This is a genomic window from Aminobacter aganoensis, from assembly GCF_014206975.1.
GTDB classification, from domain to species: domain Bacteria; phylum Pseudomonadota; class Alphaproteobacteria; order Rhizobiales; family Rhizobiaceae; genus Aminobacter; species Aminobacter aganoensis.
Window position 1 is genome coordinate 57,672 of the sequence record NZ_JACHOU010000002.1, and the last position, 115,343, is coordinate 173,014.

Sequence of the window (115,343 nt, forward strand, 5' to 3'; positions counted from 1 at the left end):
GACTGCGATGCGCGCCACCGCCAGCGGCCGGCCCGGCATCGGCTGCAATTCGCGGCCGGCAATGCGGACGAAAGGATACGACGCGCTGCGAATGCGCCAAAGTATCTCATCCTCCAGAATCGCAAGGACCTCGCCTTTTGCCGGCTTGCCGGCGGCGGTGGCCATCTGCCGGGCGATGTCGTCGCGGACCGCCTGGGCAAGGCTGCCAACACCATCGAGCTCGATAAGGCCGACACGATAGAGCGGGCCGGGTTGCGGCTTGAACACGACCTTTGACGGCAAAACTCCATCCGAAGGGCCAGAGACTGCGATGCGTGCCTCGCGATAGCCTTGGCCACGCATCATCTCTACCAGACGAAGCCGCTCGGCTTCGACGAGTGATTGCCAGGGCCCCGGCCGTTCGATACCGGCCCTCGACCGCTCCAGTTCCGGGGCGTTCAGGCTGGCTCGCAGCGCCCTGTCGAGGGCGGCATCGGAGGTCGGCTCAAGTGCGATGGAGGGAAAGTCGGCAGCAAAACCAACGCCCACCAGCCACGACAGAATTGCCCCAAAAGCCATCGTCAGGACAATGGCTGGCAAGAACCTTGCTCCTGGCATGTCTCTCGCTGTCACAGCTCATTCATACACCGCGCCTTGCCGGAGTGGGAATAGCCTTGGCCGGTTCCATCGCTCAGGGTCTCGCGACACGCGTCATCCCCATTCGCTGACGTGCGCCGAAGCGAACGTCTCACCTGCGCCACAGGAACGGCGCTGCGACAAAAGCCGAGCCCGACGGGAAGGAACTGTTAACCACTCGCTTCCTATTGCTCGGGGGTACGTTTCACCGGCGAGTCTTGAGTATGGCATCCACGCGTTATCCTCGAATCAATCCTTCCAACCCCGCCTCGCCCGACAGCTCCGAGCAGCCGGGAGGCGCCGGCCATTCCGGGCGGGTCGTCAACCTCTATGGCGACGAACAGACCTACATGAAGCCCGGTGGCAATCTACCGGCCGGCTCTCCGAAACCTGGCGGGGTGGAAAGCCCCACCTGGCAGGACTATTTCTTCCTCGCACCCAATGTGCGCTTCACCCGCACGCCCGACTACGAGGCGGCGAAACGTTCGCCACGCGACACCGAAGCCGATGTCGCAGGGATTGAAACCGCCGCACCCGTTGACTCCCAGGCATCTTCGACCGGCCAGCGGCCAGTGGCACCGGTGAACAATCGGGACACCGCGCAGCCAACGACAGGCAGCAGGGCGCATCCGTCGCCGGCCGGTCCGCTGCAGCGTGTCGTCGAAAAGGCACAGGTTCTGCGATCAGCCGCGCCGGCGACGGCCACGGCTACGACCGCAATGGCGCAGCGGCCAACGCCCCGGCAGACCGACGCGGCGACTGCCGGAACGAGCGGCCAAGAGACGCGCTGGTCGTATCTCTCCGACCACGCATTCTTCGAGTTCATGGCGCCATACGTGGTCGAAAGCACCAGGCTCGCCGTGCCTTCGGCACCTGTCCAGGCCCGCGTGGCGCCCGCCGTGACGGCACCAATTGCACCGGCTCCCGTTGCCGCAAGGCACGTCGATGAACGCCCGGCTCCGGCGATCGATGTCACCTCGCTGTTCCGCGTCATCGAGCGCCCTTCCAAGGCGCAATCCGCTGCCACATCGGCCTCTGCAGCACTTACACCCGTCGAGCCCAAGACTGCGATCGCCGAGGCAGCGCCGGCAAGAGCCTTGCAGGAATCTGCCATCGCGCCGCTGGTCGCAGCCAATGACGCCGTTCCGGCGCCGGCGGCCAAAAGCGTGGAAATCACCATGCCGGTTCCAGTGGCGCGGCCGGCCTCGCCCTTGCCTCCGATGGCTGCGCTCATTCACTCCCATGCGGGCGAGACGTACGAACTCCCCTCCGAGGAACTGCTGCAACTGCCGCCGGAAGGCCAGGGCTTCTACATGTCGCAGGAGCGGCTGGAGCAGAACGCCGACCTTCTGGAAAGCGTGCTCGAGGATTTCGGCGTGCGCGGCGAGATCATCCATGTCCGCCCGGGGCCTGTCGTCACACTCTACGAATTCGAGCCGGCGCCGGGCGTCAAGTCTTCCCGCGTCATCGGCCTCGCAGACGACATCGCGCGTTCGATGTCGGCGATTTCGGCACGCGTGGCCGTCATCCCCGGCCGCAACGTCATCGGCATCGAGCTGCCCAACGAAACGCGCGAAACCGTCTACTTCCGCGAACTGATCGAGTCCGGCGACTTCCGCAATACGAGCTGCAAACTCGCGCTGTGCCTGGGCAAGACCATTGGCGGCGAACCCGTCATCGCCGAGCTCGCCAAGATGCCCCACCTGCTCGTTGCCGGCACCACCGGCTCGGGCAAGTCCGTCGCGATCAACACCATGATCCTGTCGCTGCTCTACCGGCTGAAGCCGGAGGAATGCCGCCTCATCATGGTCGATCCCAAGATGCTGGAACTGTCGGTCTATGACGGCATCCCGCATCTCCTGACCCCTGTCGTCACCGACCCCAAGAAGGCTGTGACCGCGCTGAAATGGGCCGTGCGCGAAATGGAGGACCGCTATCGCAAAATGGCGCGCCTCGGCGTGCGCAACATCGACGGCTACAACCAGCGTGCCGCCGTTGCCCGCGACAAGGGCGAGACGGTGGTGATGCAGGTGCAAACCGGCTTCGAGAAGGGCACCGGCGCGCCGCTGTTCGATGAGCAGGAGATCGACCTCGCGCCGATGCCCTACATCGTCGTCATCGTCGACGAGATGGCCGACCTGATGATGGTCGCCGGCAAGGAGATCGAGGGTGCCATCCAGCGGCTCGCACAGATGGCGCGCGCCGCCGGCATCCACCTGATCATGGCGACGCAGCGCCCGTCGGTCGACGTCATCACCGGCACCATCAAGGCCAACTTCCCGACCCGCATCTCGTTCCAGGTGACGTCGAAGATCGACAGCCGCACCATTCTGGGTGAACAGGGTGCCGAACAGCTGCTCGGCCAGGGCGACATGCTGCACATGGCCGGTGGCGGCCGCATCGCCCGTGTCCACGGCCCATTCGTCTCCGACGCCGAAGTCGAGCAGGTCGTCGCCCATCTCAAGTCGCAGGGACGGCCCGAATATCTCGAGACCGTCACGGCCGACGAAGAGGACGAGGCGCCTGAGGCCGACGAGAGCCCGGTCTTCGACAAGAGCAGCATGGGCGCCGAGGACGGCGACAACATCTACGACGAAGCGGTCAAGGTGGTGCTGCGCGACAAGAAGTGCTCGACCTCCTACATCCAGCGTCGCCTCGGCATCGGCTACAACCGCGCGGCCTCGCTGGTCGAGCGCATGGAAAAGGAAGGCATCGTCGGTGCACCCAACCATGTCGGCAAGCGCGAGATCATGCTCGGCCGTCGCGAGCCGGGAAACGGACCCGACGACATGGAGTGATGGCCGCCGGGTGAATCCCAGCGCAATGCTTCAAACCAGAAATGCCCAAGACGGTCCCCCGTCCTGGGCATTTTTGCTATGACCTCGTCAGCTAACTGCCAGATGGTCTACCCGGCGATGGCGCGGCTCTTGAGGATTGCCGAAAAGCGCGGATCGAACGCCCGGCTGATCGGCTCCGAAGCAGCCCCGAGCGCGATCGACCACGGATCGGTGATGCCCAACTGCAGGCGCGGCAAGGTTCGGTCCGGCCGGGCGGCGATCGACTGTAGCAGCGGATGCATGGCTTGCAGGATGAGGCGGGCGAGCGCCTCGGGGGCACCGCTGGTCAGGATAACAGTCTGCGGATCGAAAACCGTTTCGATGAGGTGGACGCTCCAGCGCAGGTCCTGGGCGGCGGCATTCACCCAAGCCAGCAATTCCGGGTCCCTGGCCATGGCGAGTGCATCGACACGTTCGTAGAGACCGGCATCGGAAGGATCGAGTTCCAGATGCTGATAGAGCGAGGCGAGCGAGGCCCGGTGCTCCAGGACCGTGCCGTCGGCGCCACGCGGCGACAGCAGCGCCATGCCGATCTCGCCGGCATTGCCGTTGCCGCCACGGTAGAGTTCGCCATTGAGGATGAGGCCGGCGCCGATACCGTATCCGACATAGAGACAAACGGCGTGGTCGACGCCATGTGCCGCACCCACCATGCGCTCTGCCGTGGCGCAGGCCGCAGCGTCGTTCTGCAGGCCGACCTCCAGCCCTGTGCCGGCGGCAAGCGTCTCGAGCAGCGGAAATTTCTGCCAGGCCGGCATCATCCATTTGTTGTCGCCGAACTCTTCCAGCCCGAATGGGCCGGGCATGGCAACGCCGAGGCCGACAAGGCGCTTTTCCGACTGCGCCGAGATGCGCGAAAGCTTCGCCCTGATGCCCTCGATCAGGCCGAGAATGACCCTGACACCGCCCGAGGGATCGTCGGGCGGCAGGTTCGCCTCCGAACGGACCAGGACGGTGCCGACGAGGTCGACGGCAACGGCGCGGGTCAGGTGCCGGTCGATCTGCAGGCCGATGGCAAACGCGCCTTCGGGCAGCAGCCGGTAGGGCGTAGATGGCTGGCCCCTGCCCTTTCTCACCGCCTCCAGCGGCACCACGAAACCGTCGCGCTCAAGCTCGTCGATGATGTTGGACACGGCCTGCTTGGTGAGTTGCGTCGCCCGAGCCAGGTCGGCACGCGACAGGGCGCCATTGAGCCGCAACGCGTCGATCATGACGCGGCGGTTGTGGGCGCTCGCGCCCTCCTGGTTGGTGCCGCTGGTGGCTCGGATGGGCCTGATATCGTTCACCGCTGTTTCCCCTCTTGACTCCAATAGATAATTGCAGAAGTAATAAGTCAAGTCAGTTGACTTAATAAGGAGCCGTGAGAGTTCCGGGGAATGAAGACGGCTGGAGCCGTCGCGCTTTTCGACTGTGACACCGCCTGGGAAAGAACGCCGAGACCTTCGCGCGATGCCTTTCCGAAGCGAGATGACGGCGCGTGGCGCCGGCATCGCAGGAATTGCCAACGTCAGATAATGGAGGATGCAATGTTGAAATCGTTTAGCAGGATGCTGCTTGGGGCGGCTCTCATTGGCGCGGCTTTCGTGCCCCAGGCTTTCGCCGAAACGTCAATCAATGCGCTGTTCATGGCGCAGGCCGCCTACAGCGAGGCGGACGTGCGGGCCATGAGTGAAGCCTTCACCAAGGCCAATCCCGACATCAAGGTGAACCTCGAATTCGTGCCCTATGAAGGCTTGCACGACAAGACCGTGCTGGCCCAGGGTTCGGGCGGCTACGACGTGGTGCTGTTCGACGTCATCTGGCCCGCCGAATATGCCAGCAACAACGTGCTGGTCGACGTCTCCTCGCGCATCACCGACGACATGAAGAAGGGCGTGCTGCCGGGCGCCTGGACCACCGTCAACTATGACGGCAAGTCTTATGGGATGCCCTGGATTCTCGACACCAAGTATCTGTTCTACAACAAGGAAATCCTAGAGAAGGCGGGCATCCAGAATCCACCCAAGACCTGGGATGAACTGGCCGAACAGGCCAAGATCATCAAGGACAAGGGCCTGCTGGCAACACCGATCTCGTGGAGCTGGTCGCAGGCTGAAGCCGCGATCTGCGACTACACCACGCTGGTCAGCGCCTATGGCGGTGAATTCCTGAAGGACGGCAAGCCGGCGTTCCAGAGCGGCGGCGGGCTCGACGCGCTGAACTACATGGTGACCAGCTACACCTCCGGCCTGACCAACCCGAACTCCAAGGAGTTCCTCGAAGAGGACGTCCGCAAGGTCTTCCAGAACGGCGAAGCCGCCTTCGCACTCAACTGGACCTACATGTACAACATGGCCAACGACCCCAAGGACAGCAAGGTCGCGGGTAAGGTCGGCGTCGTTCCCGCCCCCGGCGTCGCAGGCAAGAGCGAGGTGTCGGCCGTCAACGGTTCGATGGGTCTCGGCATCACCACGGCCAGCAAGAACCCCGACGAGGCGTGGAAATTCATCACCTTCATGACCTCGCAGGCGACGCAGAACCAGTATGCCAAGCTGAGCCTGCCGATCTGGGCTTCGTCATACGAGGATCCGGCCGTCACCAAGGGACAGGAAGAGCTGATCGCCGCAGCCAAGATCGGCCTGGCCGCGATGTATCCGCGCCCGACGACGCCGAAGTACCAGGAGCTGTCGACGGCGCTGCAGCAGGCAATTCAGGAATCCCTGCTTGGTCAAGCCAAGCCGGAAGACGCGCTCAAGGGGGCTGCCGAAAACAGCGGCCTGTAAGCTTTACTGCCCCAACTTCCGGGCGGCTCCGGCCGCCCGGCCCTTTCGTTTCCAATAATAAAGAGTCGCCTCATGTCGGGCTCATGGATGACGACCCGCGCATGGCTGCTGATGCTGCCTTTGCTTGTGGTCATGGTTTCAGTCATCGGCTGGCCCCTCGTCGACACCGTTCGTCTGTCCTTCACCGACGCCAAGCTCGTCGGCACCGAGGGCAACTTCGTCGGCTTCGACAACTACGCAAAGATGCTTTCGGGCTCGAATTTCCAGCGCACGCTGGTGACGACGACCTGGTTTGCGGTCATCTCCGTCGCCGCGGAGATGGTACTGGGCGTTCTTGCCGCCTTGTTGCTGAACCAGCAGTTCCGTGGCCGCACGCTGTTGCGTGCGCTGATGATCCTGCCATGGGCGCTGCCGACGGTGGTCAACGCCACGCTGTGGCGGCTGATCTACAATCCCGAATATGGCGCGTTGAATGCCGCACTGACGCAGATCGGCCTCCTCGACGCCTATCGCTCCTGGCTCGGCGAACCCAACACCGCGCTCGCCGCCCTCATCGTTGCCGATTGCTGGAAGAATTTTCCGCTCGTCGCGCTCATCGCCCTGGCCGCCTTGCAGGCCGTGCCGCGCGACATCACCGCGGCATCTATGGTCGATGGTGCGGGGCCGCTCGCGCGCTTCCGCTTCGTCATCCTGCCCTATCTCGTCGGGCCGCTTCTGGTGGCGCTGGTGTTGCGCACCATCGAGGCATTCAAGGTCTTCGACATCATCTGGGTGATGACCCGCGGCGGGCCCGCCAATTCGACCAGAACGCTGTCGATTCTCGTTTACCAGGAGGCATTTTCGTTCCAGCGCGCCGGTTCCGGCGCATCGCTGGCGCTGATCGTCACCTTGCTGGTCACGGTCCTGGCCGTCGCTTATGCCGCCCTGGTCAGGAAGGCTGCGGGGAGTACCGCCTGATGGAACGCAAAAGCCCGCTCTTCACTGTCTTCGTCTACGCATCGGCGCTTCTGCTGGCGATCGTGATCCTGGCGCCCGTGCTGTGGCTGTTCGTCATGAGCATTTCGCCTGCCGCCGATCTTTCGGCCAAGCCGTTGCGCTGGTGGCCGCAGGAAGTCGACTTCTCGCGATACGCGATGCTGCTGTCGACGGCCGAAAACAGCGCGGGTGCCGCCTTTGTCGCCTCGCTGTGGAACAGCCTGAGGATCGCCGGCATGGCAACGATTGCAGCGATCGCGCTGGCCATCCCGGCCGGCTGGGCGGTGTCGCGCACGCCTCAGGTTGGCTGGTCGCTGTCGGTGGTGATCGCCACCTACATGCTGCCGCCGGTGGCGCTGTCCGTCCCACTGTACATGGGCCTTGCCTGGCTCGGCCTGCTCAACAACATCTTCGGCCTGGCGCTCGTCTACCTGACCATCCTTGCGCCGTTCACCACCTGGCTGATGAAGTCGGGCTTCGATTCCATACCGCGCGAAATCGAGTCCGCCGCGATGATCGACGGCGCCAGCCTGTTCCAGACATTGCGTATCATCACCTTGCCGCTGGCAGCGCCCGTGATGGCGACGTCGGCACTGTTTGCGCTGCTGCTTGCGTGGGACGAGTTCTTCTATGCACTGTTGTTCACGTCGGACCTGCGCGCCAAGACGCTGACAGTGGCCATCGCCGATCTCGCCGGCGGCCGCGTCTCCGACTACGGGCTGATTGCCACGGCGGGCGTCCTGGCCGCGCTGCCCCCGGTGCTGATCGGCCTGGTCATGCAGCGCGCCCTGATTTCGGGGCTGACCAGCGGCGGCGTGAAAGGATGACCATGACCCCACAAAAGACCAGGCCCGCCGGGCTCGTGGCGATCGACCGCGAAATGGCGCGCCAGTATGGCGATGCGCTGGCATCGTTTGCCGAAGCCTCCGAGACGGCGGCCAGGGTTGCCGCATCCCTGGCCAGCACGGGGCAGTTGCTGCTGCTCGGCATGGGCGGTTCGCATGCGGTGGGCCGCGCAGTCGAGCCGCTCTATCGCGCCCTCGGCATCGATGCCATCGCGCTGCCCTTGTCGGAGCAGCTCGGGCAGCCGCTGGCACTTGACGGCCGCACAGTGCTGATGACCTCGCAATCGGGCGAAAGCGCCGAAGTCCTGCGCTGGTTTGCCGAGACCGGCGGAAATTCCGAGACATTCGGACTGACGCTGGAGGCAGGCTCCTTCCTGGCCCGCACCGCGCCTTCGCTGGTCGGCATCGGCGGCACCGAGCTCGCCTTTGCGGCAACGCGAAGCCTGACCGTCACCCTGGCCCTGCATCTCGCCATCCTGGCCGCACTTGGCGAACACCCGAGCGGGGCGCTCGTCGCGCTCCAGGCACCTGAAGTCGTCGACATCCGTCCGGCTCTCGCCGCGCTGGCGAACGTCGCTGCCGTCGTCACGTCGGGACGCCGCCTGCAAGGCGTTGCCGAAGCACTGGCCCTCGGCCTGACGGAGTTGTCGCGGCGGCCGTGCTTCTCGCTTGAAGGCGGGCAGCTTCGGCATGGGCCGATGGAAATGCTCGGCCCCGACATCGGCGTCGTGCTGTTTCGCGGCGACGATCCGACCGCCGCTCTCGTCACGGCCATGGCAGTGTCGGCAATCGACACCGGAGCACCAGTCGTCATCTTCGATTCGTCCGCAAAGAGCCCGGTAGCCGGTGCAGTCACGCTTCGGTTCAAGCCGGCCACCGGCATGGCCGCCATCTTCGCAATGCTGCCCACGGCGCAGCGCCTGATGATCGCATTTGCCGATGCCCGCGTCGATGATGCCGGCACTCCGGTGCGATCGACCAAGATCACCCGGAGCGAATGAATGCGGCCACTTGCGGTGATCGGCAACGTCAATGTCGACCTCATTCTCGGACCGACCGCCCCCTGGCCGAAGGCCGGCACGGAAATCATCGTCGACCACGACGAGTTGCGCGTCGGCGGCCAGGCGGGCAATTCGGCTCTTGCGTGGGAGGCGCTCGGCGTTGACTTCGAGATTGCGGCGAATGTCGGCAACGACCAGTTCGGCCTGTGGCTGCGGACCGCCTTTGGCCGCCGCGCGGCGAAGTGGGCCATCTCTTCCGAGCGGACGACGCTGTCAGTCGGCATCACACACCCCGACGGCGAACGGACGTTCTTCACCACGCATGGGCACCTGCCCCGTTTCAGCCTCGCCGACACGCTTTCGGTGCTCGACGGCAAGCGACTGTCCGGCGGCTATGCCCTGCTGTGCGGCTCGTTCCTGACCACTGACCTCGCCCAAGACTACGACGCCATTTTCGACTGGGCGCATGGCCACGACATCTCGGTCGTTCTCGACACTGGCTGGCCGCCGGATGGCTGGACCGAAGCGAACTGTGCAACGACCCGCACCTGGCTATCCCGCTGCGATTGCGCGCTGCTGAACGAAGTCGAAACAACGACGCTGGCTGGCCGCGACAATCCAGCAGAGGCGGCACGGACGATCTGGTCCAGCATGCGCAAGGGGGCCGTCGTGGTGGTCAAGTGCGGACCGGATGGCGCCATTGCCATCGGTGCCGACGGCGAGCTGGTGTCGGCAGGCGCCCCAAAGGTGAAGGTCGTCGATACCATCGGCGCCGGCGACGTCTTCAACTCGGCTTTTCTCGCGGCCCTTGCCAAGGGCCAGCCGCTCGCCACCTGCCTCGCTGCTGGAACGCAGGTTGCATCGCGCGCGATCTCCACCTTGCCCCGCAGCTATGGCCACTTGCCGGATTTCAGGGACGACATTGCATGAGTGCGCTTGAAATCCAGAACATCCGCAAGAACTACGGGGCCGTCGAAACACTGAAGGGCATAGACATTTCATTGCAGAGCGGCGAGTTCCTGGTCCTGCTCGGTTCGTCGGGTTGCGGAAAGTCCACCCTGCTCAACATCATCGCCGGGCTGGCCGAAGCGACGAGCGGCGACATCAGGATCGGCGACCGCTCGATTCTCGGCGTTCATCCCAAGGACCGCGACATCGCCATGGTGTTCCAGTCCTACGCGCTCTACCCCAATCTCAGCGTGCGCCGGAACATCGGCTTCGGGCTCGAGATGCGCAAGGTGCCGGTCGCGGAGCGCGACAAGGCCGTGCAGGAGGCAGCGCGGCTGCTGCAGATCGAGGCGCTGCTCGACCGCAAGCCGAGCCAGCTCTCCGGCGGCCAGCGCCAGCGCGTCGCCATCGGCCGCGCGCTGGTGCGCAAGCCGCAGGTGTTCCTGTTTGACGAACCGCTTTCCAACCTCGATGCCAAGCTGCGGCTTGAGATGCGTACCGAGCTCAAGCGCCTGCACCAGATGCTGCGGACGACGGTGGTCTACGTCACCCACGACCAGATCGAGGCGATGACGCTGGCGACGCGGATCGCGGTGATGAAGGACGGCCGGATCGAGCAGCTCGGCACGCCCGAAGAGATCTACAACCGCCCAGCCACGCTCTATGTGGCGGGCTTCGTCGGCGCGCCGCCGATGAACATCCTTGATGTCACCGTGCGCAATGGCCTGCTTGAGATTGCAGGATCCGACGTGACGATCCCGCTGCCACCGCGATATGCAACGATCGGCGACGGGACCCGCCTTTCCCTTGGCATACGCCCCGAGGCGCTCCGGCTCGCAGCCGAAGGTGCAGTCGGCCTGACGTTGCCTGCCAAGGTCGAGGTCGTCGAACTGACCGGTCCGGAACTGATCGCGACAGCTCGAATCGGCGGGCAGAAGCTGATTGCCTGCCTTGCGCCACGCACGCGTCTCGGCGAAGGTGAAAGCCGCAGATTTGCTTTCGAGGAAGAAGCACTGCATCTTTTCGATCCCACGACCGGGCTGGCTTGCGAAGGGGCGCCGTAGGACACGACGCTGGGTTTCATAAGGCCGGCAATTCCTCCCCAAAAACGCGAAACTGCTTCTCACAGAATTGGCTGTCTGGCCTCTTGTGCCATCCATGCAACGAGCAGAAGTTACCCCGGTTTGCGCAGGCAGCCATGTCCTGCGCTGGATCATTGGTCACAGTCGGCTGGGATGGACACGCTGGAACAGCGTCAAAGCCGACGGTGTGAGGAGCAGCAACGCTCGGCAAGGCCACGGGGTTCTTCGATCCACTCGGGATCATGGGCCATCGCAGCCTTGCGCGTGACGGACGGCCGCTCCCCGCGCCACATGGGAGGAAGCAAAGAGTGCTCGAGAAGTATTTCAACCTGAAGGAACAAGGGACGACGGTGCGCACCGAGGTGATCGCCGGCGTCACGACCTTCCTGACGATGGCCTACATCATCTTCGTCAATCCCGAGATCCTGTCGTCGACGGGCATGGACCGCAACGCCGTGTTCGTGGCCACCTGCCTTGCCGCAGCGCTCGGCTCGCTGATCATGGGCCTTCTGGCGAAGTGGCCGATCGGCATGGCGCCGGGCATGGGCCTGAACGCCTTCTTCGCGTTCACGGTGGTCGGCGCGATGGGCTTTTCCTGGCAGCAGGCGCTGGGCGCCGTCTTCATCTCGGGCGTCATCTTCCTGCTTTTGACCGTCAGCGGCGTGCGCAGCTGGCTGATCGCCGGCATCCCGCACTCGATGCGTAGTGCGATCGCCGCCGGCATCGGCCTGTTCCTCGGCATCATCGCGCTGAAAAGCTCGGGCATCGTCGTTGCGAGCCCCGCAACGCTGGTGACGCTGGGCGACCTCAGCCAGACCGGAACGCTCCTGGCTATCGCCGGCTTCTTCATCATCGCCGCCCTCGACGCACTCAAGGTGCGTGGCGCTATCCTGATCGGCATCCTGGTGATCACCGTCGCCTCGATGGCGCTCGGCGTCAGCCAGTTCAACGGCATCGTCTCGATGCCACCTTCCATCCTGCCGACCTTCCTGCAGCTCGACGTCGTCGGCGCCCTGCACGCGGGCCTTGTCCATGTCATCCTGGTGTTCGTGCTGGTCGAGGTGTTCGACGCAACCGGAACGCTGATCGGCGTCGCCAAGCGGGCCGGGCTGATCGAGCCAGGCAAGCCCAATCGCCTCGGCCGCGCTCTGCTGGCCGACAGCACGGCGATCGTCGCCGGCTCGCTGCTCGGCACCAGCAGCACCACCGCCTATGTCGAGAGCGCCTCGGGCGTCCAGGCCGGCGGCCGCACCGGCCTCACCGCACTGGTCATCGGCGTGCTGTTCCTCGCAGCGCTGTTCTTCTCGCCGCTGGCTGGCTCGGTGCCGGCCTATGCGACCGCTCCCGCCCTGCTCTATGTCGCCTGCCTGATGATGCGCGAGCTGGTCGAGGTCGAATGGGCCGACATCACCGAGGCAGCTCCTGCGGCGCTGACCGCGCTGATGATGCCGTTCACCTATTCGATCGCCAACGGCCTCGCGTTCGGCTTCGTCACCTACGCAGCGCTCAAGCTCCTGACCGGACGCCCCGGCGAGGTGCACATGGCAACGTGGCTGGTCGCGGCGCTGTTCATCATCCGCTTCGCCTTCTTCCCGCACTAAGGCTCGACAAAGCATCGCCGGAGGCTGCGCCAGCGGCCTCCGGCGATTTTCGTTCCAGCCCAGCCCCACGGGCTGCGGGCCTATTTTGGCGCCGCTGCTGCGGTTTCGCCCGGCGGCAAGATCCGGAACGTGAAGGTCGATACCTTTTCGCCCGGCTTGAACGGCCCCGGCACCGCATTGCTGACCGGCTTCACGCTCTTGAGAAAAGCTGCAATTGCGGCCGCGTCTTCGGGGGTGAGCTGGGCCAGGGCACGCCACGGCATGATCGGCGCCAGTTCCCGCCCGTCCGGTCTCTGACCGGTCTGGAGCGCCGTGACGACCTGCTCGGCTGTCCACTTGCCGATGCCCGTCTCGTTGTCGGGCGTGATGTTGCGGCCGACGAAGACACCCAGCCCCGGAATCTCGAAGCCGACATCCGAGCCGCCGAGATACTTCGAATCATCGGGCTTTCCCAAGAGATAGCCCGGCGTGTGGCAGTCGGTGCAACCACCCATCGTCACGAGATATTCGCCTCGCGCAACCTGCGCCTCGTCAGCAATGGCCGCCGAAGATGCGGCGATTGTCGCGGCCCACAATGCAAGTCCAATTGGTGTTCGAAACATCGTTTCACCCCTGACGTTGCCTGTTTCTGCTCCCTCGCGTTCCGCCGCCTGTCGTCCCCGCCCTGGCATAGGTGCGGGACGCCCTAATTCTCGCACCCATGCGGGACCCTGACCAGCAGGGATCGCTTCATCATGACCTCGATCCAGGCTGCCGCGAGGCCCTTTCGTTTTCGCCAGGCATCCCAAAAAACGAACATTGCGGTCAACAAATGTCGTGCAATCGCCACGCTGAACCCTGTTTCGCGGGCGCAAGAACAGAATATTCAGTGCAATCCGCGCAAAAATCGCAACCAGATCGCTGAAATCCAATGCCCTACGCGACGTAATGCGCAACGGCACGATCATCGCTATATTTCGTTTGACATTCATTTCTAGTTCGAAATAATCGAAATCGAGCTTCGGAATACCCTGAAATTGCTGCACTGCGAAAAGGCGACGAAGGCGTGAGCATGCCCGAGATATACGACATTTTCGTCATCGGCGGCGGCATCAACGGCTGCGGAATCGCCCGGGACGCGGCTGGGCGCGGCTACTCCGTCTATCTCGCCGAAATGAGCGATCTGGCCAGCGGCACGTCGTCCTATTCGACCAAGCTGATCCATGGCGGCCTGCGCTATCTCGAGCACTATGAGTTCAGGCTCGTGCGCGAAGCGCTGATGGAACGCGAAGTGCTGTGGCGCAACGCACCGCACATCATCTGGCCTATGCGCTTCGTCCTGCCTTACGCCAAGGGCCTGCGTCCTGCCTGGCTGATCCGTCTCGGGCTGTTTCTCTACGACCATATCGGCGGCCGCAAATTGCTGCCGCCGACCCGCACGCTCGACATGCGCAGCGACGCCGCCGGCAAGCCGCTGAAGCCGATGTTTGCGCGCGCCTTCGAATATTCGGACGGCTGGGTGAACGACGCCCGCCTGGTGGTGCTCAATGCCCGCGACGCGGCCGACCGCGGCGCCGTCATCCGCACCCGCGCCAAGGTGACGAGCGCGCGGCGCGACAACGGCCACTGGAATATCGCCGTCGAAGATCTGCGCAACGGCCAGGTCGAGGAGGTCAAGGCACGGTTGATCGTCAACGCCGCCGGCCCGTGGATCGACCATGTGCTGACGGAGACCGTCGGGCAGAACAACGTCCACAATGTGCGGCTGGTCCAGGGCAGCCACATCGTGGTGGCAAAGAAGTTCGACGACCCGCGCGCCTATTTCTTCCAGAACAAGGACGGGCGCATCATCTTCGCCATTCCCTATGAGGAAGACTTCACCCTCATCGGCACCACCGACCAGGACTATGACGGCGACCCGCGCCAGGCCAAGATCAGCCAGGCCGAGATCAGCTACCTGTGCGACGCAGCAAGCGAATATTTCGCCGAACCGGTAAAGCCCGAACACATCGTCTGGACCTATTCCGGCGTGCGGCCGCTCTATGACGATGGCGCCAGCAAGGCCCAGGAAGCGACGCGCGACTACGTGCTGAAGTCCGACGGGCGCGAAGGCCAGGCGCCGATCGTCAACATCTTCGGTGGCAAGATCACCACTTACCGGCGCCTTGCCGAGTCGATGCTGGAAATCATCGAAAAACACCTGGGCAAGAAGGGCAAATCCTGGACCGCGACGGCAGCCCTGCCCGGCGGCGAGTTCGAGGCAACCGCCTTCGATGCGGAGGTGGTGAAGCTCAAGGCCGCCTATCCATTCCTCGACATGCGTCTGGCGCGGCGCCTGACACGCCTTTACGGCACGCGCGCCAAAGCCTTGCTCGGCCTTGCGAGGTCCGAGGCAGACCTGGGGCGCAATTTCGGCGCCGACCTCTACGAGGCAGAAGTCCGATACCTTGTCGCCAACGAATGGGCTTTGACGGCGGAGGACATCTTGTGGCGGCGAACCAAGCGCGGCCTCAAGCTCGCCAAGGAGCAGGCCGCGTCACTCGACGAATTCATGCATGGAATAAGCCCGGGCGTGCACAACGCCGCGGCGGAGTAGGCGCCACCGCCTGATATCTGCCCTGGGAGGAGGGGAAATGCTGGAACTACGCAATGTAACCAAGGCGGTTGCCGGCGCGGACCACATCCGCGACGTCTCGCTCAACCTGCAGCACGGCAGCCTGAACGTGCTGCTCGGGCCGACGCTGTCCGGCAAGACAAGCCTGATGCGGCTGATGGCCGGGCTCGACAAGCCGACCGCCGGCTCGGTCTGGTTCGATGGCGTGGACGTCACCGGCGTGCCGGTGCAAAAGCGCAACATCGCCATGGTCTACCAACAGTTCATCAATTACCCGGCGATGACGGTCTACGAAAACATCGCCTCGCCGCTGCGTGTTGCCGGCGCCGACAAGGCCAGGATCGACCAGGAGGTCAAGCGCGCCGCCGAACTGCTCAAGCTGACGCCCTATCTCGACCGCACCCCGCTCAATCTCTCCGGCGGCCAGCAGCAGCGCACCGCGCTTGCCCGCGCCATCGTCAAGAATGCCCGGCTGGTGCTGCTCGACGAGCCGCTGGCCAATCTCGACTACAAGCTGCGCGAAGAACTGCGCGCAGAACTGCCGAAGATCTTCGCCGAAACCGGCGCGATCTTTGTCTATGCCACGACCGAACCGCATGAAGCACTGCTGCTCGGCGGCAATGTGGCGACTCTGTCGGAAGGCCGTATCACCCAGTTTGGTCCGACGATCGAGGTGTTCCGCAAGCCGAACGACCTGATCACGGCGCGGACCTTTGCCGACCCGCCGCTCAACACGATCGTGCTGAAGAAGAGCGGCCGCAGTTTCCAGCTTGATGGTGGGGTGGACCTCCCGGTGCCGGCAGACCTCGCCGGCATTGCCGACGCCAGCTATACGATCGGCTTCCAGCCCCACCATCTTTCTTTCGAGAAGCGCAACACAGATGCGGTTGGCGTGAAGGCCAAGGTGACGGTGACTGAGATCACCGGCTCCGAAAGCTTCGTGCACCTCGATTTCGCGGATGCCCGCTGGGTGATGCTCACGCCTGGCATCCGCCAGTTCGAGCCGGACGAGACCATCGAGGTCTTCATCGACCCTCGCCACGTCATGGTTTTCGACGCGAACGGCCGTTCTGCCGCCGCGCCATCGCAGCTGGCAGCGTAGGAGGGCGAAATGGCACGCATCGACCTGAACCATATCCGCCACGCCTACGGCGCCAACCCGAAGTCCGACAAGGACTATGCCCTTCGCGAGGTGCATCACAGCTTCGACGACGGCGGCGCCTACGCGCTGCTCGGCCCGTCGGGCTGCGGCAAGACCACGCTGCTCAACATCATCTCGGGGCTGCTGCACGCCTCGCACGGGCAGCTGCTGTTCGACGGCAAGGACGTGACCCGGCTGTCGACGCAGGAGCGCAACATCGCCCAGGTGTTTCAGTTCCCGGTCATCTACGACACCATGACCGTCTACGACAATCTGGCGTTCCCGTTGCGTAACCGCGGCGTCGCCGAAGCCGACGTCGACCGCAAGGTGCGCGAGACGCTCGACATGATCGACCTTGCCAGCTGGGCCAAGCGCAAGGCGCGCGGGCTGACCGCCGACCAGAAACAGAAGATATCGCTCGGCCGCGGGCTGGTACGCTCGGACGTCAACGCCATCCTGTTCGACGAGCCGCTGACCGTCATCGACCCGCACATGAAGTGGGTGCTGCGCTCGCAGCTCAAGCAACTTCACCGCCGCTTCGGTTACACCATGATCTACGTCACGCACGACCAGACGGAGGCCCTGACCTTCGCCGAAAAGGTGGTGGTGATGTATGACGGCGAGATCGTCCAGATCGGTACCCCTGCCGAGCTGTTCGAGCGCCCCAAGCACACCTTCGTCGGCTACTTCATCGGCTCGCCCGGCATGAACGTGATGCCGGTCAGTGTCGAAGGCAATCGCGCCCGCCTTGGCGGCCAGGTCATCGACTTGCCCGGCAGCCCAAAGGCCGAAGGCAACGAGATCGAACTCGGCATCCGGCCCGAATATGTCCGGCTCGGCGCCGCGGGCATGCCTGTCACCGTGCGCAAGGTCGAGGATATCGGCCGCCACAAGGTGGTCCGCGCCAGCCTCGAGGGCCGCGAGATCGCAGCTATCCTCGGCGAGGACGACCAGGTGCCCGCCGATGCGCGTGTCACGTTCGACCCCGCCGGCATCAACCTCTACGACAAGTCCTGGCGCGTCGAGATGGGAGCCTGACCATGGAAAAGACCTGGAACAACAAAGCCTGGTTGATGGTGCTGCCGGTGCTCGTGCTGGTGGCGTTCTCCGCGGTCATCCCGCTGATGACGGTGGTCAATTATTCGGTGCAGGACACATTCGGCGGCAACCAGTTCTTCTGGGCCGGCGCGGAATGGTTCCAGGAGATGCTGCACTCCGATCGCTTCTGGGCGGCGATGGGCCGCAACCTGATCTTCTCGGCGATCATCCTGGCGATCCAGATCCCGCTCGGCATCTTCATCGCGCTCAACATGCCCAGGAAAGGCTGGGGCGTGCCGGTCTGCCTGGTGCTGATGGCGCTGCCGCTGCTCATCCCGTGGAATGTCGTCGGAACCATCTGGCAGGTCTTCGGGCGCATCGACATCGGCCTGCTCGGCTATACGCTGCATGCGCTCGGCTTTGACTACAACTACGTGAACGACCCGTTCGATGCCTGGGTGACGGTCATCATCATGGATGTCTGGCACTGGACGAGCCTGGTCGTGCTGCTCTGCTATGCCGGGCTGGTGTCGATCCCGGATGCCTTCTACCAGGCGGCCAAGATCGATGGCGCCTCGCGCTGGGCGGTGTTCCGCTACATCCAGTTGCCGAAGATGCAGCGCGTGCTGCTGATCGCCGTGCTGCTGCGCTTCATGGACAGCTTCATGATTTACACCGAGCCGTTTGTCGTCACCGGCGGCGGGCCCGGCAATTCCACCACCTTCCTGTCGATCGACCTCGTCAAGATGGCCGTCGGACAGTTCGACCTCGGCCCGGCGGCGGCGATGTCGATCATCTACTTCCTGATCGTGCTGCTGCTGTCATGGGTCTTCTACACCGTCATGACAAACTACGACGTGGAGAAGTGAGATGACGGACACGAGCGAAGCCGTCGTGAGCACCGACAAGGACAAGATGATGCGCAATGCGCCGGCCACCGAAGGCGTGGCCCATGGCAGTTCCGCCGATGCGGCGCTGGCCAGGCGGATGCGGCGACGCGGTGAGGAATCGCGCTTCTGGTGGGTGGTGCCGACGATCTACATCATCTTCCTGATGCTGCCGATCTACTGGCTGATCAACATGAGCTTCAAGTCGAACCAGGAGATCCTGGGCGCCTTCTCGCTATGGCCGCAAAACCCGACGCTTCGCAACTACGGCGTGATCTTCACCGATCCGTCCTGGTACAAGGGCTACATCAACTCGATCATCTATGTGGTCATGAACACGGCGATTTCGATCTCCGTCGCCCTGCCTGCGGCCTATGCCTTCTCGCGCTACCGCTTCCTGGGCGACAAGCACCTGTTCTTCTGGCTTTTGACCAATCGCATGGCGCCACCTGCGGTGTTCGCCCTGCCCTTCTTCCAGCTCTATTCCGCCTTCGGCCTGATCGACACGCACATCGCAGTTGCATTGGCCCATTGCCTGTTCAACGTGCCGCTGGCTGTGTGGATCCTCGAAGGCTTCATGTCGGGCGTGCCGAAGGAGATCGACGAGACCGCCTATATCGACGGCTATTCGTTCCCACGCTTCTTCGTGAAGATCTTCGTGCCCCTGATCGCCAGCGGCATCGGGGTCGCGGCCTTCTTCTGCTTCATGTTCTCGTGGGTCGAACTGCTGATCGCCCGCACGCTGACCACCACCGACGCCAAGCCGATCGCCGCTATCATGACGCGCACGGTCTCGGCCTCGGGCATGGACTGGGGCGTGCTTGCCGCAGCGGGCGTGCTGACCATCATTCCGGGTGCGCTCGTCATCTGGTTCGTCCGCAACTACATCGCCAAGGGCTTTGCCCTGGGCCGCGTCTGAGGGAGCGCTTGCGATGGATTTTTCCTGGATGGCCTGGACGCTGCCAACGGCAGCCTTCTTCATCACCATCTTCCTGATGCTCGTCGGCATGGGTGTGTGGGAGTATTTTTCGCCCGGCGGCAACCCGCGCGTCGGCATCCTCCGGTTCGAGACGACCCGGGGCGACAGGCTTTTCGTTTCGCTGCTTGGCAGCGCCTTCATTCATCTCGCATGGCTGGGCCTGATCGGGCCCAACCTGTGGTGGGCTCTCGCTCTCGCAGTGGTCTACGCCATCGGCGTATTCCGCTTCGTCTAGAGGGGGAAATGTTGGGCCGCCGCAAGCCCGCGGCGGCGCCAAATGGCAATGCAACCTTGTTTGGGAGGAAATTAATGCGACGCCATATTCTAGCATCAACGAGCGTGATCGCCCTGCTTTTGGGCGCGGGCAATGCCTTTGCCGGCATGGAGGAAGCGAAAACCTTCCTCGATACCGAGATCAAGGACATGTCGGCGCTCGACCGCGCCGGCCAGGAAGCCGAAATGCAGTGGTTCATCGATGCGGCGAAACCTTTTGCCGGCATGGAGATCAAGGTCGTTTCGGAAACCATCACCACGCACGAGTATGAATCGAAGACGCTCGCCAAGGCGTTCTCCGACATCACCGGCATCAAGATCACGCACGACCTCATCGGCGAGGGCGACGTCATCGAAAAGCTGCAGACGCAGATGCAGTCGGGCGAAAACATCTATGACGCCTATGTCAACGATTCCGACCTGATCGGCACCCACTGGCGCTATCTGCAGGCGCGCAGCCTGACCGACTGGATGGCCAACGAAGGCAAGGACGTCACCAACCCCAACCTCGACATCGCCGACTTCATCGGCACGAAGTTCACGACAGCCCCGGACGGCAAGCTCTACCAGCTCCCCGACCAGCAGTTCGCCAACCTCTACTGGTTCCGCTACGACTGGTTCAACGACGAGAAGAACAAGGCGGACTTCAAGGCGAAGTACGGCTACGACCTCGGCGTCCCGGTCAACTGGTCGGCCTACGAGGACATCGCCGAGTTCTTCACCGGCCGCGACATCAATGGCCAGAAGGTCTATGGCCACATGGACTACGGCAAGAAGGACCCCTCGCTCGGCTGGCGGTTCACCGACGCCTGGCTGTCGATGGCCGGCAACGGCGACAAGGGCCTGCCGAACGGCCTGCCGGTCGACGAATGGGGCATCAAGGTCAACGAGAAGTCGCAGCCGGTAGGCTCCTGCGTCGCCCGCGGCGGCGACACCAACGGCCCGGCCTCGGTCTATTCGATCGTCAAGTATCTCGACTGGCTCAAGGCCTATGCTCCGCCGGAAGCCCAGGGCATGACCTTCTCCGAATCCGGACCGGTCCCGGCCCAGGGCGCGGTTGCCCAGCAGATCTTCTGGTACACCGCGTTCACTGCCGACATGGTCAAGCCCGGCCTGCCTGTGATGAACGAGGACGGCACGCCGAAATGGCGCATGGCGCCCTCGCCGCACGGCGTCTACTGGAAGGACGGAATGAAGCTTGGCTACCAGGACGTCGGTTCGTGGACGATCCTGAAATCCACGCCTGACGACCGTGCCAAGGCCGCCTGGCTCTACGCGCAGTTCGTGACGTCGAAGACCGTGGACGTGAAGAAGAGCCATGTCGGCCTGACCTTCATCCGCCAGTCGACCCTCGATCACAAGAGCTTCAGCGATCGTGCGCCGCAGCTCGGCGGCCTGGTCGAGTTCTACCGTTCACCGGCCCGCGTGCAGTGGTCGCCGACCGGCACCAACGTGCCTGACTATCCCAAGCTGGCCCAGTTGTGGTGGCAGGCGATCGGCGACGCTTCATCGGGTGCGAAGACGGCCCAGGAAGCCATGGACTCGCTTTGCGCCGAGCAGGAAAAGGTGCTGGAACGCCTTGAGCGCGCCGGCATCCAGGGCGAAATCGGTCCGAAGCTGGCGGAGGAGCATGATCTCGCCTACTGGAACGCGGAAGCGGTCAAGGCAGGCAATCTTGCACCTCAGCTGAAGATCGAAAACGAAAAGGAAAAGCCGATCACCATCAACTACGATGAGTTGGTGAAGAGCTGGAGCAAGTAAGGGCTCAGGCGGACATTCCGCCTGGCAGGACCTGGGGAGACGGCGCAGTGCCGTCTCCCCTCTTTTTGCAAGTGACTGCGGAGGGGAAGATGAGCGGATTCATTCTGGCGATCGACCAGGGCACCACGTCCAGCCGGGCAATCGTGTTCGATCAGGCAATGAGGGTTGCAGGCGTCGGCCAGAAGGAATTTGCCCAGCATTTCCCGGCGTCGGGCTGGGTCGAACATGATCCGGAAGAAATCTGGGACAGCGTGGTTTCGACTTGCAAGACTGCCCTGAAGAAGGCCGGCAGGGACGCCGCCGACATCGCGGCGATCGGCATCACCAACCAGCGCGAAACCGTGGTCATCTGGGACAAGGCGACAGGCAAGCCGATCCACAACGCGATCGTGTGGCAGGATCGGCGTACCGCCCCGCTGTGCGCCAAGCTCAAGAAGCAAGGGCTGGAGCCGCGCTTCACCCGGAAGACCGGCCTGCTGCTCGACCCCTATTTCTCCGGCACCAAGATCGCCTGGCTGCTCGACAAGGTCAAAGGCGCGCGCAAGCGGGCCGAGCGCGGCGAGCTGCTGGCGGGCACCATCGACTCGTTCCTGATCTGGCGGCTGACCGGCGGCAAGGTGCATGCGACGGACGCCACCAACGCCTCGCGCACGCTGGTCTACAACATCGAGAAGAACGTCTGGGATGCCGAACTACTCGACATCCTGCGCATTCCGGCTTCCCTCTTGCCCGAGGTCAAGGACTGCGCCGCAGACTTCGGCGTGACCGCGAAGGCGCTTTTCGGCGCGGAAATCCCGATCCTCGGCGTCGCCGGCGACCAGCAGGCGGCGACCATCGGCCAGGCCTGTTTCGAGCCCGGCATGATGAAGTCGACCTACGGCACCGGGTGCTTTGCCATCCTCAACACCGGCGGCGACATCGTGCGCTCGAAGAACCGGCTGCTCACCACCATCGCCTACAGGCTCGACGGCAAGACCACCTATGCGCTGGAAGGCTCCATCTTCATCGCCGGCGCTGCGGTGCAGTGGCTGCGCGACGGCATCAAGGTGATCGGCAAGGCCGAGCACAGCGGCGAACTGGCGGTACAGGCCGACGACACCCAGAGCGTCTATCTCGTGCCTGCCTTCGTGGGCCTCGGCGCACCGCACTGGGATGCCGAGGCACGCGGCGCCATCTATGGCCTGACCCGCAACACCGGACCCGAAGAATTTGCCCGGGCAGCACTGGAGTCCGTCGCCTACCAGACCCGCGACCTGCTCGACGCGATGAAGAAGGACTGGAAGACCCGGAACGGCAAGACGGTGCTGCGCGTCGACGGCGGCATGGTCGCCTCCGACTGGACGATGCAGCGCCTCGCCGACATCCTCGACGCACCGGTCGACCGGCCGACGGTGCTCGAAACCACGGCCCTCGGCGCTGCCTGGCTTGCCGGTTCCCGGGCGGGGGTGTGGCCGAAGGCCAAGGACTTCGCCAAGGCCTGGGCGCTCGACCGACAGTTCAAGCCCGAGATGCAGCCGGCCGTGCGCACGGCCAAGCTGAAGGGCTGGCACGACGCCGTGCGCCGGACCCTGACGCCAAAGTAGCGGCTCCAGGCAGCCGGCCTATCTGGCGAAGCTCGACAACAGAGCCTGCGCTTCCTCGGCGAGGGTTCGCGTCAGCTCGGCCGCCGGCATTTCACGGCCGAAACGTGCAGCCTGGCCCGCCCACAACGACATGAAGTCGCCCGAGCCCTGCGGCTCTGACTTCGCCCGAAGCGGCGCCAGCGCGCCGCCGGCAAGCGGAAAAGCCGGCGCCAAATCGGACAGCGGACCAACTTCGCGCATGATGCGGTTGACGATGCCTCGCGCCGGCCGGCCGGTGAAGACATTCGTCAGGGCGGTGTGATCGTCCTTGGCGCTCCGCAGCACTGCCTTGTGAGGGGCGGCCACCTTGGCTTCCGGGCAGAACAGATAGGCGGTGCCGATCTGCACCGCCGAGGCCCCAAGCACGAAAGCCGCCACGATGCCGCGTGCATCGGCGATGCCGCCGGCCGCGATGACCGGCACCTTGACCGCATCGACCACCTGCGGCACCAGCGCGAAGGTGCCGGGCTGGTTGGCGAGGTCGTCGGTGAGAAAGATGCCGCGATGGCCACCAGCCTCGGCACCCTGGGCGATGATGGCGTCGCAGCCATGCTGCTCCAGCCAAACTGCCTCATCGGCAGTGGTCGCCGACGACAGCACCTTGGCGCCAGTCGCCTTGACCCGGTCGAGCAGGGCTGAATCGGGCAGGCCGAAATGGAAGCTCACCACCTCGGGACGGAATTCCTCGACGATGCCACAGAACTGTTCGTCGAAAGGCGCGCGCGCCGATCGCGGCGCAGGCGCCGCGGGATCGAGCCCCAGTTCGAGGTAGAAGGGTTCGAGGCGCTTTTTCCAGGCTGTCTCACGAGCGAGGTCTTCCTCAGGCTGCTTGTGGCAGAAGAAATTGACGTTGATCGGCCTGGACGTACGCTGCCGGAAGATGCCGAGTTCGGTCCGCGTCTTTTCCGGCGTCATCAGCGCACAGGGCAAGCCGCCCAGCCCGCCAGCTTCGGAAACGGCAATCACCATCTCGGAATCGACCGGCCCGGCCATCGGCGCCTGCAAGATCGGAAGGTCGAGGCCCAGGAGATCAAGAATTCGACGATCGGGCCACATGTTGACTTCCTTCCTGGGTTTGGCTGCTCAGGGCCGCTGGCGCTCGGCCCTGCGGGCAGCGATCTGGCGCATGGCCATCACGCGACGCCGCAATATCTCGGTGCGCATCGCCATTAGATGCAGAGTGAAGAACAGAAGGGTAAAGCCAAGCGCCATCACAAGCAGGGGCCAGAGCAGGCTCGGATGGATCGTCGGGCCGTCGAGGCGGAACACCGAAGCCGGCTGGTGCAGCGTGTTCCACCATTCAACCGAAAACTTGATGATCGGGATGTTGACGAAACCGACCAGCGTGATGACCGCCGCGGCACGCGCCGAACGCGCGGGATCGTCGAGCGCGCGGGTCAGCGCGATGATGCCGAGATACATCAGGAAAAGCACGAAGACCGAGGTCAGCCGCGCGTCCCATACCCACCAGGTGCCCCACATGGGCTTGCCCCATATCGACCCGGTCAGCAGCGCGAGAGCGGTGAACACGGCACCAACCGGTGCTGCCGCCTTCAGTGCCACGTCGGCGAGAGGATGGCGCCAGACAAGCGTGCCGAGGGCCGCGATCGCCATCACCGAGTAGCACATCATGGCGAGCCAGGCGAAAGGCACGTGGATGTACATGATGCGGACGGTGATGCCCTGCTGGAAATCGTCAGGCGCGGCAAAGCCGAGATACAGCCCTGCTGCCAGCACCAAGGCCGAGGCGCCGGCGAGCCAAGGGACAACCTTGTCCACCAGCGCGATGAAGCGGGTCGGGTTGGCCAGGTCGCTGAAACGCCAAGCCTGCGAACTCGTCTGTGTCATGGACGCTAAATAGCCGTGGCCGGCCCTCTTCGCAATCAGTTCCAACGTCGCGGCCCGCAACGCAAACGGGGCGCCGAAGCGCCCCGCAGCAATGCTGACAGAAAAACCGACCAGACCCGCTGCCTCGGCGGACAGCGTCAGGCCGCTGCCTCGACATGGGTGACGCGGCGCACCTCTTCGTCGTTGAGCAGCCCGCCGGCGCGCAGCAGCGAGGCAAAGCGGCCGTTGCGGGCCGAGAGCTCGCCAAAGCCGCCCATCTCGACAACACGGCCGTGATCCATGAACACGACGAGATCGGCATCGCGCACGGTGCTCAGGCGGTGGGCGATGATGAAGGTCGTGCGGCCATCGCGCAGCATGTCGATCGCGTCCTTGACGCGGTTTTCGGTCTCGACGTCGAGCGCACTGGTCGCTTCGTCGAGCACCAGGATCGGCGCGCTCTTGAGGATGGCGCGTGCGATCGCGATGCGCTGGCGCTCGCCGCCCGACAGCTGGCCGCCGCGTTCGCCGACATTGGTGTCGTAGCCTTCGCTCTTCGACAGAATGAAGTCCTGCGCTGCCGCGGCGCTGGCCGCTGCATGCACTTCCTCATAGCTGGCGCTGGCGCGGCCGACGCGGATGTTGTCCTCGATCGAGCGGTTGAGCAGACCGGCGTCCTGGAAGACGGTGGCGATCGAATGGCGCAACGACTTCTTGGTCACTGTGCGCGTATCGATGCCGTCAATGAGGATTCGGCCATGCTCCGGCGCATGAACGCGCTGAAGAAGGTTGATCAGCGTGGTCTTGCCCGCACCGGTCGGGCCCACGATGGCAACCGTCTGGCCGGCGCTGACCTCGAAGGAGACGTCGCTGACGCCCTGCCCCGAATTCGGGAACTCGAAGCTGACATTCTCGAAGCGGACATGGCCGGTGACGTTTTCCAGCTCACGCAGCCCCTCGGGCTCGCGATGGTCGGCGGCGCAATCCTCGAGGCGATAAAACTCCTCCAGCTTCGAACGTGCATCGAATATCTGGTTCGCAAAGTTCGAGACCTGATCGAGGCGGCTGATCAGCAGGGCGGCGAAGCCGGTGAAGGCAACGATGTCGCCGATCCGCAGCTGACCCTGGGTGACGAGATAGGCACCGATGAGCAGGACGACCATCATCGAGATCGTCGAGGCGAGGCGATGCATGGCGGAAGCCAGGGCCCACCAATCGAGAACCGGGTTCTGCGTGGTGATCAGGGCCTTGACGTAATCGCGCAGCGATTCCGTCTCCTGGCCGATACGGTTGTAGCTCTGCAGCACCGCCACGTTGCTGACCGAGTCAGACACATGGGAGAAGACCTTGTGATAGTGGCGCTCGACCGAGGCCTGGCCTTCCTTGGTCTTGCGCATCACCAGCCGACCGATCATCAGATAGAGCGCGCCGAGCCCGATGAGCACCAGCGACATGCGGACGTCCATCGAGAAAGCCGTCGGAATGAGCAGCGTCAGCGCCACAGCGGTCGACAGATGGGTGCGCATGAATTCGAGCCACAGGCTGAACAGCGCCTCTACCGCGCGCAGCAGCGTGTGCAGCGAATGCGACGTGCCGCGCTGCTGATGCCAGGCCAGCGGCATGGTGATGACGCGTTCGAAAGACTGGCAGAGAACTTCGCCGCGCCGCGCGTGGGCGAGCCGGTCGGCGCCACGCGCCACCAGAACGAATGCGACAATGTTGAACGCGCCGAAACTGGCCCACAGCGCCATCGTCGGAACGACTTCCGTCTTGCCGGCAATCGCATCAATGATGCGCCCGAACAGGATCGGCTCTGCAATAGTGACAATCGCCAACACGACGTTGGCGGCGCAAATCAGCCCAACCTTCTTGCCGTCTGCGGCAAGATAGCGAAGGGCTCTCCAATAAACCTCAAGCAACGACACTTTGGTACCCCTTGAGTCCCGTTCGTCCCTTTATTGTGCACTGCACCATGGCCGACAGATAACGACCCCGGGTCCGCAAGACAATGCGCAGATAACGTCTGAGTTCAAAAAAATCGAACAACACATGGCTACGCTCGGTAATCTCGTGTGATCCGATAAGGAATTGAGAACTAACGAAAAAAGGCATCGTTGCGGCGAAATGATGACGAAGATGCCGGACAAGTTAACGCAGGGGCATCCCGGTCAGGCCGGAATGCGCACCACCACCTCGATCTCGCCGCTGTCGCGCATGGCAAAAGATGCATCCTTGCCCTTCACACCATCGACGTCAGCCTTCGCAGCCTTAGTGGTTTTGTCTCGCACCACCCGCAACCTATAGACAGCCCCACCCAGGCGCAGGGTTGCAGAGTAACCCTCCCAATGCTTCGGGATGGCCGGAGACACCACAAGGCGGTCACCGCGCCGGCTGATGCCGAGGATGCTTTCGACCGCTGCACGATAGAGCCAGCCGGCCGAACCTGTGTACCAGGTCCAGCCGCCACGCCCGGCCTTGGAGGCGTCGGCATAGACATCCGCCGCCACGACATAAGGTTCGACCCTGTAGGTCTCGGCCCCCTGCTCGTCGAGCGCGTGATTGACCGGGTTGAGCATCGAGAAGCAGCGGTAGGCCTCGTCAACCTGCCCCATTTCCGCCAGCGCGATGACAAACCACGTCGCCGCATGGGTGTACTGGCCGCCGTTCTCGCGAACGCCCGGCGGATAGGACTTGATGTAGCCCGGCTCCTTCTCCGTCTCGGAGAATGGCGGCGTAAACAGCCGGATGAGCTTCATCTCATCGTCGACCAACATCTTGGTCGCCTGGGCCATGGCGGTGCGCGAGCGGGCCGGATCGCCCTCGCCCGAGATCACGCTCCACGACTGGGCGATCGAATCGATCTTGCATTCGTCGGAATTGCGCGAGCCGAGCGGCGTGCCATCGTCGAAGCTGCCGCGGCGGTACCACTCGCCATCCCAGGCGGCATGCTCCAGCGCCCGCTTCAGGGCATTGGCATGCTTGTCCCAGGCATTAGCGCGCTTGGAGTCGCCCTCGGCCTTGGCCAGGGGCGCGAACTCGCCCAGCGTCTTCAGCAGGAACCAGCCAAGCCAGACGCTGTCGCCCTTGCCTTCCTCGCCGACGCGGTTCATGCCGTCGTTCCAATCGCCTCCAAGGATCAGCGGCAGGCCATTCTTGGCCGTCCGCTTGATGGCGAGGTCGAGCGCGCGGGCACAATGCTCGTAGAGTGACGCCTTCTTCTTCGACGCCTCGGGCGTAAAGAAGGCATCATGCTCGCCCGGATTCAGCTGCTGCCCTTCGATGAACGGCAGTTGCTCGGCCAGGATCGCCGCATCGCCCGTAACCGAGACATAGCGTGCCGTGGCGCTCGCCAGCCAGACGACGTCGTCGGAGATCATCGTGCGCACGCCGGCACCGGTGCGCGGCAGCCACCAATGCTGCACATCGCCTTCGGCAAATTGCCGGCCTGCCGCATTCAGGATCTGGGCACGGGCCAAGCTTGCATCATGCATCAGCAGCGCTAGCGTGTCCTGCAACTGGTCGCGGAAGCCGAACGCACCGCTCGCCTGGTAGAAGGCCGAGCGCGCGCGGATGCGGCAGGCAAGGCTTTGATAGGGCAGCCAGTTGTTGACCATCGCGTCGAGCGCCTTGTCCGGCGTCTCGACTTCGATCGTGCCGAGGAACGAGCGCCACTCTTGCGCGTTGTCGCCGAGCCGCTTGTCGAAGTCGACCTTGAGATGACGGGCGACAAGCGCGCTCGCCTCCTCGTCGGAGCCGGCATCGCCGAGCAGCCAAAGCAACGACACCGAGCCGCCGGCCGGTACCTCCACGTCCCGCGCAATCGCCGCGCAAGGATCAACACCGGCTTCCACGCGGCCGGTCAATTCCACGCCGAGCGTCACCGCCCGCGGCGCTTCGACCGTGCCTCCGGTGCCGATGAATTCCTGGCGATCGGCTGTGACCGTGCCGGCCTTGCCATCCATCGCCATGAAGGCGACGCGCTCGCCGAAATCGAGACCATAAGTGTTGCGCGCCAGAAGTGCGCCAGTGGCAGGGTCGAGCGAGGATACGATGTTTGGCGCGGTCTTCGCCCGCCCGGTGCCGAGCACCCATTCGGCATAGGCATAGACCCTGAGCTTGGCTGCCACGGCGCCGGAATTCTCGATGCGCAGCCGCGAGACACGAACCGGATCCGACGGGTCGACGAGATGTGTCAGCTCGGTCGTCAGCGTGCCGCGCTTGGAGCGGAAGGTCGAGAAGCCCTGACCATGGCGCGCCTCATAGGAAGCGCTCGCGTCCCTTGCGACAGCGGCAATCGGCGAGTAGGTCCGGCCACTGGTGCGATCGAAGACATAGACCGCCTCGCCCGGACGGTTGGTGACCGGGTCGTTGGACCATGGCGTCAGCTGGTAGTCGCGGCTGTTGCGGCTCCAGGTGAAGGACGCGCCCTCGGCCGAGCTATGGAAGCCGAATCCGGGATTGGAGACGACGTTGATCCAGGGCTGCGGCGTGGCGCGCATGCCATTGAGGCGCACCACATAGTCGCGGCCGCCGGCATCGAAACCGCCGAACCCGTTCCAGTGGGAAAGTCCGTCGCCGACCGCCTTGCGAGCGTTTCGCGACGGCAGCGTTGCCGTTGCCGTGGATTCCGGGCGATCCGTTGCCTGAGCCGTCGCCAGCGCATCGCGCGCCTGCAGGGCTGCGGCCTCGGCACGCTCGATCTGGTCGAATATGGTGCCGTTGCGGGTGTGCAAGCAGACCCGTGCGACAGCGAGCAGCGTGCGATAGGACGCTTCGTCCATCAGGTCGCGGCGCACGGCAAAGATGTGCTGGCGCGGTCCGAGTTCCTTGCCGCGCAGGCGGCTGTTCTCGCACAGATGTTCGATCGCCTGCTGCAGGTCCTGAACATAGGACGAGGCCTGCTCGTTGACGATGACGAGATCGGCAACCAGGCCGCGGGCCCGCATGTACTCCTGGAACCGCAGCGCCTGGGCGACGATCTCGATGTCGGCGACGTCGCCGATGCGGATCGCCAGGATCGGGAAATCGCCGGAAATCGCCATCGGCCACAGCGCCGACTGCCGGCCGAGGCCGGAGGCGATCGCGTCCGCTGAAAGGCGCAGGAACGGATCGGGATAGATCAGATAGCGCGCCAGCTTCTGGACGTTGGCGGCGTCGGCGAGATTGAGGCCGAGATGGCGCGTCTGAACCTGCGAACGGGTCCAGGACAGCATTGCCTGGCGCGGGAAACCCTCGGGATGGTCGAGCCGGGCCACCGTCTCTTCGACTTCCTCGCGGGTCGAGCCGACGACGGTCCAGAAGGTCAGCGAGACCTTCTTGTTGGCGGGCACGCGGACCCGGCGTCGAAGGGCGGCGACCGGATCGAGCGTGAAGCCGGCGCTGCCCGAAAGCTTGGCGCCGGCATCGAAGGCGGCCGGGTCGGCGATGGTGCGGCCACGGCCGATGAAGGCGCGGCGGTCGGTCTCGGCTTCGGTGTCGCGTGCAAACCCCGACTGATCGGTGACGAAATGCGCGGCAACGATCGACGGCTCATTGGCCGCCCGCTTCTGCCGGGTTGCCAGGATAGCGCTGCCGTTGTGGGTGATCTCGGTCTCGACGAACATCTTCGAGAACGCCGGATGGGCGTTGTCGTTTGCTTCGGGTGCAAGCACCAGTTCGGCGAAGGACGTCACCTCGATGTGACGATCGACGGCGGCATCGTTCCAGATGACGACGCGGCGCGCTTCGCCATTGCCTTCGGAGACGACGATGCACTCGACCTCGCTGCGCAGCGTGCCGACAGTCTTGATGAAGCTCGCCTTGTCGTCGCAGAACAGCGTCTGGGTCTGCTCGCCGGTGGCGCGCTTGGGTTCGGCGGTAGCCGACCACCAATCGCCCGTATCGATGTCGCGCAAGAACAGATAGGTACCGAGGCGATCCTCGGTCGGGTCGGGCTGCCAGCGCGTGATCGCCATGTCGTTCCAGCGGCTGTAGCCGGAACCGGTGGCGGTCACCATCACCGAATAGCGGCCGTTCGACATCAGGTTGGTCGAACGCAGGGCCCGCATGGGATTGAGCACCAGGCGCGTGTCGGCGCTGTGGTCGGCGGTTTCGTCCTTGGTGTGCTCGGCGACCTCGGTGCGAACGGTTGCCACCGGGATGTCGCGCGGCGCCTTCTCCTGCAACAGGAGCTCGGCAGCCTCGATCACCTGGTCGCTGTGGAACCGGTCGCGCATCCTGCCTTCGAAGATGGCGTTGGCAATCGATACGATCGACATGCCCTGGTGGTGGGCCATGTAATTGTAGACGACGGCATGATCGGTGCCCTCCGGCACGCGCTGCGGCGTGTAGTCGACCGCGTCGTAATAGCCGTAGCGGCCGAGCGCGCCGAGCTTGCGCAAGCGCCGGAGGTTGGCCGTCGCTTCGCTCGGCATGAACTGGGCTGCCAGCACGGTCGCGTAAGGCGCGATGACGGTGTTCTGGCCAAGACCTCGCTTGAGGCCGAGGCCCGGCACGCCGAAGTTGGTGTACTGATAGGTCAGTTCGCGGTCGCGGCCATTGTAGGCGGCTTCCGAAATGCCCCACGGAATGCCCTTCGAACGGCCATACTGGATCTGGCGGCGGATGATGAGCTTGTTGGTCTGGTTGAGAATGCCGCCCTGCGGCTCCTTCATGACCAGCGGCGGCATCAGGTACTCGAACATCGAACCCGACCACGACATCAGCGCGCCCTGGAAACCGATCTCGACGATAGGCCGGCCAAGCCGGAACCAGTGCTCGGTCGGGATATCGCCCTTGGCGATGCCGAACAGGCTGGTCAGACGTGCCTCGGAAGCCAGCAGGTCGTAGCAGCTTTCGTCGAGCTGATGTTCCTCGACCCGGTAGCCGATGGACAGCAGCTTGCGCTCGTTGCGCATCAGGAACGAGAAGTTCATCTCGAACGCGAACTTGCGGGTGCGTTCACGCAGTTCCATCAGCTTGGCCCGCAGGCCGGCGACGGCCAGGTCGTCGCTGTGCGCGTCATGCACGTGCGCCTCGCACGTCACCTCGAGCGTCCTCGCCCAATCGGACAGGACTTCGCTCCTGGTCGATGCGGCCTCGGTGTGGATGGCACCGGCCAGCTTGCGGATCTCGCCCGACAGGACCGCCAGGTTGATGGTGCGGATCGACGCCATTTCGGGCTGGGACTTGATGGTTTCCACGGCGCGGCGCATGCCGTCGATGCGGTCGATGAGCCGCTGGCGCAGCGGCCTCAATTGCCGACGGTCGTCCGGCAGGTCGGCAACGCTTTCCTCGATGATCGAGACGATGTCGAGAATCCCTTCGAAATCGCCCTGCAGATGGACGGACGGTGCTTCCGCCCATTCCGAGCAGGCCGCGGCGACCGCCACGAGGTGGCCGGCGAGATTGCCGCTGTCGACGCTCGAGACATAAAGCGGATAGAGCGGGCGCAGATTGGTCGTGTCGTACCAGTTGTACAGATGTCCCCTGAAGCGCTCCATCTTCTCGATGGTCGAAACCGTGGCGTCGATGCGGGCAACCGCGTCGGCCAGGCTGATCCAGCCGAAGTCGCGGGCGGAGACGACCGACAGCAGGTAGACGCCGATATTGGTCGGCGAGGTGCGGGTGGCAATGACGCCGGTCGGGTTTTCCTGGAAATTGTCGGGCGGCAGGTGGTTCTGCTCGGGCGTCACGAAGGTTTCGAAGTAGTGCCAGGTGCGGCGCGCCACGGTGCGCAGCGTGTGGACGTCCCAGGGCATGACGTGCAGCCGGTCCTCGGTCTCGGCCGAGCGGCTGATCAACCAGGCGAAGGCCGGCGAGCCGGCCCAGAAGACGGCGAAGGCGAAAGCAACGAACGCACCGGTGGAATCGGCGAAAACCGGCACCGCCAGGCCGATCACGGCGATGATCACCGCGCCATACATCATCCGGTAGTAGGCGGCGAGGTCGTTGCCGCCCGACTTGTGGGCCTGCGAGGCGGTGCGCCATTCCAGCAGATCCTTGCGGCTGACGAACAGGCGATAGAGCGTGCGGACAATGGCGTCGCCCATCATCCAGGCGAGATGCGCCATGAGCACGATCTTCAGCGCCACCATTGCCGTGCCGAATGCCAGGTCGCGGCCAAGCGCGCTGAAATGGCCACGCGGCGTGGCGTCGCGGTTCTTGGGCAGGATGGCGTCGATGATGTCGAAAGTCGGCGCCATGAACAGGCTGAGGATCAAGAGCGCCTGCCACTGCGCCGCCTGGGTGAAGGGCAGCAGCGTCCAGCCGGCAATCGCCGCCATGACCCAAAAGATCGGCGTCAGCGAGCGCCTGAGGTTGTCGACCATCTTCCAGCGCGACAGCGCCGGAACGCCGGACTTCGGATCGAAGATGAAGCCGAGCAGTTGCCAGTCGCCACGGGCCCAGCGATGCTGGCGCGAGGCGTCGACCGAATAGCGGGTCGGGTAATCCTCGACGACCTCGACATCGGTGACGAGCGCTGAACGCGCCAGCGCGCCTTCGAGCAGATCGTGGCTGAGCACGGTGTTTTCGGCGATGCGGCCCTTGAGCGCTGCCTCTATCGCATCGACATGGTACAGCCCCTTGCCGGTGAAAGTGCCTTCACCGAAGACGTCCTGATACAGGTCGGAAACGGCAAAGACGTAGGGGTCGAGGCCGCGGTGGGCCGAGAAGACACGCTGGAAGAACGAGGCCTCGTCGCCCGTCGTCAGGGACGGCGTGACGCGCGGCTGCAAGATTGCATAGCCAGCCGTCACCAGGCGCTTTTCGACGTCGAACTCCGGCCGGTTGAGCGGGTGGCACATCTTGCCGACCAGCTTGGTGACCACGCCGCGCGTCATGCGCGTGTCGGCGTCGAGCGTCATGACATGGATGATGTTGTCAGGCAGCGGCACGTCGGTCGGCATGAAGGTGGTGTCGCCGTCTCCGCGCAGCAGAAGGTTCAGCTCGTGCAGCTTGCCGCGCTTGCGCTCCCACCCCATCCAGCAGCCTTGCGCCGGATTGTAGAGCCGGCGGCGGTGCAGCAGGTAGAACCGCGGCGCACCCTCGCTCGGATAGCGCTGGTTGAGCTTGGCAATCTCGCGGCGGGCGTAATCATAGATTTCGCGGTCACCAGTCGAAATCTCGGCCTGGCTGTCGGGCCAGTCCGACAGCACAGCAAAATGGATTTCACCCGACATGTTGGCGAGGTGATGGACCTCGATGTTGCGGATGTTTTCCTCGACATCGTCACGCGAGCCAATCAGCGACGGCACGACAACCAGCGTGCGGGCCTCTGCCGGCACGCCGTCCTTGAATTCGTAGCCGATGAGGCGGGTCGGCTCGAGGAACTTGAGCACGATGGTGTTGAAGAAGGCGAGCGCGCCTTCGCTTGCCGGCACCGCAAACAGCGTCAGCATCAACGCAATCGCTGCCGAAGGCAGGCCAAGGGCGGCGAGCGCATTGCCGGCAAGCAACAGCAGAAGCACGGTCAGCGCAAAAACCGGCAGCGCTATGCCGATCCAGTTGGTCTTGCGGAAGGCACGATTGATGACGCGGCCGATCGTGGGGCGATAGCCGATCGCCTGCTCCAGTTCCTGCCGGCGCGGGCCGACGAGGAAGAAGCCGACGTCGGAGCATTCCTTTTGCAGATCGCCCTGCTCGTCGAGCGGCGCGGGCTTTTCCGTCTGGGCGAAATCGGTGGCGCGCTCGGCAACCTGGAATTCGGACAGCTTGGAATGGCGAGCGAGATCCTCGATGGCGGTGCGATACTGGTCACGCGAGGCAAAATCGAGCGCGGCAAAATTTGTGCGCTCGCGCAGCAGCGTGTCGACGCGGCTGACATCCTCGAACCATACCGTCCAATCCTGGTCGTTGATGAGGCGAAGGCCACGGATGATGTTGCCGGTGGTGACGTTGCCACTGGAGAGCGTGTGATGCTCGCCGATGATGATCTCTTCGGCGTCGCTGCCGGACTTCTCAAGCTCGTTTTCGAGCCAGATCAATGCCTTGCCTGCATTTTGCGAGCCATCGCGCAAGCGGTAGAGCAATTGCGTCGCAAAGGTCGTGTCACGGGCATGCGCCGCGTAGGCCCTGAGCAGGGCCAGCCCGTCATCCTGTTCCTGCACGCCCTGCAGGCGGTCGGCAACGTCATTGGCGATCGCCCGCATCTCGCGGGCGCGATTGACCCGCACGGCAATGCGGCGCAGGTTCTCGACCAGCACGAAGCGCAGCAGCGACGGAAGCGCCCAGAGTTCGCCGATCTGCAGCGGCTCGACGGACTGGTAGCCCTCGACGATCGACTTGAACATCTGGGCCGACACGGTGCTGTCGGAGTGGGCGACGTAGATCCAGGCAATGGCGAGCGCGCGCGGCACCCGCTGTCCTTCGCCGAGTTCGATGGTCGGCAGTTCACGGTAGAAGCGGCGCGGCAAGTCGCGCTTGACCTGATAGATGGTCTCCTCGACCAGATAATTGTTGTCGAGCAGCCATTGCGCGGCGGGCGTTATCGGCTCGCCCCTGCCCTGCGCGGAATTGGTGTCGCGATAGACCTGAAGGATTTTCTTGGCGCTCTCGCGAACGCGGGCGTGGAAGTCGAACGCCTCGAGACCGACATAGGAGCGCAACTCCTTGCGGGCGAGGCTTTCACCCGTCGCCCTGAGCCGATCTTCATGCAGCACGGTCGCCCTGATCGGCTGCTCTGCCACAGCCGGGAAACTAGGCACTACATCTTTGATCCGGCGCGGGTCGGTCTGAATATTCATCTACAACATTTCCGTTTGACAGAAAGTCCGCCACGCCTGCCGGCGCCGCGGACCTGTCGCATAAACCGTTTCAAACAAGAATTGGTTGCATCGCAACACAACAGGTCGACTGATCGCTCTTGCACCGCGATTGAGTGAAAATATGGCGCCGCCCTCACCCACGTCGCCGGTCGCCTCATAGCAGTGCCGGATGGAGACCGGAACGGAAGGATTCAGGCTTTTTCGTGTTCGATGCTCGAATTTGGCCATATTTCAGGCAGTGCCCGTCACGGGAAATCGCTTTGGCATTTGCGAGGCACGAATCTTCTCTGCTGCGAGCCCCGGATGCCTCTCGTGCAGGCCAGGATTTCGCCCGGCCAAGCCGCTTTGCCAAGGTTATCCGCCGCGCGGCAATACGGTGTAGACCCTGACGACAAAAGCATGGAACTCGGCCATGTAATTCCTCAGGAATTCGGCGGTGTCGTCATTCGTCACCTCGCCCTCATCGGTGATCAGGCCGGGCTTGAACTGGATGTAGGCTTCCGGGGCGTTCATCTGCGGCGAATTGCAGAAACTCAGCACACTGCGCAGGCTCTGCTGCGCCACCGCCGTGCCGATGGCGCCGGGCGACGTGCCGATGACGGCCGACGGCTTGCGGGTGAACGAATTCGTGCCATAGGGCCGGCTCGCCCAATCGATGGCGTTCTTCAGACCACCGGGAATGGAGCGGTTGTATTCGGGCGTGACGAAGAGGATGGCGTCTACGCTCGCCAACGCCTGCTTGAAGGCCCGAGCAGGGGGCGGAAAATCGGCATCGTAGTCATAACTATAGAGCGGCAGGTCCCGAAACGAGATCTCCTCCATCTCGAGATGTTTCGGCGCCAGCCTGACCAATGCCTTGGCGAGCTTGCGGTTGATCGAGCCTGCGGCAAGGCTGCCGATGAAATAACCGACCTTGTAGGTGTCCATGGCACAATCTCCATATTGCCTGCGACATCGGTCGCCGGCCTGACTACCCACCCCGAAGGGATAGTTCGCCAGTTCCGGCCAGATGTCACGACGATTTTGGAGATTGCGGGACTATTGGCGCCGAATGGAGACGAGCAGGAGCGACACCGGCTCGTTGGGCTCGATTTCCAGCACATCGGGACCATCGCCGGAATACAGCGTGTCCAATGCGGCAATGTCCTCGCCACCGACACGCACCGAGCCGGACGCAAAGAAGGCGAGGCTGGCGCCCTCCCCCACAGCGACCCTGGTCGGCTCTGCAAATTCCAGCCGCTGGACTGAATGGCTGATGCGGCCACGCCGGGTCATGACGTTGAAATCGAGCACCGGCCCGTCGATCAGTGTCGCCTCGGTGCTGACATCGCCCGGGAAAACGTAAGGCGCCGATGTTGGAGAAAGCGTGACCGGCGGCGCTGCGCCCGCCGCAAGCCGCATGCTCCCGGCCAGGACCGTCAGCGTCCGGTCGATGCCGGCAAAGACGGAAAACGGCCCGCCGCTCGCGACCTGCGCCATCGAGATGCGCCAATCGAAGCCGTCGAGACCGGTCGCAGGCGGCCAAGCCATGATTTCGGTCGTCACGCCGCCGCCGTTCTTCCACGGCATGGGGCGGCAGTCGGCGTGACGAATGATGCGCATGGTCATCCCAGGATCGTTAGCCCAAGATTCCAGGCAGGTTGAGGCCCTTGTCCTTGGCGCAGTCGACTGCAATGTCGTAGCCGGCGTCGGCATGGCGCATGACGCCGGTCGCCGGGTCGTTCCACAAAACGCGCTCCAGCCGGCGCGCCGCATCTTCGGTACCGTCGGCACAGATGACAACGCCCGAATGCTGCGAAAAGCCCATGCCGACGCCGCCGCCATGGTGCAGCGACACCCAGGTGGCGCCGGAAGCGGTGTTGAGCAGCGCATTGAGCAGCGGCCAGTCGGACACGGCGTCCGATCCGTCCTTCATCGCCTCGGTCTCGCGGTTCGGCGAGGCAACGGAGCCCGAGTCGAGATGGTCACGGCCGATGACGACGGGCGCCTTGAGCTCGCCCTTGGCGACCATCTCGTTGAAGGCGAGGCCAAGCCGGTGGCGGTCGCCGAGGCCGACCCAGCAGATGCGCGCCGGCAGGCCCTGGAAGTGAATGCGCTTGGCCGCCATGTCGAGCCAGTTGTGCAGGTGCGTGTTGCCAGGCGTCAGTTCCTTCACCTTGGCGTCGGTCTTGTAGATGTCTTCCGGATCGCCCGAGAGCGCTGCCCAGCGGAACGGACCGATGCCGCGGCAGAACAGCGGGCGGATGTAGGCCGGCACGAAGCCGGGGAAGTCGAACGCATTCTCCACGCCCTCTTCCAGCGCCATCTGGCGGATGTTGTTGCCGTAGTCGACGGTCGGAATGCCCATCTTGTGGAAATCGAGCATCGCCTTGACGTGGACCGCCATCGACGCGCGGGCAGCCTTCGCCACCGCATTGGGATCGCGCTGACGCTTGTCTTCCCACTCGGCCACAGTCCAGCCCTGCGGCAGGTAGCCGTTGACGGGATCATGCGCCGAGGTCTGGTCGGTCACGGCATCGGGCTTGATGCCACGCTTGACGAGTTCCGGGAAGACGTCGGCGGCGTTGCCCAGGAGAGCGACCGAAATCGCCTTCTTTTCCTTGCAGGCCTTGTCGATGATGGCGAGCGCGTCGTCGAGATCCTTGGCCTGGACGTCGACATAGCCGGTCTTCAGGCGCATCTCGATGCGGCTCGGCTGGCATTCGACGGCAAGGCATGAAGCCCCGGCCATGGTCGCGGCCAGCGGCTGTGCGCCACCCATGCCGCCGAGACCTGCCGTCAGTATCCAGCGGCCGGCGAGATCGCCGCCGAAATGCTGACGGCCCATCTCGACGAAGGTTTCGTAAGTGCCCTGAACGATGCCCTGGCTGCCGATATAGATCCACGAGCCGGCGGTCATCTGGCCGTACATCATCAGGCCCTTCTTATCGAGGGCGTTGAAATGATCCCAATTGGCCCAGTGCGGCACGAGGTTGGAGTTTGCGAGCAGGACACGCGGCGCATCCTTGTGCGTGCGGAACACGCCGACCGGCTTGCCCGACTGGATCAGCAGCGTCTCGTCGGCCTCGAGCTTGCGAAGGGCGGCGACGATGCGGTCGAAGCTCTGCCAGTCGCGGGCGGCTCGGCCGATGCCGCCATAGACGACCAGTTCGCTCGGCTTTTCGGCGACCATCGGGTCGAGATTGTTCATCAGCATGCGCAGCGGCGCTTCGGTGAGCCAGCTCTTGGCAGTGAGCTCCGTACCGGTGGCGGCGCGGATGACGCGGTCATTGTCGATGCGGGAATGTTGGGTCATGCGTAAGCCTCCTAGGAGTGTCGGCTGCCCGCCCAAGCGAGCGCGGTTTCGAGAATCTTGGTGAGCGTCGCGCGCATCGGCGCGGCGAATGCGGGATCGTAGCGGCTCGGCCAGTTGGAAGGCGCGACCTTGCCTTCCGGCTCCAGCATGTAGCCGCGGCAGGACAGCTCCATCTGCAGGGCGTGGACGCCATGTTCCGGGCGACCGTGGTGGCGGGTGATCCAGCCACCCTTGAAACGGCCATTGACGACAGAGGGTCGGCCCGTCGCCGCCATCAGCGCGGCAACCTGGTCCTGCAAGGCAGGGTCGGCGCTGGTGCCGGAGTTGGTGCCAAGATTGAACAGCGGCAGCTTGCCTTCAAATAGCCTCGGGATGACCGAGCGGATCGAATGGCAGTCATAGAGCACGATCTGCGGATGCAGCGCCCGCAGGCGGGCGACCTCCTTCTCGAGGGCGGCATGATACGGCTCGAAATAGGTTGCGCGGCGACGTGCAACCTCGTTGTCGTCGGGCGCCTGCCCTTCTTTATACAACGCCTCGCCGTCGAAGGTCGTGGTCGGGCAAAGCTCGGTCGTCGCCTGGCCGGGATAGAGCGAGACCCCAGAGGGATCGCGGTTGACGTCGATGATCGAGCGCGAAACCGTGGTGCGAACGACCGTCGCGCCCAGCTCGCCGGCGAAGTCGTAAAGCTGCTCGATCCACCAGTCGGTGTCACGCCGGGCAAGCCAGGGCGAGACGAAGCTGCCGTCGAGCCCAGCAAGACCGGTACCGGTGTGGGGGATACTGACGAGCAGCGGAGCATCGCCCCGATTGACCGTCAGCCAGGAGCTATCGCTCATGCTTGAGCCCCTGAAATCTGCGGCAAGGCCACGCTGCCAAGCGCTTCGACGATCGCCCCGGTGCGGATCATGGCGATGGCCTTTTCCATGTCGGGATGGAAATGACGGTCATCGTCGAGATGCGGCACCTGCGCCCTGACCAGCTTGCGCACCGCTTCAAGCGCCTCGCTCGATGCCAGCGGGGCATGGAAGTCGCAGCCCTGGGCAGCGGCCAGCAGTTCGATGCCGAGCACGCCATTGGCGTTTTCGATCATCGACAGCAGCCGGCGGGCGCCGTGGGCAGCCATCGAGACATGATCTTCCTGGTTGGCTGAGGTCGGGATGGAATCGACGGATGCCGGGTAGGCTTTCTGCTTGTTCTCGGAAACCAGTGCTGCAGCAGTGACCTGCGGGATCATGAAGCCCGAGTTCAGGCCCGGCTTGGGCGTCAGGAATGCCGGCATGCCGGAGAGCGCCGGGTCGACCAGCATGGCGATGCGGCGCTCGGACAGAGAGCCGATCTCGCAAACGGCCAGCGCGATCATGTCGGCGGCAAAGGCCACCGGTTCGGCGTGGAAATTGCCGCCGGAAAGCGCCGTGTCGTCTTCGGTGAAGATCAGCGGATTGTCGGTGACGCCATTGGCTTCGGTGCCAAGTGTGTCGGCGGCCTTGCGCAGCACGTCGAGGGCCGCGCCCATCACCTGAGGCTGGCAGCGCAGGCAATACGGGTCCTGGACACGTTCGTCGCCGACGCGGTGGCTTTCGCGGATGGCGCTGCCGGCCATCAGGTTACGCAGCGCCTCTGCCGTCTCGATCTGGCCGCGGTGCTTGCGCAGCAGATGGATACGCGGGTCGAACGGGGCGTCGGAGCCCTTGGCGGCGTCGGTCGACAGCGCGCCGGTGACCAGTGCCGACTTGTACAGGACTTCGGCGTCGAACAGCGCCGCAAGGGCATAGGCTGTCGAGAACTGGGTGCCGTTGAGCAGCGCAAGGCCTTCCTTGGCGCCAAGGGTGATCGGCTCGAGTTCGTGGGTGACGAAGGCAACCTTGGAGGGCACGATGCCATGCGGGGTGTGGCAATCGCCGACGCCGATCATCGTCGCGGTCATGTGCGACAGCGGCGCCAGATCGCCCGAGGCGCCGACCGAGCCCTGCGCCGGCACGACCGGGATGACACCCTTGGCCAGCATCGCCTGCAGCAGGTCGATGGTCTGCTCGCGTACGCCGGAGGCACCCTGCGCCAGGCTTGCCAGCTTGAGCGCCATCATGAGGCGCGTCACCGCCACCGGCATGGCCTCGCCGACGCCCGCGGCATGGGAGAGCACGATGTTGCGCTGCAGGGTTTCAAGGTCATCCGCCGGGATGCGAACGCTGGCCAACTTACCGAAGCCGGTGTTGATGCCGTAGACCGGCTCGCCCTTGGCGACGATCCTGGCCACCGTTTCGGCGCTGGCCCTGATCCTGGGGCGGCAGGTCGGGTCGAGTTCGGGCACTGCGCCACGATAGATGGCGCGCCAATCGGCCAGCGTTGCGTTGCCGGGCTTCAGAACGAGCGTAGTCATTTACCTCTCCAGATACGGGCATGGAGCGGGTTGAACCCCATGCGATAGACAAGTTCGGCCGGGCTTTCGATGTCCCAGATGGCAAGGTCGGCCCATTTGCCGGCTTCGAGCGTGCCGGTCTCGGCAAGCAGGCCGAGCGCCCGAGCAGCTTCGCGGGTGGTGCCGGAAATGCACTCCTCGACCGTCATGGCAAACAGCGTCGCCGCCATGTTCATGGTCAGAAGCAGCGAGGTCAGCGGCGAGGTGCCGGGATTGTTGTCGGTGGCAACCGCCATCTTCACGCCGTGCTGGCGGAACAGGTCGAGCGGCGGCTTTTTGGTTTCGCGGATGAAATAGAAGGCGCCGGGCAGGATGACGGCGACCGTTCCGGCCTTTGCCATGGCAATCGCGCCGGCCTCGTTCGTGTATTCGAGATGGTCGGCCGACAGCGCACCATAGCTTGCGGCAAGGGCTGCACCACCGAGATTGGAGAGCTGGTCGGCATGAAGCTTGACCGGCAGACCGCGTGCCGTGGCCGCATCGAAGACACGCGCCATTTGACTAGGTGAGAAGGCGATGCCCTCGCAGAAGCCATCGACGGCGTCGGCCAGGCCTTCATCGGCGACCCTGGCCAGCATCGGACCGGCAACGAGGTCAGTATAGGCATCCTTGTCGCCATTGGCTTCCGGCGGCAGGGCATGGGCCCCGAGGAATGTCGTGCGCACCGTCACTGGCCGCACCCCGGCCAGCTGCCTCGCGGCGCGCAGCGACTTGGCTTCGTTGTCGAGGTCGAGGCCGTAGCCCGACTTGACCTCGACCGTCGTCACACCTTCGGCGATCAGCACATCAAGACGCGGCAAGGTCTGTGCCACCAGCTCGGCTTCGCTCGCCGCGCGCAGCGACTTGACTGACGAGACAATGCCGCCCCCTGCCCGCGCCACCTCTTCATAGGTGGCGCCGGCGAGGCGCATCTCGAACTCGTTGGCGCGATTTCCCGCGTGAACCAGATGGGTGTGGCAGTCGATCAGGCCCGGCGTGATCCAGCGCCCCTGGCAATCGACAACTTCGGCACCGGACAGCAGGCCGGCAGGCATGTCGGCTTCAGGACCGGCATAGACGATGCGGCCGTCGCGCGCCGCGACCGCGCCGGCCTCGACAACGCCAAGACCTGACGTGCCCTCGGCCAGCGTCGCCAGTCGCGCATTGCGCCAAACCCTTGCCGATCCTGTCGATTGAGCGCCAACCATGATCTTTTTCGTTTCCTCCACTTTCAATTATGTATATACATATCTAAGCGCGATGCAAGTGCTATCGTGCGGTTTGCGACAGCGGTGAGGAGATTATGGTGGCAACGATCTTTGCGGAACAGGCGCTTCTGGCCGATGGCTGGCAACGAAACGTGCGGCTGACGCTGGCCGACGGACGCATCGAACAAGTGGAAACCGGAGCCGTGGCCACCCCAAGCGACGAGCGCCATGCCATCGTGCTGCCTGGCATGCCGAACCTGCACAGCCACGCCTTCCAACGTGGCATGGCCGGCCTTGCCGAAATCCGCGGTCCCTCCTCCGACAGCTTCTGGTCCTGGCGCGAGGTGATGTACAAGTTCGCGCTGTCGATGACGCCGGACCAGGTCGAGGCGGTCGCCGCACAGCTTTATGTCGAGATGCTGGAGGCCGGCTTCAGCAGGGTCGGCGAGTTCCACTATCTCCACCACGACCGCGACGGCAGCCCCTACGCCAACATCGCCGAGATGGCCGAGCGCATCGCGGCAGCCTCGGTCGACACCGGCATCGGGCTCACCCTGCTGCCGGTGTTCTACGCACATTCCGGGTTCGGCGGTACGCCGGCCAATGACGGCCAACGGCGATTCATCAACGATACGAATCGCTTCGCGAAGCTTTTTGAGAAGTGTGGCGAGGCGGTCGCCGGCGTCGATGGCGCGGTGCTCGGTCTTGCGCCGCACAGCCTGCGCGCAGCGACCCCGGACGAATTGCCGGTCGTCACCGCCATGACCACCGGGCCGATCCACATCCACATCGCCGAACAGGTGAAGGAAGTCGAAGATTGCGTCGCATGGTCCGGCAACCGGCCCGTCGAGTGGCTTCTGCGTAATGCCGACGTCGACAAACGCTGGTGCCTGATCCATGCCACGCACATGACCGAGGCCGAGACGACCGCCATGGCCCGGTCGGGAGCGGTCGCCGGACTGTGTCCGATCACCGAGGCCAATCTCGGCGACGGCGTCTTTTCGGCGCCGCTGTTCGTCGAACATGGCGGCAGGTATGGCGTCGGCTCGGATTCGAATGTCGAGATCGGCGTCGGCGGCGAGCTGCGCATGCTCGAATATTCGCAAAGGCTGGCGCATCGCGCCCGCAATGTGCTTGCAACATCGGGCCAATCGACAGGGCGCGCGCTGTTCGACGCCGCCCTCGCAGGCGGATCGCAGGCGCTCGGCGCCAGATACGCTGCCATCGCGGCGGGTGCGCCTGCGGATTTCATCTCGCTCGACGCCACCCACCCGACGCTGGCGGGAAAATCAGGAGACGCCATTCTCGACGCCTGGATCTTCGCGCGTGGCGGCAAGGTCGATTGTGCCTGGGTCTATGGGCGCAAAGTCGTTTCGGATGGCCAACATTTCCGCCGAGATGCTATTGCAGCGCGGTTCCGGAGCGTGATGATGCAACTGACGGCGGCGTAAAGGCGGGGGACTCCTGGTGCCTGATTCGATAGCGGACCTGGTTGAAACGCCGGAGAGCGGCGATGCCGCGACGTCGCTCTACCAGCGCATCCTCAACGACATCCGGGACCGCATCGTTTCGGGCGAGTGGGAACCCGGCTATCGCATTCCCTTCGAACACGAACTGACCGAGGAATATGGCTGTTCGCGCATGACCGTGAACAAGGCGCTGTCGCAGCTCGCCAAGGCCGGGCTGATCGAGCGGCGTCGGCGCTCTGGCAGTTTCGTCCGCCGGCCGCAGTCGCAGGCAGCCGTGCTCGAGATTCACGACATCCGCATCGAGGTCGAAGCGCTTGGCCTGCCCTATCGCTACGAGTTGATGTCGCAGATCAAGCGACGCGCCGGCGCCGGCGACCGCGACAGGCTGGGATCGAGCGTGTCGGGCCAGTTGCTGGCATTGAAATGCCGCCACCATGCCGGCGCGCGGCCATTTTGCGTCGAAGACCGGCTAATCAACCTCGCCGCGGTGCCTGAGGCCGCCGACGAGGAATTCATCGAAACAGCACCCGGCCCGTGGCTGATCGGACAAGTGCCGTGGAGTGCCGCCGAACACGTCATCCGGGCAGCTGCCGCCGATGCCGAGACAGCAGCGGATCTCGGCCTGTCGGCCGGAGCGCCCTGCCTGGTCATCGAAAGGCGGACCTGGAGCGCCGAGCGTCCCGTCACGCATGTGCGCTTCACCTATCCGGCGAATGCCCATGCGGTGGTCGCCCGCTTCACGCCGTCCGACAGCTAGAAAAAGCAAAAAACGCCGCGCATCCCGGGGACGCGCGGCGTTTCTTTGGGCTCGAAGCCGAAGGCTATCGTCAGGCAGCAGCCGTGACGATGATCTCGACCTTGTATTCCGGGCCGGCCAGCTTGGCTTCGCCGGTCGCGCGCGCCGGCGTGTTGCCCTGCGGCACCCAGCCATCCCACACCGAGTTCATTTCGGCGAAGGTCGACATGTCGTCGAGCCAGATGATCGCCTGGAGTATCTTGGTCTTGTCGGTGCCGGCCTTGGCCAGCAGCGCGTCGATCTCGGCCAGGATGGCCTTGGTCTGCGCGGCAACACTTTCGCCCGGGGCGCCGACCTGGCCTGCCAGGTAAACGGTGTTGTTGTGGATGACGATCTGGCTCATGCGAGGGCCGACATCGATACGACGAACGCTCATGGTGGTCTCCTTCCGTTACAGGTGGCGCCTTCTTAGATTTTGCTGGCCCTTGGACGCAAGGCCGCAATAGTCAAATTCCGTGGGCCAGTACGGTTCGCCGCGGTGCTGCAGGGAAAATGCACCGCTTTGTCGCAGCACATCGTTGACTAATGTAATAACATCACATATCCAGGGTTCGAACGAGCGGTTGCCTGTGGACAGATCGATGACCGACGCCTGCCTGACATTCAAGGACCTGACGCTGGGCTACAACAGCCATCCGGCGGTCCATCACCTGAACGGCTCAATCAGGACCGGTTCACTGACGGCGGTCGTCGGCGCCAATGGCTCGGGCAAGTCCACGCTGATGAAGGGCATCGTCGGCGTGTTGAAGCCGATGGCCGGCAGTTGCACGCTCGCACCTGGCAAACGTATCGCCTATCTGCCACAGCAATCGGAACTCGACCGCAGCTTTCCTTCTCGCGTCGTCGATCTCGTGTCGCTCGGCCTGTGGCCGAGGCGCGGCCTGCTCGGCCGCTATACCAAGGAAGATCGCGAAGCCGTCGGCCACGCCTTGATGGCCGTCGGGCTGGAAGGCTTCGAGAAACGGCCGATCGACACGCTGTCTGGCGGACAGCTGCAGCGCGCGCTGTTTGCCCGCGTGCTGGTCCAGGACGCCGACATCATCCTGCTCGACGAGCCGTTCAACGCGGTCGACGCCAAGACGGTCGGCGACCTGATCAGGCTGATCAAGCGCTGGCACGGCGAAAACCGCACTGTAATGGTGGTCGCCCACGATCTCGAACTGGTGCGTGCACATTTTCCCGACACCCTGCTGCTCGCCCGCCAGCCGATCGCATGGGGCGAAACGATCGAGACGCTGCGGCCGGAAAACCTCCTGAGGGCCCGGCGTTTCGACGAAGCCTGGCACGACGATGCACCATGGTGCGAGCCGGAACCCGGCCATGCCCACGCGCATGGCCATGACGACCACCACCATCATGAGCACGGCGAGGTCCACGGCCATCCCGATCATGAATCTGGCCCGCGGGCAGCTTGACGATGTATGATTTCCTGATCGCTCCGTTCGTCGAGTTCGGCTTCATGCAGCGTGCGCTTGCCGGCTCGCTGATGCTGGCGCTTGGTGCCTGCCCTGTCGGCGTGTTCTTGATGCTGAGGCGCATGAGCCTGACCGGCGACGCCATGGCGCATGCCATCCTGCCAGGCGCTGCCGCCGGCTTCCTGCTCTACGGTTTGCAGATCGTGCCAATGACCATCGGCGGGCTGATTGCCGGCGTCATCGTGGCGCTCGGTGCCGGCGCGGTGTCGCGCTTCACCGTACAGCGCGAAGACGCCTCGATGGCCGCCTTCTACCTGATTTCACTGGCGCTCGGCGTGCTGATCGTGTCGCTGCGCGGCTCGAGCGTCGACCTGATGCATGTGCTGTTCGGCACGGTGCTGGCGCTCAACGACGATGCGCTGACGCTGATCGCCTTGATCTCGGGCATCACGCTTTTTACGCTGGCGATCTTCTGGCGCGCGCTGGTCGCCGAGTGTCTCGACCCGTTGTTCCTGCGCTCGGTCAGCCGGCTGGGCACGCCGGTCCATTTCATCTTCCTCGGCCTTGTCGTGCTCAATCTCGTCGGCGGCTTCCAGGCGCTTGGAACACTGCTTTCCGTAGGCCTGATGATGCTGCCGGCCGCAGCCGCCCGCTTCTGGACGGCGCGGGTCGAACCGATGTGCGCGCTGGCCTTCGGCTTTGGCTCGGTCTCCTGCGTCGCCGGGCTGCTGGTGTCCTACCATGCCTCCCTGCCCTCGGGCCCGGCGATCATCCTTTCCGCCGGTGCGATCTATCTGGCGTCCATCCTGTTCGGCACGCGCGGCGTCTTCAACACCAAGCTGCGCCGCCACCGCCACCGCACCGCCTGAACCCTTCGAACTTCCGATTCCCAAGACAGGAGAACTTTATGCTCAGGAAGATTGCTTTCGCCTCCGCGATGAGCGTTATAACATTAACTTCCGCATGGACCGCTTCGGCTTCGGCCGAGCCGCTGAAAGTCGTGGCGAGTTTCTCGATCATTGGCGACTTTGCCACAAATGTCGGCGGTGACCGCATCGAACTGACGACGCTGGTCGGCCCGGATGGCGACGCCCATGTCTACGAGCCCTCGCCGGCCGACGCGGTCAGCATGTCCAAGGCCGATGTCGTGCTGGTCAACGGCCTGCAGTTCGAAGGCTTCCTGCAACGCCTCGTCGAAGCCAGCGCGACCAAGGCTTCGGTGGTCGAACTGACCAAGGGCGTCGAGCCGATCAAGATGAAGGAAGAACACGAGCACGCTGCCGAGGCGGGCAGCGACCATCACAACCATGGCGACCTCGATCCGCATGCCTTCCAGTCGGTCGCCAACGCCAGGATCTATGTGAGGAACATCGCCGACGCATTTTGCGCTGCCGACGTCACCAACTGCGACATCTACAAGGCCAACGCGCTTGCCTACACCGCCAAACTCGACGCAGCCGATGAAGAGATCAAGACGACGGTGGCAGGCATCCCCGAGGACAAGCGCACGGTCATCACCTCGCATGATGCCTTCGGCTATTTCGAGAACGCCTATGGCCTGACCTTCCTGGCGCCGGAAGGCATCTCGACCGAGGCCGAAGCCTCCGCCGCCGACGTCGCTGCACTGATCATGCAGGTACGGGGCGACAAGGCGTCGGCGATCTTTCTCGAAAACATCACCAATCCGCGACTGATCGAGCAGATTTCTTCGGAAACCGGCGTCAAGGTCGGCGGCACGCTCTACTCCGATGCGCTGTCCAAGGCCGGCGGCCCGGCGACCACCTACATCGACATGATGAAAGCCAACATCGGCACTATCAAAGCAGCCATATCGGGAAGCTGACGACCCTCACGCGCCCGACAATCCAGCGCCTTCAATGACTTGGCGCGACGTCCGGCGAAACTGATTCAAGCAATCGAGGCCGGCAGATGCCGGCCCAACAGCCTCGGCGTACCCTGCCCGACAAAGGCGGGACTCTGTCGTGCCGGCCGGTTTAATTTGTTACGTAATAACATATGGAGCTACCTATGAAGTCCCTGCTTTCGGCCGCATCGGCCTTGGCTATTTTCGCCGCCTCTCCGATTACACCAGCCCATGCCGAGGAAAAATCGGCATGGCGGCTGTTCGTTTCCGATCACGCCCAACCGATCGTCCACGCCATCGACATGGAGACGGGTCATAAGATCGACACTTTCACCATCAAGGCGCCAACCAGCCTCTACCGCAGCGACAGCGGCCGTACCGTCTTTGCCTTGCAGGGCAAGGGAGATGTGATCTCGGCGCTTTCGAGCGGCATTTCCTTCGGCGACCATGGCGATCACGGCGACATCGACGTCGAGGCGCCAAAGCTTCTCGACATCAGCTTCGAGGGCAAGAAACCATCGCATTTCGTCGACCATGATGGCGACATCGCCTTGTTCTTCGATGGCGAAGGAAAGGCGCGGGTTACAAGGGAGGCAGACATCCTCGAGGGCAAACCGGCCATTCGCGAAGTGGCTACCGACGCGCCGCATCACGGCGTGGCCATCGCGCTGGGCGACCACGTGCTGGTGTCGGAGCCAAACGCTGAAAAGCCCGATGAACTGCCCGTCGGCATTCGCGTGGTCGACCGCTCCGGAGCATCTGTCGGCGATCTGCACGAATGCCCGGACCTGCATGGCGAGGCGTCGTCGGGCAATCTGATCGCCGTTGCCTGTGCCAAGGGCCTGCTCGTCATGTCGGTTGGCAAAGGTGCCCCGGCAATCGACCTGCTGCCTTACGCCGGCCTTCCCGAAGGCAAGTCGACCACGCTGGTGGGCGGCCGTGGCCTGCAGTATTTTCTCGGCAACTATGGCCCCAGCGCCGTCGTACTGATCGACCCGAAGTCCGAGAACGCCTTCAGGCTGCTCGAACTGCCGACACGCCGCGTGCATTTCGCCGTCGATCCGGTGCGGGCAAAATTCGCCTATGTCTTCACAGAGGATGGCAGCCTGCACCGTATCGACGTGGTAGCCGCCAAGTTGGATGGCTCGCTCAAGCTGACCGAGCCCTACAGCATGGACGGCCACTGGAGCGATCCGCGCCCGCGCATCGCCGTTGCCGGCGACCGCATCGTCGTCTCGAACCCGCTGAAGGGCCTGCTGCACACCATAGACGCCGAGACGTTTGAACAGACAGCCGACATTGCAGTCGAAGGCAGGCCGTTCAATCTCGTTGCCGTCGGCGGCTCCGGCGAAACCCACTGACATGACGGGGAGCCGGCCTGAACCGGCTCCCCGCCTGCTCTGCTACCTCCAGACGGTTGCCCCGACGCGCCGAGAGTGGCAAGACTGGCTTCGACCAGCCGCGCATGCGGCCACGAACCCTGCGAGGACGAACATGGAATTTCGCCAGATCACCGACGAATACTCGGTTTCCGGCCAGATCACGCCGGACGAAGTTGCCGCCATCAAGGCCGCTGGCTTCAAGAGCGTCATCTGCAACAGGCCCGACGACGAGCAGCCCGGCCAGCCTTCCGCGGACAGCGTCAAGGCGGCGGTCGAGGCCGCCGGCCTCGCTTTCCGCTACATCCCCGTCATCAGCGGCCAGATGACCGGCGACAACGTTGCCGACATGGCCGATGCGCTCGACGAGATGGATGGCCCGGTCTTCGCCTATTGCCGCTCCGGCACGCGCTGCACCAACCTCTACATGGCGATTCAGCAGAGCAAGGGCTGACTGAGAAAGCGGCCGGCCGGTTTGCAGGACAGGCGATTGTGACCTAAATTATCACAGGGATCGCGCCATGAACATTTCGGTTGCAGAAGCCAAGGCCAAGTTTTCCGAACTTATCGAACGGGTGGAAGCCGGCGAGGAGATCGTTGTTACACGCGACGGCAAGGCTGTGGCCACGATTGCTGCTCCCGTAGACGTCGCGTCATCGCGCCAGAGCATCATTGGCGCGATGAAAGGCAAGGTCTGGATCGCCGATGAATTTGACGAACTCGGCCCTGAATGGGACGAATACGCCAAGTGAGCGACCCGAAATTCCTTCTGGACACCCATGTGTTCCTTTGGGCGCTTCGCGACGACGAGAGGCTCTCGCCTGAACACCGCATGATCATTGCGCGCGGCGAAGGAATAGCCATCAGCGCCGTTTCTATTTGGGAAATTGCCATCAAGCGATCCAGCGGCAAGTTGCGTGTCGATGGCGACATGGTGCAAGTGCTCAATGAACGCGGAACTCCGATACTATCGATCAATGAGCACCACGCGTCGCGCGTCGAGCATCTTGCCGACCATCATCGCGACCCATTCGACCGGCTGCTGATCGCTCAGGCACAAGTCGAGAACCTCGTCATCCTGACCGCTGATCCGATGTTTGCGCGCTACGATGTAGCGCTCGCCTAAAGGCCCAGCCCTTCGACCTCCCCAACGCGGAACTGCAAATCGTAGTCCAGGAAGAACTCGTCGAGTTGCGGCGGTGCGACCGACGTACCGGACAGCATCGCATGTACCTGCCCGCGGTGGTGGATCTGGTGGATGAACAGATGCGCCAGCAGGTCGCCGATGCGTTCCGGTATCTGCCCGGCTTCGCCTCTGTCGGAAAGGACTCGCCGGTCGAGATCGGCTTCAGCCAGCCGGTCACAGACGGCCACCAGCCTGCGATCGAACACCAACTGCGCCTCCGCCAGAGCCACGGCATCCTCGAACACGACGAAGCGATCGAATATCCTGCGTCCCGCTCCCGTCTCCTCGATCATGTCGAGATAATAGAGGTCGACCTCGAGGATGTGGTTCAGCGTTTCCTGGAGCGAGGGAAAGAAGCTGGTGCGCGTGGCCGCGAACTCACCAGGCTGCAGGGCCGTCACGGCGCGGTAGATGCGGTCGTTGGACCACAAATTGTTCCGCGCCATGCGGCAAAAATGGCTCGTCATGTCCATGGCGGCCTCAGGCCGGCTCGAACCTGCCAACCTGACGTTCGATCGCACCGAAGATCGAGTGGCCGGACTTGTCCTTCATCTCGACCCGCAGCGTGTCGCCGAGCGAAACCGACAGCGCCTCGACCGCGCCCCTGACGATGGCGCCGGTGCCCAGCGGTCTGGTCGACGCCGCATCGGCAATCAGCTTCGGAAAGCTGGTCCAGCCGACCGAGGCAATGCTTCGCGTGCCCGCCTGCAGCGGCAGGTGCACCGCACCGTCCCAGGCATCGCCCAGTTCGTCGGGCGTCACCGCGACAGGCGACAGAGCCGACGTTCCGCTGTGGCCGGCATCGAGGTCCGTGTCGGCCGAGAGCACAACAAGGGCAATGGCGTCCTTGGCGGCGTCAGCCGTCGCGCCCATCGCAACGTCTGCGACGATCACGGCAACGGCCGCCTCTATCTTGGCATCGCGCGTCTTGCCGGCCAGTTCGATCGGATCGCGCGGGCCGACAAAGGCATCGCCGCCGCCGAGGCGCTGGTAGGCGCGTGGCAGGGGCGAATGGGCGTCATGCTCATGGAAGCGCGACGAAGGCACCGAACCGATTTCCAGCGAATCCGCCAATGCTGTGATGTGCGGGAAAATCCGACGCCAGTCGTCCAGCGCCGCCTGCAAGTTCGGCGCCAGGAAGGATGCATCGGTGTATCGCGTCAGGTCGCGCGAGACGATGACCAGTTTCCCGTCACGCGAACCGTTCTTCAGCGTCGCCAGTTTCATGCAGGTCCTCCCGATTGCGGGCGTCATCGCCCTCGACCACCACAACAAGCCCGTCGCGGCCGATCGTCAAGGTACCATTCCATGTTTTCCTGACAGCCTCGACCCAGTCGGCCTCGCCTATCTCGGGATCGTCGGCGGGAATGAGGTGATTGAGCACCAGGCGGCCGACGCCGGCACGCGCCGCGATCGTGCCCGCCTCGCCGGCAAGGCTGTGGCTTGCCATCAGATGCTCGCGCAACCGCGCGCCGTTGCCGGTGCGCGCCACCAGCCGCTCGACGCCTTCTTCCAGCATCGCCTCGTGCAGCAGGATGTCGGCGCCGCGCGCGAAATCCGCCAAGGGCGGGAAAAAGGCGGTGTCGGCGGAAAAGACGATTGCCGTGCCCTGGTGTTCGAAGCGCAGGGCGAAGCACTCGGTGACAGGCGGGTGGTCGACGCGCAGGGCTGTGACCGACAGATCGCCGTCGCGCAGCACCTCACCCTCGCCGAACTCCACGACCTCGACCATCTCGCGCAGATCAGGTCGGCCTTCGTCGATGATCCGGATTTCGATGTCGAATTCAAGCGCTTGCACGAAACCCTGCCAGTATCGATTCAAGCCGGCAGGACCGAAAACCTTGACCGGCGTCGCAAGCCCGGCCGTCCAGGCGGTGTGGAGCAAGGCGCCCAGCTCGAGCACGTGGTCGGAATGGAGATGGGTGATGAAAATCAGGTCGAGCGCCTTGAGGCTGAGACCGGCATCGGTCACTCCGCGCGTCACGCCGAGCCCGCAATCCACGACGATTGTACGCCCGCCGAGCTCAACCAGCGTGGATGTCGGCCAAGGGCCACCGGGGCGGATCGCCGGGCCACCCTTCGTGCCAAGCAGAACGATACGATATTTGCTCATCCAAAATCCCGTGCTGATTGCAAGGTCGCTGCCAGGTTAAGACTAATGATTGCAGGCGCGTTTTCGCAGCGATAACATCATGTCAGTCTGGCTATGGGAACATACGAAGGGTTTACGTCAAAGGTCGCAAGGCCTTCGTTGGCATCAAAACTCTGGACAGTATGCATCTCACTCGGGCTGTTGCTCTGCTGCCAGTACGCTGTGCTGGCAAAGGAAATGCCTTTGTGGGAAGGGCAGCACAAAGATGCCCGCCTTCTGGAAGTGGATAAGAAATTCGTAGAAGGCATACGGCAAGCGACAGGCAACCGGCTGGACAGGGGAGCACAGCACGCGATCAAGAGAGGTTGGGAGCCATTCAACGCCAATGATTACGAGCAGGCTATCCGGCGCTTCAATCAAGCCTTGGCTGCTAGATCCCGACAACGGCGCGCTCTATTGGGGTTTTGCCCTCACAACACATTTGCGCGGCGATGATCTGGCGGTAGTTGAGCGTTGGTTCGCAGAAGCCGAGAATCGGTTGCCCAACGTTGCAGAACTGCTGACGGATCACGGACGCATTCTGGAGGAACATGACCAACCGGAACGTGCCCTTACCTATTTCAAAAGATCGCTAGTCATCAATCCAAACCTCGAAGCTACACATAGCGGCATAGCGTTTGCGGCCAGAAAGCTCGGCGACAAGGAGCTGGAAGAATTTCACACCAAGCAGAGCATCAATCTGAAAGGCAACGCGAATTGACCTGAACTGCTTCGTTGCCGCACGCGCAGAGCCAAAAACGTCAGTCGACGCGGCGCGGATACTGGACGCGAGGCGGGATCCAGTGATGGACGAGCGCCAGCACAAGCAGGCTGATGCAGCTCAGCAGCACGACGACGAACAGCGTGCTGCCCTGAAAAGGCGTGGCTGTCGCCACAAGCGGAATCGCACCTGCTGGCGGATGGGTAACGCGGAACATCAGCATCAGCGCGATCGAGACACCGACCGCGACCGCCGAGACCTCCCACATTCCGGGAAACGCCATAGCAGCCGCCACCCCGATCATCGTCGCGATGAAGTAGCCGGCGAAAATGTTGATCGGCTGGGCCAGAGGGCTGGCCGGCTGGCCGAACAGCAGGACCGCGGTCGCGCCCAGCGGCGCGATGAGCATCGGCAGGCCGGTGACTGAGGCAAGGCCACCGACGGCGGCCAGGCCGACGATCGCGCCCGATCCCGACTTGACGTGCGAGATCATCTGTCCTTTCGGCTCATGCCGAGCAGTAAGGGTGCGTATGTGACTGCGCATCGTCGTTTCCAGCCGAAGGGCCCGCTTCGATAGCAACAGCGGCTTCGGCTGACAACGGGGCTTTATTCGAAAATTTCACCTTACAGTGAAAAAACTTTCCTTGCGTCACCAATCCATCACCACTTTGCCGGAATTGCCGCTGCGCATGGCGTCAAAACCGGCCTGGTAGTCGTCGATGCCGATGCGGTGCGTGATGAGGCCCGTCACGTCGAGCGGCCCTTGCACCAGCGCGATCATCTTGTACCAGGTCTCGAACATCTCACGGCCGTAGATGCCCTTGAGATGCAGCATCTTGAAGATGACCTTGTTCCAGTCGATCTCGAAGCCGGTCGGGGCGATGCCGAGGATGGCAATCTTGCCGCCATTGTTCATGGTGTCGATCATGTCGCGGAAGGCGACCGCTGAACCCGACATCTCAAGCCCGATATCGAAACCTTCGGTCATGCCCTCGTCGCGCATCACGTCGCGCAGTTTCTCCTTCGACGCATCGACCACGTGATGGACGCCGAGCTTTTTCGCCAGCGCCAGACGGACAGGGTTGATGTCGGTGATGACGACCTTCCTGGCGCCGACGCACTGGGCGACCAGAGCCCCCATGATGCCGATCGGCCCGGCACCGGTGACCAGCACATCCTCGCCGACCAGATCGAAGGACAGGGCCGTGTGCACGGCATTGCCGAGCGGGTCGAAGATCGCGGCGATCTCGTCGGACACGTCGTCGGGGATCGGCACGACGTTGTGCTGGGGGATGGCGACATATTCAGCGAAGGAGCCGGGGCGGTTGACACCGACGCCCAGCGTGTTGCGGCAGAGGTGCCCCCGCCCGGCGCGGCAGTTGCGACAGTGGCCGCAGACGATGTGACCCTCGCCCGATACTCGCTGGCCAACCTTGTAGTCCTTCACGCCGGCGCCGAAATCGGCAACAGTGCCGACGAACTCATGCCCCGTCACCATGGGCACCGGCACCGTCTTCTGCGCCCACTGGTCCCAATTGTAGATGTGGACGTCGGTGCCGCAGATCGCCGACTTCCTGACCTTGATCAGCACGTCGTTGGGGCCGATCTCGGGCACTGGTACCTCTTCCATCCAGATGCCCGGTTCGGCCTTGGCCTTCACCAGAGCGCGCATCATGTTCGACATTGTCTTCTCCTGCGAATCCCTTGACCCAGAATCGCTTTTGGCGCTGCCGGTGGCTTAAGAAACGACGCCCAATTCTCGCCCGACGTCGCCGAAAGCGGCCACCGCTCGGTCAATATCGGCAGCAGAATGCGCCGCCGACATCTGCGTGCGGATGCGCGCCTGCCCCTTTGGCACGACCGGGAACGAGAAGCCGATGACGTAGATGCCACGCTTGAGCATCTGCGCCGCCATTTCCTGGGCGAGCGAGGCGTCTCCCAGCATGACAGGAATGATCGGATGGTCGGCGCCGGCGAGCGTGAAGCCGAGCTTGCGCATGCCCGAGCGGAACCGGGCGGCATTGGCATAGAGCTTTTCGCGCAAGGCTCCGCCCGAGGCGATCATGTCGAGCACCTTGATCGAGGCACCGGCTATCGACGGGGCCAGCGTGTTGGAGAACAGATAAGGCCTGGAACGCTGCCGCAACCAATCGACCGTCTCGCGCTTGGCCGAGGTGTAGCCGCCGGAAGCGCCGCCAAGCGCCTTGCCCAGCGTCCCGGTGATGACGTCGACCCTGCCCTCGACGCCGCAATGCTCCGGCGTGCCGCGACCGTGCTTGCCGACGAAGCCCACGGCATGGCTGTCGTCGACCATCACCATCGCCCCATATTTTTCGGCCAGGTCGCAGACGCCCCCAAGATTGGCGATGATGCCGTCCATCGAGAACACCCCGTCGGTGGCGATCAGCTTGAAGCGGCTGCCCTCGGCCTTCCTCAATTCCTCCTCAAGCGCCGCCATGTCGTTGTTGGCGTAGCGAAAGCGCCTGGCCTTCGACAGGCGCACGCCATCGATGATCGAGGCGTGGTTGAGGGCATCGGAAATGATCGCGTCCTCTTCGCCCAGCAGCGTTTCGAACAGGCCGGCATTGGCGTCGAAGCAGGAGGAATAGAGGATCGTGTCCTCCATTCCGAGGAATGCCGACAGCTTCGTTTCCAGTTCCTTGTGCTCTTCCTGCGTGCCGCAGATGAAGCGCACCGAGGCCATGCCATAGCCGTAGCGGTCGAGGGCTTTCTTGGCGGCGTCGCGCAACTCGTGGCTGTCGGCAAGGCCGAGATAGTTGTTGGCGCAGAAATTCAGCACCCTTTCGCCGCCGACCTCGATCTCGGCGCTCTGCGTCGAGGTGATGACGCGCTCGGACTTGTAGAGCCCGGCCGATTTCAGTCCCTCCAACTCGGAGGACAGATGGGACAAAAACGCTTTGCTCATGGCCAGCTTGCCGCCTCAAATTCGAGTGCATCTGGTCGAGTGTCGTCCCTGCCCGGGTCAAAATCCATCACAAAAGCGACGGCGGGACGAATGGACGCCATCCGCCCCGCCACCCAGTCAGGTCAGTTCAGCGGCGCGCCGATGATGTCGATGCCGTTGCGGGCGCAAGCCTCGGTCAGCATGGCGATGACTTCAGCTGTCGGTGCTTCCTGCGGCGGGATCTCCGCCCTCGGGGCCGGAATGCTGACTTCGCGCACCATGCGCTCGAAATCGCCGCGCGTCGTGATGGTCAGGCAGCGGGCGCCCTCGGCGGATTCGACGCGATAGCTGTGCGGAATGCCCTTCGGCGCCAGCATGGTCTGGCCGGCGCGGCCGTAAAGGTCCTTGCCACCGACATTAAAGCGCACCACGCCCTCGAGAATGTGGAAGACCTCGTCCTCGTTGCGGTGAATATGGAGCGGCGGCGACGAGCCGTACGGCATCAGGTGCTCGATGACGCTGATGGTGTCGGCGCCCGCCTGACCCGAAACCCGGATGGTCGCAAGACTGCCGTTGAACCACAGCAGTTCGCCATCATTCTCGGTCTTTGCATGAATGGTCACTGTGTTTTCCTTTTCGAACAAGCGCAGCGCCGGGCGCCGCGATGGCCTTGCTCTAAGGGGTGAGCGTATCCGTTCGAATTCAGCAAAACCGAAAGCTGTATCCGCAATCTGAAACACTTCGCGCCTCGTACGAACCAGGAATCGAGAGCAGTTGTCACGAATACGACGCCTGCAAGCGCCGCTTCCCTTATCGCTGCCGGGTATCGGCCACGCTATCCTTGGTGCACATCAAGCCTGCGCCCGGGGACAGCATGAGCGACGCGACGATTTCGAGCATCCGCATCTTCCGCCAATGGCAGCCGTTTCGCGACGGTACCTATCGCTGCTCGGGCGGGCGCAGCGCCGAAGGCTTCGATTCGACCATCGTCGAAATCACCAGCCGCGACGGCGTTGCGGGCTATGGCGAGATGGCGCCGCTGGGCAGCTTCTACGACCCGGCCTTTGCCGCCGGTGCACGCAAGGCTATGCAGGAACTGGCGCCGCAACTGCTCGGCTGCGATGCATCCGGCACCGAGGCCCTCAACCGGCGCATGAACCTGCTGCTCAAGGGCCACCCCTATGCCAAGTCGGCGCTCGACATGGCGCTGTGGGATCTGTCAGGCAAACGCTCGGGGCTTTCGGTTGCGGCGATGAGCGGCGGCGCGGAGGGATCGGCGCTGGCGCTCTATCGCTCCATCGCCCAACAGGCGCCAGACGCCATGGCGGCACGGGCGACGAAATACATCGCCGAGGGCTACCGCCGCCTGCAGGTGAAGGTCGGGCTCGACGTCAACGAGGACATCGCCCGGCTCGAGGCCGTACGAGCAAGCGTTCCGGCCGACACGGTCCTGTTCTGCGACGCCAACGCCAGTTGGGGCACGGCCGAAACCCGCCGCTTCCTGATGGCGACGCGAAATCTCGACTACACGCTGGAGCAGCCCTGTGCGAGCTATGAGGAAAACCTCGCCATCCGCCGCGCCACCGACCGGCCACTGGTGCTTGACGAAACGATCGACGGCGTCGACGTGCTGATCCGGGCCATTTCGGACGGACTGGTCGACGGCATCACGATCAAGCTGGCGCGGGTCGGCGGCCTGAGCAAGGCAAAGCTGCTGCGCGACATCGCGATCGCCAGGAACCTCAAGGTTACCATCGAGGATACGGGCGGTGCCCAGATCGACACGGCGGCCTATTCCGGCCTGATGTCGTCGACACCGGAACATCTCAGGCAGCACACCGTCGACTTCCACAACTGGGTGACGGTGTCTAACGCGCGCGGAAGTTTTACCATCTTGGATGGCATGATGAGCATGCCGACCGGCCCAGGGCTTGGCCTCGACATCGACCCGGCCATCTTTGGCGAGCCGATCTTCAACTGCCATGCCTGAATGATGGCTGGACGGATGCGCCCCTGCCGAGCGCCGGCGCTATGGTAGCGGGGCGCCGACGGCCTCGATGGAACTGCTCGCGCGATCGTCGGAAAAAACCCCGGCGACTGAGGGATCCGAACGGCTCATCTGGCGGACCAATTGCTCAAACTCGTCACCTTCGGTGACAATCAGGCAGGTCGCGCCGTCGGCGGACACGATCTCGAAATCATGCGGAAGCCGATTGGGTGCCACGACCGTCTGCCCGACATGGGCGAGAAAAATCCTGTCGCCAACCTGAAACCGCATCATGCCGTCGAGAATGTGGATAAGCCCATCGCCACTCAAGGTCACCTGCAGCGGCGATACGCCCCCTGCGGGCATGCGGCATTCGATAATGCTGGTGTGATCGTTTTCGATGCTCGCTGCTACGCGGATGGTCATGAGGTTGTCGCCGAACCACAGGATCTGACCGGCATTTTCGAATGTCGTCTTGGCGTTCATCAACGATATCCCCTCTGACAGTCCAACGAAATACTGCCGGACGCCTCAGGGAATTATCGACGCCATGTATCCGCCTGACGTCGAGAAGCCAACGGCGTGTTTCATGATTATGAAACAATTCGCGCTATGGTCGAATTTAAATCGCACCACCTAAACCAGAAAGCGAACTTAACGCGCACCCATCCCGGCCTGTGGCCAACAAAACGGCCGCATGGAGTGTCCATGCGGCCGCCATGACCTTCAGCATGTCGATCGAAGGCTCAGAAGAAAGCCTGCAGGCCTGTCTGGGCGCGGCCCAGGATCAGCGCATGCACGTCGTGCGTGCCTTCGTAGGTGTTGACCGTCTCCAGGTTCTGCGCATGGCGCATGACGTGGTAGCCGATCTGGATGCCGTTGCCGCCATGCATATCGCGGGCGACACGCGCGATGTCCAGCGCCTTGCCGCAATTGTTGCGCTTGACGAGGCTGATCATCTCGGGCGCGAACTTGTGCTCGTCCATCAGACGGCCGACGCGCAACGAGCCCTGGAGACCAAGAGCAATCTCGGTCTGCATGTCGGCCAGTTTCTTCTGGTAGAGTTGCATGCCGGCCAGCGGCTTGTTGAACTGCTTGCGGTCGAGGCCGTACTGGCGGGCACGGTGCCAGCAATCCTCAGCGGCACCCATGACACCCCAGGAGATGCCGTAGCGGGCGCGGTTGAGGCAGCCGAAGGGACCCTTGAGGCCTGAAACGTTCGGCAGCAGCGCGTCTTCGCCGACTTCGACGCCCTCCATGACGATCTCGCCGGTTATCGAAGCGCGCAGCGACAGCTTGCCGCCGATCTTCGGCGCCGACAGGCCCCTCATGCCCTTTTCCAGCACGAAGCCGCGGATCTGGTTGTCATGGGCAGCGGACTTTGCCCAGACGACGAAGACGTCGGCGATCGGCGCGTTCGAAATCCACATCTTCGAGCCGCTGATCTTGTAGCCGTTGGCCGTCTTCTCGGCGCGGGTCTTCATGCCGCCCGGATCGGAACCCGCGTCCGGCTCGGTCAGGCCGAAGCAACCGATCCACTCACCAGAAGCGAGCTTGGGCAGGTACTTCTTGCGCTGCTCCTCGGAGCCGTAGGCATAGATCGGATACATCACCAGCGACGACTGCACCGACATCATTGAGCGGTAGCCCGAATCGACGCGTTCGACCTCGCGGGCGACAAGGCCGTAGGTGACGTAGCCGGCGCCCAGGCCGCCATATTCCTCGGGAACGGTCACGCCGAGCAGGCCTGCCTCGCCCATTTCGCGGAAGATCGCCGGATCGGTCTTCTCGTCGAGATAGGCTTCCTCGACGCGCGGCGCGAGCTTGTCGGCGGCAAAGCTTGCTGCCGCATCGCGCATCATGCGCTCGTCTTCGCTCAACTGGTCTTCGATCAGGAACGGGTCGGCCCAGACAAAGCTGCCGCCGCCGGCCGGTGTGGATGCGCTCATGGTTCCTCCGGAGAATAGGTGATTTTCGCTCATCCTAGACCGCCTTGGCACTTTTCGCTAACAAGTAATCTCGCATAGTTTATGCGCAAATTCGATCAACTCGACGACAGGCCAACCAATGCGCCGCAGCTATGTCCCGACGATTGCAGAGCTTGAGGCATTCCGCGCCTGCGCCAGCCTCGGCACGACAATTCGCGCGGCCGATCAGCTCGGCCTGACGCAGAGCTCGGTCAGCCGGTCGATCGGCCAATTGGAGGACCGGCTGGGCGTGGCTCTGTTCCACCGTATCCGGCAGCGTCTGGCGCTGTCGGATGCCGGCCGCCGCTTTGCCCGCGACGCTGAGGCGATCCTCGACAGCCTGCATGAAGCAGCGGTGCGGACCATGGCCTTCGGCGGCCAGTCCGACGTGCTGAGCATAGCGGTGCTACCAACGCTGGCCGATCGCTGGCTGATCCCCAGGCTCGCCGGCTTCCATGCCGCCCATCCGCATGTCGCCATTGACCTTGCGGTGCGGCTGGAAACGGTCGACTTCGAAGCCGAAGCCTTCGATGCTGCGATCCAGCGCGGCCCGGCGGAACCGGGGCAAGCGGGCATCGTCAGGCTGTTCGACGAGCAGCTTGTGGTCGTCGCCTCGCCTTCCCTGCTCGACGGACGCGCCGCCCTCGACGACGCCGAGCTTGCCGCGCTGCCGCTGCTGCAGCAGTCGACGCGGCCGACACTGTGGCTGAAATGGTTCCAGGCAGCCGGCATCGACCCGCGCACCACGCTGCGCGGGCACCGCTTTGAACAGTTCTCGATGGTGGTCGAGGCGGCGGTCGCCGGCCTAGGCGTGGCGCTGGTGCCAGAGGTGCTGGCCGAGCGCGAGCTCGCCTCGGGCCGGCTCATCATGGCGTCGCCGAACCGCATCGTCGGCGAAGCGCCCTACCGGCTCGCCTTCCGCCCCGGCGGCGAGGGCCGGCCGGGCCTGCGTGAATTCGTCCGCTGGCTGACGGCCGAGGCGGCGGACCAGCCCGTCAGATCCTTAGCCCGAACCTGATGCCGTCATAGATGGCGGCATGGATATTGCGCGCCTGCACGGCATCGCCGATGCGCAAGAGCAAGAAACGGCCATCCGGGTTCTTGTCCGTGAAGATGTCGCCGCCATGAACGAGACGCTCATAGTCGATGGCGCCCAAGTTCTTCGACTGTGGCTTCAGCTCGAGATAGAGGTCGTCGAGCGGCAGGGTGCCATGCTCGACAACGATCTGGTCGACACGGCGCTCCTCACTCCAGCCCTTGGCGAAATCGGAGGCCAGTGCAGCTATCAGTTGGTTGCCGTCGCGCCGGACCGACTTGAGCCGCGTGTTGATGGTGATCTTCACGCCATTGCGGTGGAACGCCTCCATGTAAGGTACGTGGTTCATGCCGCCAATCTCTGGGACGAAGAAGCGCTCCGGCGTCAGCAGTTCGAGCTTTGCCCCGGCCTTGCCGATGAGTTCGGCGGCGGTCATGCCCTGGTGGCCGCCATTGTCGTCGTAGAGCAGCACGTTCTCCGCTGGCTTGACGCTGCCGGCGATGATGTCCCAGCTCGACGCCACCAGATCGTCGCCCGCATCGAGTGGCGGGTTCTGCGGCAGGCCGCCGGTGGCGATCACCACGGCGTCGGGCGCGAGCGCCAGCACATCGTCCACGCCGGCCCAAATGTCGTAACGGATCTCGACGCCAAGGCGCTCCAGCTCGGCAAGCCGCCAATCGACGATGCCGATCAGTTCGCGCCGGCGCGGGTTCTGGGCGGCGAGCCTGATTTGTCCCCCAGCCTGGCCCGACGCCTCGAGCACGATCACCTTGTGGCCGCGCTCGGCCATGACGCGAGCCGCCTCCAGCCCGGCAGCACCGGCGCCGACCACGACGACCTTGCGCAGCGGCCCATCGGTGCGGGAAATATCATGCGGGATCGTCGCCTCGCGCCCCGTTGCGGCGTTATGGATGCAGAGCGCGCCGCCGCCCTCGTAGATGCGGTCGAGGCAGTAGGTCGCGCCGACGCAGGGGCGAATGCGGTGTTCTTCGCCTGACATCACCTTCCTGGTGATATGCGGGTCAGCGATGTGGGCACGCGTCATGCCGACCATGTCGAGCTTGCCGGCCGCGATGGCATGGCGGGCGGTGGCGACATCCGAGATGCGCGCGGCATGAAAGACGGGGAATTTGGTCGCCGCCCTGACCTCGCCGGCAAAATCGAGATGCGGTGCCGACGGCATGCCGTGGATGGGGATCACGCCGGTCAGCGCCGCGTCGGTGTCGATATGACCGCGGATGATGTTGAGGAAGTCGAATTTTCCTGACGCCGCAAGGCGACGGGCGATCTCGACGCCCTCCTCTCGCGACAGCCCCTTGTCCATGTCCTCGTCGGCGACCATGCGGATGCCGACGACGAAACCAGGGCCGACGGCAGCGCGCACGGCATCGATCACCCGCCATGTGAAGCGCAGGCGGTTGTCGAGCGAGCCGCCATAGTCGTCGTCGCGATGGTTGGTGGCAGGCGACCAGAAGCCATCGAGCAGGTGGCCGTAGGCCTCGAACTCGATGCCGTCGAGGCCTGCCGCCTGCATGCGCTGGGCGGCCGAGGCATAGTCGGCGACGATGCGGTCGAGGTCCCAGTCCTCGGCTGTCTTGGGGAAGGTGCGGTGGGCTGCCTCGCGCACCGGAGATGCGCTGAGCACCGGCAGCCAGTCGGCCTTGTTCCAGGCTGTGCGCCGGCCAAGGTGCGTGAGCTGGATCATGACCTTGCAGTCATGCTCATGGCAGGCATCGGCCAGTTCGGCCATCCACGACACGATGGCGTCGTCATAGGCGTGCAGGTTGCCGAAAGCGGCCGGGCTGTCGCGCGAGACGATGGCCGAGCCCGCCGTCATGGTCAGCGCCATGCCGCCCCTGGCCTTCTCGGCATGGTAGAGCCGGTAGCGCTCCTTCGGCATGCCGTCCTCGGAATATGCCGGCTCGTGGCTCGTCGACATGACACGGTTCTTCAGTGTCAGATGCTTGAGCCGGTAAGGCTGGAGAAGCGGGTCGTTGCTGGTCATTGCCTTCCTGCATTATCAGGCGCTAATAAGCGCCACCGAAAATCTGGCCTTGGAGTTTCGCGCGCCAGCGAGCCACGGCAATGAGCCAGAGCCAGCCCGAAGAGCCGCCCAATGACCATCACCGACACCCTCACCCAGCTCGGCACCCATGTTCAGACGCCGGCCTCGCCGGAAACCGCCGTGCTCGAAACCGTGCCCTACGACCGCGTCGGCGGCCCACCGGCCATCGTTCGCTTCACCTGCCCGGAGTTCACTTCGCTGTGCCCGGTGACAGGCCAGCCCGATTTCGCGCACATCGTCATCGATTATGCACCGGACAAGCTGCTGGTCGAATCCAAGTCGCTCAAGCTGTTCATGGTGTCGTTCCGCAACCATGGCGCCTTTCACGAGGACTGCACCGTGATGATCGGCCGCCGCGTCGTCGAAGCGACGAAACCGCTGTGGCTGCGCATCGCCGGCTATTGGTATCCGCGCGGCGGCATTCCGATCGACGTGTTCTGGCAGACCGGCACGCCCCCGGAGGGTTCGTGGCTGCCCGAAACCGGCGTTGCGCCCTATCGCGGGCGCGGCTGAGCCAACGCGACATGCTTCTGCCGGCTCATCGCGCCGCAGCGTCATCTATCACCTCGACCTTGGCGATCCGGCAGTTCGCATCGAAATGAACGGTTTCCACGCCGGATCGGCTGAGGCGCACGCCGGTCGCCGCATCCGAAGCGTCGAGCCGCCAGCGCGACCAGGCCGCCCGCGGCGACAGCGCGGCCACGGTCTCGTCCTTGGAAACCTGGTCGCCATAGACGGCAAAATAGCCGCGAAACGCCGCCATGATCGCATCGCGCCCGACGATCGCACCGACCCCATCGGAGACATATTCGGCATCCGGCGCGAAACAGGCTTCGATAGCCTCGAAGTCGAGGTCGTCGATGGCCGCGTGGTAGTGCTTCAACGCCGCAACGGGATCGAAGGCCAGCTCGTTCATGCCGCCGTCCATCAATACCACGCATCTTCCATCGACGCCTTCTTGCGCGTCATGAACTCCTGCAGCGCTTCGTCGATGCCGGGATCGAGCGGCGGCGCCTGATATTCAGCCAGCATCGTCTTCCAGCGCTTGTTGGCGCGAGCGGCGGCGTCGACCGAACCCGCCGCCTCCCATTTCTCGTAGGGCTCGTTGTCGGCGATGGCCGAATCCCAGAACGCCGTTTCGTAGTTGGCCATGGTATGGGCGCAGCCGAAGAAGTGGTTGCCGGGCCCGACCTCCCTGAAAGCGTCGAGCGCCAGCTGGTTGTCGTCGATCTTCACGCCGTCGAGATAGGTGTGCAGCGCCCCGCAGAAATCGGCATCCATGACGAACTTCTCGTAGGACATCGACAACAGCCCGTCGAGGAAACCGGCGGAGTGCAGGATGAAGTTAGCCCCGCAATGCACCGCCGCCAGCATCGACATGGTGCCTTCGTTCATGGCGTGGGCATCGGGCAGCTTCGAGGTGGTGAAATTGCCGGAGCAGCGCAGCGGCAGGTTGAGCCGCCGGGCCAGTTGCCCGATCACCATCGAGCCGATTGCCGGTTCCGGCGTGCCGAAGGTCGGCGAGCCCGAACGCAGCGACATGGACGACAGGAAATTGCCGAAGATAACGGGCGCGCCGGGTCGTTCGAGTTGGGTCAGAGCGCAGCCAGCCATGGTTTCGGCCAGCGACTGGGCGATGGCGCCGGCATTGGTCACCGGCCCCATGGCGCCGCCGAGGATGAAGGGCACGACCACCGCCGCCTGGTTGGCGCGGGCATAGGCGCGCAGGGCGGTGGTCATCGTGGCATCCCAGACCAGCGGCGAATTGACATTGACGTTGCCTAGGATGACGCAGTTTTTATCGGCGAACTCGTCGCCGAAGACGATGCGTGCCATGTCGATGGAATCTTCGGCGCGGGCTTCCGAGGTCACCGAGCCCATGAAGGCACGGTCGGAATAGCGGATATGGCTGTAGACCATGTCGAGATGGCGCTTGTTGACCGGCACGTCGACGGGCTCGCAGATGGTGCCGCCGGAATGGTGCAGCCAGGGCGAGGATTGGGCCAGCTTCACGAAGTTGCGGAAGTCCTCGATGGTGCCGTAGCGGCGGCCCTTGTCGAGATCCATGACGAAGGGCGAGCCATAGGCCGGCGAAAACACCACGCTCTTGCCGCCGATCTCGACCGAACGTTCGGGGTTTCTCGCGTGTTGGGTGAAGGTCGCAGGTGCAGTCCTCAGCAGTTCGCGCAGCAGGCCGGGCTCGAACTTGACCAGCACGCCCTCGACCTTGGCCCCTGCCCGCCGCCAGTGGTCGAGCGCCACCGGATCGTCGCGAAATTCGATGCCGATCTCGGCCAGGATGCGGTCGGCCGTCTCTTCGATGCGGACCAGGTTCTCCTCCGACAGCATGTCGTAGGTGGGGATGTTGCGGACGATATAAGGCCGGCCGTGCGCTTCGGGTCCGTGCGAGCGTTGCTCGCGGCGAGCGTTCCGGCCGCCGCGCTCGCGGCGTTTGACTGGCTCCACCTGGGTTTCGGGGGCAACGACGTTCATGCATGGCTCCTGAGCATTCCAGCATGAAGCTAGCCTTTGGCAGAGCGCCTGTGACGCTTGAAAATCCTCATCATTTGCATAAGCTTTGCTTATGCAAAGCCTGCGCCACCTATTGCCATCGGCCGGCAGCCTGATCGTCTTCGAAGCCGCCGGACGGCTGGCGAGCTTCACTGCAGCCGGGCGCGAGCTCGGCATGACGCAGGCGGCCGTCTCCTATGCCATCAGGGGACTTGAGGACCAGTTCGGCGCCAAGCTGTTCCAGCGCCGGCACCGACAGGTGCTGCTGACGGAGGCTGGCGAACGTTTCCACGCCGATGTCACGCTGGGGCTGTCGCATATCCGCAAATCGGCGGAAGAGCTCAGGGCGCGGGCCGGCGGCATGCATGTCACGCTGTCGGCATCGACCGCCTTTGCCTCGTTCTGGATGATGCCGCGCCTGCAAAAGTTCCGCGACGACCTGCCCGGCATCGACCTGCGCATCCAGACGGCCGACCGCGATCTCGACCTCGTCGCCGAAGGCATCCCGCTGGGCATACGCGGTGGCGACGCCGCCGACTGGCCGGATTATGAGCTGGCCCCGATTGCCGGCGAGGACATCTATCCCGTCGCCGGACCGGCCTATCTGGCGCGCGCCGACACGCCCAGGACGCCAGCGGAGATCACCCTGCACCACCTGATCCACCTCGACGAGCCCTACCGTCCGGCAGCGACATGGAACGAGTGGTTCCAGTCGGCCGGCCTGAACGGCGCGGTTGCCAAGCGCGGACTGGTCATCAACGACTATGTGCTTGTCATCCAGGCGGTGATGGAGGGCCAGGGCATCGCGCTCGGCTGGCGCCACCTTACCGACCGGCTGATCGCGGCCGGGCTTCTGGTCAGGCTCTCCGATCACGTAATGACGACCGGCAAGGGTTTTCACGTTGCCTGGCCGAAGAACCGGGCGCTCAGCGACAGCGCTGAAAAAGTGCGCGATTGGCTGGCGGCGCAAGCATGAGCCGACCATCGTGGCTCTGCCCCTCATCCGGCAAGGGGATGAGAGGCGGCATGCCATGCGACCACCAATCCACTGTGGATGCCCATAGCCCCCGCAATGCATCTGTCCCCGCTGAGCCGAATCCCGCTATAGTCCTGCCATGCCCATTCGCCAGCTTTCCGAAACGATGATCAACCAGATCGCCGCCGGCGAGGTCGTCGAGCGACCTGCCAGCGTCGTCAAGGAACTGGTCGAGAACGCACTCGACGCCGGCGCCTCGCGCATCGAGGTCGCGACCGCCGGCGGCGGGCTCAATCTGATCCGTGTCGTCGACGACGGCTCGGGCATGCCTGAGGAAGAGCTGGCACTGGCGATTTCGCGTCATTGCACCTCCAAGCTCGGCGAAGACATCCTCGACATCCGCTCGCTCGGCTTCCGTGGTGAAGCCTTGCCATCGATCGGTTCAGTGTCGAAGCTCATCATCCGCTCGCGCACGCGCCACGCCGACAGCGGCGCCGAAATTTCGGTGGAGGGCGGGCGGGTATCGGGCGTGCGGCCGGCGCCGACCAACAGGGGTACGTCGGTCGAGGTGCGCGACCTGTTCTACGCCACCCCTGCCCGGCTCAAATTCATGAAGACCGAGCGCGCCGAGGCAACGGCCATCGCCGACACGATCAAGCGCATTGCCATCGCCTTTCCCGCCGTGCGCTTCACGCTCTCCGGCACCGACCGCTCGACGCTGGAGCTTTCGGCGACCTCGGACAGTGTCGACGGCAGGCTCGCCCGCATCGCGCAGGTGATGGGCACCGACTTCCCCGACAATTCGATCGTCATCGATGCCGCGCGGGAGAGCGTTCGGCTGGAAGGTCACGTCTCGATCCCGTCCTACACCCGCGGCAACGCGCTGCAGCAATATGCCTATGTCAACGGCCGGCCGGTGCGCGACAAGCTTATCGCCTCGGCGATCCGCGGCGCCTATGCCGACGTCCTGCCGCGCGACCGCCATGCGGTGACGGTGCTGTTTCTTTCGCTCGACCCTGCCTATGTCGACGTCAACGTGCATCCGGCCAAGGCCGATGTACGCTTCCGCGATCCCGGCCTGGTTCGTGGCCTCATCGTCGGCGCGATCCGCCAGGCGCTGGCCGGCGCCGGCATCCGCCCGGCGACCACTGGAACGCACGCAATGATGGGCGCTTTTCGGCCGGGAGCTGCCAGCTACGGCCACCCCGGCCCGGCCAATGGCCATCGCGCCTACAATCCGGATTTCCGTGCGACGACCTCGCCAGGGTACGAGCCGCAACGCTCGCCGTTCCGGCCACTCGATGCCGGCTTCGCCGAGGCGGCACAGGCGAGCTTCGACACAGGTCCGCTGCACAGCGCCGACGCCCGCGCCGGATTGACCGAGGTCGCGGAAGTGCTGCTGCAGACCGAACTGGGTGCTGCCCGGGCCCAGGTGCACGAAAACTACATCGTCGCGCAAACGAGAGACTCTCTCGTCATCGTCGACCAGCATGCCGCCCATGAGCGGCTGGTCTACGAGGCGTTGAAGAACGCGCTGCATTCACGCCCCGTCGCGGCGCAAATGCTCTTGATGCCGGAAATCGTCGACCTGCCCGAGGAAGACGCGGAACGGCTTGCCATGCATTCGGAGACGCTGGCCCGCTTCGGCCTCGGCATCGAGCGTTTCGGCCCGGGTGCTGTCGCCGTGCGCGAGACGCCCGCCATGCTCGGCGAGACCGACGTCACCCAACTTGTGCGCGATCTGGCCGACGAGATCGCCGACAGCGATACGGCCGACACGCTGAAAGAGCGGCTGCATGCGATCGCCGCCACCATGGCCTGCCACGGCTCGGTCCGGTCCGGCCGCAGGCTACGGCCCGAGGAGATGAACGCGCTGCTGCGCCAAATGGAAGCAACGCCGGGTTCCGGCACCTGCAATCACGGCCGGCCGACCTATATCGAGCTCAAGCTTGCCGACATCGAAAAGCTGTTCGGCCGGCGCTGACACGTTTTCACGGTCCCTGCTCTCGGTGGGGTTCGTTCCAGCGGCGGCAGCTTGACCTCGGGCATTTGGTGGCCGTAAAAGCCGAGCAAGGAAGTTGAGCAAAAAGCGATGATGAACCGTTTCGAAGGCCCCGGCTCACGCGAAGCCCGTATCCGCTATCTCGACGGCGATTTCCAGGTGACGAGCCCCGGTTCCTTCGTGCGCTGTGCGGTGACGTCGGACTCGATACCGCTCGATGAGCTCAAATACTGGAGCGTCGCCCGCCAAGAACCTTATCGCGACGCGGCGGTTTCGCTGGCACGCGAGATCGACATGAACCCGGACCTGCGCAAGCGTCGCTAACTCAGCCAGCGATCATCCGTCGGCGCCAGGCATCGAGCGTTTCATCGACGATGCGCTCGGCCGAATGCTCGATGTCGAACACGGCATCGATCTCGAGCACGTTGAGGCGCTCGAGGAATGCGGGCGACGCCACGCCATGGCGCAGGCGCGCGGCGTCCTTGGACGTCGTCAGCAGCTCCAGTTCACCAGCGTCTGCTGCAGCCGCCAGATCGTCCAGTTCGTCGGGAAGATAGAAATGATGGTCGGCAAAGGCATGTGCCAGGACGACCGTGCCGCCGGCCTTGCCAATGGTGTCGAAGAACTTCTCGGGATGGCCGATGCCGGCAAAGGCAAGGAAGCGGCGACCGGCGAACGCCTTCTTGCCGCGCGGCCGCGCCGTCGCCGAAAAGACGGGCTTTCCGGCCCGCGCCGCCTGACGCACGACGGAATCGGCCCTTTCGCCCTCGCCCATCTTGAGGATGGCATCGGCAAAGCGGAGTTGGTCGATCAGCCGGGCGCGCATCGGCCCGCCGGGAATGACATGCCCATTGCCCAGGCCGAACCGCGCATCGACCACGATCAGCGAATAATCGATATGGATGCGCGCGCTCTGGAAGCCGTCGTCCATGATGAGGAAATTGCAGCCGCGTTCGATGAGCAGGCGCGCGCCCGCGGCCCGGTTGGCCGAGACGGCAACCAGCGCATGCTCGGCAAGCAGCAGCGGTTCGTCGCCAACATGCTTGGCGCTGTCATGGTGGGTATCGACGACGTGCGGCTCGGCGAAGCTTCCGCCATGGCCGCGTGACAGGAAGCCCGGCACCAGTTGCATGCGCTTGGCCTGCCTGGCGAGCGCGATCGCAATCGGCGTCTTGCCGGTGCCGCCGACAGTGAAGTTGCCGACGCAAAGCACGGGCGCGTCCATCTTCTCGCGACGGGCCGATTTCATGCGCCGGCCGGCAACCAAGGCATAAAGCGACGACACCGGGTAAAGCGCGTAGGCGCGCCAATCCGGCTTTTCCCACCAGAAAGGAGGCGCTTCGCTGGCCAGCTCTACCTCCCGCCCGCGCCCTTGAGGCGCGACTGAACGATCAGCGGATGGATGAAGGGCTCGAGCGATTTCAGCGTGCGGGCAAGTGCGCCGCGCATTTCCTCAACCGTCACCGCACCTGCGGCCATCATGTCGTGACGTGCGATCTCGTTGCCGAGCAGGAAGTTGACCGCACCCGCAAGCATGTCGCGGTCGCGCACGATCTTGGCGCCGCCACGGTCGATCAGCCGCTGATAGGTGTCGCGGAAATTCTGCACGTTGCGTCCAGCAAGCACCGCAGTGTCGAGCATGGCCGGCTCGAGCGGGTTCTGGCCGCCCTGCGAGGTCATGGACCGGCCGACAAAGGCGATCTCGGTCAGGCGCAGATAAAGCCCCATCTCGCCGATCGTATCGCCGAGAAGGATGTCCGTGTCAGGCGAGATGTTGTCGCCGCTGCTGCGACGAACGACGTTGAGGCCCATGCCTGTCAGTTCGGACATCAAGGCGACGGCACGATCAGGATGACGCGGCACGATGATGGTCAGCAGGCTGCGGTGGCGGTTGCGCAGCATGGCATGCACTTCCGCCGCCATGACCTCTTCGCCGTCGTGGGTGGAGATGGCGGCCCAGGTCGGCCGGCGGCCAATCTGGCGCTGGACCGCATGCAGGGCACGCTCGTCTGCCGGCGGCGGCGCCGTATCCACCTTGAGATTGCCCGAAACTGTGACGGGACGCGCGCCGAGAGCACGAAAACGCTCGCCGTCGACCTCCGACTGAGCGACCACATGGGCCATGTTTTCGAACAGCGCTTCGGCGATGTTGGCACGCCTCTTCCACGAAGCGAACGACCGGTCGGACAGGCGCCCGTTGACCAGTATCTGCGGCACGCGCCGTGCGCCGAGCTCGAGGATGGTCATCGGCCAGATCTCGGATTCCGCGATGATCGCAAGGTCCGGGTGCCAATGGTCGAGGAAACGGCTGACCGCCGGCTTGAGGTCGAGCGGCACATATTGATGGATGACCCGATCACCCAGGCGCTCTTCCACCACCTGCGCGGAGGTAACGGTGCCAGTCGTCAGTACGACATGAATGCCGTAGCCCAGAATGGCCTCGATCAGGGGCACGACCGCAATGGTCTCGCCGACACTTGCCGCGTGGAACCAGATCAGCGGGCCCTCGGGCCGTTCGCGACTCGGCACGCCATAGCGCTCGCGGCGACGATTGCGGTCTTCCTTGCCCTTGGAGGCTCGCCAGGCGACGTAGCCGCCAACCATCGGATATGCGGCGGCACCGGCATAACGATAGGCACTCAGAAAGGCGCGGGCCCAGCGTTCGCTCATCGGGGACCGTCCACCAGGCCATACGCCTTTTCGGTCGCCCGATTGAGAGCGGCGGTCACCTCGACGCGAATCCGTTCCATCTCAGCATCGTCGGCATCGGCTGGCACCGGGATCAACGGCTCGACGATAACCGCGCAACGGCCGAATGGCAGGCTGATCGTGGTCTTGTCCCAGGTCTTCTCCAGCACCTTGCGTCGGCTGGTGGCAATCGCGATCGGTGCGATCGGCCGCCCCGACAGGCGGGCCAGAAGGACAATACCCATGCCCGACTCACGCGGCTTCCCATGCGGAATGTCAGCGATCATGGCGACGTTCTTGCCGGCATCAAGCGCCTTTTTGAGGGCAATCAGCGCAGTTGCGCCGCCCTTTTCGAGCCTGCTCTTGCTTTCCCGCCCGCCGGAGCCGCGCACCGCTTCGATGCCGAATTTTTCGACCACCTGAGCGTTGAGCTCGGCGTCGGCACTGCGCGAGACCATCGCCACCAGACCGCGCTTGTTGGGATAGACCGTAGGCGCCAGGAGATGCTGGCCGTGCCACATTCCAAATACCAACGGCTCGCTGTCGGCATAGGCATAGTTGGCAAGATCGACGGAGCCATCGACCAGAGGGTTGGTGCGGCGAATGAAACTCAAGCCATAGGCAAACAGATTGGTGATCGCGGCCTTGGCGAAACGCGACTGGGCAAGCGGTTCGCGAATGCGCCGCCAAAACGTCTTGGATGCCTTCTTGGCACGCTTTTTCTTCGCCGCAGGCCTCGCGGCCGGTGGCGCCATGCCAGGTTGCTCCATCAATTCTGACCGGCCGCCTTCGTGTCCGGCTCCAGCAGCCGATGCAGGTGGACGACGAAGTAGCGCATATGGGCGTTGTCGACGCTCCCTTGGGCTTTCGCCTTCCAGGCAAGCTCGGCCGACTTGTAGTCGGGATAGACGCCAACGATGTCGAGCGCGTCGAGATCGCGGAACTCGGTTCCGCCCAGTTTCGTCAGCTCGCCGCCGAACACCAGATGCAAGAGCTGTTTCTTTCCGTCTTCTTCCGACATCTTCTTCCTTGATTCATCATCTCAGGGCCCGCCTGATCTAGACCAAACCGGGCCGTTTTGGAACTGTTTGCAGTTCGTCAGCCGTCTTGACCGGCAAGAACCCCTGCCATGACGTCGAGCAAGGCCCCGCTGCCGGCCATCAGCGCGCCATGGACGATCTCCCTGCCAGCAAAGGCCGGAAGGCCGCCGTGGCTGTCGAGCAGCTTTCCGCCGGCCTCGGCCAATATCAACTCTGCCGCGGCAATGTCCCAGTCATGTGCGTTCGGCTTGACGAAGGTCGCGTCGAGCGCACCGCTGGCGATCATCGCCAGACGATAGGCAAGCGAGGGGATATACGCCTCGCGATCGAGCCTGCCTTGCCATTCCTCCGGCATCCGGTCGATCATCGGCTTGGGGCCGGCCATGCGCACCCGCTCGCCCATCTCGCGAACCCGGATCGGTGCATCGTTGAGGAAAGCTCCGCCGCCCGCGACCGCCCAATATGTCTCTTCACGCGCCGGGCATTCGAGCACGCCGGCCAGCGACCGGCCGTTTTCGACGACGGCCACACTGACGCACCATGCCGTGCGGCCTTCAACGAAGCCGCGTGTGCCGTCGATGGGGTCCACCACGAAGGTGCGGCGTGCGCCGAGCCGGTCGGGATTGTCGGCGGTTTCCTCCGACAGCCAGCCATAGCCAGGCCGCGCCGCCATCAGCGTGTCGCGCAAATAGCTGTCGGCGGCGTAGTCAGCCTCGCTGACCGGCGAATTGCCGCCCTTGAACCAGACTTCCGGGCTCTGCCGGAAATAGCCCATGGCAATGCGCCCGGCCTCGGTCGCTGCCGAACGCAGCAGTTCGAGTTCGGCCTTGAGCTCCGCCTGGTCTGTGATCTCAGTCTCCGGCAAGGGTCATGCCTTCGATCAACAGGGTCGGCGCGGCGGTGCCGTAGTTGCGGTCGAGGTCGCTCGCCGGCACCATGCGCATGAACATGTCCTTGAGGTTGGAGGCGATGGTCACCTCCGACACCGCCCAGGCAAGCTCGCCATTCTCGATCCAGAAACCCGAGGCACCGCGGCTGTATTCGCCGGTGACCATGTCAACACCCTGGCCGAACACCTCGGTGACGTAGAAGCCGCGCTTCAGCGAGCGGATCAGCTCTTCGGGGGATTTCTCGCCCGGTTCGATGGCAAAATTGGTCGAGGATGGCGACACGGACGAGCCACCACGCGCACCGCGACCGTTGGTGACCAGTCCGAGTTCCCGTGCCGCCGACGTCGACAGGAACCAATGGTTGAGCACGCCCCTGTCGACCATCCTGAGTGTCGCGCCCTCGATGCCTTCGCCGTCGAAGGGCCGCGAGGCCTGGCCGCGCCGCTTGAGAGGTTCGTCGATCGCGGTGATCGCGGCGGATGCCACCTGCTTGCCCATCATGTCGCGCAGGAAGCTGGTCTTGCGGGCCACCGAAGCGCCGTTGATGGCGCCGGCAAGGTGCCCGGCGATGCCGCGCGCGACACGGGGATCGAAGACGACATCGACCGGTCCGGTTGCGGCCTTGCGCGCGTTGAGCCTCTTGACTGCGCGCTCGCCGGCCTTGCGGCCGATGTCGGCCGCGGCATCGAGATCGGCGAAATGCAGCCGAGAAGAGTAGTCGTAGTCGCGCTCCATCGACGTGCCCTCGCCGGCGATGACGCTGGCCGAGCGCGAGAAACGCGAACCGACATAGTGGCCGACGAAGCCATGCGACGTGGCGAGCACCAGGCCGCCCAGACCGGCGGCGGCACCGGCGCCAGCCGAGTTGGTCACGCCCTTGACGGCGAGCGCCGCCTCTTCGGCAGCAAGCGCATCTTCCCTCAGGCGCTCGGCCGATACCTCTGTGTCGTCGAAGAGATCGAGATCGCGCGGCGATTTGGCCAGAAGTGCTGCGTCGGCCAGACCCTGATAGGGATCCTCCGGCGACACCCTGGCCATGGCGACGGCGCGTTCCGCAAGAGTCCTGGGGTCAGACGCGGCAGTGGCCGATACGCTGGCAACCCGTTGGCCGACGAAAACACGAAGCGACATGTCCTCGCTTTCGGACGCCTCGGTGCCCTCGACCTTGCCCAATCGCACTGACACGCTGGTCGAACGCCCGCGTACGGCAACTGCATCGGCAGCATCGGCGCCGGCCCGTTTTGCCGCCTCGACGAGGCTCGCCACCCGGTCGGCCAGTTTCGCGGCGTCGTTGCTATCGTTCATTGGCATGTTCCGATTGCTTGCCGCATGGGACGCGGCCCGTCCCCTCCATCTATTGTCCCCGACCGGCTTGTGCAATGGGCGGGTGCATGGTCAAACGACCCTAGCCCGGCACATCGCCGCACAAATCTTCGGGAATTCGCATGTCCGCACAGGCCCAGGCACCGGCAAAATTCACCACCGGATCGACCATGCGCCATGTCGTGGTCATGACCGGCACCGGATCGATTGGGCTGATTGCGATCTTCATCGTCGACGCACTCAACCTGTTCTACATCTCGCTGCTCGGCATCGAGGAACTGGCTGCGGCGATCGGCTTTGCCTCGACGCTGCTGTTCTTCACGCTGTCGATCTCGATCGGCTTCACCATCGCCTGCGGTGCACTGGTGGCCCGCTGCCTCGGGCGTGGCCAGCGCGAAGAGGCCGCACGCATGGGCGGCGCCTCGATGGTCTTCATGGGCCTAGCGACCCTGGCCATGACCCTGGCTGCCATGCCGTTCCTGCGGCCCCTGGTTGCGCTTCTCGGCGCGACCGGCGACACACTCGACCTGTCGACGCGCTTCCTGCAGATCGTGCTGCCGTCGTTTCCGATCATGGCGCTCGGCATGTGCACGACGGGCATCCTGCGCGGCGTCGGCGACGCCAGGCGGGCGATGTATGTGACACTGGGCAGCGGCATCGCGGCGGCGATACTCGACCCGATCCTCATCTTCGGCTTCGATCTCGGCCTCGACGGTGCGGCGATCTCGACGGTGCTGACCCGCTTCGTGATGCTCGCCATCGGCTTGCATGGCGCCCATGTCGTGCACAAGCTGATCAGGCTTCCAAATCTGAGCGGCTTGCGCGATGCGGTGCGGCCGTTCTTCGCGATCGGCGTCCCGGCGATGCTGACGCAGGTCGCGACCCCCGTCGGCAATGCCTATGTGACGATCGAGATGGCCGCCTTCGGCGACCAGGCGGTAGCCGGCTGGGCGATCATCGGTCGCCTCGTGCCGGTCGCCTTCGGCGTCATCTTCGCGCTCTCGGGCGCAGTCGGACCGATCCTTGGCCAGAACTATGGCGCCCGCAAGTTCGACCGACTGACGACGACGATGCGCGACAGCCTGCTGTTCACCATCGTCTATGTCCTGGCTGTTTGGGCGCTCCTGGCCATCTTCGCCAATCCGATCGCCAGCGCCTTCGGCGCCGAAAGCGTTGCGCGCGACCTGATTGTCTTCTTCTGCCACTTCGCCGCTGGCAGCTTCCTGTTCAACGGCGCGATCTTCGTCTCCAGCGCTGCCTTCAACAATCTGGGCTATCCGACCTATTCGACGGTCTTCAATTGGGGCCGCTCGACGCTCGGCGTCATCCCCTTCGTCTGGGCCGGCGCGCACTATTGGGGCGCGATCGGCGTCATCGCCGGCTGGGGCCTTGGGGCGGTTGTGTTCGGCGTCGCGTCGATGATCGTGTGCTTCCGCGTCGTCAAGGCGATCGCCAACGAACCTCAGCACCAGGACGAAGCCGTGCCGACAGCGCCACCGGCCGCGCAGTCGCCCTTTTCCACCGGCAAGGCATCGACGCTGCAATAGGCGCCGATACGGCTGAGCTACTGCAGCACTTCGTCGACGGCGCGCTTGAGTTCGTCCTTGATCGCCACGGTCTCGGCCATCACCTGGTCGATCTTGAGGAAATCGAGCGCCTTGAAGCGCGACACGGGCGGGCGCAGGAAGATGTCGGGCGGGTTCTGGCTCAGCTTGTTGGCGATGATCGACTGCATCATCAACTGGCTGGCACCGAACATCAGGTCGATCGAGTTGGGCTGCTTGCGGCCGTTTTCGAACGGTGCGCCGACGACGTCAATGGCGATGGTGAAATCGGCCACGCCATCGAGCAAATCGAACGGCACCGGGTTGTAGATGCCGCCGTCGATGTAGAGCGTGTTGCCGCGCAGCACCGGCTTGAAGACGGCCGGTATCGCCGCCGACGCCGCCAGCGCCGAGAACAGCTCGCCTTCCTCGAATACCGACAGGCAATGGCCGTAATAGTCGGTCGCCGTCACCTTGAGAGGCAATTTGAGTTCTTCGAAGGTCGCCGGAACGCCCTCCGGCAGGAATGCCTTGAGGATTCGCTCGACATTGAACTGGGTGACCCGGATGCCGCTTTCGACCATCTCGGAAAGCGTGCCGGGGCGCGCGCGCCACATGCGGCTGGCGACTTCGGCGGGCCGGCCGAGCACGGCGCGGGAATGCTCGTGGATGTCGCGGCCGCTCAGGCCTGCGGCCATGCCAGCGCCCATGACGGCGCCGATGGACGAGCCGGCAATCGCCACCGGCTTGATGCCGAGTTCGTCGAGCGCCTCGATGACGTGGATGTGGGCCAGCCCGCGTGCGCCGCCGCCGCCGAGTGCAAGGGCGAAGGTCGCGCTCATCCCTTGCTCGTTTCGGCGAATTTCGGACCGAGGATCATCACTGCCGGCTCGACCGTCAGCAGCTTGCGCGCCGCTGCCTTCACCTGCTCGAGCGTCACCGCATTGATCAGTTCGACGCGGCGCTGCATGTAGTCGATGCCAAGCTCGTCGGTCTGCAGGTCGACCAGCGTGCTGGCGATGGCACCCGAGGAGTCGAGATTGTTGATCGCATAGGCGCCGAGCATGTATTTCTTGGCCGCATCGAGTTCGGCCTCGGTGGGCCCCTCTTCCGCCATCTTGCGGATCACCTCGCGAATGACGCCCAATGTCTCGGCGGCCCGGTCGGAGCGGGTCGCGGTGCCGATGATCAGGGACGAGGCGTGTTCCTGGTTGATGAGCGCGGAACTGACGCTGTAGGCCAGCCCCCGCTTCTCACGCACTTCGTCGAACAGCCGCGACGAGAAGGTGCCACCGCCGAGGATGTGTTCCATCAGCGCCGCTGCAAGGAAGTCGGGCGCCTCGCGCGGCACGCCGGGATAGATCAGTTGCAGCGACGTCTGCGGCAACGGGTACTCCATATGCATCGTCTGGCGCAGCTTGGGCTCGACGCGTTCGACGACGCGCAGGTCGGCCTTTTCCGGCAAGCCGCCGAACACCTGGTCCAACCGCTTCTTCAGTGTTTCGGCATCGATCGCGCCGACAACCGCTACATGAATGTTCTGGCGGGTGAAATTGGCCTTGTGGAAAGCGCGCAGGTCGTCGGCGGTGATTGTGGCGAGCGACGTTTCCGTGCCCTGGTCGGGCCGAGCATAAGGATGGTCGCCATAAACCGCCTTGGCCCATTTACGCGCCGCCTGCGCTTCGGGGTCACGGGCGTTGGCAACGATGCCGGACACGATCTGCGAGCGGATGCGGTCGATCGGAGCCTGGTCGAAACGCGGCTTCTCGACCGCCAGCTTCAGCAACTCGAACGCCTCGTCCTGCCTGTCGGCCAACATGCGCATGCCGCCGCCGACTGCGTCGTTGCTTTCGTTGAAGCCCATCTCGGCACCGGCTTCGTCGAGCCTGGTCTGGAAGGCATCGCTGTCGAGGTCGCCGGCACCTTCGTCGAAGAGACCGGTCATCAGATTGGCAAGTCCCTCCTTACCGACCGGGTCCTGCGTGCTGCCGCCGTCGAACAGGAACTTGATGGCGAAGATCGGGACAGAATAGTCCTCGACCAGCCAGGCGGTGATGCCCCTGTCCGACTTGACCTCCTGGATGCGTACCTCGGCGCGCGCGGCCACCACCGCCGGCAGCACCAGAAACACCAGCGCCAGCATCAGCGTCAGCGCCGACATCGAAATCCTGAACCGCATTGCCGTAAGTGTGGTCATCAGATCATTTCTCGACAGATTTGGCCGGCAGCAGATAGCCGGCGACCGAATGGTCGGGATTGAGGTACTTGGCAGCAACCGCCTTGATCTGGTCGGCGCTGACCGCCCGTATCCTGTCCGGCCACTGCTTGATGTCGTCGACGGTGCCACCGGTGGCCAGCGTGCTGCCGTATATGTTGGCCATGCTCGCCTGGTTGTCGCGCGCAAAGATCATCGAGCGGACAAAGCGGTCCTTGGCCTTTTCAAGCTCGTCCGAGGTCACGCCATCCTTGATGATGCGGCGGATTTCGACGTCGACCGCGGACTCGACCTGCTGCAGCCCGGCTTCGCCACGCGGCGCGCCGTAGACGGTGAAGCTGGTGTCGTCGACCATCGTTCCCTCGAAGAAGGCACCGGCAGACGAAGCGATGCCATCCTTGACCACCAGCGCCTGGTAAAGCCGGCTGCGGTTGCCGCCACCCAGTATCTCCGAAAGCAGGTCGAGCGCCTCAGCCTCGCCTGCTTCGGCAGTCTGGTAGGACGGCACCACCCACGCCTTGGAGAAGCTGGGCACGCTCACCCGCTCGTCGGTGAGTTCGACCGTGCGCTTGGTGTTCTGCTCCGGCTCCGTCGGGCGGACGCGCGGCGGAAGGTCGGGGCCACGCGCGACCTGGCCGTAGGTTTTCTCGGCAAGCACCTTGACGTTTTCCGGCTCGACGTCGCCGGCGACGATCAGGATCGCGTTGTTGGGCGCGTAATAGCGATCGTAGAAGGCGGTGGCATCGAGCCGGTTCAGTTTCTCGATCTCGTGCATCCAGCCGATGACCGGCGTTCGGTAGGGCTGGTTCTGGAACAGCGTCGCGTCGACTTCCTCGTTAAGCAGCGCGCCGGGATTGTTTTCGATGCGCGAACGGCGTTCCTCGAGGATGACGTCGCGCTCAGGCCCGATCACCGCGTCGGTCAGGACCAGGTTGCGCATCCTGTCGGCCTCGAAACCCATCATCGCTTCGAGCGCGCCTGGGGTTACCGTCTGGTGGTAGGCCGTGTAGTCATAGGTGGTGAAGGCGTTTTCGCTGCCGCCGATTTCAGCGACCTTCTGGCCGAACTCGCCGGCCTTGTGATTGGTCGTTCCCTTGAACATCAGATGTTCGAAGAAGTGCGCGATGCCCGACTTTCCAGGCATCTCGTCGGCGCTACCGACCTTGTACCAGACCATGTGGGTGACGATCGGCGCACGATGATCTGGGATGACCACCACCTGCATGCCGTTGTCGAGCGTGAAGCTGGTGACGTCCCAGTCGCCGCGCGGCGCTTCGGCCAGAGCCGGCCCAGCCCATGACAGGCCCAAGGCGAACACGGCCGGCAGCGAGCCCTTCGACCGCAAGAATCCCAAAATCATCAACTGCCTCTGAATGTGGACGTGCTGCCTTATAGGCGTCGGCACGAAGCGGCGGGAAGTGAATTGTTCGTAACCTTGGCCGCCGAAAGAGGCTGAAGTCGGGCGCCGGCCTATCGGGCTTCGATGAAGCGGATCACCGTCTCGCCATAGGAGCGTTCGTCGACGACGGAAAAGCCGGGGCCCGGCTCGAACGGAACCGATGCCACTTCCTCGACCACGCACAGCGCACCCGGCGCGAGCCAACCGCCGGCACGAGCCGACCGCAACGCACCTTCGCCCAATCCCTTGCCGTAGGGCGGGTCGGCAAAGACCAGGCCAAACGGCCCCAGCGTGCCGGCGTCGCCGAGACCGGTCGCGTCGCGACGGAAAATCTTCGTCCGGCCGGTCAGGCCAAAGGCTTCGACATTGGTGCGGATGAGCCCGCGGCCTTCCGCGGACTCCTCGATGAACACGCAACAAGAAGCGCCGCGCGACAGCGCCTCGATGCCGAGCGCACCGGTGCCAGCGAAAAGATCGAGCACGCGCGCGCCTTCGAGCCTGTCGGCGAAGCGATGGGCAAGCATGTTGAACACCGCCTCGCGGGTGCGATCGGTGGTCGGGCGGATGGCGTTGTCGCGCGGCGTGGCCAACGGCCTGCCGCGCAGATCGCCGCCGACAACCCGCATCAGCCGCGATCCTTGCGCGGACCGCTTGGGCGTCCGCCACGCGGACCATCGCCTCTTGGCCTGTCAGAACGAGGCTTGTCCGAACGTGGCTTATCGAAGCGAGGCTTGTCGAAATCAGGCCGGTTGCGCGGCTTGGAAGCGGCTTCAGCCTTGGCCTTTTCGCTCTGCGGACGCGCGCCCGGAGCCATCCAGACATTGGCCTTGCGGGCGCCCGGAGTTTCGAACGGCTTCTTCTCGCGATCGTCGCCCTTCTTGCCGCCGAACTTCGGCTTGTCACCGAATTTGGGCTTGTCGCCAAACCTGGGCTTGTCACCGAACTTTGGCTTGTCGCCGAAGCCGGCGGGGCGCTCGGTCGAAAGACGGCCAAGCACATCCTCGCGGTGACGCTCGTTGGAACGCTTGCGGTTCTTGATCAGGCCGCCCTCGCCGATGCGGCCGCGTTCGCCGTCGCGCTGGAACTTCGGACGTGCCGGTTCCTCCTCGCGCGGCTCGCGTGGGCGCACCGTCGGCTTGTTGGAGAAAGGCTTGACGATGTCGGCATCGAAATTGGCGCCGGCCTCCTCGATCAGCCGCTCGCCAAGCTGGTCGCGCAGCATCTTGCCCTTGATCTCCTGGACGTGCCCCTCGGGCAATTCGCCGAGCTGGAACGGGCCATAGGAGATGCGGATCAGCCGGTTCACTTCGAGGCCGAGGGCGCCGAGGATGTTCTTGACTTCGCGGTTCTTGCCTTCGCGAAGGCCGATGGTGATCCAGGCATTGGTGCCCTGCTCGCGGTCGAGGGTCGCCTCGACAGCTCCGTAGAACACGCCGTCGACGGCGATGCCGTCCTTGAGTCCATCAAGCGTCTTCTGCTCGACCTTGCCGTGGACGCGCACGCGGTAGCGCCGCAGCCAGCCGGTCGCCGGCAGCTCGAGCACGCGCGACAGGCCGCCGTCATTGGTCAGCAGCAGCAGCCCTTCGGTGTTGATGTCGAGACGACCGATGGTCATCAGCCTGGGCAATTCGGCCGGCAGCACGTCGAAGACGGTCTTGCGGCCCTCCGGGTCGCGGTTGGTCGTCACCAGTCCGGCCGGCTTGTGGAACAGGAACAGGCGGGTGCGTTCAATCGGCGGGATTTCGGTGCCGTCGAGATGGATGACATCGTCGACCATGACGTTGAATGCCGGCGACGACAGGATCTTGCCGTTGACCTTGATTCGGCCGGCAGCGATCAGTTCCTCGGCGTCGCGACGCGACGCAATACCGGCGCGCGCCAGCCGCTTGGCGATACGCTCGCCCGGCTCGGCTGCCTCTTCGGTCCGGCGCGGACGCGGCTTGAAGCCCTCGTCCCTGGGACGGTGGTCGCCCTGCGGCCGTGGACGGAACGCCCTCGCCTCGCCATCGCCGCGCGGCTGGTCGCTGTCGAAGCGACGGGGACGCGGGGCACCGCCGTCACGCTTTTCATACGGCTTGCCCTGATAAGAGCCGCCTTCACGCTTCTCGTACGGCTTGCCCTCCGGGCGCGGGCCCTTGCGGAAAGGTCGCTCGCCGCCAGCACCTGCCTCGCCGTCGCGCGGACGGAATTCGCGGTGCGGCCGCTCGCCGCCTTCAGATGGCCGCGGACGGTAAGGCTTGTCACCGCCGAAGGAGCGGCCGCCCTCGCGCTTTTCGTAGGGTTTGCCCTCGGAGCGCGGACCCTTGCGGAATGGCCGCTCGGCGTCTGCTGAGCGGGCCTCGCCATCACGTGGACGAAAGTCGCGCTTCGGGCGCTCACCCTCGCCGCCCTCGGCTGGACGCGGACGATATGGCTTGTCCTGGAACGGACGGCCTTCACGCTTCTCGTAAGGCTTGCCCTCGGGACGCGTGCCCTTGCGGAAGGGGGCTGCAGCGTGTTCGGGCCGCGCCTCCCCGTCGCGTGGACGGAAGTCGCGCTTCGGGCGCTCACCGCCTTCGGCACCTTCGGCACGCTTCACGAAAGGCTTCTTGGCAAAGGGCTTGGCGCCGCCTTCGGCGCGCGGCTTGCCGAATTTCTTCGCACCGCCATCGCGGCCGCCTGCACCACCCGGCTTGGAGCCGCCCTTGCGCGGGAATTTCTTTCGATCGTCGTCCATGGTGGCCTTTGCCCTTTTCGGCGGCTAGATAACAGGAAGCTCGGGGGTTAGCGAGGGGAAACAGGATGGCTGAGGCGTGAAACGGCCCGATTACATGGCTCTGGCATTCGCGGAAGCAGAAGCCGCCGCCGCACGCGGCGAGGTGCCGATCGGTGCAGTCATCGTCAACGCCGGCGAAGTCGTCGCGCGCGCCGGAAACCGCACCCGCGAACTGAACGACGCCACGGCCCATGCCGAAGTGCTGGCAATTCGCGAGGCGTCGGAAAAATTCGGCTCCGAGCGCCTCACTGGACATGACCTCTATGTGACGCTGGAACCCTGCACAATGTGCGCAGCCGCCATCTCGTTTTCACGGCTCAGGCGGCTCTACTTCGGCGCGGTCGACGACAAGGGCGGCGCAGTCGTCAGTGGCGTGCGCTTTTTCGCCGCGCCGACCTGCCATCACGCTCCGGACGTCTATCCGGGGATAGGCGAAACGCGGTCGGCCGAAATACTGAAAGGCTTCTTCAAGGACCGTCGCGACCTATAGGGAATCGCGACGCGTCAGCAATCGATCAGAACGGCCACCAGCTGCTGCTCTTCTTGGCAAGCTTCTTCTTGCGGCGTTCCTTCTTGATCTCGTCTTCGCCGAGTTCATCCTGCGCAGCACTTGCCGACGCCTCGCGATACACCAAAGGCGGCTCGCTCAGATATTTGCGGGTGCTGGCACTGCCCTGCTTGTTCTCGCGCAGGCGGCGCTCGATCTCGACCTTGCGCTGCGCGGGCGTCCACTTGCTCATGTCCGGGCCGTTCAGCGACGTCATGTCGTTGACGACCTGCGGCTCGAAGTTCGGGTTGTCGCGATTCTTGGTCGCGTCGTCGCGGATACGGGCACGGCGTGCCTCGGGCGATTCGGGCCAATCGGCGCTGGCCGTGCTGACGATGTTGTCCTGCGGCGCCGGCAGAGCGGCAGCCTGGCCGGTCTTGGGCTTCACCAGCTCCGGACGCGGCTTGTAGTCGATGTTGTTGGTCTTCGGCTTCATCGAGAACATGTTGGTGACGTCGCCAGCCAGCTGCTCGGTCGCCGTCTTGTCGGTGCCGTAGGTGGGCGCGCTCATGCAGCCCGTCAGCGCCAGGCCGGAAACGGCGAGCGACGCAAGCAAAGCTCCACGCGCGCTGATGCGGTCCGTCATGCCAGTAATTTTCACTCGAACGCCTCTCGCTAGATGCCGGCCTTGAGCCGGGTCCCGGTCCGTTTGCTCATCCGACGGAAATCCGGCGACAATTTGTCTGCCGAAGTTTCGCGCTTTTACCTTAATGGGCCGTCAAGGGCAACGACCGGCAGGAGATGTCCCGCCGGTCGTTGTATTTCGGCAACCAGCCTAGAGCCGGCCGAGGGCCTGCAGTTCGTGCAGCGCGGCGGCATCCCGGGCCGATACATCGGCGAACGCGGCGTCGGAGCCGACGTCGCCGGTGTAGCGCCACGAACGGGCACACTTGACCAGCCCGCGGCCATCCGCCTTCTCGACAACCACCGCCACGCCGGGAACCTCGCGCAAGGCGAAGGCATCGGCCGGGACGTCGCCATGCGAGATGACGAGATCGCTGGTGATGCTGATCTCGGCCAGATCGATGCCGTCGAGAGCATCCTCCAGCACCGCATCGGTCATGTAGACGACCGGCACGGCCTCCAGAGACGAACCGATGGTCTTCTTGGCGCGTTCGAGCTCAAGGGCACCGGTTACCACGCTGCGTACCTGGCGGACCTTGCGCCACTTCTCGGCCAACGCCTCATCACGCCAGGCAGCCGGCACCTCGGGGAACTGTTCGAGATGCACCGACTCGGACTGCGGATTGCGCTCGAGCCACGCCTCTTCGGTGGTGAAGGGCAGCATCGGTGCCAACCACTTGACCAGGCAGTTGAACAGTTCGCGCACAACATGGACGGCTGCCTTTCGGCGCACGCTCGATGGCGCGTCGCAGTAAAGCACGTCCTTGCGGATGTCGAAGTAGAAGGCCGACAGCTCGACGACCATGAAGTCAATCAGCGCACGGGTGATGCGCTTGAACTCGAAATCGTCATAGCCCTTGCGGACCAGGGCATCGAGTTCGGAGAGCCGGTGCAGCATCAGCCGCTCCAGCTCCGGCATGTCCGCCAGCGCAATCTCCTCGCCCTCGTCATGGGCCAGCGTGCCGAGCATCCAGCGGATGGTGTTGCGCAGCTTGCGGTAGGCGTCGATGTTGGTCTGCAGCACGTTCTTGCCGAGGCGCTGGTCTTCCCAATAGTCGGTGGTCATCACCCACAGGCGCAGGATATCGGCGCCCGACTGCTTCATGACGTCCTGCGGCACGACCGTGTTGCCGAGCGATTTCGACATCTTGCGGCCTTCCTCGTCCATGGTGAAACCATGGGTGACGACCGCCTTGTAGGGTGCGCGACCACGGGTGCCGCAGCTTTCGAGCAGCGACGAGTGGAACCAGCCGCGATGCTGGTCCGAACCCTCGAGATAGACGTCGGCCGGCCATTTGAGATCGGGGCGATCCTCAAGCGTAAACGCATGCGTCGAGCCCGAGTCGAACCAGACGTCGAGGATGTCCATGACCTGCTTCCACGCCTCGTTGGCGCGCGAACCGAGGAAGCGCTCGCGAGCACCCTCGGCGAACCAGGCGTCGGCACCTTCCTTCTCGAAGGCCTCGACGATGCGGGCGTTGACCGCCTCGTCCTTCAGCACATTGCCGTCGGCATCGGCGAAGATGGCGATCGGCACGCCCCAGGCGCGCTGGCGCGACAGCACCCAGTCCGGGCGTTCGGCAATCATGGCCCGCAGGCGGGTCTGACCGGCCTCCGGCACGAAGCGGGTGTCGTCGATGGCCTGCAGCGCGCGGCTGCGCAGTGTCGTGCCGTCGCCGAGCTGCTTGTCCATGTAGACGAACCACTGCGGCGTATTACGGAAGATGATCGGCTTCTTCGAGCGCCAGCTGTGGGGATAGCTGTGCTTGAGGCGGCCACGCGCGAACAGGGCGCCACGCTTGATCAGTTCGTCGATGACGGCCTTGTTGGCGTCGCCCTTCTTGCCGTGATCGTCGATGACGCGCGCAGGTCCGCCCTCGCGGTCCGGACCGAAGCCCGGAGCGTCCTTGGTATAATAACCGGCGTCATCGACCGGAAATGGCAGCTGGGTGTCGATGCCGCGCTTTTCCAGCTCGGCAACGGCATCCATCCAGGCGTCGAAATCCTCACGGCCATGGCTTGGCGACGTATGCACGAAACCGGTGCCGGCATCGTCGGTGACATGGTCGCCGGCGAGCATCGGAACGGCGAATTCGTAGCCGCCACCGAAACCTTCGAACGGATGGGAAAGCGTAAGACTTCCAAGCTCTTCGCCTGGCACGCTGCGAAGCAGATTCAACGTGACCTTGGCCTTGGTTGCCGCCTCTTCGGCAAGCGCTTCGGCGAAGATGAGCTTTTCGCCCGGCTGCGGACCAAAATCATTCTCGGCAGCGGTAACTTCGTAGACACCATAGCCGACGCGGGGCGAATAGTTGACCGCGCGGTTGCCGGGGATGGTCCAGGGCGTGGTCGTCCAGATGACGACATGCGCACCAGCCAGTGCATCCGACCCCGAAGCTACGGGGAATTTCACCCAGATCGTATCACTCTCGTAATCCTGGTATTCGACCTCGGCTTCGGCGAGTGCCGTGCGCTCGACAACCGACCACATCACCGGCTTCGAGCCGCGATAGAGCTGGCCCGACATGGCAAACTTCAGCAACTCGCCGGCGATGCGCGCCTCGGCATGGAAGTTCATGGTGGTGTAGGGATTGTCGAAATCGCCGATGACGCCGAGGCGCTGGAATTCCTCGCCCTGGACCTTGATCCAGCCGGCGGCAAACTCACGGCATTCCTTGCGGAATTCGTTGATCTCGACCTCGTCCTTGTTCTTGCCGGCGGCGCGGTACTTCTCCTCGATCTTCCACTCGATCGGCAGGCCATGGCAGTCCCAGCCCGGCACGTAGTTGGAGTCGTAGCCGCGCATCTGGAACGAACGGGTGATGACGTCCTTGAGGATCTTGTTCAGCGCGTGGCCGATGTGGATGTTGCCGTTGGCATAGGGCGGGCCGTCATGCAGCACGTACTTCTCGCGGCCGGCAGCACTTGCGCGCAAGCGCTTGTAGAGGTCCATCTTCTGCCAGCGGGCAACCGTCACCGGCTCCTTCTCGGGCAGGCCGGCGCGCATCGGAAACTCCGTCTGCGGCAAATAAAGGGTCTTGGAATAGTCGATCTTTGCGGACGTGTCGGTCATCTGTCTTGCCATCTTGCCCGGCAAATCTGCCACGGGCGTTCAACTGTCGTGATCTGGAAAAGGCGCTGTGCGGCGCGCAGGCAAAGTCGTCCCGGACTTGCGGACGCGTCAAAGCGCCCGGAAGGCCGGGCCCATAATTCGTATCGAAGTCGCGAAGACGGGCGCGAGAAATCTCATGGCCGCGCTTTTAGCGGAGGCGCGGCGCGGAATAAAGCGTCTAATTCGCCGGAACTCAAAGGTTGAAGTCGAAGCGGTAGCTGGTCGAGACGCCGATCGTCAGCTGGTCGCGCGAACCACGCTCCTTGACGATGGTCGAATCCGCCGCCGGGCCCATCAGGCGCGAATATTCGGTGAACAGGCTGGCAGTGACGTTGTCGGTGGCCTTCCAGGTGATCGCCCCGCCGATGCCGGCCGACTTCACACCACTGCCCGGATCATATGCAGTAATGCCGGAGGCCAGTGCCTCCTGCGCGCTGACGCCGTAATAGGCATCGAAATAATCGGCGGTGGCGAAAGACACGCGCGGCCCGCCGGAAACGCGGATCGTCGGTGTCACGTCGTGGAAAGCATCGACGGCGATGTCGGCGACAACGCCGCTATGCGCACGGATGCCGTGACGGACTTCGGCGCGGGCGCGCATCCAGTCGGTCGGATAGAATTCGAAGAAGCCGCCGACTTCGCCACCCCAGCGAACGTCGTGCAGCCCCTGGAGTTCGTCATCGGCATCGCGCCCGAAGATGATCTTGCCGTTGAGGCCGGCGCGCACGCCGCCGCTGTCGATCAATGCCAGCGAGATGTTGTCGTTGCGCGAGGAAAAGCGCGTCTCGCCACCAGCCTTGCCAAGCGAGATGATCGGCTGGGCGCTGAACATGTATTTCTTGGAGCCCTCGAAGCTGGGGGCGACCATGCCGGTGGCGCCGAGCGTCAGGTACCAGTCGCCCTTCATCCAACCAAAAGCGCCGCCTTCGCCTGCAAAAGCCGGACCAGCGACCAAGGCAAGCGCAGAGGCTGCCACAGAGAGACGAACGAAAGAAACCATCACAACCCCGCGTACACGAAACATACCTGTCAGGACACCCCGGATTTGCCGCAAGTTCGGTAAAATTTGATTTAAATTCTTGATCTCGCGCGAGGTTTTGCTGGTCGGCCGTGGACGAGAATGCTGGACGGACTCAACTGCCGGTACTAGCGTTCATGCATGGCCCACGGCCATGAATTGAAGACAGGCAACTTCAAGGAGAAGGGACCAATGGCTATTTCCGATCAAATGCCCGGCGGCGACGTGGCCGCGTTGCGCTCCAAATGGGGCTGGTTCGTGCTGTTGGGGGTCGCCCTGCTGGCAATCGGTTTCATTGCAGCAAGCAATCTCCTGACGGCCACGGTCGTGTCAGTGTTCTTCGTCGGTGCAATGATGATCGCCGCCGGCGTTGTCGAGATCATCCACGCGTTCGGCGTGAAAAGCTGGGGCAGCTTCTTCTGGTGGCTGCTCGGCGGCATCCTCTACGTCATTGCCGGCTGGCTCGCCTTCGTCAATCCGGTGCTGACGTCTGCGATCCTGACGCTGCTGCTGGCCGCCAGCCTCGTCGCGTCGGGACTGATGCGCGTCTGGATGGGCATCAAGGGCAGGTCTGTCCTCGGAAGCTGGGGCTGGATCGTCGCGGCCGGTGTCGTCACCGTGCTCGCCGGTCTCGTCATCGCCGCAGGCTGGCCGGTCAACAGCCTCATCATCCTCGGCATCTTCCTTGCCGTCGACCTGATGTTCCAGGGCATTGCCTACGTCGCCTTTGGCCTGGGCCTGAGGAAAGGCGCCTAGAAGGCCATCGCCCGATCAAGCTCGGAGAGGGGGCGTACGCCGGAGAGCAGCGCCCTCGCCTCGGCCTCGTCGCGCTTCATCTGAACGACAAGTGCGTCCAGGCCTTCGAACTTCACCTCGCCCCTGAGGTAACCGAAGAACGAGACCGAGGCGACCTCGCCGTAGAGGTCGCCGGAAAAGTCGAAGACGAAGGTTTCGAGCAGCGGCGCGAGATTGTCGCCCACGGTCGGCCGGCGGCCGAAGCTCGCCACGCCGTCATGCAGCGAGCCATCGGCCCGACGAAAGCGGACGGCATAGATGCCCTCCTTCAACCCGGCCTCGGCCGACAGCCGCATGTTGGCTGTCGGGAAACCCAGCGTGCGGCCCAGTTTCGCACCGCCCACGACCTCGGCTTCTACCGTATAGCGATAGCCGAGCAGACCGGCCGCCTCGGCCGCTTCGCCTTCGGCAAGCAGTTCGCGAATACGGCTCGACGAGATGATCTCGGTGCCTTCGTCGCGAAAGGCGTCGACCAGTGTCACGCCGAACCCATGGCGTTCGCCCGCCGCCATCAGGAAGGCCGGACCGCCCTGGCGGTTCTTGCCGAAGTGGAAGTCGAACCCCGTCACGACATGGCTGATGCCGAGTTGCCGCTCCAGAATGGTGGTGACGAAGTCCTCCGCCGAAAGACTGGAGAATTCACGCGTGAACGGCCGCTCGATGACGGCGGCGAAGCCGAGCGCCTCGATCAGCCGCGCCTTGACATGCGGCGGCGTCAACACGAACAGCGGCAAGTCGGGCCGGAACACCTTGCGCGGGTGTGGCTCGAAGGTCAGTACCAAAGCGGGTACGTCGCGCTGGCGCGCCTCTTCCAGCGCGCGCTCCAGCACCGCCTGGTGGCCACGGTGGATGCCGTCGAAATTGCCGATGGCCACGACGCCGCCGCGCAGCCACTCCGGCACGGCTTCTTCACCTGCAACGCGGAGAAAGGCCTGTTCCATCGTATCGCCTACCGAAGCCTCGGAATGGTCGCCACCGGTGCGTAGCCGTGCTTGTCGAGAAACGCGGCAAGCTTGTCGGCATCGGGTGCCAGCGGATCGCCATAATCGCGGGCGTGAATGCCGCCCGAGACATAAAGCACGTCGACGCCGTTGTCCGCAGCGCCCTTGACGTCGGTGAACATGCCGTCGCCGATGGCCAGCGCCTCGGATGCCTTGACCTCGCGGCCCAGCACCTCGCCGGCAGCGGCGAGTGCAGCTTCGTAAATCGGCCGGTGCGGCTTGCCCGAAACCAGCGTGCGACCGCCGAGCTGGCCATAATCGCGCGCCAACGCGCCAGCGCACCAGATCAGCTCGTGGCCGCGCTCAACGACGATGTCGGGGTTGGCGCAGATGAACGGCAGGTTGCGGGCGCGGAGGCGGCGCAGCATCTCCGCATAGTCGTCAGGCGTTTCGGTCTCGTCGTCGAACAGCCCGGTGCAGACCACGACGGACGCTTCGAACTCCTCGACGAGATCGACGTCGAGCCCGTCATAGATCGGGTAGTCGCGCTCCGGCCCGATGTGAAAGACACGGCGCGGCCCCGAACGGATCAGGTCGCGCGTCACGTCGCCCGACGTGACGACACGGTCCCAGGCGGAAGCCGGCACGCCAAGGTTCGCCAACTGGGCGATGACACCGTCGCGCGGACGCGGCGCATTGGTGATGAGCACCACGGCCACCCCCTTCGCGCGCGCCGCCTCGAGTGCTGCGGCGGCCTCCGGGAAGGCGTGCACGCCATTGTGGATGACGCCCCAGACATCGCACAGCAAGGCCGAGTAGCGGCCTGTGAGCGCTTCGAGCGACGCGATTGATTGCGGCAAACCCGCCATTGTCTGTCCTTCGATCGTTCCCAAAGGGAGAGTTTTTGGCCGAACGGCCAGGCAGCCCGGAATTATCCGAACCAGCCTTGCCTGTCACCAGCTTTCGCGGCATCCCGTTCCGACACCGACGAAACCGCAATCCGCCGGCGGGCGGAATTGGTTATCGCTTTACTAAGCAGCCGCTCATATTTCTCGCAATTTAGAGAACCGCAAATTTAAGGATTTCATGAGATCGTCCCCAGGTTGAGCTTGGGGAAGCAATCCAATGATCCGCAAATTCCTGAAGGATACGCGCGGCAGCTATGCCATTTTGACGGTTGCCGCGATGGTGCCCATCATGGGCGCGCTGGCGCTGGCGATCGATTATGCGGAAGTGTCGCGACAGCGCGAGGTGGTGCGCAATGCCCTCGACGCCGCCGGCATGGCGGTGGCGCGGCGATTGCTCGACGGTTCGCCCGGGGAAACGCTGACGGACACCCAGTTGAAGGCCTATGCCGCCGATTTCTTCAACAGCAATCTCGGCTCAGTCAAACCCGCCAACGCCCCTCTGACGGTGACGCTGCCTACCAACAGCTTCGGCGGCGGCACCTTGGAGATGGAGGCAACGCTCAGGTACGACCCGTATTTCTTGCCTGCTGCTGCCGCACTGATCGGGAAGAGCAGCAGTGACCTCAATCTGAGTTTCGTCGTAAAATCAGGAATTCGTCTCAAGAACACCATCGAAGTCTCACTTGTCCTCGATAACTCTGGCTCGATGGACGAACTGGGATCCGGCACGGGCCAGAGGCGAATAGACCTTCTTAAGGCTGCCTCGAAACAACTCGTCGACAAGATGGCGGAGCAAGCTAGCGCCATGCGGCAGATCAACGAACCTGTCCGGTTCGGCGTGGTGCCGTTTGCCGCTTCGGTCAACATCGCGCCGGACACGGACAACAAGCCATGGCTGGACACGCTCGGCCTGTCACCTGTCCATCACGAGAATTTCGACTGGTCCTCAATGGTACAGGCCAACATGACCGCTGCGGACATTGCGCAAATTGGCAACCGCTTTGCCGAATACAGCGGCGGCGTGTGGCGCAAGCGCGGCAGCGGATGGGGCGAAACCCAAGGAGAGGCCCTCACGCGCTTCAGCCTCTACCAAGACATCATAGCTCAAACCGACAGGGAAGCGATTCCGAACACCAAACGTCGCGTGTGCAGAACCACCGTGAGCTCCACCAACGCCTGCAGCAAGTATACCGACGAACCGGAGTATCAATACACCGTCGCCCAATATACGAGCTGGCAGGGTTGCGTCGAAGCCCGCCCAGCGCCGTATAACAACGATGACACTCCAGCGACGGCTACCAACCCCGCCACTTTGTACGTCCCAATGTTCGCCCCTGATGAACCCAAGCATCTTTGGCGCGACGTGAACGACGACAATATTCTGGACCTGAATGGAGATACCTTCGGCTACAGGAACGACTGGTGGGCGGATTGGAAAAATAGCGACGCCACCTCCCGCCAGCGGGACATGCGGAAATATTTCCGGGTCAAGCCATTCGAGGCCTCCCCGGCAGGCGACGGATACGGCCCAAATTTTTCTTGCACGACGAACCCAATCACACCGCTGACGGACGTCAGCGACGCTGCCGGAAAAAAAGTAGTCAAGGATGCGATCGATGCCATGAAGCCCGGCGGGAACACCAACGTTCCCGAAGGAACGGCATGGGGATGGCGGGTCATTTCAAGCGGTGCGCCCTTCACCGAAGGACGTACCGATGGCCAAAGGGGCAATGACAAGGTGGTCATCGTGCTGACCGACGGTGCCAACACGTACAGCAACACGCCGAGCAGCAGCGACGGTGCAGGCAATGAATCGACCTATGCGGCATATGGCTATGCCGGCCAAAAATATAGCACGAGTGGCGTGACGCGCATCTTCAAGGACACCTCCAACGCCATAGGCAAGACCACCTTCACCACCAGCAATTATCAGGCGGCAATGGATGAACAGATGCAGAAAGTCTGTGCCAACGCCAAGGGTCCAACCGCACGCCAGGTAAATGGAACCGGCTCAGACAACGTCATTGTCATGACTGTTTCGCTGGACCTGAGCACGTCGAAGTCGAACGAGAAGAAGGCGATTGACGCACTCATGAACTGTGCATCCTATTCCCGCACGACCGTTGGCAAGAAGCTTTACTGGAATGCCACCGGCGCCAATCTGATGCAGGTCTTCAAGGAAATCGCGGACGAGCTGTCCAACCTGCGCATCGTCAGCTGACGCAATCAGCATCAACGACAAAAGGCGCCCTCCTCGCGGACGGGCGCCTTTTTCATGTCAATCCATATGCGCCGCCGGCGCGCCACCGGCTGTCGCCTGTGCCTTCGGCTTGCGCAACAGCAGAGCCAGCGGGATGGCGCAGAGCGAGACGATCATCATCAGCTTGAAGTCGTCGATGTAGGAGATCATCAGCGACTGGATGTTGACCAGGCCATCCACCTGCGACAGCGCGGCCGGGTTGCCGGCAGCAGCGCCGGGCGACAGCGCCATGAGGTTGGGGTTGAAGGGCGTGATGTTGGCCGACAATTCGGCGTGGTTGATCTGCACATTGCGGGTCAGCAGCACCGAGACGATGGAGATGCCGATCGACGAGCCAATGTTGCGGACGAGGCTGAACAGGCTCGCGGCATCGGTCCGGTGATGGGGCGCCAGGGTGGCGAACGCCACCGTCGACAGCGGCACGAACACCAGGCCCAACCCAAGCCCCTGCACGACCCCGGTCGAGACAATCAGGAAGGCGTCCATCTGCGGCGTGAAACCGGTCATGTAGTAGAGCGAGATCGCCGTCAGCAGCAGGCCAGCGACCACGAGATAGCGGGAGTCGACGATGCGCACGAGCCGCCCGACCAGCAACATCGAGATCATGGTGCCAACACCGCGGGGAGCCATGACAAGGCCCGTGGTGATCGTCGGGTAGCCATAGATGCGCGACAGCATCGGCGGCAGCAGCGCCAGGCTGGCGAGCAGGATCACGCCGATGACGAAGATGAACACCAGGCCGGTCACGAAATTGCGGTCGGTGAATATCTTCGGGTCGAGAAAAGTGTTCTGCGACATCGCCATGTGGACGGCGAAGACCCAGAAGCCGGTGATCGCGAGCCCAAGCTCGATCCAGATCTCGACAGCCGAGAACCAGTCGACTTCACCGCCGCGGTCGAGCATCAGCTGGAGCGCGCCGACGCCAAGGGACAGCATGGCGAAGCCGAAGAAGTCGAACCCGCGCAAGCGCTTCACCACAGCCGGCAGATAGGCTGCCGAGCCCATGAAGGCGACGATGCCCACCGGCAGGTTGATAAAGAACACCCAGCGCCAGTTGAAACTTTCGGTCAGCCAGCCGCCGAGCGTCGGGCCGATGATCGGCCCGACCATGATGCCGGCGCCCCACATGGCCATCGCCTGGCCGTGGCGCTCCTTGGGATTGATGTCGAGCAGGAAGGTCTGGCTCAGCGGCACGATCGCGGCGCCGAACACGCCCTGCAGGACGCGGAACAGCACCATCGATTCCAGGCTCCAGGCAACGCCGCAGAGCATCGACATGATGGTGAAGCCGACGACCGAAACGAGGAACAGCTCCTTGCGGCCGAAGCGATCGGACATCCAGCCGGTCAACGGCGTCATGATCGCGGCCGCGACGATGTAGGAAGTCAGCACCCAGTTGATGGTGTCCTGGGAGGCGCCGAGGTCGCCGATCATCGACGGCAGCGCGACATTGGCGATGGTGGTGTCGAGCACCTGCATCACCGTCGCGAGCATGATGGCGACGGTGATCAATCCGCGATGCGGCACATCGGTGAGAGACTTTGCGGCTGCCTGGCTCATTCGAACGACCCTTGGAACCTTGCGGCCGTCAACCGGCGACCGGAAAACCGGAGTGCCGGCCGCATGCGGCAGCCGGCACGATCCAGGACTTCATGCGCACCCTTGGCGGGCGTGTTATTCCGCGGCCACGGCGTGACCGAAGATGCTGCCAAAACCGCGCGAGACACCGGTATCGATCGACACGGTGGCGCTCATGCCCGTGCGCATGGCCAGCCCGCCGTCGGCGGTATCGACCTTGACGCGCACCGGGATGCGCTGGGTGACCTTGACCCAGTTGCCGGTGGCGTTCTGAGCCGGCAGCAGCGAGAACTCCGCGCCGGTGCCTGCACCGATCGCCTCGACCGTGCCGCGGAAGGTGCGGTCGGGATAGGTGTCGAGCACGATCTCGGCTTCCTGGCCCGGCTTCATGTGGGTCAGCTGCGTTTCCTTGAAATTCGCCTCGACCCAGGTGTCGCCGGTCTCGACCAGGCTGAACAGCGCGGTTCCCGCGCCGACATACTGGCCGATCTTGAAGGACGCAGCCTGCGACACCACGCCGTCGGCGGGCGCGCGCACCGTCGTCTGGGCCAGATCGAAGGCCGCCTTGTCGCGCGCTGCCAGAGCCGACAGCACCGTCGGATGCTGGTCGGCCTCGATTTCCGGGTTGCCGCCGAGCGCCGCCTTGGCGCTGACGATGCCCTGCACGGCAGCACTGTGCTGCTCCTGCGCCTTGTCGAGATCCATGCGGGCCTCGTCCAAGGACGACTTGGTGTTGACGCCCTTGGTGACCAGCCCGTCGCTGCGGTCGAACTGCGCCTGGGCATAGTCGAGGCCGCTGGCTGCGACGCGTTCCTGCGCCACGGCCTGGCTGTAGCCGGCACGAAGCTGCTCGACGTTGAGCCGCGCGGCGGCAAGTGCGGCATCGGCCTGGGCCAGCGCGATCCGGTAAGGTTCCGGATCGACCTCGAACAGCACGTCGCCGGCCTTCACTGCCGCATTGTCGGCGACGTCGACCTTGACGATCCGGCCCGCCGCTTCCGAGGCGATGTTCACCCTGGCCTGGCGCAGATTTGCGTTTTCGGTTTCCTGATAGCGACCGCCGGTCACCCAGAAATAGCCGCCTCCGACAACCAGGGCCAAGGGCAAGGCAGCCATCAGCACCATGCGTCCACGCTTCTTTGGCGCCGGTGCGGGCGCTGCCGCCGGCGGAAGCTGGGTTGCCGTCGCGAGTTCGACCTTTGCGCTGTCTTCGTTCACTTTCGCCACCGCGTTCATTTCGTCTTCTCTCTCAAACAATTCGCATCGGCGGGTTCGCCCGCGGAAAGGTTGTCGACTATGGTGCGCAAGGCACGGACCGTGGCGAGGCGCTCTTCAGTGGAGAGCCCGTTCAGCGCGCGCTCGTAGACCTCACCGGCTACGGCCTTGACCTTGGAGAAGGCCTCAAGCGCCTTCTCGGTCGGGAAAATCATGCGCACACGCCTATCGGAGGCACCTTGCCGGCGCTCGATCCAGCCGCCCTCCTCCATGCGGTCCAGAAGCCGCGACACGCTTATCGGCTCGATTTCGAGAAGCTCGGCAAGGCGCGCCTGCGCCACGCCCTCATCCTTGACCAGCCTGACCAGCAACCGCCATTGCGCCGCCGACAGGCCGAATTCGCTGCCGCGCTGCTCGAAATTGCGCCGCATCAGGCGCGCCGCGTCATGGATGAGGAAACCCAACCTCTCGATGCCTTCGTTTTTCATGAGCGGCATATATTATAAGCATGCTTACCATTCAAGACCTAATATAGCGCTTCGACATGGAGCTGCAGGTCGCCGGCGCGGCGATTAGGCCCCTGTTAATCACGTCCGCACATCGTCTACGAAAGGGGCCACACGCCACGGGACCTGTTGCATGCAAAACCCGCCGCCGAACCGGCGCTACATCCTGAAAGCCCTTGCCGGCATGAGCGCCATGGCCCCCTTGCCGCTCTGGGCCGCGCCCCTGCCGACGGTGGAGGAAGTTGCCTTCGACCCCGACATCCCTGCGCTGGGCAATCCGGTCGGCAACGTCACCGTAGTCGAGTACACGGACTACCAGTGCCCCTACTGCAAGCTGAGCTACATCGAACTGTCGAAAGTCATGGCCGAGGACGGCAACATCCGCGTCGTGATGCGCGACTGGCCGATCTTCGGGCAGGTTTCGCGCAATGCAGCGCTGCTTACGCTGGCATCGCACAGCCAGGGAGGTTACGCAGAGGCCGTGCAGACACTGATGACCGCCACCGAGCGCCTGACCTTTCGCAGCACCGCCACGCTTCTGAGCAATGCCGGCATCGATGTCGACCTGGCCCGGAACGAACTCGGCGCGCGACAGGATGTCTTCGTCAGCCTGCTGGCGCGGACCGAAGCGCAGGCAAAAGCCTTCCAGCTCAAGGGCACGCCAGGCTTCCTGATTGGCAAGGCACTCTACAAGCGCGGAATGACGGCCGACGACTTCCGCAAGGCGATCGCCCAGGCACGCGCTTAATTCGGTGAAATCTGGCTGTCGTGAAGCCGTCGTTCCCTTGACAGTAAAGGGGCGACGGACTATCTCACCGACACGTTAGCACTCGCCTGAAGTGAGTGCTAACCAAGTCCGGCCAGGCCGGACCGAGGGTTCTCAACAGTTCACCGAGGAAGTTCAAATGGCAAAGTCGAAGTTCCGCCCGCTTCATGACCGCGTGGTCGTTCGCCGGGTCGAATCCGAATCCAAGACCGCCGGCGGGATCATCATCCCCGATACGGCCAAGGAAAAGCCGCAGGAAGGCGAAATCGTCGCCGTCGGATCCGGCGCTCGCGACGAGGCCGGCAAGCTCGTCCCGCTGGACGTCAAGGCTGGCGACCGCGTGCTGTTCGGCAAGTGGTCGGGCACCGAAGTGAAGCTCAATGGCGAAGACCTTCTGATCATGAAGGAATCCGACATCATGGGCATCATCGGCTAATCGCCACCCATCCGCACCATCCAATCTGAAATTCGGGCCTCCAAGGCCCAACTAGGAGCTTAAAATGGCTGCCAAGGAAGTAAAATTCTCCCGCGACGCCCGCGAGCGCATGCTGCGCGGTGTCAACATCCTCGCTGACGCGGTCAAGGTGACCCTCGGCCCCAAGGGCCGCAACGTCGTCATCGACAAGTCGTTCGGCGCCCCGCGCATCACCAAGGACGGCGTCACCGTCGCCAAGGAAATCGAGCTTGAAGACAAGTTCGAGAACATGGGCGCCCAGATGGTCCGCGAAGTTGCTTCGAAGACCAACGACATCGCCGGCGACGGCACCACGACCGCGACCGTTCTGGCCCAGGCGATCGTTCAGGAAGGCCACAAGGCCGTTGCCGCCGGCATGAACCCGATGGACCTGAAGCGCGGCATCGACCTGGCCGTGGCCGAGGTCGTTACCCACCTCGTCAAGAGCTCGAAGAAGATCAAGACTTCGGAAGAAGTCGCCCAGGTCGGCACCATCTCGGCAAACGGCGAGAAGGAAATCGGCTCGATGATCGCGGAAGCGATGCAGAAGGTCGGCAACGAAGGCGTCATCACGGTTGAAGAAGCCAAGACCGCCGAGACCGAGCTTGAAGTCGTCGAAGGCATGCAGTTCGACCGCGGCTACCTCTCGCCCTACTTCGTCACCAACCCCGACAAGATGGTTGCTGACCTCGAGGACGCCTACATTCTCCTCCACGAGAAGAAGCTGTCGAACCTCCAGGCCATGCTGCCGGTCCTCGAAGCCGTCGTGCAGACCTCGAAGCCGCTGCTCATCATCTCGGAAGACGTCGAAGGCGAGGCCCTGGCCACGCTCGTCGTCAACAAGCTGCGTGGCGGCCTGAAGATCGCTGCCGTCAAGGCTCCGGGCTTCGGCGATCGCCGCAAGGCCATGCTGGAAGACATCGCCATCCTGACCGGTGGCCAGGTCATCTCGGAAGACCTCGGCATCAAGCTCGAGAACGTCGGCCTCAACATGCTCGGCCGCGCCAAGAAGGTGTCGATCTCCAAGGAGAACACCACCATCGTCGACGGCGCCGGCAAGAAGGCCGAGATCCAGGGCCGCGTTGCCCAGATCAAGCAGCAGATCGAAGAGACCACGTCGGACTACGACAAGGAGAAGCTGCAGGAACGCCTCGCCAAGCTGGCAGGCGGCGTTGCCGTCATCCGCGTCGGCGGTGCGACCGAGATCGAGGTCAAGGAGCGCAAGGACCGCGTCGACGACGCGCTGAACGCAACCCGCGCCGCTGTTGAAGAAGGCATCGTTCCCGGCGGTGGCGTGGCTCTGCTGCGTTCCTCGCTCGCCATCAAGGCGGCCGGCGAGAACTCCGACCAGGCCGCTGGCATCAACATCGTCCGTCGCGCTCTGCAGGCTCCGGCCCGCCAGATCGCTTCGAACGCTGGTGCTGAAGCTTCGATCGTTGCCGGCAAGATCCTCGAGAACAAGACGGCTACGTTCGGCTACAACGCCCAGACCGGCGAATATGGCGACATGATCGCCTTCGGCATCGTCGATCCGGTCAAGGTCGTTCGCACGGCTCTGCAGGACGCAGCCTCGGTTGCCGGCCTGCTGGTCACCACCGAAGCCATGATCGCCGAAGCTCCGAAGAAGGAATCGGCCGGCGGCATGCCGGGCGGTATGCCTGGCGGCGGCATGGGCGGCATGGGCGGCATGGATTTCTAATCCAGCTACCAAGCTCAAGCTTACGGAAAGGGCGCCTTCGGGCGCCCTTTTTCGTTGCTGAAAAGTTTTCAAAAAAACTGCTACGAGGCGGAACCTTTTCCGCCTGTCGACGTTTTGCGCTTGTCCGAGGCACGTCCGGATGGAGCAATCCTGAAGGAAAACCAAAGGACAAATAGGACGCCTCCAGCACTTCAACGGGTGCGGGAGGCGTTCTCTTACGTGCGCCCTAATCGTGTGCGCCCTATTCCGCCGCGGCAGCCACTTGGCCCGGAACGCCTGCACGACGGCGGATTTCGGCCGCGGCCCTGGCGATGTTGAGATTGTTTCGCAGCGCCAGCCTGCCGGCTTCGACCGTCAGGTCAACTTCGGCGACCGGCAGTTTCAGGCGAGTCGGAACCTGATTCAGCCTTGCGCGCATCCCGGCGTCGACGTCGTGAAACGAAACCAGCTCGATCACCAGCTCGACGTCCCGGCAATTCCAGCCCGTCAGGTCGCCGCGAAGCGTGCGCACTTGCGACAGCGACAGGCCGCAGCGGTAGCGCACCAGTTCGTCTTTCCAATTGTCGGTCGCGAGCTTGAGCGCGTCGAATTCGTTGCGAACCAATGACGAGATGGTCGTGCCTGCCGCGGCATCGAGCAAGGGCCCGACGCTCGGCCCGCTGACCGTCTCGCCCCATGTGACCGTGGTCGACTGGCCGGCATCGGCCACCACGAACATGAAGGTGCGCAGTTTCACCGCATCCGCCGGAGACAACGGCCCATAAGGCGTCTGCGCCGACAGGCGCTCGATGGTGAAGCCGGTTACGCCGATATTGTCGGTCAGGCCACCGTCGAGGAGCTTCACATAATCGAGGTCGTCGGCCTTCTGATAGCTCTGGAGCGCGCGGGCATAGGACCGCAGGCGCAGCGAAGCGCCGGGCGTATCGAGCGCCTTGGACAGCCATTCGGGCTGGGTGTAGTTGCAGTCCGGGTTCGTTGCCGCCACCACGAGCGGGGCAAAGACCACCGGCACCGCCGCCGATGCCGCAACCGCGTCCGACAAGCGGACCTTTTCAAGGTCGCTGCAAAGCGCGGCAAAGGTGTCATAAGTGAACAGGAACGGCGTGCGATTGAAGATGTCCGAGGCATTGATCCACACCACCGGCGCATCCGTCCGGTCGAGAGCAGCGAACGTCGCCCCGTCGAACAGGTTGTCGTCGAGCCAGCGCGGGAAGCCGTGGCGGTCGTTGACGCCGCCACCGTAGGCGCGAGCCAGGTTGAACGGCGAAATACTGGTGCGCAGATAGGCCTCGGCGTCCTTGACGAGAAACCGCTCTCGGAAGTCGCCGTAGCCGTCCCTGCCCTTGTAGCCGAAATAGGTCGCCGTTACCGCGCCGCCCGACGCGCCCGAGATCATCCTGATGTCGTCGACCAGGGTTCGTCTTTCTGGCTGAAGGTCGACGACCATCTCGTCGAGTTCACGCAGCACGCCATAGGCAAAAGCGGCGGCCCTGGTTCCGCCGCCGGAAAACGCAAGGCCGACGACGGTCGAACCGTCATCGGAGGCCTCGGGAATGAACTCTGCGGAAGAGCGGCCAACGGTGGACATAAGCTCGTTGATGGGGCCGACATCGTTGCCGACACAAGCGGCCGACAGCGAAGCGCAGGCAAGCGCAAGAGCAGCATTCAGAATTCGCACGCCATCCCCCGGCAAGCTTGCGCAATAAAGCGAAGAGCTTAGCCGCATTGGCGGCAGGCAGCAATTTGACCGCGGGCAAAAGAAACAAAAGCCCTCTTGCGCTACCCGACCAGCGTTGGATGCGAAGGGCGTGCCCACCCGTACTGACAGCGCATTTGGCCCAACCGGGGTGGCAAACCGCCCTCCTGTTCTACCTTAAAACCGAGGCCTCGGCCTTTGAACCGATTAGCTTTCCCGGGCGGCCCAATCTCCGCTTGATGCCTTGGGTGCAACGCGATAGGCCGATGCCCGCAACGACATTTTCGGAGACCTGATCGTGACAGCCCAGAAGACCAGAACCGAGACCGACACATTCGGACCGATCGAGGTCGCTTCCGACCGCTATTGGGGCGCGCAGGCGCAACGCTCTCTGGGCAATTTCAAGATCGGCTGGGAAAAGCAGCCGCTGTCGGTCGTGCGCGCGCTCGGCATCGTCAAGCGCGCCTGCGCCGAGGCGAACATGGCGCTGGGCCGCCTCGACCCCAAGGTCGGCAACACCGTGGTCGCCGCCGCCCAGGAAGTCATCGACGGCAAGCTCAACGACCACTTCCCGCTCGTCGTCTGGCAGACCGGTTCGGGCACCCAGTCGAACATGAACGCCAACGAGGTGATCTCCAACCGCGCCATCGAAATGCTGGGCGGCGAGATGGGCTCGAAGAAGCCGGTCCATCCCAACGACCACGTCAACATGAGCCAGTCGTCGAACGACACCTATCCGACGGCCATGCACATCGCCTGCGCCGAGCGCATCGTCCACGACCTGTTGCCGGCGCTGAAGCACCTGCATGCCGCCCTCGACAAGAAGGCGCGCGAATTCGACCACATCATCAAGATCGGCCGCACCCATACCCAGGATGCGACACCGCTGACGCTGGGCCAGGAGTTCGGCGGCTATGCGGCGCAGGTCGCTTCGTCAATCAAGCGCATCGAACTGACCTTGCCGGGCCTGCAGGAACTGGCCCAGGGCGGCACTGCCGTCGGCACCGGCCTCAACGCGCCGATCGGCTTCGCCGAGAAGGTGGCCGAGCAGATCGCCGCCATCACCGGCCTGCCCTTCGTCACCGCGCCTAACAAGTTCGAGGCGCTTGCGGCGCATGACTCGATGGTCTTCTCGCACGGCGCCATCAATGCGGCAGCCGCCTCGCTGTTCAAGATCGCCAACGACATCCGCTTCCTCGGCTCGGGCCCGCGCTCGGGTCTCGGCGAACTGGCACTGCCAGAGAACGAGCCGGGCTCGTCGATCATGCCGGGCAAGGTCAATCCGACCCAGTGCGAAGCGTTGACCCAGGTCTGCGTGCAGGTGTTCGGCAACAATGCGGCGCTGACCTTCGCCGGCAGCCAGGGCCATTTCGAGCTCAACGTCTACAATCCCGTCATGGCCTACAACTTCCTGCAGTCGGTTCAGCTGATGGCCGACGCGGCGGTGTCGTTCACCGACAACTGCGTCGTCGGCATCGAGGCGCGCGAGGACAACATCAAGGCCGCCCTCGACCGTTCGCTGATGCTGGTGACCGCGCTCGCACCGACCATCGGCTACGACAACGCCGCCAAGATCGCCAAGACCGCGCACAAGAACGGCACCACGTTGCGCGAGGAGGCGCTCGCTACCGGCCTCGTCAGCGCCGAGGACTACGATCGCATCGTCCGTCCGGAGGACATGACCCGGCCGGGCTGAGGCGAGAAAGCAAAATCGTTCCGATCGTGAACGATCTGTCGACACTTTCGCACCTTTAGTGAACAGTCGAAATCGCATAGGTGTGGGGCATCGAGTTTCAACGGAGCCCCACCCCATGTCCAACGCTTCCATCGCTTCCGAAAAGGCCGTCAGCGGCAACGCCTCGGCCCTCATCCTCGCAGGCCGCGTCCTGCTCTCGGTCATCTTCATCCTCGCCGGCTTTGCCAAGCTGACCGCCATTTCCGGCACTGCCGGCTGGTTCGCCAGCATCGGCCTGCCGGTACCGACCGTCACGACCGTCGTCGTCGGCCTGCTCGAGCTGGTCGGTGGCATCGCCATCCTGGTCGGCTTCCAGACCCGCATCGCCGCCATCCTGCTCGGCGTCTTCACGCTGGCCGCAACCGCCATCGCCCACACCGACTTCGCTGACCAGGTCCAGGTCATGTTCCTGCAGAAGAACCTGGCAATCGCCGGCGGCCTGTTCGTGCTCGCAGCCTTTGGCGCCGGCGCGCTGTCGATCGACGCCCGCCGCAAGTAAGTTTCAAGAATTCCTCCCAAGGAATGGCCCGGGCTCGTCCCGGGCTTTTTTGTGCGCAAATTGCGTGGCGGCGCGATGTGATGACTTTGCGAACATGCGGGCGCATTGTCGGCGGACCATCGAGAGTGCGCCAATGCTCGGAAACGTGTCGTTGCTGCTTGCGAGGCTGTTGATCGCTGCACTTTTCGTGCCGGCGGGCATCAGCACCTTGTCCAATGTCGCCGGTGCCGCCAGCTACTTTGCCGGACTTGGCTTTCCCCTGCCGACACTTGTCGCATTGGGTGTCGGCCTGTTCGAGCTGGTCGGCGGCGCGCTGGTCCTGATCGGCTTCCAGACGCGCATTGCAGCACCTCTGCTCGCTGCGTTCGCGCTATCGGCGGGTTTCGTCGGCCACTACGGCCAAGGCGGCGGCGACCCGGCCATGCTTTTCATGCACCAGCAGGCGCTGATGAAGGACATCGCCACGGCGGGCGGATTGCTGGCGTTGTCGGTCGCAGGCGCCGGGGCGATCTCGCTCGATCGCATGCTTCAACGCCAGGCTATTTGACCGGCGTACTCGGCCCATCCTCGACCGCCAGCACCAGCTTGCGGCCAGTGACCTTGGCGAGCTGTGCGAGGCGGCCGGCCGGACGTTCGCCATAAAGCTGACCGAATTCCGCGGGGATGACGAGTGCCAACACGCCCCCGCCCCTGTCTTCCCAGCGCAGCTTGGGCATGACGCCCGGCATCGAGGCCGAGAGCAGATAGACCACGCGCATCATCGCACCGAGGATGCGGGCGCGTTCGAGATAGCGCGGCGTCGCCAGTTCCTTCAGCTCGGGCGCGAAGCTGTCGTTGAAGACGCCGTCATGCCGGAACAGATTTGCCAGGGCCAGAAATGCCCGGCCGGGATGGTCGACGCCGATGAACGACGCGTGGGCGATGATGTTGAGCGATTGGCGTCCCCGGTATTCGGGATGGGCGCGCCAGCCAATGTCGGCGAGCAGGCAGGCGGCATGGCGATACCGCGCTTCCTCCTCGGTCTCTTCGATGCCGAAAGCGGCAAAGGCCTGCTTGGTCCACTCGGTCAGCTCACGGGCATGGCGCACCGAACGCGCGCGCAGCACCGCCAGTTCTTCGGCGGCCGAGATCAGTGGGTCGGAGCGGCGTTCTTCCTCATCGAGCAGCGAAAACAGAAAGCCCTCGCGGACACCCAGCGCCGAAACGACGATCTTGGACGGCTCCATCGCGGCGATGATTTCCAGAAGCACCACGGCACCGTAAGGCAGCAAGGAGCGGCGGTTCTTCGACACGCCCTCGATGCCCTTGAGCTTTTCGACGTCGCCGCGCGCCACCTGCTTGAGGAACGGGATCATACTGGTCGGGTCGAGCTGGTAGTGATGCATGACTTCCAGCGGATAGTTGGTCACGCCCATGTGCAGCCGGGCGAGGTTTCGCCAGGTGCCGCCGACGGCATAGAACGTCCTGCCCTGCCCGCCCTTGAGCAACTTGGCGCGCATCATCTCGGTGCGGGCGATCTTGGCCGCCATGACGGGCGAACCCTTGGCCATGTCCTGGAGACGCAGTCCGCCGAGCGGGAGCGTGATGCCGTCGCCGATGTCCTCGCCCCTGACATCGACCAGTTCGAGACTGCCGCCGCCAAGATCGCCGGCGATGCCATCAGCGGCATGGAATGCCGACATGACGCCCATGGCCGAGAAGTGCGCTTCCTCGCGGCCTGTGAGCACCTGGATCTCGGTACCGAGCACGCGCTCCGCACGCTCGATGAAATCCGGGCCGTTGACGGCCTCGCGGGCGGCGGCGGTCGCCAGCACATACATCTTCTCCGCGCCTGCCTGCTCGGACAGCGCGCGAAAGCGCCTGAACTCCTCCATCGAGCGGGTCACGCCCTCAGGATCGAGCTTGCCGGTCGAAACGATGCCGCGACCGAGGCCGGCGAGCATCTTTTCGTTGAACAACAGCGTCGGCGAGCGCGCCAGGCCCTCATAGACGACGAGACGTATGGAGTTCGAGCCGATATCGATGATCGACAGCGGTCGGCGGTCCTTGAGCCGGCCCTGCGAAAGCTCGGCCATCAGCTGGCCGCAGCCTCCGCCTTCTTGCGACGTTTGAATTGCGCAATGCGTTTGGGAGCATGGGACTTCAGCGCGTCACCCCGTCCGGACAGGCTCGGATTGGTCATGAAATATTCCTGCGCGTTGAATGGCTCTTCGCCCTCGTCCAGCGTCACCCGACGCGAGGTACCATCCGCCAATACTTCGAAACTTTGCTGGTTGTCCATGATATTTCCCAGCATCACCTGGCCAAGCACCTGCTCGTGGACAGTGGAATGCGTGGCAATCGGGACCATGCATTCGACACGGCGGTCGAGGTTGCGCGGCATCAGATCGGCCGAGCTGATGTAGACCACAGCCTCGTCCGAAGGCAGGCCATGGCCGTTGCCGAAGCAGTAGATGCGGCTGTGCTCGAGGAAGCGGCCGACGATCGAACGAACGCGGATGTTCTCCGACAGTCCGGGCACCTGCGGCCTCAGGCAACAGATGCCGCGCACCACGAGATCGATCTCGACGCCGCTTCGGCTGGCATCATAGAGCGCATCGATCACGTCAGGATCGACGAGCGAGTTCATCTTCATCCAGATCTGCGCGGGCCGGCCGGCGCGGGCATGCTCGACCTCGTCGGCAATGTGCTTGAGGATGCGGCTGCGCAGCGTATAGGGCGACAACGCGATGCACATCTCGTCCGCCGGCTCGGCGTAGCCGGTGATGAAATTGAAGATCTGAGCCACGTCGCGCGCGATCGCCGAATCGGTGGTGAAGAACGACAGGTCGGTGTAGATGCGCGCGGTGATCGGGTGGTAGTTGCCGGTGCCGAGATGAACGTAGTTGCGCAGGCGGCCGTCCTCACGGCGCACCACCAACGACATCTTGGCGTGCGTCTTGAGCTCCAGGAAGCCAAACACGACCTGTACGCCAGCGCGCTCGAGATCGCGCGCCCAGCGGATATTCGCCTCCTCGTCGAAGCGAGCCTTGAGCTCGACAAGTGCCGTCACCGACTTTCCCGCCTCGGCAGCGTCGACCAGGGCGCGCACGATCGGGCTGTCGTTCGACGTGCGGTAGAGCGTCTGCTTGATCGCCACCACCTCGGGGTCGATCGCCGCCTGACGCAGGAACTGCACCACCACGTCGAAGGATTCGTACGGGTGGTGGACGACGAAGTCCTTTTCCCGGATGGCCGCGAAACAGTCGCCGCGATGCTCGCGGATACGCTCGGGGAAACGTGGATTGAAGGGCGGGAACTTGAGGTCGTCGCGCGGAACGGCGACGATTTCGGAGATCTGGCTGATTGCCAGCGGGCCGCTGAGGACGCTGACTCGGCTCGCCGACACGCCCAGTTCGCCGGCGACGAAGTCGCGAAGTTCGGACGGCATCTGGCTGTCGAACTCGATACGGATGACCGAACCGCGGCGGCGGCGCTTGAGTGCAGTCTCGAACAGCCGAACCAGATCCTCGGATTCTTCCTCGACCTCGATATCGCTGTCTCGAATGATCTGGAACGTGCCCGATCCCTTGACCTCGTAGCCGGGGAAGAGCTTGCCGATGAACAGGTTGACCGTTTCCTCGATCGGAATGAAGCGAACCGTGCGCTTGCGATCCGGCAGGCGGATGTAGCGCTTGAGCGCCACCGGCAGGCGCAGCAGCGCCGTCATCTCCTCGCCGCTCTTGCGATGGCGCAACTGGAGCGCGATCGAGAAACCAAGATTGGGAATGAACGGGAACGGATGCGCCGGATCGATCGACAGCGGCGTCAAGACCGGAAAGATCTGCTCCATGAAGTGGTCCTCCAGCCACTTCTTTTCGTCCTTGCCGAGGTCGGCTGCGGCGATGCTTTCGATGCCTTCGAGCTTGAGCAGTTCCATCAGGCTCGACAGGCTCTTCTGCTGGTCTTCCTGGAGACGCTCGACCTCGAGCAGAAGTTGATTGAGTTGCTGCTCGGGGGTGCGGCCATCGGCACTGCGGACGGTGATGCCTTCGCGCACCTGGCCGGCAAGGCCGGCGACGCGAACCATGAAGAACTCGTCGAGATTGCCGGCCGAGATCGACAGGAAGCGAACGCGCTCCAGCAGCGGGTGGTTCGGATTTTGCGACTGTTCGAGCACGCGCCGGTTGAACTGCAACCAGGAGAATTCCCGATTGACGAAGCGGTCGGGATTGCCGTCGACTGCGCCGGTCGGCGACTTGTCATTGACGAAATCGGTATGGACCGGCTTCAACTGATTCATATGCAAACCTTCCCCACTGCCGCGTTCCGCCGCTTATCCGGCTCAACTTATCCTCTGACAGGCAATTGCGACAGTTTCATTTCAGCATCTTGCAAACCCGTCGCTTATGATACAAACGCTGTCGAATAACGGCGTCGCGCGCCCTGTGGACGCGCCGAAGACGTCTTGGCATTCATGCGCGCAGTTCCTCAGAAGGGAAAAACACCATGGCCGGCGGCTCCATCCCCCACTTCCAGAACGATGCTGGACATGCCGTGATCGAAATCGGCGTGAAGGAATTCATGTGCGTCGGCGCCAACCCGCCCTTCGACCATCCGCATGTCTTCCTCGACATGGGTGCGGATGCCGAGAAGGTCTGCCCCTACTGCTCGACGCTCTATCGCTACTCGTCCAAGCTGAAGGCCACAGAGACGCTACCGCAAGGTTGCCTCTACGTGGTCGACCGCGCAGCCTGACCCGCAAGCCGCGGTCATGCCATCGCGGCGGATCGTGGTCGCTGGAGCCGGCATTGCCGGGCTCACTGCAGCCATCGCCTTTGCAAGGCATGGCTTCGGCGTTCGCGTCTTCGAACGCTCGCCGGTGCTCGAGGAGGTCGGCGCCGGCCTGCAACTCTCCCCCAACGCGACCCGCATCCTCGACCGTCTCGGTGTTCTCGACCTGGTCAGCCCGTCGACCGTGCGTCCGGAAGCGGTCGTGTTGCGCGATGCGGCAACGCTGAGCGAACGGGCACGCGTTCCGCTGGGGGCAGCCGCAGAACGCCGCTGGAAGGCTCCCTACCTCGTCGCCCATCGCGCCGACCTGCAGAGTGCGCTGCTTGCTCGCGCGACGGAAAGCCCGTTGATCGAGGTCTTGACGGACGCCACGGTCAGCGGGGTCGAGGCGCAGTCCGGCGGCAACAGGATAACCCTCACGCAAGCGGGCATCGTCTCCCACGAGCAAGCCGCGCTGCTGGTTGCGGCAGATGGCGTCTGGTCGACGAGCCGGCGCCTGGTCGGTCCCAACGAAAAGAGCCGCTTCACCGGCGAGTTGGCCTGGCGCACGACGCTTTCCGCCGATGGCGACGTCGGCCGGCATTTTGCCTCGCTAAGTTCGCCGGCCATGGTGACGACCTATCTTCATTCAGGCTTCCACCTGGTCGCCTATCCGATCCGCGCCGGGACTGCGATCAACCTCGCCGCATTCACGCCGGGCAATTCAATTGCCGAGCAGTGGTCGGGGGAGACCGACGCCGGTGCGTTGAAACGCGCGATGCGCGGCACTGCTCCCGGGCTCTCCAGGCTGATCGAGGATGCCGGGCCATGGACGGTCTGGCCGCTGCATGCCGTCGATCAGTCTCGGCCATGGACAGCGCCGAGCGGCATCGCACTCATTGGCGATGCCGCTCATGCGATGACGCCCTTCGCGGCACAGGGCGCGGCGATGGCGATCGAGGACGCCTTTACGCTGGCCGACGCGATTGCCGCCGCCAAGAACACCGCCGATGGCCTGTCGCAGTGGGAGACGTTGCGGAAACCGCGCGTGCGGAAAGTGGCGCGACGCGGCGCGCTCAACCGCCTCGCCTGGCACGCCAGCGGACCGGTCGCGCTCGGGCGCAACATGTTCCTCAAGTTCAAATCGCCGGAAAGCCTCGCAGCCGACATGGACTGGCTTTACGGCTGGACCCCGCCCGGCTGGACCGACGACGGCCGGTTGTAGAGGCCAAGCGACCAGTTCAGCGTCACAGGCAGCGGATTCCACCACCCTGTCGTCAGGCCTGCCTGCCGCAACGCAGCCGCAGTCCAGGTGTTGCAGCCGGCGAGCGCATTGAACTTGCCATTGGCGTCGAAGAAACCGTCATAGGCACCATAGGCGACACCGGGAATGCGCTGAACGCCCGTGGCGCTCCGCACGAAACTGCGCTCGATGAAGTCGAGCATCGAGGCAAACCCGGCCTCGCTGACGTCGAACCTGCTAACCGTCGGTTGCGGCAGGGCGACATCGCCGGCGAGATCGACATGCATCACCGAGCTGTCGAGCGTCAGCGCCGCAAGCACAGGCCCGGGCTTCAGCTCCGACCATGTCGGCGTACCGATATAGAAGGCCTTGCTGCCCCAGCCGAACACCAGATAGCGCGCGCCCGGCAGGCCGGCCTGGATTCCTTCCTCCACCAGGAAGCCGAACCTTTCCAGCACCCCTTCGTCGATCGGTACGGCGATGTCGGTGTGGATCGGATTGGTGAAAACGAGAATGTGGCGCGGGGTTGCACCGCCTGCCGCCGCGCCGCCGAACAGCGGCCTCGGCACCACGGTACCGAGCGCCACACCAACGGCGACCAGCAAGAGAAACACGCCCAGGAGACGGAAGGCTCTTCGCAACGGCTTGGCATTCCTGCTGCTGTTTCGACGGCTCCAACAAAAAGCCCGGCCGAAATGCGACCGGGCTTCTCGAAATATTCCAGCCGAACCTAGTGCAGTATCTGGCTGAGGAAGAGCTTGGTGCGCTCGTGGCGGGGATTGTCGAAGAACTCGCCCGGCGTGTTCTCCTCGACGATCTGGCCCTGGTCCATGAAGATCACCCGGTTGGCGACCTTGCGGGCAAAGCCCATCTCGTGGGTCACGCACAGCATGGTCATGCCCTCTTCGGCGAGGCCGACCATGGTCTCCAGCACTTCCTTGATCATTTCCGGATCGAGCGCCGAGGTCGGCTCGTCGAACAGCATGATGCGCGGGTTCATGCACAGCGAGCGCGCGATCGCCACGCGCTGCTGCTGGCCGCCCGAAAGCTGGCCCGGATACTTGTTGGCCTGCTCGGGGATTTTGACCCGGCGCAGGAAGTGCATCGCCTGCTCTTCGGCCTGCTTCTTCGGCGTCTTGCGCACCCAGATCGGCGCCAGCGTGCAGTTCTCCAGGATGGTCAGGTGCGGGAACAGGTTGAAGTGCTGGAACACCATGCCGACTTCACGGCGGACCTCGTCGATCTTCTTGAGATCGTTGGTCAGTTCCTTGCCGTCGACGATGATCTTGCCCTTCTGGTGTTCCTCCAGCCGGTTGATGCAGCGGATCATGGTCGACTTGCCCGAGCCGGACGGGCCGCAGATGACGATGCGCTCGCCGCGCATGACCCTGAGGTTGATGTCCTTGAGCACGTTGAATTCGCCATACCACTTGTGCATGCCGACGATGTCGATGGCGACATCGGTGTCCGAGATATGCATCTTCGCCCGATCAACCTTGATCTCGTCGGCGCTGACTGCGTTTTCGATGGCCATGGGCCGTTCCCTTATGTTGTTCGTTATCGCTTATGCCCGGTGTCGAGCCGTCGTTCCATGAAAATAGAATAGCGCGACATACCGAAACAGAAAATCCAGAAGACGAGCGCTGCGAAGACCAGGCCCGAAGCCGGCGTCTGCGGAGAAGCCCAGGCCGCATCGGAGAAGTTCTGGCGCACCACGCCGAGCAGGTCGAACATCGAGATGATGTAGACCAGGCTGGTGTCCTTGAACATGCCGATGAAGGTGTTGACGATGCCGGGAATGACCAGCTTCAACGCCTGCGGCAGCACGATCAGCCCCATCTTCTGCCAGTAGCTGAGACCGAGCGAGTCTGCGCCTTCATATTGCCCCTTCGGTATCGCCTGCAGGCCACCGCGCACCACCTCGGCCATGTAGGCAGAAGCAAATAGCGACACGCCGATCAGCGCCCGCAGGAACTTGTCGAAGCTGACACCGGCCGGCAGGAACAGCGGTAGCATGACGCTGGCCATGAACAGCACCGTGATCAGTGGCACGCCGCGCACCGTCTCGATGAAGATGACGCAGAGCATCTTAACCACCGGCATCTTGGAACGCCGTCCGAGCGCAAGCAGGATGCCAACGGGCAGCGAGACCACGATGCCGACGAAGGACAGCGTGAGCGTCACCAGCAGGCCGCCCCAGAGCGGGGTCTCGACATGCGGCAACCCAAACACGCCACCGATCAGCAGGAAGTAAGAAACGACCGGAAGCACCAGGAAGAACAGGACGGCGTTGAGCCCCTTGCGCGGGACGCGTGGAATCAGCAGCGGCACCAGCAGGGCCACGAACATGATTGCCACCAGGATGACGCGCCAACGCTCGTCGAGGGGATAGCGGCCGAACATGAACTGGCCGAACTTCGCCTTGACGAACGCCCAGCAGGCGCCCGACCAGCCGTCGGGCTGGATGCCGCCCTGCGCCACGGTAGCGCAGAAAGTTCGATCGGTGCCGGTCCACTGGGCATTGACGATGGCCCAGTTGAACAGCGGCGGCAGGATCATCGCCACGATGACAAGCCCCACGATCGTCAACGCCGAATCAAACGGGTTGGCGAACAGGTTCTTGCGCATCCAGGCCAGCGGCCCGCGCTCGCGAAGTGGCGCCGGCTGCGGCAGCGCCATTTCGGTACGGACGTATCCGATATCTTGCGACATGCCCGCCCCTACCTTTCCACCAGCGCCATCTTGGCGTTGAACCAGTTCATGAAGGCTGACGTGATCAAGCTGAGACCGAGATAGACAACCATCCAGATGACAACGATCTCGATGGCCTGGCCGGTCTGGTTGAGCACCGTGCCCCCGACCGCGACCAGGTCCGGGTAGCCGATGGCGATCGCCAGCGACGAGTTCTTGGTCAGGTTGAGGAACTGGCTGGTCAACGGCGGAATGACGATGCGCAGCGCCTGCGGCACCACCACCAGCCTGAGCGCCTGCGCGGACCTCAGGCCGAGTGCGGCGGACGCCTCGCTCTGCCCGCTGCTGACGCCGCGAATGCCGGCCCGGACGATCTCGGCGATGAAGGCAGCCGTATAGAACGAAAGGGCGAGATACAGCGACAGGAACTCCGGCTTGATCTGCAGGCCGCCGGTCAGATTGAAGGTCGACTTCTGCGGGAAGTCGAAGCTCAACGGAAAGCCGGTCGCGACCAGCGCCAGGAAAGGCAGGCCGATGATCAGCGCCACCGACGTCCAGAACACGGGAAATGTCGCGCCAGTGGCCATTTGCCTCTGCTTGGCCCGCCGTGCGACGAACCAGGACATGGCAATGCCGAGCAGCAGCGCCACCGGGACCAGCATCGACCCCTCGCCCCAGACCATCTTCGGGAAATAGAAGCCACGGCTGTTGAGGAAGGAGCCGAAGGGCAATTCGATGCTCTCCTTCGGCAGCGGCAGCACCGAAAGCACGCCGAAGTACCAGAAGAAGATGACGAGCAACGGCGGAATGTTGCGGAACAGCTCGACGTAGACCGTGCAGATCTTGCGGATCAGCCAGTTGTGCGACAGCCGGCCGATGCCGATCAGGAAGCCGAGAATCGAAGCGGTGACGATTCCGGCCGCGGCGACGACCAAGGTGTTGATGAAGCCGACAAGCAAAGCGCGCCGATAGGTCGAATCCGAATCGAAGGCGATCAGCGTATCGCTGACGTCAAAGCCGGCCCGACCGTTGAGAAAGGCGAAACCCGAGGCGATGTTGGCGCGCTTGAGGTTTTCGACCGTGTTGCCGATGATCCAGTAGACGAACGCTACAAGCGCTACGACCACCAGGATCTGGAAGAAGATGCCGCGCACCTTCGGATCGTAGAAAAGCGACGCGCGGCCGCCCCCTACGTCTTGGGGAATGTCCTGCGTAGCCATCTGAAGTCCCTCTGAAAGAGTAACCGGAAGGCAGACGACCTGCCTTCCGGACGAGACTTCGGATCAGCGGATGGGCGGCGCGTACTGCAGTCCACCCTTGGTCCAGAGCGCATTGATGCCACGGGCGATCTTAAGCGGGCTGCCCTGGCCGACATTGCGTTCGAAGACTTCGCCGTAGTTGCCCACGGCCTTGACGATGTTGACGACCCAGTCGTTGCCGAGGCCGAGATCGGTACCGATCTTGGTGTCTGCCTCAGTGCCGAGGACGCGCTTGATCTCGGGATTGCCCGATGCCTTCATCTCCTCGACATTGGCCTGGGTGATGCCCAGTTCCTCGGCGGTCAGCAGGCCGAAATAGACCCACTTGACGATGTGGTACCACTTGTCGTCGCCCTGGCGCACGGCAGGTCCGAGCGGCTCCTTGGAGATGATCTCGGGCAGCACGACGTGATCGTCCGGCGAGCTCAGCTTCAGGCGAATGCCATAGAGCCCCGACTGGTCGGTGGTGTAGACGTCGCAACGGCCGGCGTCATAGGCAGCGTCGACCTCTTCCAGCTTCTCGAAGACGACCGGGCTGTACTCCATCTTGTTCGCCTTGAAGTAGTCGGCGAGGTTGAGCTCGGTCGTCGTGCCGGTCTGCACGCAGACGGCGGCGCCCGACAGCTGGAGCGCGGAATTCACGCCCGGCAGCTTCTTGGCGTTGATCATGAAGCCCTGGCCGTCATAGTAGGTGACGCCGACGAAGTTCAGGCCAAGTGCGGTATCGCGATTGATGGTCCAGGTGGTGTTGCGCGACAGCATGTCGATTTCGCCCGACTGAAGTGCCGTGAAGCGCTCCTTGGCCGAAAGCGGCGTGAACTTGACCTTGGTGCCGTCACCAAAGATCGCGGCAGCCACGGCGCGGCAGAAGTCGACGTCGAGACCCTGCCAGTCACCCTTGTCGTTCGGCGCCGAAAAACCGGCCAGGCCGGTGCTGACGCCGCATTGCAGAAACCCCTTAGCCTTGACGTCCTCGAGCGTGCCGGCCGAAGCGGCAGTCGCCATGAGGCCGAGCGCAGCAGCCCCGAGAATGCCTGAAATGATGTATTTCATGACCCACGAACCCTTTTCTGTTTTTTCCAGGCTGTTGCCTGTCTTTTTAATGTGTGAACTCAGCATCCCCTATCCGGCCCATATCCGGATTGCGCACCTTGCCGGTGCGCTTTGCTGCAGTCCGGTTCACAAATGCCATCGAAGGCGATAATTCTTGTTAGGTCAAGCAATAAAGGCCTGCCGACACCGGCTGCACCTTTAGTATTAGTCCGGCCTCGCCGCTAAGCTTCAAAGCGCATTGGACGCCTTGTTCTACGCTCCTGCGACAGGAAGCCTGCCTTGGCGCATCCCCATCGCTGCCGGCAGCATCTTTCCAGGCCTCGGCCGGAAGCCGACACGCCGGGCGGCCAGAAAGCGCGCCATGACCACCGTCAGCACGAAAGCGAACAGAAATCCCGCGAGGACATCGGAGGGATAGTGGGCAATGGCCGGAACGCGAAAGGCCGACAGCACAAGGCAGACGACACCGATCGGCAGCCACTGGCGCGGAGACCAGATCATCAGCACCGCGGCAAGAGCGCCGAGCGTCGTCGAATGCCCCGACGGAAAGCTCGAGAAATACTTGCTCACCACAAACGGGTCGAAATGATAGGCACCAAACTCGCCGAACATCGAGGGACGCGCGCGGCCGATGACGATCTTCACCACATTGACGGCGATGCCGGTAATGGCGACCGCGCCGAACAGGAACGCCGCCTGCCCGAACCAGGAAACGAGCCGGGCCCTGACGCGATAGCCTGAATTTCTCCAGTCCGCCGTGGCCGTCACCAGATAGACCAGCAGCGCCGGCACCAGATACCATTCCGACTTGCCCGCCTGGCTCGCCTCCGCAAGCCAGCCTGTCAACCGGCCGCGGTTGGACAGCATGAAGTCCATCACCCGGGCGTCGACCGTAAACAGCAGCAGGACAATCACCGCACCGCCTGCCGCCAGCCATGTCAGTTCGCGCGTCCAAACCCGCTCGTGCACCCCGATGGGATTGCGCCAGATGCGGCGCCAGGAAACCGACACCGTTTCCGCGAGGCGCCCGAAATGGCCAGCCGGCCAGATCTGGCCCAGCCGAACGGCGGGGCGCGGCGGTTGCGCCGGCCCGGTCGGCGCACTATGGCTGGCGTCTTCGCTGAAAGGGTGCGGATTCATGACTCGAGACAACGGCAGGATCAAAGGCGTCAACACGCGGCTCGCGCATTCCGGGCACGATCCACACGGCTTTCATGGCTTTGTCAATCCGCCGGTCGTCCACGCGTCGACGGTTCTGTATCCCAACGCCGCAACGATGGCGGCGCGTGCTCAAA

Annotated in this window: 99 protein-coding genes (2 of these 99 cut by a window edge); 45 read left to right on the top strand and 54 right to left on the bottom strand. The window is 63.9% G+C overall.

Going from position 1 to position 115,343, the window contains the following annotated elements:
- Window positions 1–579 carry the 5' portion of a BamA/TamA family outer membrane protein gene (locus GGR00_RS04235; RefSeq protein ID WP_156381328.1) on the bottom strand. It extends 459 nt beyond the left edge of the window, so the window shows 579 of its 1,038 coding nt (coding positions 1–579); its start codon is at window positions 577–579; its stop codon lies off the left edge, out of view.
- 260 nt (window positions 580–839) lie between these two features.
- On the opposite strand from GGR00_RS04235, the gene GGR00_RS04240 reads away from it, so the two are divergent.
- The gene (locus tag GGR00_RS04240; protein WP_184698172.1) at window positions 840–3,413 is read left to right on the top strand and encodes a DNA translocase FtsK; all 2,574 of its coding nucleotides are present in this window, start codon (window positions 840–842) and stop codon (window positions 3,411–3,413) included.
- Between the two features lie 107 nt (window positions 3,414–3,520).
- Here GGR00_RS04240 and GGR00_RS04245 read toward each other — a convergent pair whose 3' ends face one another.
- Window positions 3,521–4,738: an ROK family transcriptional regulator gene (locus GGR00_RS04245; RefSeq protein WP_055979079.1), complete on the bottom strand. Its 1,218-nt coding sequence runs from the start codon at window positions 4,736–4,738 to the stop codon at window positions 3,521–3,523.
- Between the two features lie 240 nt (window positions 4,739–4,978).
- Between GGR00_RS04245 and GGR00_RS04250 the strand changes: the two genes are divergently transcribed.
- From GGR00_RS04250 to GGR00_RS04280, 7 genes are all read left to right on the top strand, one after another.
- Window positions 4,979–6,214, top strand: coding sequence for an extracellular solute-binding protein (locus tag GGR00_RS04250; protein ID WP_055979293.1), 1,236 nt, complete (start codon window positions 4,979–4,981; stop codon window positions 6,212–6,214).
- A gap of 72 nt (window positions 6,215–6,286) precedes the next feature.
- Complete coding sequence (locus GGR00_RS04255; RefSeq protein WP_184698175.1) at window positions 6,287–7,171, top strand: carbohydrate ABC transporter permease; 885 nt, start codon at window positions 6,287–6,289, stop codon at window positions 7,169–7,171.
- Window positions 7,171–8,016 (top strand): carbohydrate ABC transporter permease, encoded by an 846-nt coding sequence (locus GGR00_RS04260; protein ID WP_184698179.1) that lies wholly within the window; start codon window positions 7,171–7,173, stop codon window positions 8,014–8,016. The genes GGR00_RS04255 and GGR00_RS04260 overlap by 1 nt, the downstream gene beginning before the upstream one ends.
- Window positions 8,013–9,035: an SIS domain-containing protein gene (locus GGR00_RS04265; RefSeq protein WP_184698184.1), complete on the top strand. Its 1,023-nt coding sequence runs from the start codon at window positions 8,013–8,015 to the stop codon at window positions 9,033–9,035. Before GGR00_RS04260 ends, GGR00_RS04265 begins: the two co-directional genes overlap by 4 nt.
- Complete coding sequence (locus GGR00_RS04270; protein ID WP_184698188.1) at window positions 9,036–9,965, top strand: PfkB family carbohydrate kinase; 930 nt, start codon at window positions 9,036–9,038, stop codon at window positions 9,963–9,965.
- Window positions 9,962–11,047, top strand: a complete 1,086-nt coding sequence (locus tag GGR00_RS04275) for an ABC transporter ATP-binding protein (RefSeq protein ID WP_184698192.1) — start codon at window positions 9,962–9,964, stop codon at window positions 11,045–11,047. Before GGR00_RS04270 ends, GGR00_RS04275 begins: the two co-directional genes overlap by 4 nt.
- Before the next feature lie 326 nt (window positions 11,048–11,373).
- Window positions 11,374–12,666 (top strand): NCS2 family permease, encoded by a 1,293-nt coding sequence (locus tag GGR00_RS04280; protein ID WP_055979063.1) that lies wholly within the window; start codon window positions 11,374–11,376, stop codon window positions 12,664–12,666.
- An 80-nt stretch (window positions 12,667–12,746) separates the two neighbouring features.
- Here the strand turns inward: GGR00_RS04280 and GGR00_RS04285 are convergent, their stop codons facing one another.
- Window positions 12,747–13,268, bottom strand: a complete 522-nt coding sequence (locus tag GGR00_RS04285) for a c-type cytochrome (RefSeq protein ID WP_184698927.1) — start codon at window positions 13,266–13,268, stop codon at window positions 12,747–12,749.
- A 449-nt stretch (window positions 13,269–13,717) separates the two neighbouring features.
- On the opposite strand from GGR00_RS04285, the gene glpD reads away from it, so the two are divergent.
- From glpD to glpK, 8 genes are all read left to right on the top strand, one after another.
- A complete protein-coding gene (gene glpD, locus GGR00_RS04290; protein ID WP_184698197.1) occupies window positions 13,718–15,241 on the top strand; it encodes a glycerol-3-phosphate dehydrogenase in 1,524 nt (507 codons plus the stop codon).
- Between the two features lie 37 nt (window positions 15,242–15,278).
- Window positions 15,279–16,361, top strand: coding sequence for an ABC transporter ATP-binding protein (locus GGR00_RS04295; RefSeq protein WP_055979049.1), 1,083 nt, complete (start codon window positions 15,279–15,281; stop codon window positions 16,359–16,361).
- A gap of 9 nt (window positions 16,362–16,370) precedes the next feature.
- Complete coding sequence (locus tag GGR00_RS04300) at window positions 16,371–17,438, top strand: ABC transporter ATP-binding protein (protein ID WP_055979046.1); 1,068 nt, start codon at window positions 16,371–16,373, stop codon at window positions 17,436–17,438.
- 2 nt (window positions 17,439–17,440) lie between these two features.
- Window positions 17,441–18,307 carry a carbohydrate ABC transporter permease gene (locus GGR00_RS04305; RefSeq protein WP_055979043.1) on the top strand — a complete coding sequence of 289 codons (867 nt, stop codon included), beginning with the start codon at window positions 17,441–17,443 and terminating at the stop codon, window positions 18,305–18,307.
- A 118-nt stretch (window positions 18,308–18,425) separates the two neighbouring features.
- Window positions 18,426–19,244, top strand: a complete 819-nt coding sequence (locus GGR00_RS04310; RefSeq protein WP_055979290.1) for a carbohydrate ABC transporter permease — start codon at window positions 18,426–18,428, stop codon at window positions 19,242–19,244.
- 13 nt (window positions 19,245–19,257) lie between these two features.
- Window positions 19,258–19,539, top strand: coding sequence for a DUF2160 domain-containing protein (locus GGR00_RS04315; RefSeq protein WP_055979040.1), 282 nt, complete (start codon window positions 19,258–19,260; stop codon window positions 19,537–19,539).
- Window positions 19,540–19,613: 74 nt separating this feature from the next.
- Window positions 19,614–21,338, top strand: a complete 1,725-nt coding sequence (locus tag GGR00_RS04320) for an ABC transporter substrate-binding protein (RefSeq protein ID WP_055979037.1) — start codon at window positions 19,614–19,616, stop codon at window positions 21,336–21,338.
- 89 nt (window positions 21,339–21,427) lie between these two features.
- A complete protein-coding gene (gene glpK, locus GGR00_RS04325) occupies window positions 21,428–22,921 on the top strand; it encodes a glycerol kinase GlpK (protein ID WP_055979034.1) in 1,494 nt (497 codons plus the stop codon).
- Window positions 22,922–22,939: 18 nt separating this feature from the next.
- Here glpK and GGR00_RS04330 read toward each other — a convergent pair whose 3' ends face one another.
- The 10 genes from GGR00_RS04330 to hutI form a co-directional block, all read right to left on the bottom strand.
- The gene (locus GGR00_RS04330; RefSeq protein ID WP_055979031.1) at window positions 22,940–24,016 is read right to left on the bottom strand and encodes an NAD(P)H-dependent flavin oxidoreductase; all 1,077 of its coding nucleotides are present in this window, start codon (window positions 24,014–24,016) and stop codon (window positions 22,940–22,942) included.
- A gap of 27 nt (window positions 24,017–24,043) precedes the next feature.
- Window positions 24,044–24,808 carry a heme ABC transporter permease gene (locus GGR00_RS04335; protein WP_055979029.1) on the bottom strand — a complete coding sequence of 255 codons (765 nt, stop codon included), beginning with the start codon at window positions 24,806–24,808 and terminating at the stop codon, window positions 24,044–24,046.
- 137 nt (window positions 24,809–24,945) lie between these two features.
- Window positions 24,946–26,712, bottom strand: coding sequence for a glucan ABC transporter ATP-binding protein/ permease (locus GGR00_RS04340; RefSeq protein ID WP_055979025.1), 1,767 nt, complete (start codon window positions 26,710–26,712; stop codon window positions 24,946–24,948).
- Between the two features lie 243 nt (window positions 26,713–26,955).
- Window positions 26,956–35,511: a glycoside hydrolase family 94 protein gene (locus GGR00_RS04345; RefSeq protein WP_184698201.1), complete on the bottom strand. Its 8,556-nt coding sequence runs from the start codon at window positions 35,509–35,511 to the stop codon at window positions 26,956–26,958.
- 375 nt (window positions 35,512–35,886) lie between these two features.
- Entirely contained in the window at window positions 35,887–36,459 is a 573-nt protein-coding gene (locus tag GGR00_RS04350) for an NADPH-dependent FMN reductase (protein WP_055979017.1), read from the bottom strand.
- Window positions 36,460–36,570: 111 nt separating this feature from the next.
- Window positions 36,571–37,140: a HutD/Ves family protein gene (locus GGR00_RS04355; RefSeq protein ID WP_244487883.1), complete on the bottom strand. Its 570-nt coding sequence runs from the start codon at window positions 37,138–37,140 to the stop codon at window positions 36,571–36,573.
- 10 nt (window positions 37,141–37,150) lie between these two features.
- A complete protein-coding gene (hutU, locus tag GGR00_RS04360) occupies window positions 37,151–38,827 on the bottom strand; it encodes a urocanate hydratase (protein ID WP_184698205.1) in 1,677 nt (558 codons plus the stop codon).
- An 11-nt stretch (window positions 38,828–38,838) separates the two neighbouring features.
- Window positions 38,839–39,666 carry an N-formylglutamate deformylase gene (gene hutG, locus GGR00_RS04365; protein WP_184698209.1) on the bottom strand — a complete coding sequence of 276 codons (828 nt, stop codon included), beginning with the start codon at window positions 39,664–39,666 and terminating at the stop codon, window positions 38,839–38,841.
- The gene (gene hutH, locus GGR00_RS04370; RefSeq protein ID WP_055979007.1) at window positions 39,663–41,207 is read right to left on the bottom strand and encodes a histidine ammonia-lyase; all 1,545 of its coding nucleotides are present in this window, start codon (window positions 41,205–41,207) and stop codon (window positions 39,663–39,665) included. Before hutH ends, hutG begins: the two co-directional genes overlap by 4 nt.
- Window positions 41,204–42,433, bottom strand: coding sequence for an imidazolonepropionase (hutI, locus tag GGR00_RS04375; RefSeq protein WP_184698213.1), 1,230 nt, complete (start codon window positions 42,431–42,433; stop codon window positions 41,204–41,206). Before hutI ends, hutH begins: the two co-directional genes overlap by 4 nt.
- 98 nt (window positions 42,434–42,531) lie before the next feature.
- On the opposite strand from hutI, the gene GGR00_RS04380 reads away from it, so the two are divergent.
- Together GGR00_RS04380 and hutC are read left to right on the top strand one after the other, a co-directional pair.
- Entirely contained in the window at window positions 42,532–43,884 is a 1,353-nt protein-coding gene (locus GGR00_RS04380) for a formimidoylglutamate deiminase (RefSeq protein WP_184698217.1), read from the top strand.
- A gap of 37 nt (window positions 43,885–43,921) precedes the next feature.
- Window positions 43,922–44,659: a histidine utilization transcriptional repressor HutC gene (gene hutC / locus GGR00_RS04385; RefSeq protein WP_184698929.1), complete on the top strand. Its 738-nt coding sequence runs from the start codon at window positions 43,922–43,924 to the stop codon at window positions 44,657–44,659.
- Between the two features lie 70 nt (window positions 44,660–44,729).
- Here hutC and GGR00_RS04390 read toward each other — a convergent pair whose 3' ends face one another.
- Window positions 44,730–45,074, bottom strand: coding sequence for a RidA family protein (locus GGR00_RS04390; RefSeq protein WP_055979001.1), 345 nt, complete (start codon window positions 45,072–45,074; stop codon window positions 44,730–44,732).
- Window positions 45,075–45,279: 205 nt separating this feature from the next.
- On the opposite strand from GGR00_RS04390, the gene aztA reads away from it, so the two are divergent.
- The 7 genes from aztA to GGR00_RS04425 all read left to right on the top strand — a co-directional run bounded on the left by aztA (window position 45,280) and on the right by GGR00_RS04425 (window position 50,482).
- Window positions 45,280–46,113 (top strand): zinc ABC transporter ATP-binding protein AztA, encoded by an 834-nt coding sequence (gene aztA / locus GGR00_RS04395; protein ID WP_055978998.1) that lies wholly within the window; start codon window positions 45,280–45,282, stop codon window positions 46,111–46,113.
- Between the two features lie 2 nt (window positions 46,114–46,115).
- Entirely contained in the window at window positions 46,116–46,982 is an 867-nt protein-coding gene (aztB, locus tag GGR00_RS04400; RefSeq protein ID WP_055978995.1) for a zinc ABC transporter permease AztB, read from the top strand.
- A 38-nt stretch (window positions 46,983–47,020) separates the two neighbouring features.
- The gene (gene aztC / locus GGR00_RS04405; RefSeq protein WP_184698221.1) at window positions 47,021–47,956 is read left to right on the top strand and encodes a zinc ABC transporter substrate-binding protein AztC; all 936 of its coding nucleotides are present in this window, start codon (window positions 47,021–47,023) and stop codon (window positions 47,954–47,956) included.
- Window positions 47,957–48,141: 185 nt separating this feature from the next.
- A complete protein-coding gene (gene aztD / locus GGR00_RS04410; protein ID WP_184698224.1) occupies window positions 48,142–49,338 on the top strand; it encodes a zinc metallochaperone AztD in 1,197 nt (398 codons plus the stop codon).
- 133 nt (window positions 49,339–49,471) lie between these two features.
- Window positions 49,472–49,810, top strand: coding sequence for a protein tyrosine phosphatase family protein (locus tag GGR00_RS04415; protein ID WP_055978986.1), 339 nt, complete (start codon window positions 49,472–49,474; stop codon window positions 49,808–49,810).
- A gap of 67 nt (window positions 49,811–49,877) precedes the next feature.
- Window positions 49,878–50,108 (top strand): type II toxin-antitoxin system Phd/YefM family antitoxin, encoded by a 231-nt coding sequence (locus GGR00_RS04420; RefSeq protein ID WP_184698227.1) that lies wholly within the window; start codon window positions 49,878–49,880, stop codon window positions 50,106–50,108.
- Complete coding sequence (locus GGR00_RS04425) at window positions 50,105–50,482, top strand: type II toxin-antitoxin system VapC family toxin (RefSeq protein WP_343065520.1); 378 nt, start codon at window positions 50,105–50,107, stop codon at window positions 50,480–50,482. Before GGR00_RS04420 ends, GGR00_RS04425 begins: the two co-directional genes overlap by 4 nt.
- On the opposite strand, the gene GGR00_RS04430 is transcribed toward GGR00_RS04425, so the two are convergent.
- The 3 genes from GGR00_RS04430 to GGR00_RS04440 are packed head-to-tail and all read right to left on the bottom strand — an operon-like array spanning window position 50,479 to window position 52,655.
- Window positions 50,479–51,015, bottom strand: a complete 537-nt coding sequence (locus GGR00_RS04430) for a DinB family protein (RefSeq protein WP_184698232.1) — start codon at window positions 51,013–51,015, stop codon at window positions 50,479–50,481. The two genes, GGR00_RS04425 and GGR00_RS04430, sit on opposite strands and share 4 nt — an antisense overlap.
- Before the next feature lie 7 nt (window positions 51,016–51,022).
- Window positions 51,023–51,769 carry a fumarylacetoacetate hydrolase family protein gene (locus GGR00_RS04435; RefSeq protein WP_184698235.1) on the bottom strand — a complete coding sequence of 249 codons (747 nt, stop codon included), beginning with the start codon at window positions 51,767–51,769 and terminating at the stop codon, window positions 51,023–51,025.
- Window positions 51,735–52,655, bottom strand: coding sequence for an MBL fold metallo-hydrolase (locus tag GGR00_RS04440; protein WP_184698237.1), 921 nt, complete (start codon window positions 52,653–52,655; stop codon window positions 51,735–51,737). Before GGR00_RS04440 ends, GGR00_RS04435 begins: the two co-directional genes overlap by 35 nt.
- Window positions 52,656–53,019: 364 nt before the next feature.
- Between GGR00_RS04440 and GGR00_RS04445 the strand changes: the two genes are divergently transcribed.
- A complete protein-coding gene (locus GGR00_RS04445) occupies window positions 53,020–53,394 on the top strand; it encodes a tetratricopeptide repeat protein (protein WP_184698240.1) in 375 nt (124 codons plus the stop codon).
- 40 nt (window positions 53,395–53,434) lie between these two features.
- On the opposite strand, the gene GGR00_RS04450 is transcribed toward GGR00_RS04445, so the two are convergent.
- The 4 genes from GGR00_RS04450 to GGR00_RS04465 form a co-directional block, all read right to left on the bottom strand.
- Complete coding sequence (locus GGR00_RS04450; protein ID WP_244487881.1) at window positions 53,435–53,887, bottom strand: HPP family protein; 453 nt, start codon at window positions 53,885–53,887, stop codon at window positions 53,435–53,437.
- 156 nt (window positions 53,888–54,043) lie between these two features.
- On the bottom strand, window positions 54,044–55,078 hold the full coding sequence (gene tdh / locus GGR00_RS04455; RefSeq protein WP_055978966.1) for an L-threonine 3-dehydrogenase: 1,035 nt from the start codon (window positions 55,076–55,078) through the stop codon (window positions 54,044–54,046).
- Between the two features lie 54 nt (window positions 55,079–55,132).
- Window positions 55,133–56,320 carry a glycine C-acetyltransferase gene (locus GGR00_RS04460; RefSeq protein ID WP_055978963.1) on the bottom strand — a complete coding sequence of 396 codons (1,188 nt, stop codon included), beginning with the start codon at window positions 56,318–56,320 and terminating at the stop codon, window positions 55,133–55,135.
- A gap of 122 nt (window positions 56,321–56,442) precedes the next feature.
- Window positions 56,443–56,922, bottom strand: coding sequence for a cupin domain-containing protein (locus GGR00_RS04465; RefSeq protein WP_055979276.1), 480 nt, complete (start codon window positions 56,920–56,922; stop codon window positions 56,443–56,445).
- A gap of 251 nt (window positions 56,923–57,173) precedes the next feature.
- Here GGR00_RS04465 and GGR00_RS04470 point away from each other — a divergent pair, with 251 nt between their 5' ends.
- On the top strand, window positions 57,174–58,289 hold the full coding sequence (locus tag GGR00_RS04470; RefSeq protein WP_055978960.1) for a mandelate racemase/muconate lactonizing enzyme family protein: 1,116 nt from the start codon (window positions 57,174–57,176) through the stop codon (window positions 58,287–58,289).
- Between the two features lie 39 nt (window positions 58,290–58,328).
- On the opposite strand, the gene GGR00_RS04475 is transcribed toward GGR00_RS04470, so the two are convergent.
- Both GGR00_RS04475 and GGR00_RS04480 read right to left on the bottom strand, forming a co-directional pair.
- Window positions 58,329–58,772: a cupin domain-containing protein gene (locus GGR00_RS04475; protein ID WP_055978956.1), complete on the bottom strand. Its 444-nt coding sequence runs from the start codon at window positions 58,770–58,772 to the stop codon at window positions 58,329–58,331.
- Between the two features lie 260 nt (window positions 58,773–59,032).
- Window positions 59,033–60,235, bottom strand: a complete 1,203-nt coding sequence (locus tag GGR00_RS04480; protein ID WP_055978955.1) for an acyl-CoA dehydrogenase — start codon at window positions 60,233–60,235, stop codon at window positions 59,033–59,035.
- A gap of 118 nt (window positions 60,236–60,353) precedes the next feature.
- Between GGR00_RS04480 and GGR00_RS04485 the strand changes: the two genes are divergently transcribed.
- Window positions 60,354–61,271, top strand: coding sequence for a LysR family transcriptional regulator (locus tag GGR00_RS04485; RefSeq protein ID WP_055978951.1), 918 nt, complete (start codon window positions 60,354–60,356; stop codon window positions 61,269–61,271).
- Here GGR00_RS04485 and GGR00_RS04490 read toward each other — a convergent pair.
- Window positions 61,249–63,294, bottom strand: a complete 2,046-nt coding sequence (locus GGR00_RS04490; protein ID WP_184698242.1) for an oxidoreductase — start codon at window positions 63,292–63,294, stop codon at window positions 61,249–61,251. The genes GGR00_RS04485 and GGR00_RS04490 overlap by 23 nt on opposite strands.
- A gap of 111 nt (window positions 63,295–63,405) precedes the next feature.
- Here GGR00_RS04490 and queF point away from each other — a divergent pair, with 111 nt between their 5' ends.
- Window positions 63,406–63,867 (top strand): preQ(1) synthase, encoded by a 462-nt coding sequence (gene queF / locus GGR00_RS04495; protein WP_055978945.1) that lies wholly within the window; start codon window positions 63,406–63,408, stop codon window positions 63,865–63,867.
- Window positions 63,868–63,892: 25 nt separating this feature from the next.
- Here queF and GGR00_RS04500 read toward each other — a convergent pair whose 3' ends face one another.
- Together GGR00_RS04500 and GGR00_RS04505 are read right to left on the bottom strand one after the other, a co-directional pair.
- Window positions 63,893–64,270: a nuclear transport factor 2 family protein gene (locus tag GGR00_RS04500; RefSeq protein ID WP_055979274.1), complete on the bottom strand. Its 378-nt coding sequence runs from the start codon at window positions 64,268–64,270 to the stop codon at window positions 63,893–63,895.
- Window positions 64,271–64,281: 11 nt separating this feature from the next.
- Complete coding sequence (locus GGR00_RS04505; RefSeq protein ID WP_055978942.1) at window positions 64,282–65,847, bottom strand: trimethylamine methyltransferase family protein; 1,566 nt, start codon at window positions 65,845–65,847, stop codon at window positions 64,282–64,284.
- Between the two features lie 91 nt (window positions 65,848–65,938).
- Between GGR00_RS04505 and GGR00_RS04510 the strand changes: the two genes are divergently transcribed.
- From GGR00_RS04510 to GGR00_RS04520, 3 genes are all read left to right on the top strand, one after another.
- Window positions 65,939–66,841: a LysR substrate-binding domain-containing protein gene (locus GGR00_RS04510; RefSeq protein WP_055978939.1), complete on the top strand. Its 903-nt coding sequence runs from the start codon at window positions 65,939–65,941 to the stop codon at window positions 66,839–66,841.
- Window positions 66,842–66,980: 139 nt separating this feature from the next.
- Entirely contained in the window at window positions 66,981–68,825 is a 1,845-nt protein-coding gene (gene mutL, locus GGR00_RS04515; RefSeq protein ID WP_055978937.1) for a DNA mismatch repair endonuclease MutL, read from the top strand.
- Window positions 68,826–68,933: 108 nt separating this feature from the next.
- Complete coding sequence (locus GGR00_RS04520; protein WP_055978934.1) at window positions 68,934–69,167, top strand: DUF2093 domain-containing protein; 234 nt, start codon at window positions 68,934–68,936, stop codon at window positions 69,165–69,167.
- Between the two features lies 1 nt (window position 69,168).
- Here the strand turns inward: GGR00_RS04520 and lpxK are convergent, their stop codons facing one another.
- From lpxK to GGR00_RS04550, 6 genes are all read right to left on the bottom strand, one after another.
- On the bottom strand, window positions 69,169–70,194 hold the full coding sequence (lpxK, locus tag GGR00_RS04525; RefSeq protein WP_055978931.1) for a tetraacyldisaccharide 4'-kinase: 1,026 nt from the start codon (window positions 70,192–70,194) through the stop codon (window positions 69,169–69,171).
- Between the two features lie 2 nt (window positions 70,195–70,196).
- The gene (gene waaA, locus GGR00_RS04530; RefSeq protein WP_055978929.1) at window positions 70,197–71,513 is read right to left on the bottom strand and encodes a lipid IV(A) 3-deoxy-D-manno-octulosonic acid transferase; all 1,317 of its coding nucleotides are present in this window, start codon (window positions 71,511–71,513) and stop codon (window positions 70,197–70,199) included.
- Window positions 71,510–72,301, bottom strand: coding sequence for a lysophospholipid acyltransferase family protein (locus GGR00_RS04535; protein WP_055978926.1), 792 nt, complete (start codon window positions 72,299–72,301; stop codon window positions 71,510–71,512). Before GGR00_RS04535 ends, waaA begins: the two co-directional genes overlap by 4 nt.
- Window positions 72,301–72,552 carry a DUF4170 domain-containing protein gene (locus tag GGR00_RS04540; RefSeq protein ID WP_055978923.1) on the bottom strand — a complete coding sequence of 84 codons (252 nt, stop codon included), beginning with the start codon at window positions 72,550–72,552 and terminating at the stop codon, window positions 72,301–72,303. The genes GGR00_RS04535 and GGR00_RS04540 overlap by 1 nt, the downstream gene beginning before the upstream one ends.
- A gap of 77 nt (window positions 72,553–72,629) precedes the next feature.
- Window positions 72,630–73,436, bottom strand: a complete 807-nt coding sequence (locus GGR00_RS04545; protein WP_055978920.1) for a 3'(2'),5'-bisphosphate nucleotidase CysQ — start codon at window positions 73,434–73,436, stop codon at window positions 72,630–72,632.
- A complete protein-coding gene (locus GGR00_RS04550) occupies window positions 73,423–74,766 on the bottom strand; it encodes a TldD/PmbA family protein (RefSeq protein ID WP_055978918.1) in 1,344 nt (447 codons plus the stop codon). Before GGR00_RS04550 ends, GGR00_RS04545 begins: the two co-directional genes overlap by 14 nt.
- Window positions 74,767–74,906: 140 nt before the next feature.
- Between GGR00_RS04550 and GGR00_RS04555 the strand changes: the two genes are divergently transcribed.
- On the top strand, window positions 74,907–76,331 hold the full coding sequence (locus GGR00_RS04555) for an MATE family efflux transporter (protein ID WP_184698244.1): 1,425 nt from the start codon (window positions 74,907–74,909) through the stop codon (window positions 76,329–76,331).
- 17 nt (window positions 76,332–76,348) lie between these two features.
- Here the strand turns inward: GGR00_RS04555 and GGR00_RS04560 are convergent, their stop codons facing one another.
- From GGR00_RS04560 to GGR00_RS04580, 5 genes are all read right to left on the bottom strand, one after another.
- On the bottom strand, window positions 76,349–77,170 hold the full coding sequence (locus GGR00_RS04560; RefSeq protein WP_055978912.1) for a patatin-like phospholipase family protein: 822 nt from the start codon (window positions 77,168–77,170) through the stop codon (window positions 76,349–76,351).
- Complete coding sequence (locus GGR00_RS04565; RefSeq protein ID WP_184698246.1) at window positions 77,167–78,525, bottom strand: M16 family metallopeptidase; 1,359 nt, start codon at window positions 78,523–78,525, stop codon at window positions 77,167–77,169. Before GGR00_RS04565 ends, GGR00_RS04560 begins: the two co-directional genes overlap by 4 nt.
- A gap of 4 nt (window positions 78,526–78,529) precedes the next feature.
- A complete protein-coding gene (locus GGR00_RS04570) occupies window positions 78,530–79,903 on the bottom strand; it encodes a M16 family metallopeptidase (protein ID WP_184698248.1) in 1,374 nt (457 codons plus the stop codon).
- A gap of 110 nt (window positions 79,904–80,013) precedes the next feature.
- A complete protein-coding gene (gene rsmD / locus GGR00_RS04575; RefSeq protein WP_184698250.1) occupies window positions 80,014–80,568 on the bottom strand; it encodes a 16S rRNA (guanine(966)-N(2))-methyltransferase RsmD in 555 nt (184 codons plus the stop codon).
- Entirely contained in the window at window positions 80,568–82,658 is a 2,091-nt protein-coding gene (locus GGR00_RS04580) for a pseudouridine synthase (RefSeq protein WP_184698252.1), read from the bottom strand. The genes rsmD and GGR00_RS04580 overlap by 1 nt, the downstream gene beginning before the upstream one ends.
- 76 nt (window positions 82,659–82,734) lie before the next feature.
- On the opposite strand from GGR00_RS04580, the gene GGR00_RS04585 reads away from it, so the two are divergent.
- Window positions 82,735–83,187, top strand: coding sequence for a nucleoside deaminase (locus GGR00_RS04585; protein ID WP_055978899.1), 453 nt, complete (start codon window positions 82,735–82,737; stop codon window positions 83,185–83,187).
- 25 nt (window positions 83,188–83,212) lie between these two features.
- Here GGR00_RS04585 and GGR00_RS04590 read toward each other — a convergent pair whose 3' ends face one another.
- The 3 genes from GGR00_RS04590 to GGR00_RS04600 form a co-directional block, all read right to left on the bottom strand.
- Window positions 83,213–83,830, bottom strand: coding sequence for a hypothetical protein (locus tag GGR00_RS04590; RefSeq protein WP_184117338.1), 618 nt, complete (start codon window positions 83,828–83,830; stop codon window positions 83,213–83,215).
- 189 nt (window positions 83,831–84,019) lie between these two features.
- Window positions 84,020–86,941 (bottom strand): isoleucine--tRNA ligase, encoded by a 2,922-nt coding sequence (gene ileS, locus GGR00_RS04595; RefSeq protein WP_184698254.1) that lies wholly within the window; start codon window positions 86,939–86,941, stop codon window positions 84,020–84,022.
- 232 nt (window positions 86,942–87,173) lie between these two features.
- Complete coding sequence (locus tag GGR00_RS04600; RefSeq protein ID WP_184698256.1) at window positions 87,174–87,980, bottom strand: MipA/OmpV family protein; 807 nt, start codon at window positions 87,978–87,980, stop codon at window positions 87,174–87,176.
- A gap of 210 nt (window positions 87,981–88,190) precedes the next feature.
- Between GGR00_RS04600 and GGR00_RS04605 the strand changes: the two genes are divergently transcribed.
- On the top strand, window positions 88,191–88,754 hold the full coding sequence (locus tag GGR00_RS04605) for an HdeD family acid-resistance protein (RefSeq protein ID WP_055978887.1): 564 nt from the start codon (window positions 88,191–88,193) through the stop codon (window positions 88,752–88,754).
- On the opposite strand, the gene GGR00_RS04610 is transcribed toward GGR00_RS04605, so the two are convergent.
- Together GGR00_RS04610 and GGR00_RS04615 are read right to left on the bottom strand one after the other, a co-directional pair.
- Window positions 88,751–89,734, bottom strand: coding sequence for a bifunctional riboflavin kinase/FAD synthetase (locus tag GGR00_RS04610; RefSeq protein WP_184698258.1), 984 nt, complete (start codon window positions 89,732–89,734; stop codon window positions 88,751–88,753). The two genes, GGR00_RS04605 and GGR00_RS04610, sit on opposite strands and share 4 nt — an antisense overlap.
- Window positions 89,735–89,742: 8 nt before the next feature.
- A complete protein-coding gene (locus GGR00_RS04615) occupies window positions 89,743–90,603 on the bottom strand; it encodes a TIGR01459 family HAD-type hydrolase (protein WP_184698260.1) in 861 nt (286 codons plus the stop codon).
- Between the two features lie 256 nt (window positions 90,604–90,859).
- Between GGR00_RS04615 and GGR00_RS04620 the strand changes: the two genes are divergently transcribed.
- Complete coding sequence (locus tag GGR00_RS04620; protein WP_184698262.1) at window positions 90,860–92,863, top strand: TadE/TadG family type IV pilus assembly protein; 2,004 nt, start codon at window positions 90,860–90,862, stop codon at window positions 92,861–92,863.
- A 57-nt stretch (window positions 92,864–92,920) separates the two neighbouring features.
- Here GGR00_RS04620 and GGR00_RS04625 read toward each other — a convergent pair whose 3' ends face one another.
- The 3 genes from GGR00_RS04625 to GGR00_RS04635 form a co-directional block, all read right to left on the bottom strand.
- The gene (locus tag GGR00_RS04625; RefSeq protein WP_184698264.1) at window positions 92,921–94,462 is read right to left on the bottom strand and encodes a DHA2 family efflux MFS transporter permease subunit; all 1,542 of its coding nucleotides are present in this window, start codon (window positions 94,460–94,462) and stop codon (window positions 92,921–92,923) included.
- 114 nt (window positions 94,463–94,576) lie between these two features.
- Entirely contained in the window at window positions 94,577–95,716 is a 1,140-nt protein-coding gene (locus GGR00_RS04630; protein WP_184698266.1) for an HlyD family secretion protein, read from the bottom strand.
- On the bottom strand, window positions 95,713–96,183 hold the full coding sequence (locus GGR00_RS04635) for a MarR family winged helix-turn-helix transcriptional regulator (protein WP_055979268.1): 471 nt from the start codon (window positions 96,181–96,183) through the stop codon (window positions 95,713–95,715). The genes GGR00_RS04630 and GGR00_RS04635 overlap by 4 nt, the downstream gene beginning before the upstream one ends.
- Before the next feature lie 151 nt (window positions 96,184–96,334).
- Between GGR00_RS04635 and GGR00_RS04640 the strand changes: the two genes are divergently transcribed.
- From GGR00_RS04640 to groL, 3 genes are all read left to right on the top strand, one after another.
- Window positions 96,335–96,949: a thioredoxin domain-containing protein gene (locus tag GGR00_RS04640; protein WP_184698268.1), complete on the top strand. Its 615-nt coding sequence runs from the start codon at window positions 96,335–96,337 to the stop codon at window positions 96,947–96,949.
- Window positions 96,950–97,106: 157 nt separating this feature from the next.
- Window positions 97,107–97,403, top strand: a complete 297-nt coding sequence (groES, locus tag GGR00_RS04645) for a co-chaperone GroES (protein ID WP_018427182.1) — start codon at window positions 97,107–97,109, stop codon at window positions 97,401–97,403.
- Between the two features lie 64 nt (window positions 97,404–97,467).
- Entirely contained in the window at window positions 97,468–99,120 is a 1,653-nt protein-coding gene (gene groL, locus GGR00_RS04650) for a chaperonin GroEL (protein WP_184698270.1), read from the top strand.
- A 241-nt stretch (window positions 99,121–99,361) separates the two neighbouring features.
- On the opposite strand, the gene GGR00_RS04655 is transcribed toward groL, so the two are convergent.
- Entirely contained in the window at window positions 99,362–100,798 is a 1,437-nt protein-coding gene (locus GGR00_RS04655; RefSeq protein ID WP_377863385.1) for a patatin-like phospholipase family protein, read from the bottom strand.
- Between the two features lie 316 nt (window positions 100,799–101,114).
- Here GGR00_RS04655 and fumC point away from each other — a divergent pair, with 316 nt between their 5' ends.
- The 3 genes from fumC to GGR00_RS04670 all read left to right on the top strand — a co-directional run bounded on the left by fumC (window position 101,115) and on the right by GGR00_RS04670 (window position 103,597).
- Window positions 101,115–102,512: a class II fumarate hydratase gene (fumC, locus tag GGR00_RS04660; protein ID WP_055978863.1), complete on the top strand. Its 1,398-nt coding sequence runs from the start codon at window positions 101,115–101,117 to the stop codon at window positions 102,510–102,512.
- 115 nt (window positions 102,513–102,627) lie between these two features.
- Complete coding sequence (locus tag GGR00_RS04665; protein ID WP_055978860.1) at window positions 102,628–103,050, top strand: DoxX family protein; 423 nt, start codon at window positions 102,628–102,630, stop codon at window positions 103,048–103,050.
- 133 nt (window positions 103,051–103,183) lie between these two features.
- The gene (locus GGR00_RS04670; protein WP_055978857.1) at window positions 103,184–103,597 is read left to right on the top strand and encodes a DoxX family protein; all 414 of its coding nucleotides are present in this window, start codon (window positions 103,184–103,186) and stop codon (window positions 103,595–103,597) included.
- Here the strand turns inward: GGR00_RS04670 and ppx are convergent.
- On the bottom strand, window positions 103,590–105,125 hold the full coding sequence (gene ppx, locus GGR00_RS04675) for an exopolyphosphatase (protein WP_055978855.1): 1,536 nt from the start codon (window positions 105,123–105,125) through the stop codon (window positions 103,590–103,592). The two genes, GGR00_RS04670 and ppx, sit on opposite strands and share 8 nt — an antisense overlap.
- The gene (locus GGR00_RS04680) at window positions 105,125–107,332 is read right to left on the bottom strand and encodes an RNA degradosome polyphosphate kinase (protein WP_055978852.1); all 2,208 of its coding nucleotides are present in this window, start codon (window positions 107,330–107,332) and stop codon (window positions 105,125–105,127) included. The genes ppx and GGR00_RS04680 overlap by 1 nt, the downstream gene beginning before the upstream one ends.
- A 206-nt stretch (window positions 107,333–107,538) precedes the next feature.
- Here GGR00_RS04680 and GGR00_RS04685 point away from each other — a divergent pair, with 206 nt between their 5' ends.
- Both GGR00_RS04685 and GGR00_RS04690 read left to right on the top strand, forming a co-directional pair.
- The gene (locus GGR00_RS04685; RefSeq protein WP_055978849.1) at window positions 107,539–107,787 is read left to right on the top strand and encodes a zinc-finger domain-containing protein; all 249 of its coding nucleotides are present in this window, start codon (window positions 107,539–107,541) and stop codon (window positions 107,785–107,787) included.
- Between the two features lie 16 nt (window positions 107,788–107,803).
- Window positions 107,804–109,027: an FAD-dependent monooxygenase gene (locus GGR00_RS04690; protein ID WP_055978840.1), complete on the top strand. Its 1,224-nt coding sequence runs from the start codon at window positions 107,804–107,806 to the stop codon at window positions 109,025–109,027.
- Here GGR00_RS04690 and GGR00_RS04695 read toward each other — a convergent pair.
- The 6 genes from GGR00_RS04695 to GGR00_RS04720 form a co-directional block, all read right to left on the bottom strand.
- Window positions 108,982–109,686 (bottom strand): TIGR02117 family protein, encoded by a 705-nt coding sequence (locus GGR00_RS04695; RefSeq protein ID WP_055978838.1) that lies wholly within the window; start codon window positions 109,684–109,686, stop codon window positions 108,982–108,984. The two genes, GGR00_RS04690 and GGR00_RS04695, sit on opposite strands and share 46 nt — an antisense overlap.
- Window positions 109,687–109,775: 89 nt before the next feature.
- On the bottom strand, window positions 109,776–110,579 hold the full coding sequence (locus GGR00_RS04700; protein WP_055978835.1) for an amino acid ABC transporter ATP-binding protein: 804 nt from the start codon (window positions 110,577–110,579) through the stop codon (window positions 109,776–109,778).
- 23 nt (window positions 110,580–110,602) lie between these two features.
- Window positions 110,603–111,757, bottom strand: a complete 1,155-nt coding sequence (locus GGR00_RS04705) for an amino acid ABC transporter permease (RefSeq protein WP_055978831.1) — start codon at window positions 111,755–111,757, stop codon at window positions 110,603–110,605.
- An 8-nt stretch (window positions 111,758–111,765) separates the two neighbouring features.
- The gene (locus GGR00_RS04710; protein ID WP_055978829.1) at window positions 111,766–112,956 is read right to left on the bottom strand and encodes an amino acid ABC transporter permease; all 1,191 of its coding nucleotides are present in this window, start codon (window positions 112,954–112,956) and stop codon (window positions 111,766–111,768) included.
- Window positions 112,957–113,019: 63 nt separating this feature from the next.
- A complete protein-coding gene (locus GGR00_RS04715) occupies window positions 113,020–114,048 on the bottom strand; it encodes an amino acid ABC transporter substrate-binding protein (RefSeq protein WP_055979263.1) in 1,029 nt (342 codons plus the stop codon).
- 252 nt (window positions 114,049–114,300) lie between these two features.
- On the bottom strand, window positions 114,301–115,188 hold the full coding sequence (locus GGR00_RS04720) for a phosphatase PAP2 family protein (protein ID WP_055978826.1): 888 nt from the start codon (window positions 115,186–115,188) through the stop codon (window positions 114,301–114,303).
- Here GGR00_RS04720 and GGR00_RS04725 point away from each other — a divergent pair.
- A protein-coding gene (locus tag GGR00_RS04725) for a cystathionine beta-lyase (RefSeq protein WP_055978823.1) crosses the window boundary here: on the top strand, window positions 115,187–115,343 show its 5' end (the start). It continues 1,019 nt past the right edge of the window; the window shows 157 of its 1,176 coding nt (coding positions 1–157); its start codon is at window positions 115,187–115,189; the stop codon falls past the right edge of the window. The genes GGR00_RS04720 and GGR00_RS04725 overlap by 2 nt on opposite strands.

Coding starts and splice junctions, on each gene's coding strand:
- GGR00_RS04240 (WP_184698172.1), top strand. CDS start 840: ATGGCATCCACGCGTTATCCTCGAATCAATCCTTCCAACCCCGCCTCG.
- GGR00_RS04250 (WP_055979293.1), top strand. CDS start 4,979: ATGTTGAAATCGTTTAGCAGGATGCTGCTTGGGGCGGCTCTCATTGGC.
- GGR00_RS04255 (WP_184698175.1), top strand. CDS start 6,287: ATGTCGGGCTCATGGATGACGACCCGCGCATGGCTGCTGATGCTGCCT.
- GGR00_RS04260 (WP_184698179.1), top strand. CDS start 7,171: ATGGAACGCAAAAGCCCGCTCTTCACTGTCTTCGTCTACGCATCGGCG.
- GGR00_RS04265 (WP_184698184.1), top strand. CDS start 8,013: ATGACCATGACCCCACAAAAGACCAGGCCCGCCGGGCTCGTGGCGATC.
- GGR00_RS04270 (WP_184698188.1), top strand. CDS start 9,036: ATGCGGCCACTTGCGGTGATCGGCAACGTCAATGTCGACCTCATTCTC.
- GGR00_RS04275 (WP_184698192.1), top strand. CDS start 9,962: ATGAGTGCGCTTGAAATCCAGAACATCCGCAAGAACTACGGGGCCGTC.
- GGR00_RS04285 (WP_184698927.1), bottom strand. CDS start 13,268: ATGTTTCGAACACCAATTGGACTTGCATTGTGGGCCGCGACAATCGCC.
- glpD (WP_184698197.1), top strand. CDS start 13,718: ATGCCCGAGATATACGACATTTTCGTCATCGGCGGCGGCATCAACGGC.
- GGR00_RS04295 (WP_055979049.1), top strand. CDS start 15,279: ATGCTGGAACTACGCAATGTAACCAAGGCGGTTGCCGGCGCGGACCAC.
- GGR00_RS04300 (WP_055979046.1), top strand. CDS start 16,371: ATGGCACGCATCGACCTGAACCATATCCGCCACGCCTACGGCGCCAAC.
- GGR00_RS04305 (WP_055979043.1), top strand. CDS start 17,441: ATGGAAAAGACCTGGAACAACAAAGCCTGGTTGATGGTGCTGCCGGTG.
- GGR00_RS04310 (WP_055979290.1), top strand. CDS start 18,426: ATGCGGCGACGCGGTGAGGAATCGCGCTTCTGGTGGGTGGTGCCGACG.
- GGR00_RS04315 (WP_055979040.1), top strand. CDS start 19,258: ATGGATTTTTCCTGGATGGCCTGGACGCTGCCAACGGCAGCCTTCTTC.
- GGR00_RS04320 (WP_055979037.1), top strand. CDS start 19,614: ATGCGACGCCATATTCTAGCATCAACGAGCGTGATCGCCCTGCTTTTG.
- glpK (WP_055979034.1), top strand. CDS start 21,428: ATGAGCGGATTCATTCTGGCGATCGACCAGGGCACCACGTCCAGCCGG.
- GGR00_RS04330 (WP_055979031.1), bottom strand. CDS start 24,016: ATGTGGCCCGATCGTCGAATTCTTGATCTCCTGGGCCTCGACCTTCCG.
- GGR00_RS04335 (WP_055979029.1), bottom strand. CDS start 24,808: ATGACACAGACGAGTTCGCAGGCTTGGCGTTTCAGCGACCTGGCCAAC.
- GGR00_RS04345 (WP_184698201.1), bottom strand. CDS start 35,511: ATGAATATTCAGACCGACCCGCGCCGGATCAAAGATGTAGTGCCTAGT.
- GGR00_RS04350 (WP_055979017.1), bottom strand. CDS start 36,459: ATGGACACCTACAAGGTCGGTTATTTCATCGGCAGCCTTGCCGCAGGC.
- GGR00_RS04355 (WP_244487883.1), bottom strand. CDS start 37,140: ATGACCATGCGCATCATTCGTCACGCCGACTGCCGCCCCATGCCGTGG.
- hutU (WP_184698205.1), bottom strand. CDS start 38,827: ATGACCCAACATTCCCGCATCGACAATGACCGCGTCATCCGCGCCGCC.
- hutG (WP_184698209.1), bottom strand. CDS start 39,666: ATGAGCGATAGCTCCTGGCTGACGGTCAATCGGGGCGATGCTCCGCTG.
- hutH (WP_055979007.1), bottom strand. CDS start 41,207: ATGACTACGCTCGTTCTGAAGCCCGGCAACGCAACGCTGGCCGATTGG.
- hutI (WP_184698213.1), bottom strand. CDS start 42,433: ATGGTTGGCGCTCAATCGACAGGATCGGCAAGGGTTTGGCGCAATGCG.
- GGR00_RS04390 (WP_055979001.1), bottom strand. CDS start 45,074: ATGAGCGTTCGTCGTATCGATGTCGGCCCTCGCATGAGCCAGATCGTC.
- aztA (WP_055978998.1), top strand. CDS start 45,280: ATGACCGACGCCTGCCTGACATTCAAGGACCTGACGCTGGGCTACAAC.
- aztB (WP_055978995.1), top strand. CDS start 46,116: ATGTATGATTTCCTGATCGCTCCGTTCGTCGAGTTCGGCTTCATGCAG.
- aztC (WP_184698221.1), top strand. CDS start 47,021: ATGCTCAGGAAGATTGCTTTCGCCTCCGCGATGAGCGTTATAACATTA.
- aztD (WP_184698224.1), top strand. CDS start 48,142: ATGAAGTCCCTGCTTTCGGCCGCATCGGCCTTGGCTATTTTCGCCGCC.
- GGR00_RS04415 (WP_055978986.1), top strand. CDS start 49,472: ATGGAATTTCGCCAGATCACCGACGAATACTCGGTTTCCGGCCAGATC.
- GGR00_RS04420 (WP_184698227.1), top strand. CDS start 49,878: ATGAACATTTCGGTTGCAGAAGCCAAGGCCAAGTTTTCCGAACTTATC.
- GGR00_RS04430 (WP_184698232.1), bottom strand. CDS start 51,015: ATGGACATGACGAGCCATTTTTGCCGCATGGCGCGGAACAATTTGTGG.
- GGR00_RS04435 (WP_184698235.1), bottom strand. CDS start 51,769: ATGAAACTGGCGACGCTGAAGAACGGTTCGCGTGACGGGAAACTGGTC.
- GGR00_RS04440 (WP_184698237.1), bottom strand. CDS start 52,655: ATGAGCAAATATCGTATCGTTCTGCTTGGCACGAAGGGTGGCCCGGCG.
- GGR00_RS04445 (WP_184698240.1), top strand. CDS start 53,020: ATGATTACGAGCAGGCTATCCGGCGCTTCAATCAAGCCTTGGCTGCTA.
- GGR00_RS04450 (WP_244487881.1), bottom strand. CDS start 53,887: ATGATCTCGCACGTCAAGTCGGGATCGGGCGCGATCGTCGGCCTGGCC.
- tdh (WP_055978966.1), bottom strand. CDS start 55,078: ATGTCGAACATGATGCGCGCTCTGGTGAAGGCCAAGGCCGAACCGGGC.
- GGR00_RS04460 (WP_055978963.1), bottom strand. CDS start 56,320: ATGAGCAAAGCGTTTTTGTCCCATCTGTCCTCCGAGTTGGAGGGACTG.
- GGR00_RS04470 (WP_055978960.1), top strand. CDS start 57,174: ATGAGCGACGCGACGATTTCGAGCATCCGCATCTTCCGCCAATGGCAG.
- GGR00_RS04475 (WP_055978956.1), bottom strand. CDS start 58,772: ATGAACGCCAAGACGACATTCGAAAATGCCGGTCAGATCCTGTGGTTC.
- GGR00_RS04480 (WP_055978955.1), bottom strand. CDS start 60,235: ATGAGCGCATCCACACCGGCCGGCGGCGGCAGCTTTGTCTGGGCCGAC.
- GGR00_RS04485 (WP_055978951.1), top strand. CDS start 60,354: ATGCGCCGCAGCTATGTCCCGACGATTGCAGAGCTTGAGGCATTCCGC.
- GGR00_RS04490 (WP_184698242.1), bottom strand. CDS start 63,294: ATGACCAGCAACGACCCGCTTCTCCAGCCTTACCGGCTCAAGCATCTG.
- queF (WP_055978945.1), top strand. CDS start 63,406: ATGACCATCACCGACACCCTCACCCAGCTCGGCACCCATGTTCAGACG.
- GGR00_RS04500 (WP_055979274.1), bottom strand. CDS start 64,270: ATGAACGAGCTGGCCTTCGATCCCGTTGCGGCGTTGAAGCACTACCAC.
- GGR00_RS04505 (WP_055978942.1), bottom strand. CDS start 65,847: ATGAACGTCGTTGCCCCCGAAACCCAGGTGGAGCCAGTCAAACGCCGC.
- GGR00_RS04510 (WP_055978939.1), top strand. CDS start 65,939: ATGCAAAGCCTGCGCCACCTATTGCCATCGGCCGGCAGCCTGATCGTC.
- mutL (WP_055978937.1), top strand. CDS start 66,981: ATGCCCATTCGCCAGCTTTCCGAAACGATGATCAACCAGATCGCCGCC.
- GGR00_RS04520 (WP_055978934.1), top strand. CDS start 68,934: ATGATGAACCGTTTCGAAGGCCCCGGCTCACGCGAAGCCCGTATCCGC.
- waaA (WP_055978929.1), bottom strand. CDS start 71,513: ATGAGCGAACGCTGGGCCCGCGCCTTTCTGAGTGCCTATCGTTATGCC.
- GGR00_RS04535 (WP_055978926.1), bottom strand. CDS start 72,301: ATGGAGCAACCTGGCATGGCGCCACCGGCCGCGAGGCCTGCGGCGAAG.
- GGR00_RS04540 (WP_055978923.1), bottom strand. CDS start 72,552: ATGTCGGAAGAAGACGGAAAGAAACAGCTCTTGCATCTGGTGTTCGGC.
- GGR00_RS04550 (WP_055978918.1), bottom strand. CDS start 74,766: ATGAACGATAGCAACGACGCCGCGAAACTGGCCGACCGGGTGGCGAGC.
- GGR00_RS04555 (WP_184698244.1), top strand. CDS start 74,907: ATGTCCGCACAGGCCCAGGCACCGGCAAAATTCACCACCGGATCGACC.
- GGR00_RS04560 (WP_055978912.1), bottom strand. CDS start 77,170: ATGAGCGCGACCTTCGCCCTTGCACTCGGCGGCGGCGGCGCACGCGGG.
- GGR00_RS04565 (WP_184698246.1), bottom strand. CDS start 78,525: ATGACCACACTTACGGCAATGCGGTTCAGGATTTCGATGTCGGCGCTG.
- GGR00_RS04570 (WP_184698248.1), bottom strand. CDS start 79,903: ATGATTTTGGGATTCTTGCGGTCGAAGGGCTCGCTGCCGGCCGTGTTC.
- rsmD (WP_184698250.1), bottom strand. CDS start 80,568: ATGCGGGTTGTCGGCGGCGATCTGCGCGGCAGGCCGTTGGCCACGCCG.
- GGR00_RS04580 (WP_184698252.1), bottom strand. CDS start 82,658: ATGGACGACGATCGAAAGAAATTCCCGCGCAAGGGCGGCTCCAAGCCG.
- GGR00_RS04590 (WP_184117338.1), bottom strand. CDS start 83,830: ATGACGGACCGCATCAGCGCGCGTGGAGCTTTGCTTGCGTCGCTCGCC.
- ileS (WP_184698254.1), bottom strand. CDS start 86,941: ATGACCGACACGTCCGCAAAGATCGACTATTCCAAGACCCTTTATTTG.
- GGR00_RS04600 (WP_184698256.1), bottom strand. CDS start 87,980: ATGGTTTCTTTCGTTCGTCTCTCTGTGGCAGCCTCTGCGCTTGCCTTG.
- GGR00_RS04605 (WP_055978887.1), top strand. CDS start 88,191: ATGGCTATTTCCGATCAAATGCCCGGCGGCGACGTGGCCGCGTTGCGC.
- GGR00_RS04610 (WP_184698258.1), bottom strand. CDS start 89,734: ATGGAACAGGCCTTTCTCCGCGTTGCAGGTGAAGAAGCCGTGCCGGAG.
- GGR00_RS04615 (WP_184698260.1), bottom strand. CDS start 90,603: ATGGCGGGTTTGCCGCAATCAATCGCGTCGCTCGAAGCGCTCACAGGC.
- GGR00_RS04620 (WP_184698262.1), top strand. CDS start 90,860: ATGATCCGCAAATTCCTGAAGGATACGCGCGGCAGCTATGCCATTTTG.
- GGR00_RS04625 (WP_184698264.1), bottom strand. CDS start 94,462: ATGAGCCAGGCAGCCGCAAAGTCTCTCACCGATGTGCCGCATCGCGGA.
- GGR00_RS04630 (WP_184698266.1), bottom strand. CDS start 95,716: ATGAACGCGGTGGCGAAAGTGAACGAAGACAGCGCAAAGGTCGAACTC.
- GGR00_RS04635 (WP_055979268.1), bottom strand. CDS start 96,183: ATGAAAAACGAAGGCATCGAGAGGTTGGGTTTCCTCATCCATGACGCG.
- GGR00_RS04640 (WP_184698268.1), top strand. CDS start 96,335: ATGCAAAACCCGCCGCCGAACCGGCGCTACATCCTGAAAGCCCTTGCC.
- groES (WP_018427182.1), top strand. CDS start 97,107: ATGGCAAAGTCGAAGTTCCGCCCGCTTCATGACCGCGTGGTCGTTCGC.
- groL (WP_184698270.1), top strand. CDS start 97,468: ATGGCTGCCAAGGAAGTAAAATTCTCCCGCGACGCCCGCGAGCGCATG.
- GGR00_RS04665 (WP_055978860.1), top strand. CDS start 102,628: ATGTCCAACGCTTCCATCGCTTCCGAAAAGGCCGTCAGCGGCAACGCC.
- GGR00_RS04670 (WP_055978857.1), top strand. CDS start 103,184: ATGCTCGGAAACGTGTCGTTGCTGCTTGCGAGGCTGTTGATCGCTGCA.
- ppx (WP_055978855.1), bottom strand. CDS start 105,125: ATGGCCGAGCTTTCGCAGGGCCGGCTCAAGGACCGCCGACCGCTGTCG.
- GGR00_RS04680 (WP_055978852.1), bottom strand. CDS start 107,332: ATGAATCAGTTGAAGCCGGTCCATACCGATTTCGTCAATGACAAGTCG.
- GGR00_RS04685 (WP_055978849.1), top strand. CDS start 107,539: ATGGCCGGCGGCTCCATCCCCCACTTCCAGAACGATGCTGGACATGCC.
- GGR00_RS04690 (WP_055978840.1), top strand. CDS start 107,804: ATGCCATCGCGGCGGATCGTGGTCGCTGGAGCCGGCATTGCCGGGCTC.
- GGR00_RS04700 (WP_055978835.1), bottom strand. CDS start 110,579: ATGGCCATCGAAAACGCAGTCAGCGCCGACGAGATCAAGGTTGATCGG.
- GGR00_RS04705 (WP_055978831.1), bottom strand. CDS start 111,757: ATGTCGCAAGATATCGGATACGTCCGTACCGAAATGGCGCTGCCGCAG.
- GGR00_RS04710 (WP_055978829.1), bottom strand. CDS start 112,956: ATGGCTACGCAGGACATTCCCCAAGACGTAGGGGGCGGCCGCGCGTCG.
- GGR00_RS04715 (WP_055979263.1), bottom strand. CDS start 114,048: ATGAAATACATCATTTCAGGCATTCTCGGGGCTGCTGCGCTCGGCCTC.
- GGR00_RS04720 (WP_055978826.1), bottom strand. CDS start 115,188: ATGAATCCGCACCCTTTCAGCGAAGACGCCAGCCATAGTGCGCCGACC.